The following is a 102497-nucleotide window of genomic DNA, read 5'->3' as shown; positions in this document are numbered from 1 at the left end:
CGGGCGGTCCAACTTCTGTTGGGGCATACAAAGATGGACAGCACTGTCAGATACCTCGGCGTTGAACTTGAAGATGCACTGGCTATCGCCGAAGCTATCGAAATCTAAACGACTGGGCCGTCTACACGGACGGCCCAAAGTTGCCGTCGGAATTCGTCCAGGATTCCTTAGGGTCCCCCGTAATGCCATGGATGAAGACAATGTCGAGCACCGCTGCATCCTTGTGACCGCAAACGTGTTCGAACTGAAGTCCGTCGCTCATTCCCCACCCGTGAAGCCGAACAAAAAAATCAATACAACCTTGAAGCTAAAGAAAATTGCCTGACGCATCAACCTGAGTTGACCCATCCGTAAAGAAGGCTGAGCCTGACAGCCAAATAATCACTCGCCAATGAGTGTCCGCTTCCCACCCTGTGCTCTGGTGATCTCGCTTCAGCAGCGAATGACCGGTTTCCGCCGAATCTGCGCGGCATCTGGCAGCCGGATCAAGGGTGGCTCGAGGATAAGGTGGTGCGGTTCGGCATCGAGAACCTGCTGGATGAGGCCTATGTCGGGCACCTGTCCTCGCCCACACGGCAGGCGCCGGGCCTGACGTTCAAGGTCTCGGTGACGCGGACATTCTGACAAAGCGCGAGATGGCGGGCGCCGCTTGGCTCCGGCCATCGACATCATCCGGCAAAGAAGAGAGGCGTGAGCGTTCGGTTCTCGCGAGGCGCCCAGTTTAGTTTACGGAACTGACGAATTTTCATTTCAAATGAAACTCTCGCTTCGAGCCATCGCCGTAACAAGCCCAAGTGACGAAGCGCATCGGCAGGCCGCTATCATCCCTCCGATCCCATTCGCTCTAAGGGTGATCGGTCAGGCAGGCGGCGTGATCGCTCAGCACCTCAAGGACGCGGCAATCCGCGACCGTGTCATGGCGGCATTCGCCCAGCATGCGCTTCAGTTCCATTCGCAATGCCTCGAGCCGGACGATGCGCGCTTCGACCTCCTTGAGTTGGCGATGCGCGATACGGTCGATATCTGCGCAGGACTGGTTGGGGTTGTCCGATAGATCCAGCAATTCACGGATCGCGTCGAGCGTGAAGCCTAGTTGGCGCGCGTGGCGAATGAAGGAGAGGCGGTCGAGATCGCCGTCGTCATAGCGGCGCTGACCGCCTGCCGTCCGGCCCGGTTCGGGCAAGAGGCCGATCTGCTCGTAGTATCGGATGGTCTGCACCTTGGTGCCGGTTCGCTGGGCAAGCGTGCCGATAGAAAGCATGGGAAGCCTCCTGATTGCTACAGTCGATGTAGGTTTTTGGGTGGGAGTTCACAAGAGATACATACGGCTTGGTGCGCTCGCCTAGAGAGCTTCATGCTGATTTTCTCTATTTTCAGCCGCAATCCAAGCGCCGCCGAATTCGATCCTGCGATACGGCGTGCCGTCAACAGGAAACCGGTTCGGAAAAACTTTCGAAACCCTATTGAACCTACAGCGGCTAGAGGGCGCATATGCCGAGTCGTGACTGGAGAGAACGACATGAGCGATAGCTGCGCCAAGACTGGAACACGATCCTGCGACGTGGACACGTTCGTTCTGCCGGAAAGTCCGCCGCCGCGGACCGCGTCCGCCTGTTGCGGCGGAGGTGGGCAGACGGCGGTGTCTTGCTGTGGTCCATCGTCGAGCGAGACCGCACCGCTTTGGCGGCGCTTCGACTGGATGCTCTGGGGCTCGGGCTCCATCATTCTCGTCTCTTATCTAGCGGCGTTCCTCCTGCCGCATGACGCGTCCCTCGGCCTAGGGGCTTTCACCCATGGCGTGCAGGAGATGATGAACCTGATGTGGTGGGGCATCCTTATCGGCATGCTTGCCGTCGGCCTGATCGACCGTGTGCCCCGGCAATTCGTCATCGGCATCATCGGTCGCGATCAGGGCGCGATCAGCCTCGTGCGCGCGGTGCTGGCCGGGGTGCTGCTCGATCTGTGCAATCATGGCGTGCTGATGGTCGGTGCCAAGCTTTACGAGCGCGGAGCGAGCCTCGGACAGGTCTTCGCTTTTCTCATCGCCTCGCCGTGGAATTCGCTCTCGCTGACCATCATCATCGGGGTGCTGATGGGCTGGGGATGGATGGCGGTCTTTCTTGTGGGCTCTCTGGTCGTCGCGTTCGTCACCGGCCTCGCTGTCGAAGCCTTGGAGCGCAAGGGGAAGGTGAAGCCCAATCCGAACCGCGTGGATCTGCCGGCGGATTTCCATGTCTGGCGCGAGGCGAAAGCTGGTCTGCGCGCTACCCGGTATGAATTAGATCTGCTGCGGGATATCGCGCGCCGCTCTGTCACGGCGAGCCGCATGGTCCTGCGCTGGCTCTTGTTCGGGGTGGTGCTCGCGGCGCTGATTCAGGCGACGGTGCCGACCGAGATTTTCGAGACATGGTTCGGTGCGACGCTTCTTGGTCTCTTCACCACGCTTCTTGCCGCGACGATCATCGAGGTCTGCTCGGAAGGGTCGGTGCCGATCGCCGCCGACCTGATGACGCGCGCGGCCGCGCCGGGCAATGCCTTTACCTTCCTGATGGCGGGCGTGGCGACAGACTACACCGAGATGCTGGTCCTGCGAGAAGTCACGGGACGCCTGAAGGCGGCGCTCCTCCTGCCGCTGCTGACTGTGCCTCAAGTGCTTGTGATCGGCTGGGCCTTGAACGCGGCGGGATGAGAGTGCAGACCGTTTGAAATGGAGGGACGATCATGCCGAACCTGAACCGCCGCAACCTGCTCATCGGAGCCGCGAGCTTCGCGGCTGTCGCGCCGCATGTCGGCCTTGCCGGGGCGGTGCCCAAGATCCACGTGCTCAAGGACCGCAATTGCGGCTGCTGCGGGGCGTGGGTTGAAATTCTGAGCGCCGACGGCTTCGACGTGTCGACCGAAAACAGCTTCGGCACGCTTCTGACCCGCCACAAGATCGATGCGGGCATTCCGGACGCGATGATGTCCTGCCATACCGGCGAGATCGAAGGTTATGTCATCGAAGGACATGTGCCGCCCGCAGATATACGCAGGCTCCTAGCTCAGCGGCCCGACGCGATCGGCCTTGCCGTGCCGGGAATGCCTTACGGCTCTCCCGGCATGGGGCCCGAGGACCAGCGCGAGGCTTATGACGTGTTCCTGATCCGCCGCGACGGAAGCACCGAAGTATTCTCGAGCTACCACGCCGCCTGAGCTTTTCATCTCGCTCGGTTGCGCGATGCAGGTATCGGTCCGGGTATGGGCATTCGTAATCGTGACAATGCTCGGACGATCCAGCACGGCATCGCATTCGTGGGCCGTGTTCCGGGGTGTGTTGGGCTCTGGAGTCAGAGCCATTAGATGAGGGTTGCGGCGAGTGCGATTGCTGAGAGGAAGGCCTTTGGACATCGGTCGTAGCGTGTCGGTACACGTCGCCAGTCCTGCAGTCTTCCGAACATGATCTCGATCCGGCTGCGACATTTGTATCGCCGCTTGTCGTATTTCACGGCCGCCTTGCGTTGCTTCCGGCCGGGGATGCAGGCGCGTACCCCTTTGTCTTCCAACCCTTCTCTGAACCAATCGGCGTCATAGCTGCGGTCCCCAGGCAGCCAGTCGATCCTGGGCGGGCTGCGTAGCGTGGCCCTCGCTCCGATGTGATCGCTCATCTGACCGGCGGTGATGAACAAGCTGAGAGGTCGGCCTTGGCTGACGCAGACCGCATGCAGCTTAGTGTTAATGCATCCCTGGTGCGCCCGATCAGGCGTCAGCGCCTCCCCCTTTTTCACCCCCATGCAGGTAGCGGTCCGGTGTGCCTTTAGGTAAGTCGCGCCGATCATAATCGTCTTCTTTTCGCGGTTTTCGGCAGCCAAGCCGGCCATTATCCCAGCAAAGACCCCTTATCGCTTCACCGCTTCCATCGGTTGTAGAGCGTCTTTTACGGACCGTATCCCGTAGGTGCATCGCGCCAGCGTAAGCCATTGCGATTGATAAATATGAACCCGCTTAGAACCCTCCGGTCATCAACGCGTGTCCTGCCGTGAGACTTTTGTATAGGGCTCCAGACGAATAATTTGCGCATCGCTCAACCAGAAAAGATCAGACATAAAATCGCTCGTTTCGGAGTCGTGAAGCACGCAGAGAGACTGAAATCAATGGATCCAGAGCCTAAGTCGGAGAACAAGCGAACCTCAAATTGAAAACTTTCCGGATGAACAGGTCAGTTGTCGGTAACGAGAATGCTCCACCTCCTTATAATTCATTTAGATAAACACAAAATTTTGGACAAGCTTCGGTATGATTTATGCGCATTCTCTTGAAAACCGTTCCAAAACTGACTGGGAAACCCTCGAAGCGCATTCTCTGAGGGTGGCCGAAGGCGCGCGGAGGCGAGCGGAGGTTTTCGGAGCTGGAGACATGGCTGCGATGCTTGGTCTGCTCCATGATCTGGGGAAGATAAAGCCTGGGTTCCAAAGAAAGCTGAACGGAGAGGTCAACGATGTGTCCCACTCGGGTGAGGGCGCGAAACTGCTTTGGAAGGGTCTTGGGCGGCCGCTCGCCGCGGCGATCGCAGGACATCATGGCCGGTTGCCCGATCCCGACCGGCTGCGCGCGCGGATCGAAGGGGCCGAAGCTATACCGCTGCCGGACTGGTGCCGTTTGCCCGAGTGGAACTGGCCCGCACGGATCGCGGCCGACAAGCGGCAGGCTCCTTATCGGCTGCAATTTCTGACAAGAATGCTTTACGGTGCGCTGTGCGATGCGGATGACCGCGAAACAGCGGCATTCTACGCCGGCGAGCTCGACCGCATGCCCGGAGAAATCACGCCAGCCATGCTTGCTTCTTTCGATGCGTATATGGCCGGTCTGGGTGGCACGGGGCCGGTCAACAATCTTCGACGCCGCGTGCTGGAGCATGCATGCAGCATGGGGTCCCATGCGCCCGGCCTTTTCACCCTGACCGTGCCCACTGGCGGCGGCAAGACGCTGAGCTCTATGGGGTTTGGTCTGAACCACGCGCGCGCCCATAGGATGAGGCGGCTGATTTTCGTCATCCCCTACATGTCGATCATCGAACAGACAGCGGACGTGTTCCGCGATGTGCTGGGGCCGGATGCCGTGCTGGAGCATCACTCCAACGCCGATTGGGACGGCGAGGACGAGGGCGAAGCCGAACAGCTTCGCGTCATGGGGGCGTCTTGGGATGTACCGGTCGTCGTCACCACGGCCGTGCAGTTTTTCGAGAGCTTGCACGCCGCGCGCAAGAAACGCTGCCGCAAGCTTCCCAGTCTCGCGCAGGCGGTCATCGTTCTCGACGAGGCGCAGACGATGCCGCTGGCGCTGTTACGCCCCTGTCTTGCCGCATTGCGCGAGCTGATGGAAGCCTACGGCGCCACCGTGGTGCTGTCCACGGCCACGCAGCCGGCCCTGACCCGCGCGGGAGGATTTCTCGCCGACGAGGCGCTCGAGGGCGGTCGCGAGATCGCGCCGGACCCGGCTGCGCTTTTTGACGCTCTCAAACGTGTAGAAGTGCGTGATGTGGGCGCAATGGACGATGTCGCGCTGGCGGATCGCCTGCAAGTGTCCGCTCAGGCACTATGCATCGTCGACAACCGGACGCAGGCGCGTGCGCTTTTTGATGCGATCCGCGATGCGCCGGGGGCAGCGCATCTGTCAACGTTGATGGTGCCCGCGCATCGCCGCGCAGTGCTTGCCGAGGTCCGCGAGCGGCTCAAAAACAACGGGCCGGCGCGGCTTGTTTCGACCTCGCTGATCGAGGCGGGGGTCGACGTGGATTTCCCGCTGGTGCTCAGGGCGGCGGCTGGCATCGATTCAATCGCCCAGGCGGCGGGGCGCTGTAACCGAGAAGGCAAGCTGGATCGAGGTTTGGTGGAGGTTTTTCGCTCCGAACATTCAGCGCCGCCTGCGGTCGAACAATTCGCCGCCATCGGTCGGGAGGTGCTCGCAGAGGCGCATGACGATCCAATCGGAGAGGATGCGGTCGCTTCGTATTTCAGGCGCTTGTGGGGCACTTATGGCGCGGATGCGTTGGACGCTGCGGAGGTGAACGGAACAGCGGGACTGCTGGCGGCCATCCGTGCATGTGGTGCGGATTGCCCCTACGAGCAGATCGAGGCAGCGTTTCGGATGATCTCGGAGAAACAGCGAAATGTGATCATCTGCGACGGCGCGTGGGGCGTGCCGCGCGATGCGCTGGAAGACCTGCGCTTTGGCTCGGCCGGTGCCGTTGCCAAGAGGGTACAGCACCATTCAGTCAATGTGCCGTGGGGGTTGTGGGAGACGCTTTGGGAGGAGGGCCACATCGCCTGGTGGAGCCAGGACCGTTTCGGTGAGCAATTCGCAACACTGCAAACGAGCGATCTTTATGACGCGTGCGCTGGGCTGAGCGGCCTTGGTGATCCGGGTGGCATCGCGTGAGCGCAATCGACGTTACAATCGTCAAGGTTGTTGACGGGTGTGCCTTTATCGGCAATCGTTCGGCCAAATATCCTGTTTGGAAAGTATCTCTCCATCATGGCAGCTCCCGGCATCAAACTTGTGATAAAGGGTCGCAATGCCTGCTTCACCCGGCCCGAAATGAAAGTCGAGCGGGTGTCCTACGATGTGATTACCCCCTCGGCGGCGCGCGGAATTCTTGAAGCCATTCATTGGAAACCGGCGATCCGCTGGGTCATCGACCGCATCCATGTGCTGCGACCGATCCGTTTCGAGACGATCCGGCGCAACGAAGTGGCCTCGAAAATACCGGCGGGCAAGGCGCGCTCGGCGATGAATGCGGGCGATCTGGGTGGGCTGGCGCTGGCGGTGGACGAAGACCGCCAACAGCGCGCGATGCTATGCCTCGCTGATGTGGCCTACGGGATTGAGGCCCATTTCGAAATGACACCGAAGGCGGGGCCGGGGGATAATGCCGGCAAACATGCCGATATGTTCCGCCGCCGCGCGACCAAGGGGCAGTGTTTCCACCAACCCAGTCTTGGCGTGCGCGAATTTCCGGCAGATTTCGAGCTGGTCGAGGCGTTTCCTGATGCCATAGCCGAAACCCGCGATCTGGGCTGGATGCTTCACGACATCGACTATGCCAATGACCGCGCATCGATCTTTTACCGCGCGCGAATGGAGGACGGTGTGATCGACGTCGCGCGCTGTCTGGCCGAGGGGCGCATGACGTGACGATCTTGCAGGAGCTGGCCGCGCTTTATGATGCGCGGGCTGTGGAAAAGGGCTGGCCACGGCCGGGCTTCTCAACCGAGAAGATCGGCGGCGTGGTCGTGCTGGCAGAAGATGGGGCGGTGAGGGAAATACGCTCGCTGATGACGCCGGACGCAAAGGGCAAGATGCAGGCGCGCAGCATGTCCGTGCCCGCTGCGATCAAGCGAACGGCAGGCGTGAAGCCCAACACCTTCTGGGATAAAACTGCCTATGTCCTTGGCGTTACCGAAACGCCGGAAGGGCCGGGGGAGGGCAGGCGCACCGAAGCCGAACATGAGGCATTCAAGACAGCGCATTTGAGCCTTACCGAAGGCCAGACCGAGTCAGCTTTGGTCGCGCTGAAACGCTTTTGCGAGGCGTGGACGCCGGATCGCTTTGCGGAGTTCCCCGACGCCGCCATCTTGGTCGATCAGAATATCGTCTTTCGTCTGGAAGATGGCCCGTTCCTGCACGATCTCCCGGCAGCACAAGCGTTATTGGGTCAGGCAGCTGCAGGCGGGACAATGTGCCTTGTGTCAGGGCGTGCCGGCCCGGTCGCGCGGCTGCACCCCTCGATCAAGGGCGTGATGGGCGCGCAATCGTCGGGCGCCTCGCTGGTCTCTTTCAACAACGATGCCGAGACCTCCCATGGCAAGAAGCAGGGCGACAACGCGCCGGTGTCCGAAGCGGCGGCTTTCGCCTATGGCACGGCGCTGAACGCGCTTCTTGCGAGAGGGTCAGGGAACACGCTGCGGATCGGCGGCGATACAGTGGTGTTCTGGGCCGACCAGCCCGAGGCGGAATGGACCCTTAATGCGATGATCTCGGGGACCGATGATGAAGCAGCGGAGCGCGAGTTGCGCGCCCGCGTCCAAGCGGTTGCGTCAGGCTCTGCACGGGAAGAGGAAAAGCTCGACCCCGAGGCGCGGCTGTTCATACTTGGACTCGCGCCCAATGCGGCCCGGCTGGCGGTGCGCTATTGGCATCCCGGCACGCTAGGGAATTTCGCGGTTGCGGTCACGCGTTTCTGGGAAGATATGACCATCGAACCCTCACCTTTTATCAAGGGAGGGGTGGAGTTGCCGCCCAAGCTCTGGGCTCTGCTCTATGATGTGGCGCCGCAGCACGATGCCGGCAACATTCCCGCCGGTCTCGGCGGCGATCTGATGCGCGCTGTCCTAACCGGCGGTCGCTACCCTGCAACCTGGCTTGCCGCCCTGATGCGCCGCATCCGAGTGGAGGGTGAGCCGGATCGCGCCCGACATGGCAACGTGGATGGCCGACGGGCCGCAACCATAGCCGCGATATTGCGGCGCAATCATCAACAGGAGGTGCCGATGGCGCTGGACCAAGAGGCGCAGGATGCAGCCTATCTGCTGGGGCGACTTTTCGGAGCGTATGTGTATGCCGAGAAAAGTTATCAGGAGAGGGGTGCAGGCCTGCGTCAGAAGTACATTGGCGCGGCCTCGGCCACCCCTGCACGGGTGTTCCCGGTGCTGATGCGCGGCTACGAACATAACCTTGCCTCCCTGCGCAAGGCCGGCGGCCAGAAGGCCGGCGCGGGCATCAAGGCCGATCGCGCCGTGGCCGGGATTATCGACAGGTTGAACGGAGACATGCCCGCTACTCTGCCGTTGGAGGCGCAAGGCCGGTTTTTCATCGGCTTCTACCACCAGATATCGGCCTTCTACACCAAGGCCGAGGATGCAGCCGAAGCACTTATTGATGATACCGACTCCGAAGGAGGTGCCGAATGACCGGCCTGACCAACCGCTACGATTTCGTGTTGTTCCTCGATGTAGAGAACGGCAACCCCAACGGTGATCCCGACGCGGGAAACATGCCGCGAATGGACCCCGAGACGAACCAGGGGTTGATGTCGGACGTCTCGATCAAGCGCAAGCTACGCAATTACGTTGCTGCCGTTCATGACAATGCGGCGCCGCACCGAATCTATTTCACGGAACGCGCGGTCTTGAACGAGGCGCATGACGAAGCGTGGGAGGCGGTGAAGCCCGAGCAGAACGGCAAGGACCGTTCAAAACTGCCCAAAAAGGACGAGGAGGCACACGCACTGACTGATTGGATGTGCGCGAATTTTTGGGACATCCGCACCTTTGGTGCGGTGATGTCCACTGGCGTCAACGCAGGACAGGTACGCGGGCCGGTCCAACTGACTTTCGCCCGCTCCGAAGAACCGATTATGCCGCTGGAAGTGTCGATCACCCGTTCCTCCGTCACCAATGAAAAGGACCGCGATAAGGAGCGGACGATGGGCCGCAAGGCTGTGGTGCCCTACGGGCTCTACCGTGTGCATGGCTTCGTCAACGCCAAGCTGGCGCAGCGCACCGGGTTTTCCGAGGGCGACCTAGACCTGCTCTGGACCGGGTTACGCGACATGTTGGATCTGGATCGTTCGGCCGCTCGGGGCATGATGGCCGCGCGCAAGCTGATCGTCTTTAAACATGAAAGCGACTTGGGCAACGCGCAGGCGCACCGGCTGTTTGATAGGATCACGGTGTCGCGGGTTCAGGGCGGCGACGCGCTCCCGGTGGGCGATCCGCGCTGCCACAACTGGCCACCCGCCCGTGCCTTTTCGGATTACCGGGTCGAGATTGATCAGACCGACCTTCCCGAGGGGGTAACGCTGGTTCAGCCTTGGTAGGCGACGACAGCTTACCGCTTTCGGCCCTGCAGCACTGGCTTTTCTGTCCCCGTCAATGTGCGCTCATCCATGTCGAGCGGCTGTGGGAGGAAAACCGCCTGACCGCCGAGGGCCGCGTTCTGCACGATCGCGCTGACGAGGGAATTGCTGAAAGCCGCGAAGGCATGCGCGTGCTGCGCTCGGTTCACGTGGTATCGGGCCGGCTGAGCCTGCATGGAGTGGCTGATGTAGTGGAAATGCATGGGTCTGTACCCTTTCCAGTAGAGTACAAGCGCGGCCGTCCCAAGGCGCACCGTGCCGACGAGGTGCAGCTTTGCGCACAAGCGATCTGTCTTGAGGAGATGACGGGCCAGAATGTGCCTGAGGGCGCGCTGTTCTACGGGGCGCGGCGGCGGCGGCAGGTCGTGGCTTTCGATCCTGAATTACGCATGTTGACAGAACGGGTAGCAATAGAGGCAAGCGCCGCGATGGCGGCCGGCACACTGCCCGTGCCCATTTACGATCCGGGCCGCTGCGAAAGCTGCTCGCTCTACGCGCTTTGTCGCCCGCAGGCGTCCCGCGACGCAAAGAACTGGATGGCGCGGCGGCTGGCGCGGGCGGGGGTTCCGGAATGAAACGTCTGCTCAACACGCTTTATGTCACGACCGAAGGCGCCCGACTGCGCAAAGATGGTGAGACCATCGCGGTCGAGATCGATGGCCGTGTCGTCAAGCGCAGTCCGGCGCATCTGCTCGGGCAGATCGTGCTGTTCGGGGAAACCTCGGCCTCGCCCGACGTGATGCATTTCGCGGCGGCTTCCGGCATTTCGATGGCCTGGATGGGCTATTCCGGCAAGCTGATGGCGCGGATCGAGGGTCCGCAATCTGGAAATGTCCTTTTGCGGCGTGCCCAGCATCGATGCACAACCGATCCATCGGCGGCGCTTCCCGTCGCATGCGCCATCGTGGCCGCCAAGGTCGCCAACCAGCGTGCCGTGCTGCGACGGCATCTGCGCGATTACGGTAATCAACCGGGATCGGAGGCGGTCGAGCTGGCCCAAAGACGGCTTGCGGATGCAGCCCGGCATGCGCTTGAGGCGCCGGATCTCGATGCACTGCGCGGGCACGAAGGCGAGGCGGGGCATGCCTACTGGTCGGTGTTCAATCATCTGATCCGTGTCGACGATCCACAGTTCGTTTTCGCCGGTCGCAACCGCCGCCCGCCGCTTGATGCGACGAATGCCGTCCTGTCTTTTCTCTACGCACTGCTGGCATTGGACACACGCGCGGCCTGCGAGGCGCATGGCTTGGATCCCCAAATGGGATTTTTGCACCGCGACCGGCCGGGGCGGATGTCCTTGGCGCTGGATCTGATGGAAGAGTTGCGCGCACCGCTCGCCGACCGCGTCGCGCTGTCGCTGATCAATCAGCGGCAATTGTCCCGGCGTGATTTCGACAGGCAGGAAACGGGTGCCGTCCTGCTGACTGAGGATGGCCGACGGACGGTCTTGCAGGCATATCATGACCGCAAACGCGTGGAGCTGCGCCATGCTTGGCTGGATGAACGCATGGCGCTCGGCCTGGTGCCCCAGATCCAGGCGCAATTGCTGGCACGCTATCTGCGCGATGATCTGGACGCCTATCCGGCTTGGGTTTGGTAGATGCTGGTTCTGGTCACTTACGATGTCGCGAGCGGGCCCGGCGGTGCAAAAAGGTTGCGGCGCGTGGCACGCATCTGCGAAGATCACGGACAGAGGGTTCAGTTCTCGGTTTTCGAGTGTGACGTGGATCCGGCGCTATGGACTTCAATGCGCGCGCGCCTTGTCGAGGCGATTGATATCGAGATTGATAGCCTGCGGTTCTATTTCCTAGGGCGGGAATGGCGCAGGCGTGTCGAACATATTGGCGCCAAACCTTCTGAAGATCCGGATGGCCTCTTGCTGGTGTAATGCGAACCCCAAGCGCCCGCTCTCGTCCCCAGAGGTTCGCGCCTCAACAATATTGACGCTTTGACCGCTCTCGCATCAGTTCACGCACAGTTTTCTTCACCAAGTCATCATGGTTCGCAAACGAGCCGCTTTTCTACTTTGCCTTTCAATATGCTATGCGTTGGCCGTCGCCCCCCATGCGGGGGCGTGGATCGAAACTCGTCGTTTTCGTCCTTGCCGCGAAGAACCCAAGGTCGCCCCCCATGCGGGGGCGTGGATCGAAACAGGGCGGTGCGGACCCTGTAGGGCGGCAAGGCTTCGTCGCCCCCCATGCGGGGGCGTGGATCGAAACACCGGCAAAAGCCTGAGCGACTATGACGGCCCGTGTCGCCCCCCATGCGGGGGCGTGGATCGAAACAGCGAGGCACAGGTCCTGCATGACGAGGCGCTGGTCGCCCCCCATGCGGGGGCGTGGATCGAAACTGTTGCGGCAGTATATGACGGCGGCGCAGATCCTGTCGCCCCCCATGCGGGGGCGTGGATCGAAACAATTCAACCTTACGAACGTCACGGCGCTGTTCGAGTCGCCCCCCATGCGGGGGCGTGGATCGAAACTACGTTTTGGACGAAAGCGGCCTTTTCCGTGATGTCGCCCCCCATGCGGGGGCGTGGATCGAAACACCTTGCTTGGTGAGCCGGAAGGTCGCCCGAAGGGTCGCCCCCCATGCGGGGGCGTGGATCGAAACAACACGGGCGGCATTTATCGGGCCAGACTACCAAGTCGCCCCCCATGCGGGGGCGTGGATCGAAACCGCGTCGCTCGCGCCGCGCAGGGCGGTGGTGAGGGGTCGCCCCCCATGCGGGGGCGTGGATCGAAACTTATCGGCATGACCGAGGATGAAGCCGCAAAAGCGTCGCCCCCCATGCGGGGGCGTGGATCGAAACAAGAGATTGGACGCGCACGATGCCGGTGTGCAGTTGTCGCCCCCCATGCGGGGGCGTGGATCGAAACACCAGCAAAAGCCTGAGCGACTATGACGGCCCGAGTCGCCCCCCATGCGGGGGCGTGGATCGAAACTTGGGGTTGGCGGACAGAAACGCCTTGATCCACGGTCGCCCCCCATGCGGGGGCGTGGATCGAAACGGGGATTGCGCCAGCGGACGTAACAAGGCCCTCCCGTCGCCCCCCATGCGGGGGCGTGGATCGAAACTTTAACTAAGGGAACCCATCATGGAAAAACGCAGTCGCCCCCCATGCGGGGGCGTGGATCGAAACACGCCCGCCTCCCTCCAGCCCTGTGCGGTCATGGGTCGCCCCCCATGCGGGGGCGTGGATCGAAACCACAGCGCCTTGCGCGCCTGCTTTTGCTCCGGGAAGTCGCCCCCCATGCGGGGGCGTGGATCGAAACCTGCCGCTCGTCCATCCACCACTTGAGGATGCCAGTCGCCCCCCATGCGGGGGCGTGGATCGAAACCTCGGCAGACATGCCCCGCGTGCCAGCCAGCCAATGTCGCCCCCCATGCGGGGGCGTGGATCGAAACAGCAGGTTCATCATCACTGCCACGTCAACCGCCGGTCGCCCCCCATGCGGGGGCGTGGATCGAAACACGCAGCCGCTTGTCGGCGTCGATCCGGGCCGTGAGTCGCCCCCCATGCGGGGGCGTGGATCGAAACACCTCCTCGTCAGACACCGCCGCGCGCGTCGGGCCGTCGCCCCCCATGCGGGGGCGTGGATCGAAACAGAAGCATGGCCGCATAAGGCAGACCCAGCGCCTCGTCGCCCCCCATGCGGGGGCGTGGATCGAAACTTTGGCGCGGGCGGCGGCATCAGCGCGGGCATCGTCGCCCCCCATGCGGGGGCGTGGATCGAAACGTTTTCGTGTAAACCGATATCATCGAAATGATGTTGTCGCCCCCCATGCGGGGGCGTGGATCGAAACCAGACATGGCGGGCGTCGTCGGGGAGCTCCGGGGGTCGCCCCCCATGCGGGGGCGTGGATCGAAACTCCGTCATCGCGCAGGACACGCCACGCAACGGCGCGTCGCCCCCCATGCGGGGGCGTGGATCGAAACCACACCAACTCTGGCACCATGTCGGGCAGCGCCGGTCGCCCCCCATGCGGGGGCGTGGATCGAAACCACGTCTCGCCCAACGTGCCGCGCGCGAGGTCTTGTCGCCCCCCATGCGGGGGCGTGGATCGAAACGTAGGAATCTCGAAATTAGTATTGCATGACGCGGGCGTCGCCCCCCATGCGGGGGCGTGGATCGAAACATGGATGGTCTCCGAAAGAGGAGGGGAAGCCCCCGGTCGCCCCCCATGCGGGGGCGTGGATCGAAACATGGCATCGGACCACTACCTGACGCGGGCCGCATGTCGCCCCCCATGCGGGGGCGTGGATCGAAACTACACGATGCGCGAAGTCGCCAACGCCCTGCGCGGTCGCCCCCCATGCGGGGGCGTGGATCGAAACGGGTCAGTAATGGCTCCCCGCGCTCAGCACACCGCATCGCCCCCCATGCGGGGGCGTGGATCGAAACGTGTCCAACTTGATCCTGTATGCAATTACTGACGTCGCCCCCCATGCGGGGGCGTGGATCGAAACAGGAGGCGTTCGGGCGCATTGTCGCCGTCACGCCGTCGCCCCCCATGCGGGGGCGTGGATCGAAACCGCTGTGATCCGCAGCGTCGCATTCCGGCGCAAGGTCGCCCCCCATGCGGGGGCGTGGATCGAAACCAAAGTAGAGCGCAACAATCCAAATCGCGCCATCCGTCGCCCCCCATGCGGGGGCGTGGATCGAAACATCGGCGCTTGCGATGCGCTTGCCGAATGCCAGTGTCGCCCCCCATGCGGGGGCGTGGATCGAAACATGGTCGGGTGGACGGTGCCGTGGCGATCCACCAGTCGCCCCCCATGCGGGGGCGTGGATCGAAACTTGATGGCGTCGATGGCTTGCGCCGGCACGAACAGTCGCCCCCCATGCGGGGGCGTGGATCGAAACAGCAATGTCGAAACGATTGTTCCCAGCATTTACAAGTCGCCCCCCATGCGGGGGCGTGGATCGAAACTTCCTGCTTGATTGGACGTTGGCACATTTTAGAGGTCGCCCCCCATGCGGGGGCGTGGATCGAAACAACTGTCCAATCGCCTCCTGGAAATGGGCGAGGTGTCGCCCCCCATGCGGGGGCGTGGATCGAAACACGGGCCACGACAGGCGCTCCTCGGCGGGCGTGCGTCGCCACCCATGCGGGGGCGTGGATCGAAACTCGAAGAGGTGTTTTCAGGGCGCCGGAAGGGCAAGGTCGCCCAGATGCATTGCAAGGATCGAAACGTGACAGGAGCCATTTCCATCGATTTGCCGAGGGTCGACGAAAAGAAATTCAGCACTTTGGTCTATGGACCTTTAAACGAACATTGTCCTTCACTGCGCTGGCTGGGCTTTGCGGATCTCAAAACTGAGCCGAAACCGTTTCGCCCACGTCGAGGTCGATCCGATCGAGTTCGACGAGCTGAACGATATCCTCGAGTTTCAGGTAAAAAGGTTGTTTCAAATTGAAGGTGTAGGTAAAACCTCCGGCATTTTAGGTGATAGGTCAGTTGCTGCGCACTCGAAACACCCCAATCCTTCAACGCATGATCCGGCTATTGCTTATCTCTGACCAACAATGTTTAAATCGAGCTCCCGCAACCAAATCAGCCAAAAACGCCAAGCAGACCGAAGCCGAGCACCCAATGCGTAAGCCGCGCGGCCATCGGCCAGGCATCAAACAATCACCCCCACCGCTTCGATCTCGACCAGTTGGTCCCGGCTCGTGCCCGATTGGCTGAGCGGGACGATTGTGCATGTAGGGACGAGGCGGCTTCCAAAGGCGGCGCCGACGGCGGTGATGAGTTCGGAGTGCTTCGTCTTGTCGTGATCGACGATGTAGACCGTGAGCTTCGCCACATCGAGGAGCGTGCCTCCCGCCGCGCGCATCGCGGTGTCGATGGAGCCGAGCGCGGTGCGGCATTGGTTGGCGAAATCGCCCTTGTGCGCGCCGCCCGTCTGGCCAGCGACATGGACCGTGCGCGCGCCCGCGGGGATGATCGCCATTTGCGAGAATCCCATCGGGGCCGGATCGAACATCGTGTCGGGATTGAGGATTCTGAGGCCCGAGGGCCGCATGTCCATTCTGCCTTCGGACTTGGTCATGATGTCTCCTTTCTCGCGCCGCCCCAGGTGACCAGGGCGACGCCAAGCGCGATGAGCGGTGCGGCATAGCCGAGGCCCTCGGGGGGCGCTTCGTTCAAGAGGAATATGGCGACGGGCACGGCGAAGATCGCCGCGACCGAGCCGAGCAGGCTGAGCAGCACTGGCCCGCCATGCTTCTGGAGCGCGAAGAGCAGCAGGAACTGGCCTGCGAAAAGGCCAGCCTGGAGCAGGGTCAGCGCATAGACGATCCCGCCACTCGGCAGGCCGAGTTCGAAGCCGGGCAGCGCGCCCATCGCCATGAGCATCGCCGCCGCGGCGAGGAGCATTCCGGGCGCGAGGGCTTCGGGGCTCTCCCCCGGCGGCCAGCGCAGGGTGCGGTAGAGATTGCCGATCGCGAGCAGCACCGGGCCGAGCAGGGTCAGCAGCAGCCAGAACGGGTTCGCATCGGGCAGGACCAGTTGAAAGGCCGCGAGCAGTGCGGCGCCCATGAGGGCGAAAGCCACACCCGCCGCGCGCACCCCGGCGAACCGCTCGATCTCCAAGGCGAGCGCGCCGAGATAGGTCAGCAAGGGCGGGAATGCGATGGAGAGCGCGACGAAGGACGCACCGACATGCGGCACGGCGGAGAAGAAGATGAGGTTCGATCCGGCCACGGTCACGAATGCCGCGACGACGAAATACTCGATCGTCCGGCGATTGATCGCGGGCAGTCTTCCGCGCACGGCCCCGATCACGCACAGCACCAAAGCCGCACCGGTGATGGACCAGGCGAGAAACGCCAGCGGCGCCAGCCCCATATCTCCGGCGATCTTGGCGAGATTGGTCGTCGCGCCCAGCATCGCGCCGGTGGAGGCGAGCAGAAGAACCGACAAAATGTAACTCGAGCCGTGCATGCGCGGGCCGCTCCGAAGCTGTCTGCGGAGGCACCATGCGCCCGCTGTCGCAACGAAAGATAGTGTCGCGCCGGCGGTTAGGAACCGTCATTTGCGGGACCTATCGTTTCGGTTTCGGAACGATTTGTGAGCGCATCAAGCGCCGTTGGCACGGGCCTTGGCGCAATCGGCGAGCAGGTCGATGAAGGCGCGGACAGCCGGAATGCTGGCACGGCGTGGCGGGAAGCAGGCGAAGATCTCGATCTTCGGGCCTTCGTGGTCGGGCAATGCGCGCAGAAGCTCGCCGGAGGCGACGAGCGGATCGCCGAAGAGCGAGGGCAGGAAGGCGACGCCATGCCCGGAAGCGAGAATGCCGAGCGCGACGGTCGGATCGCCGACGGTCGCCATCGGGGGCGCGGCCATGCGCACGGGTTTTCCCGCATTGTCGTGGAGTACCCAGTCGATAGGCACGCCCGGCACATCGACCGCGATGCGCCCGGCGGCCTCGACGGCTGCGGCGTCGCGCAGATCGAGGGGTGTCTCGCGGCTTGCCGAGACATATAGCCGAAGCGGCGCGGCGAGGATGCGGCGCGCGATCAGGTGCGCCTCGTCCGGGCGGCCGAGGCGGAGCACGACATCGAGATTTTCCGACAGGGGATCGGGGCCGAGGCCGGTCACCGTCACATGGGTGCGCACCGCCGGATGGCGGCGGTGCATCTCGGCCACGACCGGACCCAGCAGTTGCTGCGCCGAAAGCGCGCTGGCCGCGATGCGCAGATCGCCATGCGGCTCCCCATGCGCGGCGCGCAGGACCTCTTCGGCCTCCGCGAGCACGCGGCTGGCGGCCCCGGCGGCGTCCAGAAGGGCACCGCCCGATTGCGTGAGTTGCAGCCCGGTGCCGACGCGGTCGAAAAGCGGCGCACCCGCCACGTCCTCGAGGCGGGCGATCGCGCGGGACAATGTCGCCTTGGACATGCCGCCCCTCCGCGCGGCGCCGCTGATGCTTCCGGCCTCCTGAACAAGGTGAAAAAGATGCAGATCGTCCAGCCCCGGCTTGCCGTTCTGCGCCATGCGCGCACCCTCCCTCATTTTACGGCCTGCTGCGTTCCGCCCAAGGAACAACAGATTTCGAACTGGGGCCTTTGCGGAAGGCGTCAAGTGCTTACTGTCTCGTCTCACCCCGGCGCAGCCCTGAAGGAAACTGTATGACCAGACATTTCACGCCGTCCCCGCGACACGGCCGCGCATCGATCGTGCCGCCATTATCGGCACGCCGACTGACGCATGGCGCGGTCGATGCGATCCGGATCCTCCTCGCGGCGGTGTTCCTCTTCGCGGGGGCTGCCAAGCTCATCGGACTGCCGCTCGTGGCGGCGCCCGATCACCTGACCCCGATGAACGACTGGATCCCGCGCGCGGTCGGGGCGGCGCAGGTCGTGGGTGGATTTCTTCTCGGGGTGCCGCGTATGAGCGTCATCGGCGCAATGCTCTTGATGCTGGCGATGTCGGGCGTGGCGGCGATGCAGGCCCTGACGGGAAGCGGGACGGTTCTCCCCATCCTGGGGATGGTGTATCTCTGCGCCGTGATGATGATCGAGAGGTGACAGCATGAAGCGCCGCGGTTTCGTTTTCGGAGCGCTCGCCCTCGGAGCGTGCTCCTCCGCGCGGCCCAAACTGCGCGCCATCGAGGCCGCGTTGCTGCCGTCCTTCCGGATCGGAGCCGACGCGCCCGCCGAGGCATGGGCCGCGCATCTCGATCTCGGACGGATGCGGAGCGGGCCCAAGGTGCTGGCCCTCTCGGGCGGGGGCGAGGACGGGGCCTTCGGCGCGGGTGTGCTGACCGGCTGGTCCGAGGCGGGCGGGCGCCCGGAATTCGATGTCGTGACGGGTGTTTCGACCGGCGCGCTGATGGCGCCCTTCGCCTTTCTGGGGCCGGAGTTCGATCCCGAATTGCGGCGCATCTACACGAGCTACAACGGCGAGGATCTGCTCGAGGTGCAGGGCTTGCCGGGTATTCTCGGCGCCTCGCTCGCCTCGTCCTTCCCGATGAAGGGCCTCATCCGCAAGCATCTGCCGGATCCGGTGATCGACCGGATCGGCGCGGAATACCGCAAGGGCAGGCGGCTCTTCGTCGTCACCTCCAATCTCGATACGGGCCGCGCGGTCATCTGGGACATGGGCGCCATCGCGGATGCGGGGCGCCATGAGCTCTTTCGCGCCGTCACGCTCGCCTCGGCCTCGATCCCCGGCCTCTTTCCGCCGGTGCGCCTCGATTTCGGCGCGGGGCGCGAGGCGCATGTCGATGGCGGCGTGCACATGCCGCTTCTGGCCGTACCCGAGGCGGCCTTCTCGAACCCGTCCGGCGGCATGCGCGGGGGCGCGCTCTACATCCTCGTGAACAACACGCTGCGCCCGTCGCCCGAGCCGGTGCGCCGCCAGTCCTTCTCGATCATGCAACAGACCTTCGCGACCATGGTGCGCTCGCAGGCCGCGCAATCGGTCGGCATCGCGCGCCGCTATGCCGAGCGGACGGGCATGCGCTTTGCCGTCGCGACGATCGGCCCTGATTTCGATGTCGAATGGAACGCGACCGAGCGGTTTTCGCAAGACTACATGCAGCCGCTTTTCGAATATGGCCGTGCCCGCGTACTGGCGGGGCGTGCCTGGAAGAATGGCTGACGTTCCTTTTTCGTAACTTAGGGTTCCACTCCGGGTCGTTTTCGTATCGGCGACGGTGGTTATCTTCTTCGTCACGCCATCCGGACGAAGAGGACGCCCGACATGCTCATCGAACTCTCTCTCGCGGCCGCCGCGCTTGCGCTCCTTTGGGGCGGGGTGCGTATGCGCCTGCGGTATCGCGGGCTGGTCAGCCTCTCGCTCGGCGCGCTTCTCCTCGTCGCAGTCGGTCTTCGCGTCGCAGGCGTTCTTTCAGGCAGCGGCGGTGATGCGGCATCCGCGCCGACCGAGGCGCGAGGGCCGGTGCGCCCCATCGACTGGGCCGAGGCGGTGCCCTTCACCGACTCGCCGGTGCGCCGGCTGACCGGCACGGTGCGGGCGGCGGACCGTGCGCCGCTCGGCTTCGAGGTGGACGGGCGCGTGGCACGCGTCGCGGCGGAGATCGGCGACAGCTTCGCCAAGGGAGATGTGCTCGCCACGCTCGAAACGACGTCGCTTCAAATCGCGCTCGATCAGGCGCGCGCGGCGCTGATCGAGGCCGAGGCGATGAATGTTGAGGCCGCGCTCGAATATCGCAGGCAAAGCACGCTGTTCGAGCGCGACGTGGTCTCGGCCGCCGCGCGCGACCGTGCCCGTGCCGCCGCCGACAGCGCCAAAAGCCGTCTGGCCGTCGCCCAAGCACGGGTGGCCGATGCGCGCGAGCGGCTGGAGGATGCCGAACTGATCGCGCCCTATGATGGTCAGATCGCGGCGCGCCTCATCGAACCCGCGCAGCTTTATCGCCCCGGCGAGCCTGCCTTCGAGGTTCAGAGCAGCGCCAGCGGTTTCGAGATCGAGGTGACGGTGCCGGGGACCGTCATATCGCGCATCGCCTTGGGCACGCAGCATGAGGCGGCGCTTCTCGATGGGTCGGGCGAGATGCTCGACGCCGCATTGATCGAGATCGGCTCGCGCGCGACGCGGCGCAGCGGGTTTCCCATCGTGCTCGCCGTCAGCGATGCGCCCGCCGGTCTGCGGGCCGGGATGGCCGCCGAGGTGGCCTTGCGGCTCGATGCGGATAGCGCGCGGGCGGGACATGTGGGGGTGCCGCTCGCCTCCATCGCGGTCGAGGACGGCGCAGCGCGGGCGGTCTTCGTTTTTCAGCCCGAAGCCGGAACGCTGCGCCGACAGCCGGTCACGCTCGGCGGTGTCGAGGGCGAGATGGCCCTCATCTCCGAAGGCATCGACGCGGGCGATATCGTCGCGACGGCGGGGCTGCCGTTCCTGCGCGGCGGGATGGAGGTCACCCTGATCGGGCAGGGGGTCGCCCGCTATGACCGCTGAGTGCCCGCCATGCTGACCCGTCTCGCCTTTCGCGCACAGCGTCTCGTCTTCGCCATCGTCGCCATTCTTATGGGCTTCGGGACCTACAGCTATTTCACGCTGCCCGCCCAGGAGGACCCCGCGATCACGATCCGCGAGGCGCTCGTCAGCACGCGCTATCCGGGCCTCTCGCCCGAGCGAATGGAGGAGCTGGTGACCAAGCCGCTCGAACGCGCGATCCGCACCTTGCCGCAGGTCGAGGAAATCCGCTCGTCCTCCACCGCTGGCAATTCGATCATCCATGTCGAGGTCCATGACCGATATTTCGATCTCGACCAGATTTGGGACGATCTGCGCGCCGAGGTCGATCTGGCCGCGGCAAGCCTGCCCGAAGGCACGCAGCCCCCGGTGGTGACCGACGATTTCGGCGACGTGGCCGTGGTGACGGCGGCGCTGCGCTCGCCGGATCATTCGCTGGCCCAGCTCGGGGACATGGCAAGCCACGTGCGCGACCGGCTCTATGCGGTGCCGGGGACGAAAAGCGTGGATATCCTCGGGCGCCAGCCCGAGCGGATCTATGTCGAGACGCGCACGGCCAAGCTGGCCTCGCTCGGGATCGGGACCGAGGCCATCGCGGGCGCGCTGCGCAACCAGAACATCATCCGGCCCGGCGGCGAGATCGACCTCGGCCCGCGCAGCCTCATCATCGAGCCGACGGGCGACTATCGCGATCTGGAAGCCATCGGCGAGACGCTGATCCCGATGCAGGCGGGCGAGACGATCCCGCTGCGCGACATCGCCGAGCTGCGCCGCACGCTGGTCGATCCGCCGCCGCAGGCCGCCTATTACCAGGGCCGTCCCGCCATCATCTTCGCCATCGCGATGCAAGAGGGATCGAACGTGCTCGAGTTCGGGCCGCGCATCGCCGAGCGGCTGGACGAAATCGAGGCGGGCCTGCCGGTCGGCTACGAGATCGACACCGTCACCTTTCAGGCCGATCAGGTCGAGCGGGCGGTCTATGGCGTCACGATCAACGTGCTTCAGACGCTCGGCATCGTGCTGGCGGTGGTCGTGCTGCTGCTCGGGCTGCGCACCGGGCTGATCGTGGGGGCGATCGTGCCGATCGTGATGCTCTCGACGTTGGCGGTCATGGGGTTCCTGGGGCTGCCGCTCGAGCGGATGAGCCTCGCGACACTGGTGATCGCGCTCGGCCTTCTGGTCGATGCGGGCGTGGTCGTCGCCGAGGATTACCAGACCCGTCTCGGCGAGGGGGCAAGCCGCGACGAGGCCTTGCGCCAGACCGGCTCGGAGCTGTCGCTGCCCCTCCTCAGCTCCACCGCGACGACGGTTCTGGTCTTTTTGCCGCTCATGCTGGCCGAGCATGTGGCCGGCGAATACACCCGCTCGATCTCGGTCGTGATCGCCATCACGCTCTCGATCTCCTGGCTTCTGGCCATGACCGTCACCCCGATTCTGTCGCACCGGTTCGCCGCGCGGCCCGATCCCGAGGCGCCCCGCCCCCTGCGCGAGCGGGCATTCGATCCGCTGGGCGAAGGCTACGGGCGGCTCATCGGCTGGATGCTGCGGCGAAAGGCGCTGGTGCTGGGCGCGATGGGGCTTTGCCTCGTCGGCGGGGTTGCGGGCGTGGCCACATCGCCGCAGAGCTTCTTTCCCGGCAGCGACCGCGCGCAACTCATCGTCTATATCGATCTGCCTGCCGATGTGACGACGAACGCCACCGATGCCGCGATGCGCGAGGTGATGCCGACCCTGACCGAAGAGCGGTTCGACTGGCTCGAGGATCAGGCGACCTATGTGGGCTTCGGCGGTCCGCGCTTCGTTCTGTCGCTCACGCCGGTCGATCCCGCGCCCAGTCGCGCGGTCATGGTCGTCAATGTCGATGCGCCCGCCAATGTCGAGCGCGCCAAGCGCGAGCTGCGCGCGCATCTCGAAGGCAGGTTCAGTCAGTTCGAGGCGCGCGTCACGCCGATGTTTCTCGGGCCCTCGGACAGCTCGATCCTCGAGGTGCAGATCAAGGGGCCGGACCGCGCTTTCATCTACGACACCGCGCGCGAGATCGAGGCGATCATCGCCACGGTGCCGGGCGCGCGCGACATACGGCAGGATTGGGAGAACCGCACCGCGCGCGTGTCGGTCCGCGTCGATCAGGCGCGCGCGCGGGCGTCGGGCGTCACCTCGGCGGATGTGGCGCGCAGCATGTCGGCCTATTACTCGGGCCGGCCCGTCTCGGAATTTCGCGAGGGCGACGACGTGATCCCGATCGTCGCGCGCGGCATGGAAGGCGAGCGCGGCGATCTCGACCGGATGCGCACGCTGTCGGTCTTCAGCGCCTCCGGCGAGGCGGTGCCGCTCATGCAGGTGGCCGATATCGAGCTGGTCAACGGCTTCTCGCGGATCGAGCGCGAAAATCTGGTGCGCACCGTCACGGTACAGGGTCGGTCGAGCGAGATGGGCGCCGAGGACATGGCCCCGCTCATCGCAGATCGGCTCGATGCGCTGCGCGCCGATCTGCCGCCGGGCCACAGCATCGAATTCGACGGCATTCTCGTGCAATCGGGCGAGGGGCGCGCGGCGCTGGCGGCGAACATGCCGCTCTGCCTCGCCATCATCGTCATCCTGCTGATCGCGCAATTCAACTCGCTGCGCCGCCCTGCCGTCATCCTCGCGACCGTCCCGCTCATCGTGGTGGGCGTGGCGCTGGGGCTGCGCATCTTCTCCGCGCCGTTCGGCTTCATGCCCATCCTGGGCCTGCTGAGCCTCGCGGGGATCATCCTCAACAACGCCATCGTGCTGATCGACAGGATCGATCTGGAGCGCGCCGAGGGGCATGACGGGGATGCCGCAATCATCCGCGCGGGCGTGCGGCGCCTGCGGCCCATCGTCATGACCACGGTGACGACCGTTCTGGGCCTGCTGCCCCTCATCCTGTCGCGCGATCCGCTCTTTTACGGCATGGCCGCCGTCATGGCGACGGGCCTTCTCGTCGGCACCGTCCTGACCCTCGGCGTGGTGCCCGTGCTCTACTCGATGGTCTTCCGCACTTGCGCTGCGGCGGAGCGGGCAGGAGCCGAGGCGTGAGTGAAGCGGCCTCCATCACTCCTTGCGCGCGTATCGCGTCTCCGCCTCGTAATAGGCGTCGAAGCCCAGCCGCTGGCGCAGGTCCGCGAAATCCATGAGGCCGGGCGTGTGATCGCGCCCCTCGCGCAGCGCCTCGAGCGTCGCCACCATGCCCCGCATCGCGGCCGAGAGCGCGGCGAGCGGGTAGGCCGCGACCTTGAAGCCGAGCGCCTCGAGCCGGGCGGGGGGCAGGATGGGGGTCTGGCCGCCTTCGAGCATGTTGGCGACCTGCGCGCCCGGCACCTCGGCGCAGATGGTGCGCATCTCCTCCTCGCTCAGCGGCTCCTCGACGAAGATCATCTCGGCGCCGAGTTCGGCGAAGGTCTGCGCGCGGCGGATCGCTTCGGCAAGGCCATGGGTGCGGCGCGCGTCGGTGCGGGCCTTGATGACGATATCGGCGCGCCCGCGCGCCTCGATGGCGGCGCGGATGCGGTCATAGGCTTCCTCGCGGTCCACCACCGCCTTGCCTTGGGTGTGGCCGCAGCGCTTGGGCGCCACCTGATCCTCGATCATGACGCCAGCGCAGCCCGCGCGCGCGAAGCCCTCGACCGTGCGCATCACGTTCATCGCGTTGCCATAGCCCGTGTCGCCATCCACCATCATCGGGATCGCGATCCCCTCGAGAACGTTGCGCGCCTGATCGCGCACCTCGCCATAGCTCATCAGCCCCAGATCGGGCGCGCCGATGCGGCTCGCCGAGGCGGCGAAGCCCGACAGGAACGTCAGCTCGAATCCCGCCTGTTCGATCAGACGCGCCGAGAGCGCATCGAAGCAACAGGGCATCATCACGAGGCCGGGCCGCGCCAGAAGGGTGCGCAGCCGCGCGGCGGCGGGATTGGGATGGGGCTCAGCCATGGGGCGCCTCGTTGTAGGGTGGGCAGGTTTTCCAGCGCGGCACGTCGCGCGCCATCTTGTCCAGAAGGCGGATCAGCATCGTTCGCTCGGCAGGATCGAGGCTCGCGGTCATCGCATCCTCGGCCTGCCGGAAAAGGGCCATGCCCGCATCATGCGCCGCGCGCCCGGCATGGGTCAGGCTCAGCAGGCTGCGGCGCGCGTCTTCGGGATCGGGCCGGCGCGCAATGAGACCCTTGGCCAGAAGCGACGACACCCCCCGGCTGACCGAATTGGACGGCTGCTCGGTCACTTCGCAGATGTCGCGCGCGTTCAGCCCGCTGCGAAAGGCGAGGCAGACGAGCACCGTCCATTCGGGACGGATCAGCCCGTGATCGCGTTCGATACGGCGCAGCAGCGGCTCGCGGAAGAAGGCGGTCAGAAAGGCGATGCGATAGCCGATGGGCAGCGGCGTGCCGTCGAGAATGTCGATGAGTTTCATGGGCGCTCCGGGTCGTGACGATAATCGTTCCATATGGAGCAAGTTATTGCTAGGCTTTTCTCGCGAGCGGCCGAAAGAGCCGGCGGCACGGGAGGAGATCATGACCCAAGGGCGATACGCGCGGCTCGAGCGCGGCGTGCTGAACGGCTTTGCCGCGCTGCTCATCGTGCTGATGGGCGCGATCGCCGTGCAGGTCGTGGCGAGCCTTTTCGACATCAATCCTCTGGTCCGCTTCGAGCGCGCTCTGCCGTGGCTCGGGCAGGCGGTGACGCTCAATTCGCTGCTCGATCTGCAATGGCATCTTCTGGCTGTCATCGCGCTCTTGCCCGCCGGTATCGTGTGGCTGCGCGACGGGCATGTGCGTGTCGATTTCCTCTATGACCGTTACCCGCCCCGCGCGCGCCACGCGCTGGATCTGGGCGGGAACATCGTTTTCGCAGCGCCCTTCTTCGTGATGGCGATCCCCGGCGCCTTCGATTTCTGGCATCGTTCCTGGCGCTCGGGCGAGGGCTCGGCCAGCGGGGGGCTGAACGATCTGTGGCTCATCAAGGCGGTGCTGCCGCTCGGCCTCGGCCTCGTCGCGCTGGCGGCGCTGATCGAGAGCGTCCGCCTCATGCGCGCGCTGGTGCGCGGATGAGCGATCTGGCCCTGCCGCTCGCCATGGCCGCGCTGACGCTGGGCGGCATTCTCGCAGGCTACCGCGTGGCGTTCGTGCTGGCGGGCGCGTCGGCGCTCTTCATCCTCCTCTCGGGCCTGCCGACCGCCTTCTTCAATCTCATCGTCAGCCGCATCTACGCGAATGTGCTGACCAACTGGCTGCTGGTCGCGATCCCGATGTTCATCTTCATGGGCCTCATCCTCGAGAAATCCGGCGTGGCGGAGCGCGCGCTGAAGGGGGCGCAGCGGGCACTCGGCGGCACGGCGGCGGGCATGGGGATCGCCGTTCTGGTGATCGGCGTCCTTCTGGCCGCCTCTTCGGGCGTGGTGGGGGCGAGCGTCGTTTTGCTGGCGTTGCTGGCGCTGCCGCGCATGACCGAGGCAGGCTATGACCGGCCGACATCTGCCGGCCTCATCGCGGCAAGCGGCACGCTCGCCATCCTCATGCCGCCCTCGGTCATGCTCATCATCCTCGGCGATCAGCTCCAGACGCCGGTGCCGGACATGTTCGCGGGCGCCATCGGTCCGAGCCTCGTGCTCGTCGCACTCTATGGCGCCTACATCGTCTGGCGCGCGCGCGGATTGCCGCGCGCGCCGCGCGGCCCGGCGGCGGGCCTCCTTCTGGGGCTGGGCCGCACGCTTATCGACGTGGCGCCGCTGCTGCTGCTCGTCATCGCGGTGCTCGGCTCGATCATCGCGGGCCTCGCCACCCCGACCGAGGCGAGCGGGCTGGGCGCGCTGGGCGCGATCCTCGTCACCGTGCTCTACCGCCGCTTCGATGCGGGCGTCATCATGGACGCGGCGCGCGAGACGGTGCTGGCCACCTCGGTCGTGCTGATGGTGATCGTGGGCGCGACCTGCTTTTCGGCGGTCTTCAAGGGCGTGGGCGGCGATGCGATGATCCGCAGCGGCCTCGGCCTCTTCGGCGACAACCCGTGGACGATCCTTCTGGTCGTCATGGGTGCTATCTTCGTTCTGGGCTTCGTGCTCGACTGGCTCGAGATCACGCTGATCCTGATCCCCATCTTCGCGCCGGTCATCTCGGGGCTCGAGTTCGGCAACGGTCTCTCGGGGCAGGCGCTGCTGATCTGGTTCGGCATTCTCGTCGCGGTGAACCTGCAGACGAGCTTCCTGACGCCGCCTTTCGGCTTTGCGCTCTTCTACCTGCGCGGCGCGGCCAGGGGACAGGTTGCGACGACCGAAATCTATCGCGGTGTGATCCCGTTCATCGCGCTGCAACTCATCGCCCTGGGGCTGCTGATGGCGTTTCCATGGCTGATCACGGGCCTCGTATGAGGGGCGAATTCTGGGAGGAATGGACATGAAGACGCATATCATCGCAGCGGCGCTCGCCGCTCTCGGCGCCGCATCCGCGCAGGCCGAGGACTACAATCTGCAATCGGCTTTCGCCAAGCAATTGCCCGTGCTCGGCCCGGGCATCGACCGTTTCGCCGAGACTGTCTCGACGCTCACCAATGGCGAGGTCAACTTCATCCATCTGGGCGATGGCGAGCTCTCGCCCGCCTTCGAGATCTTCGACAATGTGGGCGCGGGCGCAATTCCGGCGGGCATGAGCTATGCGGCCTATGCCGCGGGCAAAGCGCCCGCCGCGGCGCTTTTCGGCTCGATGCCCTTCGGGCCGGACGCGATCAAATATGTCTCATGGGTCAATCACGGCGGCGGGCTCGAGCTTTGGCGCGAGATCTACGCGCCCTTCAACGTGGTGCCGATGCCCTGCGGTGTCATCATCTCGGAAGCGGGCGGCTGGTATACGCGCGAGATCGACACGGTCGAGGATCTGCAGGGCCTCAACATCCGCATCGGGGGTCTCGGCGGCGCGATCCTGTCCAAGCTGGGCGCCAACGCGATGAGCCTGCCGGCGGGCGAGATTTCGACCGCGCTGGAGACCGGGCGGCTCGACGCGACCGAGCTCAGCTTTCCGATGGTCGACCGGCTGCTGGGCTTCGACAAGGTGGCCAAGAATTACTATTTCCCCGGCTGGCATCAGCCCTCGGGCTTCATCGAGTTCTACATGAACAAGGACATGTGGGACAGCCTGCCGGATCAGCACCGCGCGGCGATCGAGACGGCCTGCATGGATTTGAACCTCTGGACCATCGGCACAGCCGTCGTGGGGCAGCAAGAATATCTCGATGCGTTCCGCAAGAATGGCGTCGAGGTGCGCCGTTTTCCGGATGAGGTGATCGAGGCGCTGCGCACCGCGACCAAGGAGGTCTATGCCGAGCAGTCCGAGGCCGATCCGATGTTCGCCCGCGTGATGGAGAGCTATCGCAGCTTCAGCGCGGCTTATGACGAGTATCAGGATTTGAACCGGCTCGATTGACGGGGCAGGGATGGCCTACAGCCTCAGCGATTTCGGCAGCTACTGGGCGGGCGGCAACGTCGCGCGGGTGCGCGAGGGCGCGCCGCGCGACATCGCCTTCACGCGCGATGCGAGCTACCGCTATGACCCGCGCGGCCATTTCGCGGTCCATGCGGCCTATGTGCAGTATTTTGTGCCGAGCGCCGCGCAGGGTTCGCCCGTGGTGCTGGTGCATGGCGGCGGCATGGCCGGAAGCTGCTGGGAGACGACGCCCGATGGCCGACCCGGCTGGCTGCACCGCCTGCTGGATGCGGGCCGCGCGGTGCATGTCGTCGATCTGCCCGAGCGGGGCCGCGCCGGCTTCGCGCCCGGTCACATGCCGAGCGCGCCGCTCTTGCGCAGCATGGAGGAGGCGTGGAGCCTCTTTCGCTTCGGCCCGCCCGAGGGGTTCGCGGCCCGCGCGGGCCATCTCGGGCAGCAGTTCCCCGTCGACGCGCTCGAGGCGTTCGCGCGGCGTTTCGTGCCGCGCTGGCTTGGCACGGCGCCGGTGCATCTCGCGGCTCTTTCGGCGGTGATGGAGCGCGTGGGCCCAGCCGTCCTGATCTGCCATTCCCAAGGCTCGGAAACCGCCTTCGACGCCGCCGCCACGCGCCCCGATCTGGTGGCGGGGCTGGTCGCGGTCGAGCCGTCGGCCTTCCCGAGCGATCCGGGCGCGCTCGCCACCTGCCCGCCGATCCTCGTGCAGGGCGATCATCTGGCTGCCTCGCCCGACTGGCAGGCCCGCGCGGCGCGGTGGGCGGCGCTGGCGGATGCGATGCCCGGCGCGTGCCTCATCGACACGGCGCGCGAGGTGGCGCCGGGCGGCTCGCACATGCTGATGATGGACCGCCATTCGGACGCGGTTCTGGAGGCGATACTGGCACGGCTGCGCGACTAGCCGTCGCTTTCGGCCTCGAGCGTCAGCGGCACGGGGCCGGTGCGCAGATCGTCGACGCGTAGCGGCTCTTCGGGCTTCGAGAGGCGATTGCGCACGACCCAGTGCAGACGCTCTTCGGCGCGGGTGATCGCCACATAGGCGAGGCGTTTCCAGAGCGGCTGGCCCGCCTCGCTGCGGCCCATGCGGGCGGCGGCGTAGAGATCGGGCGCGAAGACCTGCACGTCCTTCCACTGCGAGCCTTGCGCCTTGTGGATCGTGACCGCCGCGCCATGCAGAAAGGTCGCGCCCATATTGGCGGCGAAGGGAATGAACGGCTCTTCCTCGTCCGGCTTCTCGATCTTGACGATGCTCGCCGCGCTCAGCTGCGGGTCTTCGGCGCCCATCACATGCAGGCGCGAGAAACCGGGGCGGCGGCCCGGCCCCAGATAAATCACCTGCGCGCCCTTGATGAGGCCCCGCGCCTCCAGATCGAGCCGCTTCTTGCGATGCTTGAGCGGCAGTTCGATCCCGTCGCAAATGAGCGGCTCACCTTCGAGGAGCGCGTCGAGCGGCGCGCCGTGGACGGAGCGGAAGGCATTGATCAGCTTGATCCGCGTGACGTTCCGCCAGACCAGAACGGGGCTGCGCGCCATCAGATCGACCTCGACGCGCTGCGCCCATCTCACCCGGTCGTCGCGCTGGGCCGCCTCCTCGATCATGCGCTCGAAATGATGGAATTCCAGCGCGGGATCAGCCAGCGCGTGGGCGAGGTCCAGAATTGGATTGTCCGCGTCCTGCCGGTGAATGCGGTGCAGCTCGAGCTTCGATGTCTCGGGCAGCGCCTCGAAGACCATGCCGCCGCTGCTGTTGACGGGCGCCAGCTGTGCCGGATCGCCGAAAAGCAGGAGGGTCGGGAAAATCTCCTTGAGATCCTCCATCTGCCGCGTATCCAGCATCGACGCCTCGTCGATGAAGCCGATGTCCAGAGGCTCCTCGCGGCGCTTCCATCCGGTGATGAAATCGCTGCCCTTGAGGCCCGCGGCGGCCAGCGCGCCGGGGATCGACTTGTTCGTCTGGTAGAAGGCATGCGCGCGGTCGAGCGCGGTTTCGGGCATGTCCTCTATCTCGGGGCGCTCGCCATTGCCGGCCAGCCATTCGGCGATCTTCTCGTATTCGGGGTCATAGACGGGCGTGTAGAGGATGCGGTGGATCGTCGTGGCGGGCACGCCGCGCATCCGCAGCACGCTCGCCGCCTTATTGGTCGGCGCTAGGATGGCCAGCGTGCGGCGGTCCTTGCGTTTCTTGCCCTCGTAATCGCCCGAGACGATATCGACGCCCGCCTCCTCGAGCGCGCGGTAGAGCGCGGCCAAAAGCAGCGTCTTGCCCGATCCAGCCTTGCCGATCACGGCCATGACGCTCTCCTTGCCTTCGCGCGGGGGCGTCGTCGTGCCGTTCTCGAGATCCACACCGGCGGCGCGCAAGGCTTCGCTGATGCGGTCATGCGCCTCGGCCTGATCGGCGGAATAGGTGACGGTGGTCTGGGGCAATTCGGTCATGCGCGCGACCCTATAGCGGCGCTGCGGCGGGGGCCAGAGAAAGGGGCCGGAGAAAGGGGCGCCGAACGCGCCCCTCACCATGCGTCAGATCGTCTGGTCATACTCCCCGACCGAAGGCTCGGTGCGGATCACGGCATCGATATCGGCGAAAATCGCGCGCATTTCGGCCTCGCTTTCGCTGCTTTCGCAAACGACCACGAGGTTGGGCGTGTTGGACGAGGCGCGCACGAGGCCCCAGCTTCCATTGTCCAGAATGACGCGCGCGCCGTTCACGGTGACGACCTGCGCGATCTTGCGGCCCGCCAGCGGCATATTGGCCTCATGCTGCGCGACCAGCTTGGCCACGAGGCGCTCCAGCACCTCGTATTTCTCGAGGTCCGCGCAATAGGGCGACATGGTGGGCGTCGCCCAAGTCATCGGCAGGGCGCGGCGCAGATCGGCCATGGATTTCTCGGGGTTGCGGTCCATCAGCTTGCAGATCTCGACCGCGACGCGCAGGCCGCAATCGTAACCGCGCCCGACGGGCTCGGCGAGGAAGTAGTGGCCCGATTTCTCGAACCCCGCGAGCGCGCCGAGTTCCTTGACGCGGCGCTTCATGTGGCTGTGGCCGGTCTTCCAGTAATCGGACTTGGCGCCATGCGCCAGGAGTTCGGGGTCCGATGCGAAGAGCCCGGTGGATTTCACATCCGCGACGAAGGTGCTGCCGGGATGGAGCCGCGCGAAATCGCGGGCCATGATGACGCCCATCTTGTCGGCGAAAATCTCCTCGCCCTCGTTGTCGACAACGCCGCAGCGGTCGCCGTCCCCGTCGAAGCCGAGCGCGAAATCGGCGCCGGACGCGCGCACGGCATCGGCCATGTCGTGCAGCATCTCCATCGCCTCGGGGTTCGGATTGTAATGCGGGAAGGTGTAGTCGAGCTCGTTATGCGAGGGCACGACCTCGACGCCCATCCGCGCGAAAAGCTCGGGCGCGAAGGCCGAGGCGGTGCCGTTCCCCGTGGCGCAGACCACCTTGAGCGGGCGGCTCATGCGGAAATCGCCGACCAGATCGTCGAGATAGGCCTCGCGCACGCCGGGCGCGAATTCGTAGGCGCCGCCGGGCCGGGGCTGTCCGCGCCCTTCGAGCACGATGGATTTCAGCTCGGCCATCTCCTCCGGGCCGTGGGTCAGCGGCCGCTCGAAGCCCATTTTGACGCCGGTCCAGCCGTTCGGATTATGCGAGGCCGTGACCATGGCGACGGCGGGCGCATCCAGATGGAACTGCGCGAAATAGGCCATCGGGCTGAGCGCGGGGCCGATATCCAGAACCTTGATCCCGGCCTGCATCAGACCCAGCATCAGCGCGTTCTTGATGCTGAGCGAATAGTCGCGATAGTCGTTGCCCACCGCGATCACCGGCGCGATCCCGCGAAGATGCATCTGCGTGCCGAGCCCGAGGCCGAGCGCTGTCATGCCGGGGAGGTTGATCTCCTCGGGGTATTTCCAGCGCGCGTCGTATTCACGAAAGCCGGTCGGGGCGATCATCGCGTCGCGCAGGAATTCCCATGTGTTGGGGGTGACGGTGCTGGCTGGAATCATCGAGGCTGTGTCTTTCTGTGAAGGTCTGGCGCCGCGTCAGGACGAGACCTGCTCGCGCAGGATCGACGCGGTGAGCGAGATCATGAGGTAGATGCCCGCGAAGACGAGGAAGGCGAGGATCGTGTTCTCGAAGGCGCGCGGATAGGAGGCGTCCTGAGATGCCACCGGGCGCACGCTGACGGTGAGATAGCGCACCTGCTTGTTCGCCTCGCTCGCGCTCATCCGCTGGGCTTCGAGCGCGCCCTGAAGCACCATGTCGGCGGTCATCAGGTCGGCCTGCGCCATCTGGATATCGGCGGTCTGCGAGGCGAGCGAGGCGTTCTCCTCGGTCGCGTCGGTCAGGCGCGCGCGCTGCTTTTCCTGCTCGCGCTTCAGCACTTCGATCTCGCTGGTCAGCGCCTCGACACGGGCCTGATTGGGCCGCGCGTTGTTGAGCTGCGTGTTCAGGGCGAGCTGCTTTTCCTGCAGCTGCAATTCGACATTGCCGATAAGCTGGCGGATATTCGCGATCTCGCCCTCGGGATCGAGAACCGTGCCCTCCTGAAGCGCGACAAGCTGGCGCTGGGCCTCGCGGCGGTCCTCCTTGGCCTGCTCTAGGCTTTCGACGGACGAGGCGAGCGCATCCTCGCGCTTTCGTTTGGAGAGGTCATCGACGCGCTCCTCGGCATAGGCGATGAGCTTTTCGGAGAATTCGGCGCTGATTGCGGGATCGGCGGTCGAGACCTCCATGCGCAGAACGCCCTCGGTCGGATCATAGCCGATCTTCACGTATTTCTTGTAGAGCTTGTAGGCTTCCTCGTTGCTGGCATCGGCATCGAGGCGCTGGATCGGGTCGATCCAGGGCTGGCTGAAATGCTCGCGGAAGCCGACATCGCGGTCGAGCCGCAGCATCGCGTCCTTGGACAGAAGGTAGGATTGCGTGGCGATCGCGTCCTGTCCGGTCGCGAACTGGCTGGGCAGCTTGAACCCGCCGAGACCGCCTCCGCCCCCGCCGCCGTCATTCGACAGGATCAGGAATTCGGACTTGGTCGAATACATGGGCGTCGCGACCGCGTAATAGTAATACCCCGCGAGCAGCGTCGGCAGGAAGACGAAGGCGGCAAGCCGCGTCAGCAGCAGCAGGAGCTTGCGGCGCCGCCGTTTGCCGATGTCGCGCTGGATGCGCGTGATCTCGTCGCTGCGCCGTTCGGAAGGGCTCAGGTGGGTCGAGGGCAGGTTGGTCTGCGCGGGCATCGTCTGCGGAAGCTGCACGCGCTGGCCTTCCATCGCGGTGCCCTTGGCGGGCACCAGATCGCCGATATCGCCTTCGTTGCGGTCGTTGGCCACCAGCTCGAGAATGCTCGAGCGCTGGAACGGGTCGATCCCGCGCTCGCGCAAGAGGCGCACGGCGTCGAAATCCGATGTCGGGGCGAGGCCGTGCTTTTGCGCGACCCGGCGGGCCATGCGCAACTGGCGGCCGGTCAGGCCCTCGCGGCGGATCTCGTCGATGCTGGTGGCGCCGTCCATCTCGCGCGCGCTCGAAATCTGGCCCTCGCGCGGGGCCTCGCGGCGGGCCTCACCCTCAGGCTCGCGGGACGCGGCGGTCTCCGCCTGGCGCATGTCCTGCGGGGCGTCGCCTTCGGTGGGCGTCGTCCGGCGGATGCGGAATTTTCTAGCCTTGGGTTTCGTAGTCATAAAGCTGTTTGGCCTCTTCCAAGGTGTCGAACATGTAAAGCTGCCCGCCCATGAGAACGGCAGCGGAGGTTGCGAATTTCTCGAGCACGGCGGGCTGGTGCGAGACGATCACCACCGTGGTCGTCGCCAGCCTTTCGCGCAGGATCTCGCCCGCCTTGCGGTTGAACTCGACATCCGTGGACGAGGGCATGCCTTCGTCGATCAGGTAGATGTCGAAGTCCAGAGCCAACATGAGCGCGAAGGTGAATCGTGATTTCATGCCCGCGCTGTAGGTGCCCAGCGGCTGGTCGAAATATTCGCCGAGATTGCACATCCAGCGGCAGAACGCCTCGACGTAATCGGGATCGAGCCCGTAGAGCCGGGCGATATAGCGGCTGTTCTCCATCGCCGAGATCTTGGAGATGACCCCGCCCATGAAACCGAGCGGAAAACTGATGCGGCAGCCGCGCCGGATCTCGCCCTCGTCCGGTTTCTCGAGGCCGGCCATCATGTTGATGAGTGTCGTCTTGCCCGTGCCGTTCGGTGCCAGAACGCCCATGGACCGGCCAAGCTCCACGCGGAAGCTGACCTTTTCGAGGATCACCTTTCGCTGTGTGCCGGTCCAGAAGGACTTGCTGACATTGTCGAATTCGAGCATCCGGCGCTCCGAGAAACTGCTTGGGTCGCCCTCTTGCCGCGGGGCTTTGACTGTGGCGCATCGGCCAGCACCCGTCTGGCGGGCCGCTTCTTACCTATACAGGCATTCAAGGCAGAATTATGCCCTATCTGCAAAAATGTCGTCAGGAAAATCCATTTTTTGTTCGGTATCGGAAACAATTGCGGGGCTTTGCGGCGCCCCGTGCGGTGGAATCCGGACGCCGCGCGGCCTATCTGCGCGGACATGAGCGATGACGCCGCCCTTCTTGCCGAGCGAATTCGGGCCTGCCGGATCTGCGCGGAGCGCTTCCGCGCCACCGCGACGGGCCATGAGCCGCGCCCCGTCGCGTGGTTTCGGCCCGGCGCGCGGATCCTGATCGCCGGGCAGGCGCCCGGCGCGCGTGTTCATGCCTCGGGCGTGCCCTTCGATGACGCCTCGGGCGCGCGGCTGCGGGACTGGCTCGCGCTGGAGCGCGAGGCCTTCTACGACACGGCCCGCGTGGCGATCGTGCCCATGGCTTTCTGCTTTCCGGGCTATGACGCGCGCGGCGCCGATCTGCCGCCGCCCCCGATCTGCCGGGCGACATGGCATGACGCGGTGATGGCGGCGCTGCCGGGTATCCGGCTCAGGGTGCTGGTCGGCGCGCATGCGCAGCACTACCATCTGGGCGCGCGCGCGCCGCTCACGCAGCGCGTGGCCGAGTGGCGCAGCCATGCGCCGGAGATATTCCCGTTGCCGCATCCCTCGTGGCGCAGTACGGGATGGCTGAAGAGGAACCCGTGGTTCGAGGCCGAGGTCCTGCCCGCGCTGCGGGCCCGAGTGAAAGAGGTGCTGACCGATGACTGAGACCGCGCTCGACCGCGCCCATGCGGCGATGGAGGCCGCCGAGGACGACGGCGCGCCGCGTCTCGCCTTCTATCACTGCCTTGCCGATACGCAGCTTTTCGTGCTGCTGACGGAGGAGCCGGAGGGCGATCACGTCACGCCCCGCACCTTCGATCTGGAGGGCGTCGCTTACGCGCTCGGCTTCGACACCGAAGACCGTTTGGCGGGGTTCGCGGGTGGGGCGGCTCCCTATGCCATGCTGCCGGGCCGCACGCTCTCGGGGATGCTCGCCGAGGCGGGCGCAGGGCTCGGGCTCAATCTCGATGCGGCGCCCTCGTCGATCCTGCTGCCGCCCGAGGCGCTGGGATGGCTGGCCGAGACGCTGGGGCAGGGCGGCGGGGCCGAAGCGAACGCCCGCCCCGAAGCCGTCAGCGCCCCCGAGGGCGTGCCGCAGGCTCTGCTGAGCGCGCTCGACGCCAAGCTGGCGCGGGCCGAAGGGCTGGCAAGCCATGCCTGCCTTGCCGGAGCACGCTATGCGGGCGGCGCGAAGGGCCATGTTCTGATGTTCATCGGCACGGCGCCGGGTGCCGAAGGCGCGCTGACGCGGGCGGTGTCCGAGGCGCTGACCTTCTCGGGCATCGAAGCGGGCGCGCTCGATGTGGGCTTCGCCGAGGCCGGAGGCGCCTTGGCCCAGAGGCTCGAAAAAGTCGGGCTGCGCTTTGATCTGCCGCGTCCCTCGGCGCCCCTCGAGCGCGCGGCGCCCGGCTCGGACCCGTCGCGCCCGCCTCGGTTGAAGTGAGAACCAATTCGTCCGAATAGCGCCGAAGGCGCCGGACGAGCGCCTGCCCGTCCCGGCGGGCTGGCGCTTTGCCATCGTCGCGCAGCCGCATGAGCAGAGGATGTGTTAGGAAGAATAAAGCACACCGAATGTCCGGCGCAGCGCCATCCCACGGGCAGGCGCTCGCCCAGCTCAGCGAAGTGAAGCTATCAAGCGACACCTGGCTCAGCGCCAGCTCAATATCCCAGCTTCGGATCCACCAGATGCAGGAAAGGCTCGCCCGCTTCGCCGCGGCGGATGTTCTCGGCGATGACCTGGCTCGCGGTCTCGTCGCGTGTCTCGGAGGCGATATGGGGCGTAACGGTCACCGAAGGATGCGCCCAGTAGGGATGCCCCTGCGGCAGCGGCTCGGTGCGGAAGACGTCGAGCGTCGCATGCGCGATATGGCCCGCATCCAGCGCCGCGAGAAGCGCGTCGTCGTCGATCAGCGGCCCGCGCCCCGGATTGACGATGATTGCGCCGCGCGGCATCCGCGCGATCGCCTCGGCATCGAGAAGGTTCTCGGTGTCGGCGGTCTTCGGCAGGAGCAGGACGAGGATCTCGGCGCGCTCCAGCGCCTCTTTCAGACCGTCCTCGCCGGCGAGGCAGCGAATGCCCGGCAGGTCCTTCTGCGAGCGGCTCCAGCCCGTCACGTCGAAGCCGAGATATCGCAGCGCATCGGCGCAGGCGGCGCCCAGCTCCCCGAGGCCGAGCATCGTCACGCGCCGCTCCTCGGCGAGCGGCGGGATATGCTTGCGCCATTGCCCGTCCTGCCCGTGGATATGCGCGTCCATCCCGAGATGGTGGCGCAGCACATGGCCCGTCACCCATTCGACCATGCCGCGCGTCAGACCATGATCGACCATGCGCGCCAGCGGCATGTGCAGCGTCGGGTTGCCGATGATGTTCTCGACCCCGGCCCAGAGGTTCAGCGCGGCCTTGCAGCGCGTGTACGGCGTGAAGTCCTGCACCGGGCCGTTGGGGGCGAGCACGATGTAATCCACCTCTTCGGGTGCGATGTCGCGGGAGAGCACGTAATCCTCGATGCCCGCGCGCTCCAGCGCGCGCCGCAGGGGGCCCTCGTATTGCGGCCAGCGTTCGTCCTTGGCGGCGAACAAAATATTGACGGGCATCGGGTTACCTCGGCTTGTGGACATGCGCGCTCTGGACCATGCCGAAACCGATCATGAGGATCAACATGGCCGAGCCGCCATAGCTCACCAGCGGGAGCGGCACGCCGACAACGGGTGCAAGCCCCATGACCATCGACATGTTGACCGCGAAGAAGAGGAAGAACGTCGCCGCGACGCCAAGGGTCAGCAGGGACGAGAAGCGGTCGCGGTTCGTCATCGCCGTCACGATGCAGAAGACGATGATGAGCGCGTAGAGCCCCAGAAGCGAGATCGCCCCGATGAAGCCGAATTCCTCGGCCAGCGTGGTGAAGATGAAGTCGGTATGCTTCTCGGGCAGGAAGTTGAGCCGCGATTGTGTGCCTTGCATGAAGCCGCGCCCCGTCCAGCCGCCCGATCCCAACGCGATCTTGGACTGGGTGATGTGATAGCCCGCGCCGAGCGGGTCCTGACTGGGATCGAGAAAGGTGTCGATGCGGCGGAACTGGTAATCCGCGATGAGCTGCCAATCCGTGCCGCGGCTCTTGAAAACGGCGGTGACGAGACCGATCCCCGCCGCGAAGACGCCCGCGAAATAGGCCCAATGCACCCCGGCGAGAAACATCATTCCGCCGCCCGCCGCGATCAGCAGGATCGACGTGCCCAGATCGGGCTGCTTGAGCACGAGATAGACCGGAACGAGGATGATGGCGACGGGGATGATCACCCAGAGCGGCCGCGACGTCTTTTGCAGCGGCAGCCAGTCGTAATAGGCGGCCAGAAGCATCACGAGCGTGATCTTCATCAGCTCCGAAGGTTGCAGGCGCATGAAGCCGAGATCGATCCAGCGCTGCGCGCCCATGCCGACGGTGCCGACGAACTCGACCGCCACGAGCAGCGCCAGCGAGACCGCATAGGCGAGCGCCGAGATGTTGCGCCAGAACCAGATCGGCACCATCGCCGCGATCAGCATGGCCGCGAAACCGACGCCGAAGCGTTTCATCTGCGGGTCCATCCACGGTGTGCGCGAGCCGCCCGCCACCGAATAGAGCATGAGAAAGCCGACGCAGGCCACCGCGACGAGCAGCACCGCAAGCGGCCAGTTCACGTAGAGGATCTTGCGAAGGCCCGTGGGGACGCTCTTGACCGAATATTCGAGATAGCTCATGCGCGATCGCTCGGTTTCGGGCCGTGATGCGGGCGTGCGTCGCGCAGCCGTTTCTGCTGCGCCTCGATGCGGGCGCGGTCGGCGGCGGGATAGGCGTCGAGGGGCGGATCGCCCTGGTAGAGCGCCTGCAAGGTGATGTCGCGCGCGATGGGGGCGGCGACGGCCGAGCCGCCGCCGCCATGCTCGACAACCACGCAGACGGCGACCTTCGGGTTCTCGTAGGGCGCGTAGTTCACGAAGAGCGCGTGATCGCGGCGCTCCCACGGCAGGTCCTCGTTGCGCACGACGCCTTGCGCGCGCTCGGCGGCGGTGATGTTGCGCACCTGGCTCGTGCCGGTCTTGCCGGCCATGCGCATGGTCTCGGCGATGATGCGGCTGCGATAGGCGGTGCCGCGCTTGTTGTTCGACACATCGTACATCGCGCGGCGCACGTTGCGCAGGTTGTTCTCGTTGAGGCCGAGATCCTCGCCGTGGCCCGTGGGCGTCTCGACCCCGTCGACGGACTTGATGAGCCGCGGCGTGACCGCCCGCCCCGTGGCCAGCCGCGCGGTCATGACGGTGAGTTGCAGCGGCGAGGTGAGCACGAAGCCCTGGCCGATCGAGGCGTTGACGCTGTCGCCGATCACCCATTCGGCGCCGCGCGCGCTGCGCTTCCAGTCCTTGGTCGGGATCAGCCCCTCGGCCACGCTGGTCATCGGCAGGTCATGCGCGACCCCGAGCCCGAGCCTGTGGGACATCTCGCTGATCTTCTCGATCCCGGTGCGCAGCGCCATTTCGTAGAAATAGACGTCGCAGCTTTCGCGCAGCGCGCCGCTGAGGTCCATGTTGCCATGACCCGCGCGCTTCCAGCAGTGAAAGCGCCGCCCGCTCACCTCGAGGTGGCCGGGGCAATAGACTGTATCCTCCGCCGTGGCCTTGCCGTCTTCCAGCGCGGCGAGCGCGGTCACCATCTTGAAGGTCGAGCCGGGGGGGTAGATGCCCTGCACCGCCTTGTTCGGCAGCGGGCGATACTTGTTTTCGAGAAGCGCGTTGTAGTCGCTGACGGAAATGCCGCGCACGAAGAGGTTGCTGTCGAAGCCCGGGGTCGAGACGCTGGCGAGGATGTCGCCGCTCTCGCAATCCATCACGACGGCGGCGGCGCTTTCGCCTTCGAGCCGCGCATGGACATAGCTTTGCAGGTTGCTGTCCGTGGTGATCTGCACGTCGCGGCCCGGCTCGCCCTCGCGGCGATCGAGCTCGCGCATGACGCGGCCCGCCGCGTTCTGCTCGATCCGCTTGGTTCCGGCCTTGCCGCGCAGCAGGTCCTCCTGCATCTTTTCGAGACCGACCTTGCCGATCTGGAAGCGCGGGATGAGCAGAAGCTGATCCGGCGCCTCGATCTTCTCGAGGTCGTAATCGCTGACCGGGCCGACATAGCCCAGCACATGCGCGTATTCCTGCTCCATCGGATAGCGGCGCGACAGGCCCACTTCGGGGCGCACGCCGGGCAGGGCGGGCGCGTTGACCGCAACGCGGCTCAGCTCTTCCCAGCTGATGCGGTCGGCGATGGTCACAGGGTGCACGCGTGAGCGGCGCATCTCCTCGCGGGCGCGCTCGAGATCCTCGGGATCGAGATGGATGAGGCGGCCCAGCCGCGCGATCGTGTCCTCCACATCGCCCGCCTCCTCGCGCTCGAGGATGATGCGGTAACTCGGCACGTTCTCGGCGACCACGATGCCGTTGCGATCGAAGATCTGCCCGCGTGCGGGCGGAATGAGCCGGATCTTGATCCGGTTCTCCTCGGCCAGAAGGCGGAACTGGTCGGCCTGATCGACCTGCAAATGGCGCATGCGCCATGCCAGCAGCCCGAGAAAACCCGCCTGACCCGCGCCCAGAATCAGGCCACGGCGCGTGATGCTCCGCTGACTGATGGCCGTATCGCGCGTCTGGCGTTTCATATCCGTCCTCTTCCTTCGCTGGGCTTCGCCTTGCGTACCCCGAGGGCAAGCGATGAGACGAGCACCACCAAGGGGTAACATAGCACCGTCATCGCCATTTGCATCAGGCTGAGGCCGAGCGGCGCCTGCGGAATGAGCAGGATGGCAAGGCTCAGCCGATAGGCCAGCGTGATCGCCAGAAGCGCGACGCCCACGGTCAGCCATTCGGGGCCGAACCCCATGTCGCGCAGGCCGGGCGCGCGCGCCTTCAGCGCCTCGCAGGCGAGCACGACGAGCGCGGCCCAAAGGCCCGGGGGACGCTGGAACATCAGATCGGCCAGAAGCACGACCACCGCGACCAGCAGCGCGGGCACGAAGGAGGGGCGCCGCAGCGCCCATGCGAAGGCCAGGGCCACGATGAGATCCGGCCCCGCCCAGCCCGCCGGCAGCGTGTCGAGCGGCAGGATGCGCCAGAAGATCACGCCGAGGCAGAGCGCGGCGAAAAGGCCGCGCATGGCCCAGAGATGCGCGCGGCTCTCTTCAGTCACCCGAAGAGCTCCCGGCCGGGGGCGTCGCGGGCTCGGGCGCGAGGCGTGCGGCGGCGGGCGCCTCGGGCAGGGGGGCGGTGGGCGGCGCGTCGGGAGCGATCAGATCGCCCGTGTCGTCGATGCGCGTACCGCCATGGTTGCGCAGCACCCGCAGGAATTCGAGCCGCTCGTAATCTGCGGCGAGCCGCAGGCGCAGGCGCCCGCCCGGATCGAGCGCGACGCGCCCCACCAGAAGGCCCGCCGGAAAGACGCCGCCGTCGCCGGAGGTGATGACCCGGTCGCCCGGCCGCACGCTGCCCGCATCCTCGAGAAAGTCGATGGGCGGCGCGGCGGTATTGTCGCCGAGGATGAGCGCGCGCTGGCCCGATGGCTGGACGGTCACGGGAATGCGGCTCGATGTGTCGGTCAGGAGGATCACGCGCGAGGAATTGTCGCCCACGCCCGAGATGCGCCCGACAAGGCCCAGCCCGTCCATCGCGGCCCAGCCATCGACGATGCCGTCGCGCGCGCCCACATTCAGCAGCACGGATTGCCGGAAGGGCGAGCCGCTATCGGCGGTTACCACGCCGGTGACATAGGTGAGGCGCGGGTCGAGCCGCACGTTGTTGAGATCGAGAAGGCGGGCGTTCTCCTGCTCGAGTTGCAGCGCCGCCTCTTTCCACGCCTGCATCTGCTGCAACTCCCGGCGCAGCTCCTGATTCTGGCTGTAGATACGCTGATAGCTCTGGAAATCGCGCAAAAGATTGACGGTGCCGGTCACGGGGGCCATCGCCCAGTCGAAATTCGGCACGACGGCGTCGATCACCGCCGCGCGGAAACGCTCGACGCGCGGGCTGTCGATGCGCCAGAGCAGAAAGAGGCCCAGAAGGCACACGAGGAGCACACCCAGCATCAGCCGCTTGAGCGGGCCGGCATAGTCTTCGGACTGTTTGCGATCCTTGGCCAAACGGGGATCCCTGCGGTCTCTTGGCGCCGCGCCCCGGCAGGCGGCGGCACGGCGCGGGCGCGGTTAGCTGTCGTAATCTATCGCGTGGCGAAGCTGTTTTTCAAACTCGAGCGCTTTGCCGGTGCCGAGGGCCACGCAATTCAGGCTCTCGTCGGCGATGCTTACGGCAAGGCCGGTCTGCTCGCGCAGCGCGAGATCGAGATCGCCCAGAAGCGCGCCGCCCCCGGTGAGCATGACGCCCCGGTCCACAATATCGGCGGCGAGGTCCGGCGGCGTTGCCTCGAGCGCGGTCATCACCGCCTCGCAGATCTGCTGCACCGGCTCCGACAGGGCCTCGGCCACCTGGGCCTGGCTGATCTCGGTTTCCTTCGGCACGCCGTTCAAAAGGTCGCGTCCCCGGATCTTCATCGTCTCGCCGCGTCCGTCATCGGGCATGCGCGCGGTGCCGATCGAGGTCTTGATCCGCTCGGCGGTGGCATCGCCGATCAGGAGGTTCTGCTGGCGGCGCAGGTAGTTGATGATCGCCTCGTCCATGCGGTCGCCGCCGACGCGGACGGAGCGGGCATAGACGATGTCGCCGAGGCTGAGCACCGCGACCTCGGTCGTGCCGCCGCCGATATCGACGACCATGTTGCCGGTGGGATCGGTGATCGGCATGCCCGCGCCGATGGCCGCAGCGATGGGCTCGGCAATCAGGCCGGCGCGGCGGGCACCGGCGCTGAGCACCGACTGGCGGATCGCGCGCTTTTCAACGGGCGTCGCGCCATGCGGCACGCAGACGATGATCTTCGGCTTCGAGAAGGTCGTGCGTTTATGCACCTTGCGGATGAAATGCTTGATCATCGCCTCGGCGGTGTCGAAATCGGCGATGACGCCCTCGCGCATGGGCCGGATCGCCTCGATGCTGCCGGGCGTGCGGCCCAGCATCAGCTTGGCATCCTCGCCCACCGCCAGCACCTTCCGCACGCCGTCCTTGACGTGATAGGCGACGACCGAAGGCTCCGACAGGATGATCCCGCGCCCCTTGACATAGACCAGCGTGTTCGCCGTGCCGAGGTCAATGGCCATGTCCGAGGTGAACATCCCCGGAATTCTGCTCAAGATGGACATGAAGGGCGGTGTCCTGTTTCTGGTGTAAACACAAAAAGCGACTCTGGGTCGTTGGTATCACGTCCTTATAGAGAGGGGCAGGGCGCGGTTAAAGGCCCTGTTTCGTGGCTGTCAGCGTCAATTCGCCTGTATCCGGCGGCCCTGCCGGGCTTGAGGCCCGGGGCGCCGCGCGCTACCCCTTGGGCGAGGAAAAGCCGAGGGGTCACCGGATGATGTTTGCAGTAATCGGACTTGCGGTCGCCTTCGTCCTCATTGTCATCTTTTCCGACGCGGGCACCAAGAATTGCCGCTGGCGGGAGGATCACACGCGCGATGCCGACGGCCAGCGCTATTATCACTGCATGAATTGCGGCGCCGAGACCTGGACCGGGACGGGCAAGCCGCCCAAGATCTGCCTTGCCGCCGCGCCCGGCAAATGATGCCCGCCCCGACAGACCGCCCGAGAGGATGCTCATGACCCAGCCCCCCGACGCCGAGGCGCGCCGCGCCGTTTCGCCCGTGATCTGCTATCCCAACGAGACGCTGGCGACGCCCGATCTCGCGCTATACGCCAAGGCGCGGGCGGACGCGGTCAAGGTAGCCGAGCTGCGCGTCGCGCCGCGCGATGCGGGCTGCTTTCGGGCGCCGGCGGGGCATTTCTTTCGCATCACGTCAGTCGAGGGCCCGCAGGTGGGCGACCTCAATCTCTGGGCCGCCGAGGATCTCGACGAGCGGTTCTATTCCGGCAAGACGCGCGCGCTCCACGGCACGCACATCACGCGCGGCGAGCGCATGTGGTCGAGCTTTCCCTACCTTCGTCCCATGGCCACGGTCGTGGAGGACACGCTCGAATGGTACGGCATCGACGCTTTCGGCGGCTCGGTCCATGACGTGATCGGCACGCGCTGCGATCCCTACACGCATAATCTTCTGGCGGGCGGGCAGTATCATCATTGCTGCCATTCGAACCTGACGCGCGCCTTGGCGGACGAGACCGGCCTGCCGCTGCACGAGGCCGAGCGGCATGTGCATGACGTGCTCAACGTCTTCATGTGCACCGGCTTCACGCGCGATACGGGGCAGTATTTCATGAAGGCGAGCCCCGTGTGCCCCGGCGATTATCTCGAGTTCTTCGCCGAGATCGACCTTCTGGGCGCGCTCAGCGCCTGCCCCGGCGGCGATTGCTCGGCGCAGCATTCCTCGGACGTGGCGGTCTGCCATCCGCTCCTGGTCGAGGTCTTCGCACCCGCGCCGGGCGCTTTGGACGGCTGGTCGAGCCCGGCGCCGAATGGCTATGACCGCACGCATGGGCGCGGGCCGATCGCGGGACGCGCGGGATGATCTTCTACGCGCCGGGCGATGATGTCGGCCCGCTCGAGGAGTGGGGTCTGACCGATCCGGTCAGCGATTACGTTATCCTGCGCGGCGCGCCGCGCACCTTCGGGCGTCTCGATGCCGGCGGGCCGGGGCACGAGACCCGCTTCGGCATCTGGCGCTGCACGGCGGGTGCGTTCGAGTGCACCGAACAGGGTGACGAGCTCATGACCATCCTCGCGGGGCGCTGCCGCCTCATCGATCACGCCACGGGTGACGCGCGCGAGCTCGCGCCGGGAGACAGCCTCTTTCTGCGGGACGGCAGCCGCGTCACATGGGACATGCGCGAGGAGGTCACCAAGGTGTTCTTCGGCCGCAAGCCGGGCGGGTTTCAGGCGCTCAGCCGGCCAGTTCCGCCACGTCGAATTCGAGGCTGAGAACCGGCCCGCCCTCCGAGGCGTCGATGAAAAGCTCCGCCTCCAGCTCGGCGCAGACGACCTGCGCGATGAGCATGCCGAGGCCGCCATGGCCCGGCTCCGCGTCCTGCGGCAGGCCCACGCCGTCATCGCGGCAGGTGATGCGCACCTTGCGACCATGTTCCAGCGCGTCGAGACTCACGTCGATCCGTCCCGCGCGGCCGTCCGGAAAGCCGTGCTTGGACGCGTTCGCCACGAACTCGTTGATGAGCGTTCCCACCGCGACCGCTTGGGCGGGCAAAAGCTCCACCGGATCGGCGACGAGCTTCAGCATCACGTTTTCGGGCAGGAGCGCCGACAGGTTCGCGGCGAGCGCGCGCCCGTACTCGGCCAGATCGACGGCATGCGCGCCCGAGCCGCGATAGAGCTGCTCATGCAGGAACGCCACGGCCTCGAGCCGGGCTTTGACCTCACCGAGCGCACGTTTCGTCTCGGCCTGCTCTGCCTGACGCTGCTGGATGCTGACGAGGGCCGACAGCGATTGAAGCGAATTCTTGGTGCGGTGATCGACCTCCTGGCGCAGCAGCGTGTTCGAGCGCAGCGCCTTGCGCATGTCGAGCTGCGCCATCACCTGACGTGCCAGCACGCGCAGCGTGTCGCGCTGAAGCGGGGTCAAAACTTTTGGCGCATAATCCAGAACGCAGAGCGTGCCGAGCGGCAGGCCGTCCTCGCCGGTCAAGAGCGCGCCGGCGTAGAAGCGCAATCCCGGCTCGCCCATGCAAAGCGGGTTGTCGGACATGCGCGGGTCCTGAAGCGTATCCGCGATCTCGACGAATTCGCTTTCGAGGATGACATGCGAGCAGAGTGACGTGGCGAGGGGCGTCTCGCGCACGCCCAGCCCCGTCTCGGCCTTGAACCACTGGCGGTCCTCGTCGATGAAGTTCACGACGCTGATGCTGGTGTCGCAGATCTGCGAGGCGAGCTGCACCAGATCGTCGAAATCCTTCTCCGGGTCCGTGTCGAGGATCTCGTAACTGCGCAGCAGGACGAGGCGTTCGTCTTGTCGGGGGTGGGGCTGCGCTTTCACCAGGCACCTTTGCAGTCGGGGCGCGACGGGATGCGCGGTTGGAATTCCTGCAGGTTATGCCCGTTTTTCGTGCTGGGAAAAGAAAAAAGGCCCCGGATCGCTCCGGGGCCTTCTGTCATTCGGTCCGAGCCGCGGCTAGTGCGCGTGGCCCTTGTCCCAGTCTTCGCGCTTGGGAAGCTGCTCGAACGTGTGCTCGGGCGGCGGGCTGGGCAGGGTCCATTCCAGCGTGTCCGCATACTCGTTCCACGGGTTGTTCTCGGTCACCTTGCGGCCCTTGAAGAGCGCGTAGAGGATCACGCCGAAGAAGAACACGAAGCTCGCGAAGGAGATGAACGCGCCGATGGACGACCACCAGTTCCAGAGGGCGAATGCCTCGGGATAGTCGATGTAGCGGCGGGGCATCCCCTGACGGCCCAGGAAGTGCTGCGGGAAGAACGTCAGGTTCGCACCGATGAACATCGCCCAGAAGTGCAGCTTGCCGGCCCATTCGGGATACATGCGGCCCGTCATCTTCGGGAAGTAGAAGTAGATCCCCGCGAAGATGGCGAACACGGCACCGAGGCTCATCACGTAGTGGAAATGCGCCACGACATAATAGGTGTCGTGATAGGCGCGGTCGATGCCGGCCTGGCTGAGCACGATGCCCGTCACGCCGCCCACGGTGAAGAGGAAGAGGAAGCCGAACGCCCAGAGCATCGGCGTCTTGAACTCGATCGAGCCGCCCCACATCGTCGCGATCCAGCTGAACACCTTCACGCCCGTCGGCACCGCGATCACCATCGTGGCCAGCATGAAGTAGGACTGCTGCGTCAGCGACATGCCCACCGTGTACATGTGGTGCGCCCAGACCACGAAGCCGAGCGCGCCGATGGCGATCAGCGCCCAGACCATCGGCAGGTAGCCGAAGATGGGCTTGCGCGAGAAGGTCGCGATGACGTGGCTGATGATGCCGAAGCCGGGCAGGATGATGATGTAGACCTCGGGGTGTCCGAAGAACCACAGGATGTGCTGGTAAAGCACCGGATCGCCGCCGCCCGCCGGGTCGAAGAAGGTCGTCCCGAAGTTACGGTCGGTCAGCAACATCGTGATGGCGCCCGCCAGAACCGGCAGCGACAGCAGGATCAGCCAGCCGGTGACGAAGATCGACCATGCGAAGAGCGGCACCTTGAAGAGGGTCATGCCCGGCGCGCGCATGTTGAGGAAGGTCGTGATGATGTTGATCGCGCCGAGGATCGAGCTCGCGCCCGACACGTGGATCGCGAAGATCGCGAGGTCCATCGAGATGCCCGGCGAATTGGTCGAGAGCGGCGGGTAGAGAACCCAGCCCACGCCCGCGCCGAGCGCGCCGTTGTTGCCACCCGGCGTCAGCATCGACGCGACGCCCAGCGAGGTGCCCGCGACATAGAGCCAGTAGCTGAGGTTGTTCATCCGCGGGAACGCCATGTCCGGCGCACCGATCTGCAGCGGCATGAAGTAGTTGCCGAAACCGCCGAAGAGGGCGGGAATCACCACGAAGAACATCATCAGGACGCCGTGATAGGTGATCATCACGTTCCACAGATGCCCGTCGGGGGTGCAGGGCGCGGAGGCGTCGGCGATGAAGCGCGCGCCTTCGAGGCACATGTACTGCACGCCGGGATCCATGAGCTCGAGGCGCATGTAGATGGTGAAAAGAACCGAGAGCAGGCCGACGATCGCCGACGTGATCAGGTAGAGGATACCGATATCCTTGTGGTTCGTGGACATGAACCACCGGGTGAAGAACCCTCGTTCGTCGTGGTGGTCGTGGCCATGGATGGCTGCATCTGCCATATGTGCCTCCTGCTGGAATTGGGCCGCACGCGCAAACGATCAGCGCCGCGCGAGCGGGTATGCTGGTCGGTGTTTTAGTCTGCCGGGCCGGGCCGGGCAACGGCGTAGTGGTCTTGCGATCAAATAAAATTGTCGCACCCTTCAGGCCCCAAGCGGCCTGAATTTCACGTATTTGTCCTGCATCGCGCGCTGATCGGCGCCGCCTGCACACGCGCCTGTCACGCGAAGGTGTGGAGGACGTGCGGAACAAGGCTGCCTCGGGCGGTCTTGTCTGCCGGTGCGCGCCGCGTCTGCATGGTGCAGCCGGTGGCGGCGCAATCTGGAGGATGAATTAATGACTTTTACGATCAAGACGATGACCGCCGCCGCTGCCCTCGGCCTGATGTCGGGCGCGGCTTTCGCGGATACCGACATGACCTGCGGGGATTTCATGGCGATGGACAGCGAAGGCCAGATCGAGGCGATGGGGATGATCCAGGGCCCGGATGGAGGCCGCGATTCGGCACGCGCCGAGGCGAACGGCGCGACAGAAGCCTCGGGCGGCGAAGCCGTCAGCAGCTCGAGCGCGGATGACGAGATGAACCAGGACAGCGGCCAGGAGGGCCAGCAGGACATGGCGCGCGGCGACGATGACGAAATGATGGCGGCCGTGCTCGATCACTGCAAGGGCGGCGACGAGCTTCTGGTCAAGGATGTCGTTCCCGGCGATGGCATGGGCCAGTGACGCCCGCCGTCGCGATCGAAATGGATTGCTGATTCGGCCTGACGGGCCGAGCACCACCCTGAGCCCGCCGCGTGCATGGATGCGCGGCGGGCTTTATCTTGCGCTCTGCCCTTGGCCGTTTCGCCCCTTCCTCCGCTACCCGGAAACAGGGCGGAGAAAAAATGCGGGCCTGCCGGGAACTGATCGCGCCGGGCCGGTGTTGGGGGTCCAAGCGACGTGAAGGCTGTCGAAAGGCGCCATGACGCGTTGTCTGAGTTGAAACAAGGAGATTGAAATGACCAACTTCACCAAGCTGACCGCCGCCGCCGCCGTGACGCTGGGCACCGCCCTGTCGACCGGCGCCTACGCCGACGACCATGGCGACATGACCTGCGGCGAATACAACGCCATGAGCGCCGACGATCAGCTCTCCGCACGCGCCGAGATGGGCCGCGAAGGCCAGCGCGACGCCGGTATGGGCGAAGATGCGACCGAGGCGGAAGTCGGCACCGAGCAGGCCAATGACGACGGCACGCAGAACGACGATGCCGGCCGCGAAGGTCAGCGCGATGAGGCCATGGGCGACGACGATGCCGCCTATGCCGAAGCGATCGTCGAGCACTGCAAGGGCGGTGACGACCTGATGATCAAGGACGTCCGTCACCCGACGGCCGGCTAACGAGACAACGCTGCCCACGTCCTGCGCGCGCCCTTCCCGTCCCTTCTGAGCGCAGCGCCGCATGACGATGCGTTGAGGCCCGCAATCCGCCCCGGATTGCGGGCCATTTTCATGCGCATTCAGCGCGCTGCGTCTGAAATGTCTCCGAAAACCTTGTCAAACCGTCGCCGCAGGGCGACATCGACATCCTCCATCGTCACCGGAAGACCCAGATCGACGAGGCTGGTCACGCCATGCTCGGCGATGCCGCAGGGAACAATGCCGCTGAAATGCTCGAGATCGGGCTCCACGTTGATCGAAATGCCGTGAAAGCTGATCCATTTGCGCAGCCGCACGCCGATCGCAGCAATCTTCTCTTCGGGCGCGACGCCCGAGGCGCTCAGCGGCTTGTCGTGGCGGGTGACCCAGACGCCGACGCGGCCCTCGCGCAGCTCGCCCGTCACGTTGAATTCGTCCAGCACCGCGACCACCCAGGCCTCGAGCTTCTGCACGAAGGCCCGCACGTCCCGCCCGCGCCTGCCCACATCCAGCATGACATAGACCACGCGCTGCCCGGGGCCGTGATAGGTGTATTGCCCGCCGCGCCGCGCCTCATGGACGGGGAATCGGGCAGGATCGACCAGATCTTCGGGGCGCGAGGACGTGCCGGAGGTATAGAGTGGCGGGTGCTCCAGCAGCCAGATGAGTTCGGGCGCCGTGCCGGCCGCGATCGCGGCCACGCGCTCTTCCATGAGGGCGAGCGCCTCGTCATAGCCGGTCAGGCCGGGCGTTGTTTTCCATTCCACCATGGGGCGGTGATACACCGGCGCCCCGGAAGGGAAAAGCGCCCGAAGGCGGCTGCGGGGCGCATGCGAAAATTCCGCGGATTTCCCCCTTCACAATCCCGGCGAGAGGCGCTAAACGCCGTGGCACACCATGACAGTGCGGTCGTGGCGGAATGGTAGACGCGCAGCGTTGAGGTCGCTGTGGGGTAAAACCCGTGGAAGTTCGAGTCTTCTCGACCGCACCAATGGCGTAACGCGCCAGAACAAGTTCTCCCGAAAAAACGAACCTCTTTCGAGAGCCCGCCAAGTGCCTCGGCGCCGCCCCGGGCGCTTTTGCCCTGCCGCTTGCCCCGATCTTTGGCTAGAACCCGTGGCGAGAGCAGCTTGCGAAAGATCCGCCATGCGCATGTCCGTCATCATCTCGGCCCTCGTGGCGGTCCTCGTGGGGTTCGGCGGCTCGGTCGCGATCATCCTGTCGGCGGCGGACGCGCTGGGCGCGACGGAGGGGCAGAAGGCCACGTGGATCACGGTGCTGTGCCTGTCGATGATGGCGACCACGGCGATCCTCAGCATCCGCCACCGACTGCCCATCGTCACGGCATGGTCGACGCCCGGGGCGGCGGTGCTCGCGGCGGTCAGTGCCACGTCGATGGAGGTGGCGACGGGCGCGTTCGTCATCGCGGCGCTCATGCTGATCGCAACGGGCCTCGTGCCCGCGCTCGAAAAGGCAGTTGCGCGCATTCCGGGCGAGGTGGCCTCTGCCATGCTCGCGGGCGTTCTCTTCAGCTTCGTCGCGCAGGCGGGCCTCGTGATACCGGGCGCGGAATGGCTGGTCCTGCCTCTTCTGGCGCTCTTCTTCACCGTGCGGGCCTTCTCTCCGATCTGGGCTGTTCTGGCGGTGCTGGCGACGGGAGTGCCGCTGGCGATGGCTCTGGGACTGGCCGATCCGGTCTGGCAGGGCGGGCTGCCGCCGATGCATCTCGTCCGGCCGGAATGGGAGGCGGGCGCAATACTGGGCATCGCGGTTCCGCTCTACCTCGTCACGATGGCGTCGCAGAACCTGCCCGGCTTCGCCGTGCTGCGGGCGGCGGGCTATCAGGTGCCGGGCCGCTCGATCCTGACGGTGACCGGGCTGGCCTCGCTCGCCTCGGCGCCATTCGGCGCGCATAGCACGAACCTCGCGGCGATCACGGCATCCATCTGCACCGGCCCCGACGCGCATCCCGATCCGGGCAAGCGCTGGCTGACCGGGCCGGTCTATGCCGCCGGCTATGCCGCGATCGCGCTGGTGGCGATGCCGCTCGTCCTTCTTTTCGCGAGCTTTCCGCCCGCGCTCATCGCCGTCGTCGCAGGCGTCGCGCTTCTGGGGCCTTTCATCGGTGCGCTCGGCGGCGCGCTGGCATCGGGCGCGCATGCGGCGCCGGCGGCGGTGACCTTCGTCGTGACCGCATCGGGCCTCACGCTGCTCGGGGTGGGGGCGGCCTTCTGGGGGCTGGTCGCGGGGCTCGCGCTCGTCGGTGTCGAGACCGCGCGCGCGGCGCTTCGCCGCGGCTGACGCAATCCAAGACTCCCCTTGCGCGCGCAGCGGTGCCCCCATAGAAAGCGCATGATTTTGACCGCTGCGGACGCCTCCGCGGCCCGAATGCAATGGATAAGGACGTACAATGCAGGTCACCGAGACCCAGAACGAAGGCCTCAAGCGCGCCTATAAAATGCTCCTCACGGCTCAGGAGCTGGACGCCAAGGTCATGGAGAAGCTCAAGGAAGCCCAGCCCGAAGTCGAGATGAAGGGCTTTCGCAAGGGCAAGGTGCCGCTTGCGCTCTTGAAGAAGCAGTTCGGCCAGCGCGTGATGGGCGAGGCCATGCAAGAGGCCGTCGACGATGCCATGAAGGCGCATTTCGCCGAGAAGGGCGAGCGCCCGGCCGCCGAGCCCGCGATGAAGATGACCAACGAGGATTGGAAAGAGGGCGACGACGTCGAGGTCGAAATGTCCTACGAGGCGCTTCCCGAGGTTCCCGAGCTCGACCTGAGCAAGATCAAGCTCGAGCGTCTGAAAGTCGTGCCCGGCGACGCCGAAGTCGATGAGGCGCTCAAGAACCTCGCGTCGAACGCGCAGGATTTCGAGGACCGCAAGAAAGGCTCCAAGGCCAAGGACGGCGATCAGGTCACGATGGATTTCGTCGGCAAGGTCGATGGCGAAGCCTTCGAAGGCGGCTCGGCCGAGGATTATCCGCTGGTTTTGGGCTCGGGCAGCTTCATTCCCGGCTTCGAGGAGCAACTCGTCGGCGTGAAGGAGGGCGAGGAGAAGGACGTCACCGTCAATTTCCCCGAGGATTATCAGGCCGCGCATCTGGCGGGCAAGGAAGCCGTCTTCAGCTGCACGATCAAGGCCGTCAAGGCGCCCAAGGACGCCGAGATCAATGACGAGCTGGCCAAGAAATTCGGCTCCGAGGATCTCGAGACCCTCAAGGGCCAGGTTCGCGAGCGGCTCGAGGCCGAGTACGGCAGCGCCAGCCGCGCCATCATGAAGCGCGCGATGCTGGACGAGCTGGACAAGATGGTCAGCTTCGATCTGCCGCCCTCGATGGTCGAGCAGGAAGCCAAGCAGATCGCGCATCAGCTCTGGCACGACGAGAACCCCGAGGTGAAGGGCCACGATCACGGCGAGATCGAGACCACCGCCGAACACCAGAAGCTGGCCGAGCGCCGCGTTCGCCTGGGCCTTCTGCTGGCCGAGCTTGGCCAGCGCGCCGAGATTCAGGTGACCGATCAGGAAATGACGCAGGCCATCATGGAACAGGCCCGCCAGTATCCGGGTCAGGAGCGTCAGTTCTTCGAGTTCATCCAGCAGAACCAGCAGATGCAGCAGCAGATGCGCGCGCCGATCTTCGAGGACAAGGTCATCGACTACGTCGCCGAGCAGGCGAAGGTGACCGAGAAGGAAATCTCGAAAGCCGAGCTGGAGAAAGAGATCGAGAAGCTGGACGAGGACGCGTAAGCGACTCCAGTCTAGCGGAATTACGAAGGGCGGGCCGTTTGGCCCGCCCTTTTTGATTTTCGGACAATCCCGACCCGAATATCAGCTTCAAGCCGAGGCTTGCAGAAACTGCGCGATCCAAGACGGCGCGCTTCGGAGCGTCCGGAACCTAGGTTGCATGATCGCTGCCGCGACTTTCCAGCATACGGATAAGTCCCGGCCATTCCGTCTTTCCATTGTAGTTGTAGTGTTCGGAAGCCGCCATTTGATCCTGATATCTCGCTACTTTTTGCGGGTCGATCAGGTGCAGGTCTCTGCCCATCGCCAATGTCTTGATCTGCGTGCTGCAGGTTTGCCGCAAGAAGTAAGCGCGAAAGAAAGCAGCAGCCGCTGTCTCGCCCAGAGCATAATAGCCGTGGTTCCGGCTGATCAGTATCTGGTTGTCTCCAAGCTGCTTTACGAAATGTGCGCCGAAGGCCTCATCTTCCTCGAATTCGTATTCGATGTAGCCTGTGATATTGCCCAGATAGACCGCAGGTTGGTTGAGCGGCAACAACCCGTCCTCGATGGAGCCGACAGCCATGACCTCTTCATCATGCCCATGGACGAAGAAGCTCGCGTCCGGCCGCGAGCCCAATATCCATTGGCAAAGGTTCTGCACGCCATCATTCAACCATGGGGCGTCCGGGGCGACGGGCTGGCCGTCTGCGTTGATTTTCACCATATCCGAGGCGCGCGCTTCTTCCCAGAACATGCCGTAGGGATGCACGAGGTAATGGTCCGGCTCCTCCGGCACGCGGGCGCATACGGCACCATTCACGAGGTCAGACATACCGTAATGGGCGATGATCCGAAACAGGGCTGCGAGCTCAACCCGCGTGTTCCATTCGGCATCGGAGCAGGTATGGTGCGCATTCATCTTCGTCACGGGCATTGCATTATCCTTTCATGGAGCGTTTTCGGCGCGCAAATGACGTTCCGAAAACGCTACAGCGAAGCAGAGCGCCGGACTTGACGCCAATCAGCAAAGAAGTGACACCGTTTGACAAAGTGACGGAGAAGACATGCCACGCGTTGCAATTGTTCTGACCGACAGCTTCCCGATCCTGTCGTTGACGCTGGTGACGGAGCCCCTGCGTGTCGCCAATCGCGAGCTGGCTCAGAAATCCTGGCAGTGGCGCATCCTGTCGACGTTCGGCGGCCCTGTGCGCAGTTCCAGCGGGCTTGAGATTCAGAGCCAGCCTCTGGACGAGGCGCAAGATGACATCGTCCTGCTCATCTCCGCCTATGCGCCCGAGATTGCATTGACCAAACCCCTGCTTTCCTGGCTGCGACGCCGGGCACGCGCAGGTGCGCTGATGGGCTGTGTCGATACGGGCGCAATGATCTTTGCCGAAGCTGGTTTGCTGGCGAAGACCCCTGCCGCGGTTCATCACGAAGCTTTGCGTGGATACCGCGAAGCCTATGCCGATCAGATGTTTGTCGATCGACTGCATGACCTGTCCGGCGACCGCTGTTCCAGCGCCGGGGGCGTTGCGACGTTCGACATGACGCTTGCTTTGATCGAACGGTTCAACACGCGCGACATGTCCAGACGTGTAGCCGAAATCCTAAACTACCGCCCTTCCGGACATGTGCGCGACCAGAAAAAAATGGTGGCCGAAACATCCTTGAGCAAACTGGACCGCACGTTGGGCCGTGCTGTCGATTTGATGCTTGGAAATTTATCGGAGCCGATTGCCATATCCAAAATCGTGGAGCAGCTGGCAATTCCGCACTGGACCCTTGCCCGATTGTTCCAGCGACATCTCAACCAATCACCAGCCGCCTATTACCGTCATGTCAGATTGAGCGAAGCCAAAAACCTGCTGCTCAATTCCAGCTACCGGATCAGCGCCATTGCCGGAATGTGTGGTTTCGACAACCCCGAGAGCTTTTCGCGTGCTTACAAAAGGCGGTTCGGTGAGACCGCCTCGCAGACAAGATCATCGTTGTCCGACGGAACTCGATAGCAGACCTTTGGAACGAAGACCCAAGTCTTCGCTAAGTCCCGCAAAGCCTGCATTAGACTCCCCAGCCTGAACCGCAGCAGGCCACCGTTCCAACGGCTTTCCGATGTCCCACCCGGTCGAAGCTGGCGTAATCCTATCGCCTGCCTTCTCCGCTACTCGCGCACGCCGGAAAACCGCGCCTGCCAGCCCTCGCGCTGCTCGTCGGTGATCTTGGCGAAGGCCACATCCGGCACGGTGAAGGCATGGCCCGCCTCCAGAACGCCAAGCGCCGCGCGCACGTCGTCGGGCCAGCTGTCGTCCTCGGTCTGCATCGCCTTCAGCATGTCCGCCGCCGCATCGGGCACGAAGGGCGCGCTCAGCACGCCGTAGAGGCGCACGAGGTTCAGCGCGAGACGGATCTGCGCGGCGGCCTTGTCGGGGTCGGTCTTGAAGACGGTCCAGGGCGCGACCGATTGCAGATACTCGTTCCCGGCCACCCAGATGCCGCGCAGCTCGGCGGCTGATTTGCGCACCTCCATCGCCTCCATCGAGCGCTCATAGGCGCGCACGCGGGCGGTGATGGTCTCGATCAGCGCCTCTTCCTCGGGGCCATAGCTGCCGGCCTCCGGCACCGCCTCGCCGAATTTCGAGCGGCAGAACTTGGTCACGCGGCTGACGAAATTGCCCAGGACGTCCGCCAGATCCTTGTTCACCGAGCTTTGGAAATTCTCCCAGGTGAACTCCGAGTCGCTCGACTCGGGCGCATGGCTCAGCAGCCACCAGCGCCAGTAATCGGGCGGCAGGATGTCGAGCGCCTGGTCCATGAAGACGCCGCGCCCCTGGCTCGTGCTGAACTGTCCGCCATCGTAATTGAGATAGTTGAACGACTTGATGTAATCGACGAGTTTCCATGGCTCGCCGCTGCCCAGAATGGTGGCCGGAAAGCTGAGCGTGTGGAAGGGCACGTTGTCCTTGCCCATGAACTGCGTATAGCGCACGTCCTCCGCGCCCTTGTCCGTGCGCCACCAGCGCTCCCACGCATCATCGCCAAGGCCATGCGCCTCGGCCCATTCCCCGGCGCAGGCGATATATTCGATGGGCGCGTCGAACCAGACGTAAAAGACCTTGCCCTCCATGCCCGGCCAATCCTGATCGCCGCGCTTGACCGGGATGCCCCAATGCAGATCGCGGGTGATGCCCCGGTCCTGCAAGCCGTCGCCGTCATTGAGCCATTTGCGCGCGATGGACGTGGTGAGAATGGGCCAATCGGTTTTCTCGTCGATCCACGCGTTCAGTTGGGCGCGCATCCCGGACTGCATGAGATAGAGATGCTTGGTCTCGCGCACCTCGAGGTCGGTGGAGCCGGAAATGGCGCTGCGCGGATTGATGAGGTCGGTGGGATCGAGCTGCTTGGTGCAGTTCTCGCATTGATCGCCCCGGGCCTTGTCGTAGCCGCAATTGGGGCAGGTGCCCTCGATATAGCGGTCGGGCAGGAAGCGCGCGTCGGCGACGGAATAGACCTGCTTTTCGCTCACCTCGCGGATCAGTCCCTGATCGGCGAGACGGCCGGCGAAATGCTGGGTCAGCGCGTGGTTCTGCTTGCTCGACGAGCGTCCGAAATGATCGAAGCTGAGGCGAAAGCCCTTGGCGATCTCGGCCTGAACGCCGTGCATCTCGGCGCAATACTGATCGACGGGTTTCCCGGCCTTCTTGGCGGCCAGTTCGGCGGGCGTGCCATGCTCGTCGGTGGCGCAGAGGAAAAGCACCTCATGGCCGCGCCCGCGCAGGTAGCGTGCATAGAGGTCGGCGGGCAACTGGCTGCCCACGAGATTGCCCAGATGCTTGATCCCGTTGATATAGGGAATCGCCGATGTGATCAGATGCCGTGCCATGCCGCGCCTCGCTTGATGCCTTGGCGCGTGCTTTAGCGCAGGGGCGCCGGCTTTGCCAGAGGATCGGGCCTCACCCCTTGTCGCGGAAGCGCTGGGTGAGCCGCCCGATGATGAAGGAGGTGCGCGGGCTCCAGACGTAACGCGTGCGCGCGGCGCTCGTCGGGCGCGCCCGCATCCGCGCGATGCCGAAAACCACCAGAAGCACATGGCCCACGGCGATCATCATGAACATGGCCGAGGGGCCGTAGCCCTGGATGAGCTTCGAGGCGAGCAGCGGCGCGGCGATGGCGCCGAGCGCGTAGAAGAACATGAGCGCCGCCGACAGCTCGACCCGCTGGTCGTCACGGGCGAAGTCGTTCGCGTGGGCCGCCGAGACCGAATAGATCGGAAAGGACACCACGCCGAAGAAGAACGCCGTCAGCATCACCCCGTCCGCCGAGATCGCCCCGAGCCGCGCGGTGACGACGCAGCTTATGGTGGCGGCGATCGACAGACCTATGAGGACGTGGCGGCGGTCGAATTTGTCGGCGAGCCAGCCCACCGGGAACTGCGCCAGCGCGCCGCCCAGCACGAAGGCCGCCAGAAACCAGGCGATCTGCTCGATCGCGAGGCCGACCTGCTCGCCATAGAGCGGGCCGACCATGCGGAAGGTCGCGCTGCTGAGCGCCGCCGTCACCACCCCCGCCGCCGCGAGCGGCGAGCAGGCGATGGCCAGCATGGGGCGCAGGCGCGGCGCGCTCGGCGTCTCGGGCTGCTCGGCGCGGGTCAGCGTGATCGGCAGAAGGGCCGCGCAGCAGATCAGCGCGAGGATGTTGTAGGAGACGTAGGACGCCGGCTCGAGCACCGAAATCAGCATCTGCGCGAAGAGCGACGCGCCCGAGTCGGCGATGCGGTAGACCCCCATCGCGCGCCCGCGCGTCGCGTTTGTGACCTTGGCCTGAAGCCACGCCTCGAGCACCGTGTAGCATCCCGCGACGCACAGCCCCATCGCCACGCGCATCAGCGCCCAGGCCCAGGCATCGATCACCATCATATGCGCGATGAGCGACATCGCCCCCGTCGCGGTGAACGCGGCGAAGGCGCGGCTGTGGCCCACGCTGCCCATGAGACGCGGCGCCCACCAGCAGCCGATGAAGAAGCCGAAGAAATGCGCCGAGCCGAGAAGGCCGATCTCGGCCGTCGTGAATTCGAGCGCGAGTCCGCTCAGCGCATCGAGCGGCCCGAGCCCGCCCGAGGAAAGCTGCATGAGAATGACCGACAGGAAAAGCGCCGCGAAAGAGATCATCATGCGCATGGTGCCGTCTTTCCCGCTCTTCCGCCGCCGCGCCCGAGATTGCATGGCACGCATGGCAAAGCCAAGCCCCGCAGGCTTGCATCTTGGCTCTAATTGGTTCGCCGAAGGCGGCCCCCGGCGGGCAGGTTGCGCCTCAGCCCAGCTCGTTCAGTCGCGCCAGCGCGGCGCGCAGGGTCGCGGCTTCTTCTTCGCGGAGCGCGAGGTTTTCACGCGCTTCCTCGACCACGTCTTCGGGGGCGGAGGCGACGAAGCTCGGGTTGTTCACGCGCCCTTTCAGGCCGCCGATCTCCTTGTCGAGCTTGCCGAGCGTCTTTTCGAGACGGGTCTTCTCGGCCTCCACGTCGATGATGCCCGCGAGCGGCAGGCCGAACGTGCCACCCTCGACCGCGACGGTCGCGCAGCCCTTGGGGAAGGCATCGATATGCTCGAGGCCGGTGACGCGCGCCAGCCGCAGGATCATCGCTTCGTTGCGCTCCCATGCGGCGCGGCCCGCGTCGTCGAGCGATGTGGCCAGAAGCGGGATCTTGGCGCCCGCCGGCACATGCATCTGCGCGCGCGCGCTGCGCACCGCCTCGATGAGCGAGATCACCCAGTTCATCTCGCGGTCCGCCGCCGCATCGACGCGCTCGGTGCCGTAGTCGGGCCAATCGGCGTGGATCAGCATCTTGCCGCGCTGCCCGAGGCTGCCCCAAAGCTCTTCGGTGACGAAGGGCATGATGGGGTGCATGAGGATCAGGCACTGGTCGATCACCCAGGCCATCGTCTCCTGCGTCTCGCGTTTCACCGCGTCGGTGCCGTCCATCAGAAGCGGCTTGGAGAATTCGACATACCAGTCGCAGACCTTGCCCCAGACGAAGGCGTAGAGCGCGCTGGCGGCGTCGTTGAAGCGATAGGCCTCGAGCGCGGCATCGACCTCGGCGCGCACCTTGGCGGTCTCGCCGACGATCCACTTGTTGACGGTCTCGTTCGGGGCGGGGGGCGTGGCCGCATCATAGGCGGCCCCCAGATCGCCGGGCGTTGCGCCGTTCATCTCGGCGAAGCGGGCGGCGTTCCAAAGCTTGGTGCCGAAATTGCGGTAGCCTGCGATGCGCTGGGGGCTGAGTTTCAGATCGCGGCCCATCGCCGCCATCGCGGTCAGGGTGAAGCGCACGGCATCGGTGCCGTATTCGTCGATCAGCTCCAACGGATCGAGCACGTTGCCGAGGGATTTCGACATCTTCTTGCCCTTCTCGTCGCGGACGAGGGCGTGGACATAGACATGGCCGAAGGGCTTTTGACCCACCACGGCATATTGCATCATCATCATGCGGGCGACCCAGAAGAAGATGATGTCGAAGCCGGTGATGAGAACGCTGGTCGGGAAGTACTTCTCGAGCTCGGGCGTCTTTTCGGGCCAGCCGAGCGTGCCGATGGGCCAGAGGCCGGACGAAAACCACGTGTCGAGAACGTCCGGATCGCGCCACACGGGATAGACCAGTTTGGTCGGGTCCTGCGTCGAGACGTAGTCGGCGAGGCTCTCGGCCAGCCGGTGCATCGCGTCCTCGCGGCTCGCGACTTCGACGAGCCGCGCGTGATCGAGCGGTGTCGGCAGGCCCGCGAGCACGTCGGCGAACTTGTCGCCAAGGGCGTCGAAATCGGGTGCGGCATGGTAGCGGTCGGTGCCCGGCGGCATGGACTGATCCCAGAGGAGACGCTGCATCTCGACCAGATCGAGCGCGCCGTCGCCCTCGTCGTCGCGGAACGTCCCGCGCTCGAGATCGAGCCCGTACCAGACCGGGATCTGGTGCCCCCACCAGAGCTGGCGCGAGATGCACCAGGGCTCGATATTCTCGAGCCAGTGGAAATAGACCTTGCGGTCGCTCTCGGGCAGGATCGTGACCTCGCCCGAGCGCACGGCCTCGAGCGCGGGGCCGACGATCTGCCGGGTGTCGACGAACCATTGATCCGTCAGCATCGGCTCGATCACCACTTTCGAGCGGTCGCCGAAGGGCTGCATGATCTGCTTGGCCTCGACCAGCGGCACGAGGCTCTCCTCGCGCGCCTCGCCGCCCTCCTCGGGAGCAACGGGCTTGGTCGCCGCCTTGCCCAGGCGCGGGTCATGCGCCTGCGTTATCACCGCAAGGCCCTCGGCCGTGATCTCTTCGACCACCTTGGCGCGCGCCTCGAACCTGTCCAGCCCGCGCAGGTGATCGGGGACGAGGTTGACCGCGTCGGCCTCGGCCACGCTCAGGCTGCGCTTGCCCTCGGCCACCTCCATCGCGATGGCGGCCGCCTCGGCATAGGGCGCGCCGTCGTCGCGCATCCGTGCGCGGGTGTCCATTAGGCGGTAGCAGGGAATGCCGCCGCGCTGGGCGACGCCGTAATCGTTGAAATCATGCGCGCCGGTGATCTTGACCGCGCCCGAGCCGAAATCGGGATCGGGATACTCGTCGGTGATGATCGGGATGAGGCGGCGATGCTCTTTCGGGCCGACCGGGATTTCGCAAAGCTGGCCCACGATGGGCGCATACCGCGCGTCCGAGGGATGGACGGCCACCGCGCCGTCGCCCAGCATCGTCTCGGGGCGGGTCGTCGCGATCGAGATGTAGTCGCGCTCCTCGCGGAAGACGACGTTCCCGTCCTTGTCCTTCTCGAGATATTCATAGGTCGCGCCGTTGGCGAGCGGGTATTTGAAGTGCCACATATGGCCGGCAACATCGACATTCTCGACCTCGAGATCCGAGATCGCCGTCTCGAAATGCGGGTCCCAGTTCACCAGCCGCTTGCCGCGATAGATGAGGCCCTTGTCGTACATGTCGACGAAGACCTTGATGACGGCGTCGTGGAAATTGCCTTCCTCGCCCTCGGGCGCCGAGGGGGCGCCCGACATGGTGAAGGCCTCGCGCGACCAGTCGGCGGAGGCGCCGAGGCGCTTGAGCTGGCCGATGATCGTCCCGCGCGAGGCGATCTTCTGCTCCCAGACGCGGCGCTCGAAGGCCTCGCGGCCCATCTCGGTGCGCGTCGGCTCGCCCTTGGCGGCCATGTCGCGCTCGGTCACCATCTGTGTCGCGATGCCCGCGTGATCGGTGCCGGGCTGCCAGAGCGTGTCATGCCCGCGCATGCGGTGCCAGCGGATCAGGATATCCTGAAGCGTGTTGTTGAAGGCATGGCCCATGTGCAGGCTGCCGGTCACGTTCGGCGGCGGGATCATGATGCTGAAGGTCGGCGCACCGGGCCGCGCATTCGCGCCCGCCTCGAACGCGCCCGCGCGCTCCCATGCCTCGTAGATCCGCGCCTCGGCCGTGGCCGCATCGAATGTCTTGTCCATCGCCATGGGATCGCTCCTTCTCGCCTCGCGCGAGGCTTAGCCAATTCGGCGGTAAAGGGGAAGCCCGCGGCGTGCGGCGAGGCTGACGTGGCGCTGTGAGTATTTCTGCCAAGATGAAGCATGGGGATGCTTGAGGCCACGGGCGCGCCGCGGCATCATCAACAGATGATAGACAGGCTTCGCCGCGCTCGACAGAGGCAAGAATGATGCTGCGCAAATGGGTCAGGCGCCTCTATGAATGGGCCCTGCCGGGCGGAGAGGAGCATCTGCGGGCCGGGCGCGAGGGCGGGCATGCGCGGCGCGGCTCGGTCGCGCATGTCGTGATCCTCGACGGCACCATGTCCTCGCTCGTGCCGGGCGAGGAAAGCAATGCCGGGCGCATCTATCGCATCCTCTCGGCCGAGCGCGGCACGCATCTCAACCTTTATTACGAGGCTGGGCTGCAATGGCAGGACTGGCGCGGCACGCTCGATGTGATGATGGGGCGCGGGCTGAACCGGCAGATCCGGCGCGCCTACGGGCATCTGGCGAGCCGCTACCGGCCGGGCGACCGGATCTTTCTCATCGGCTATTCGCGGGGCGCCTATGCGGTGCGCTCGCTCGCCGGCGCGATCGAGAGGGTCGGGCTCTTGCGCGCCGAGGAGGCGACCGAGCGCAACGTGCGTCTCGCCTGGCGGCACTACCGCACCCCGCCCGGCCCCGAGGTGCTCGCCGCGCATCGCCGTGCGCGCTGCCATCCGGGCGTGCCGATCGAGATGGTCGGCGTCTTCGATACGGTCAAGGCGCTGGGCCTGCGCCTGCCGCTTCTCTGGCGTTGGGGCGCTGCGGCCTACGCGTTTCATTCGGCCGCGCTCGGCGCGTCGGTGCGGCATGGCTATCACGCGCTGGCGCTCGATGAGACGCGCGTCGCCTATCGCCCGGTGCTCTGGCGTTCCGCGCCGGATACCTGCGAGGATGTGCAGCAGATGTGGTTTCGCGGCGCGCATGGCGATGTGGGCGGCCATCTTCAAGGGTTCGAGGCGGCGCGCCCGCTCGCCAATATCCCGCTTGTCTGGATGCTGGAGCGCGGCGCGGCGGCGGGCCTGCCCCTGCCCGAGGGCTGGCGCGGCGTAATGGACTGCGACCCCGAGGCGCCTTCCGTCGGCACATGGCGCGGCTGGGGCTGGCTCTTTCTCCTGCGCGCGCGGCGCGAGGTGGGGCGCGATCCGTCCGAAGCGGTGCACGAGACCGCGCGGCACGCGAAAACGCCGCCCGGCTGACCGGGCGGCGCTTCGTTTCGAACAGCGTCCGCCTCAGGCGACGTCGCGCAGCTCGACCTTCGGGGTCACGCCGAGCGCATGGCAGATGTCGCGCGTCAATTCGGGCTTGTTGAGCGTGTAGAAATGCAGATCCTCGACCCCGTGCTCCATCAGCTTCGAGCACATTTCGGTCGCCTGAGCGATGGCGAGCAATTCGCTGCGCCCGTCGCGCTCGGCCGTGGTGAACGCATTGTCGAGCCACTCGGGCACCGACGTGCCGCAGGAGAGCGCGAAGCGGCGCGCGCCTTGCCAATTCTCGATCGGAAAGATGCCCGGAATGATCGGCTTGTCGATGCCCGCCGCCGCGCAGCGATCGCGAAAGCGCAGGAAGGTGTCGGCATCGAAGAAGAATTGCGTGATCGCCTCATCCGCACCCGCATCGAATTTGCGCTTGAGATATGCGACATCGGCGGCCTCGTCGGCGGCTTCGGGATGCACCTCGGGATAGGCGCCGACGCGGATGGTGAACTGATCGCGCTCCTTCAGCGCCGCGATGAGCTCGCAACTGTCGCGGAAGCCCTCGGGATGCGGCGCGAACCCGCCCGAGCCCTTGGGCGCGTCGCCGCGCAGCGCCACGATCTCGCGCACCCCCGCCGCGTGAAACTCGTCAGCGATGCCCAACGTCTCCGCCTTCGACGCGTTCACGCAAGTCAGATGCGCCGCCACGTTGAGCCCGGTCGCGCCGTGGAGCGTGCCGACCGCCTCGCGCGTCAGCGTGCGCGTGGTGCCGCCCGCGCCGTAAGTGACCGAGATGAAGCGCGGCTGAAGCGGGGCCAGCGTGTGGACGGTATCCCAAAGGCGAAACGACGCCTCGAGCGATTTCGGCGGGAAGAATTCGAAAGAGACATTCGGCGCGGTCATGATGCTTTTCCTGTTCAAGGTGTTGAGCCTTTGTCGCTCTTGCGCTTAAATTACGCAAATTCATAATATTCACGTTCAACATGAGGCCAACTAATAGATGCATATCGAGTTCCGCCATCTGCGCACGATCCGCGCCATTCATGCCTGTGGCGGTCTGGCCAAGGCGGCCGATCAGCTCAACATCACGCAAAGCGCGCTCAGCCATCAGATCAAGGGGCTGGAGGATCAGGCGGGGGTCGAGCTTTTCGTGCGCCGCTCGAAGCCGATGACGCTCTCGGCGGCGGGGATACGCCTTCTGCGTGTGGCCGAAAAAGTTTTGCCCGAGATCGAGGCGCTCGAAGCCGAATTCTCCGGCGTGCGCGACGGCAGCTCGGGGCGGCTTCACATCGCGATCGAGTGTCACGCCTGTTTCGAGTGGCTCTTTCCCGTGCTCGAGGCGTTTCGCAAGAACTGGCCCGATGTCGATGTGGATATACGCCCCGGCCTTGCCTTCGACGCGCTTCCCGCGCTCCAGAAAGAGGAGGTGGACCTCGTGGTCAGCTCCGATCCCGAGGCGCTGCGCGGCATCGGGTTCAAGCCGCTTTTCGATTACGAGCCGGTTTTCCTTGCCTCTGCGCTGCACCCGCTCGCGCAGAAGGATTTCGTCGAGGCCGCGGATTTCCGGGGCCAGACGCTCATCACCTATCCGGTCGACCGCTCGCGGCTCGATGTCTTCACTGAGCTTCTGACGCCCGCCAAGGTCGAGCCGGCGTCGATCCGGCAGGTCGAACTGACGGCGGTGATCCTTCTCCTCGTGGCCAGCAACCGCGGCGTCGCCGTGCTTCCGGACTGGGTGGTGCGCGAATTGCGCACCAGTACGGATTACGTGGTGCGCCCGATCACCGAGTCCGGCCTCACCAAGCGGCTCTACGCCGCGATTCGCGACGACGACGCGTCCAAGCCTTTCATGGCGCATCTGCTGAAACTGGCGCGTGAGATTCCGGTGCGGCTCCAGCGGCGCGAAGCGGTGTCCAAAGGCCCGCCCGCCGCGCCCTGAAGGGCGATCCCATCTGATCTGCATCAAAGCCTGCGCGGCGCGACCGGCCTAGCATGACGGCATGAATCGGAGGGAAAGCCATGTACAAGACCATCCTCGTGCCCGTCGTTTTCGATGAGGACAAAGACCATGCCAAGGTGCTCAAGCTGGCCACGAGCCTCGGTGCGAGCGACGCGAAGATCACGCTTTTGCACGTGATGGAGCAGCTTCCGGCCTATGCCACCTCTTATGTGCCCGAGCAGGCTTCGGCCAATCTGCGGGTCGAACTGCAAAAGGAGATGGACAAGCTGACGCGCGATCTTCCGGGTGTGGACGGCAAGATCGTGGACGGCCATTCGGGGCGCACCATCGTCAACCATGCCAAGAAGAACGACGTCGATCTCATCATCGTCAATTCGCATCAGCCGGGCTTCGGCGATTTCATCCTCGGCAGCACCGCGGCCTATGTGGTGCGGCACGCGACCTGCGCGGTTCACGTCGTCAAGTGACGGCGCGGCGCGCGCGGCCATCAAAAGGAGGGAAGGCATGGAAGATCTGGTGAAACTGGGGCGGGAGTTCGTCGCGGCGATGCGCGAGCAACGCGGGATCGCGCATGTGGATGCGCTTTATGCCGAGCACGCGGAATCGGTCGAGGCGGTCAATCCGCCGGGGCGCGACGTGCGGATCGCCAAGGGCAGCGGCGCGATCAAGGCCAAGCGCGAAAGCTGGGCGGCAGGTCACGAGATCCACAGGCTCGACGCGGATGGGCCTTACGTGCATCCGCCCAACCGCTTCGGCGTGCGTTTCGAGGTCGAGGTCACGCAGAAGGAAACGGGCCGCAAGATGACGCTGAGCGAGATCGCCATCTACACGGTCGAGGGCAGCAAGATCGTCCGCGAGGAGTTCTTCATGGCGCCGAAATGAGCGCGCCGGGGTGCGCGGTGCAGGGGCCGCCGCTTGCGGCCCGGTCGCGCCCCGCCCCCTTGCGGCCTTCGTCCTCCCGGCCTATACGCGCGACTTGACCCCGAGGATAGGACGACCCATGGCACTCAGCGCGAACATGAACGTGATGATGAAGGCGGCCCGCAAGGCGGGGCGTGCGCTGGCCAAGGATTTTCGGGAGGTCGAGAACCTTCAGGTCTCGATGAAGGGCGCCGGCGATTTCGTCAGCCGCGCCGATATCGCCGCCGAGCAGATCATCAAGTCCGAGCTGATGAACGCGCGTCCGACCTATGGCTGGCTGGCCGAGGAGGGTGGCGAGGAGCCGGGCACCGATCCGACCCGCCGCTGGATCGTCGATCCGCTCGACGGGACCACCAACTATCTGCACGGCCTCGCGCATTGGGCCGTCTCGATCGCGCTCGAGCACAAGGGGCAGATCGTGGCGGGCGTCGTCTACGACGCCTCCAAGGACGAGCTTTTCTTCGCCGAGAAGGGCGAGGGCGCGTGGATGAACGAATCGCGCCTGCGCGTGTCGGGCCGCGACAAGCTGATCGAGAGCATCTTCGCGACCGGCCTGCCCTTCGGCGGGCGCAGCGATCTGCCGCATACGCTTCAGGATCTGGCGCGGCTTTTGCCCGCGACGGCGGGCGTGCGCCGTTTCGGCTCGGCGGCGCTCGATCTCGCCTATGTCGCGGCGGGCCGCTATGACGGTTTCTGGGAGCGGCGGCTGAAGCCTTGGGACATGGCCGCGGGCCTTCTGATCGCCAAGGAGGCAGGCGCGCTGGTCGAGCCGATGACCGAAGGGCGCGAGATTCTCGACGAAGGCGCGGTGATCTGCGCCAACAACGCGATTTTCGCCAAGTTCGCCAAGATCATCCGCAATCAATAGGCTCAGCGGTCGGAGGGGTGATTGATCCCGTCGACCCAGCCGATATCGCCCAGATCGCGCGGATGCGCGCCGTCGAGGATGCCGAGGTTCACCCCGTATTCATTGGGGTTCGAGCGGCGCCGATGATGCGTGTAGATCCCGCAGACCGAGCAGAAGTAATGCTGCGCCGTATGCGTGCCGAAGGTGTAGAGCGTCAGCTTGTCCGCGCCGCGCACCACCTCCACCCCGCCGAGGGGCGCCGTCACGGCTGCCGCACCGCGCCGCGCGCAAAAGCTGCAATCGCAGCGGCGGGCGGTGCTGAGGCCGTCCGACAGGGTCACGCGGAGTTCGACCGCGCCGCAATGGCAGGTGCCGTTCATTTGCGTCTCACTTTCGGGATGGGCGAGCGTCTGAACGCATAGCGCGCCTCGGGATGGGGCGGATGCCCGTGGGTGCGCTCCCAGAAGCGCGTGCCGCCGAGCCGCCTCAGCAGCGGCAGCGTCAGCGCCGCGCCGATGATGAACCCGCCCGCATGCGCCCAATAGGCGACACCGCCCCCGCCGGTGGGTGTCGAGAGCCCGCCGAAAAGCTGGAGCGCGAACCAGAGGCCGAGCATGATCCAGGCGGGCAGGGGCAGGATGCGGAAGATTACGACGAGAATGATGAGGATATCGACCTTCGCCTTCGGGAAAAGCAGCAGGTAGCCGCCCATCACCCCCGCGATGGCCCCCGACGCGCCCACCATCGGCACGGGCGAGAAGGGCTCGAAGACAAGCTGCGCCAGCCCCGCGCCGATCCCGCAGGCGAGGTAGAAGCCGAGATAGCGCAGATGCCCCATCTCATCCTCGAGGTTGTCGCCGAAGATCCACAGGAAAAGCATGTTGCCCGCAAGGTGCATCAGCCCGCCATGCAGGAACATGGAGGTCACCAGCGTCTCGACGCTGCCTTGCTGCATCAGCTTGGCCGGGATCAACGCCCATTGGAAATAGAAGGCGTTGAGCGCGTAGGGATCGGTGAATAGCGGCCAGTAGCTGAGGAATATGCCGATATTGGCCGCCATCAGCGCATAGGTCACATAGGGCGTGCGCCCCGAGGGGTTATGGTCGCGGATGGGAAACATGGGGCCACGTTGGCCCCATGCCGTGATGCGGTCAAGTCAGCTTGTGCCGCCCAGAAGCGCGGCATTACCGCCCGCCGCCGTGGTGTCGACGCAGACGTGACGCTCGTTCAGAACGTGGCCCGCATCGGGCAGCCCGGTGATGAGCGGCAGAATCGGGCCGGTGCGCTCGCTGAGGGCCTTGGCATAGGGGCGCGCCATCTCGGCATCGCCCCAGTAGAGCGCGCCCGAAAGGCCGGTGAGCGAGCTCAGCGCCTCGGGCGGAACGGTGCCCGTCGCCTCGACGGCGAGGCCGCCGAGCCCCACGACCGCGCGCGCCTGCGCCTTGGCGGCTTCGGGACCGGGGCCCATGCACAGAAGCGGGTGGCGCGCGTGGCTCGTCAGGCGGTTCGACTCGCCCGTCGGCCCCGGCATGAGCTGGTCCTCGCGCGGCAGCATGTCGAGCCGCTTGCCCTTGTCGAGCGCGGCCTGGATGTCCTTGGGCTTCATCACGCCTTCCCAATCCTCGCCCGCCTCGGGCGCGGGATGGGCGCAGAACCGCGCGAGATAGTGCGGCCCGCCCGCCTTGGGTCCGGTGCCCGAAAGGCCCTCGCCGCCGAAGGGCTGGCTGCCGACGATCGCGCCGATCTGGTTGCGGTTGACGTAGATGTTGCCGACCATCACCCGCTCGGTCACGTATTGCACGCGGTCGTCGATGCGCGTCATCAGCCCGAAGGTGAGGCCGTAGCCGGTGCTGTTGATTTCCTCGATGACGGTGTCGAGTTCGGTCGCGCCGAAGGTCGCCATATGCAGCACCGGGCCGAAGATTTCGCGCTCGAGCTCGCCCACGCTGTTCACCTTGATGAGGGTCGGCGCCACATACGTGCCGGAATTCGGCGTCTTCAGCTCGTGGATCAGCCGGCCCTCGGCGCGCGCCTTCTGGATATGCTCGGCGATGCCGGCGCGGGCGGTCTCGTCGATGACCGGGCCGCAATCCGTGCTCAGATCCCAAGGCTTGCCGATCACCAGCGCCTCCATCGCGCCGGTCAGCATGCGGGTGAATTCCTCGGCGATGTCTTCCTGCACATAGAGGCAGCGCAGGGCCGAGCAGCGCTGGCCCGCCGACTGGAAGGCCGATTCGATGATCGCCTGAACGGCCTGTTCGGGCAGCGCGGTGCTGTCCACGATCATGCAGTTCATGCCGCCCGTTTCGGCGATGAGGGGCGCGCCGGGCGCCAGATGTTTGGCCATGGCCGAGCGGATCTTCATCGCCGTCGCGGTCGAGCCGGTGAAGGCCACGCCGCCGACGCGCGCATCCGAGGTCAGCGCCGCGCCAACCTCGCCGCCGCCGGGCAAGAGTTGCAACGCCGATTTCGGCACACCCGCCTTGTGCATGAGGCCCACGGCGAAATGCGCGATGATCGGCGTCTGCTCGGCAGGCTTCGAGAGCACCGCGTTGCCCGCTGCAAGCGCCGCTGCGATCTGGCCGGTGAAGATGGCCAGCGGGAAGTTCCACGGGCTGATGCAGGTGAAGGTGCCCACGGCCTCGCCCTCGGGCGCGTTGGCGCCGTAATAGCGCAGGAAATCCACCGCCTCGCGCAGCTCGGCCACGGCGTCGGGCTGCGACTTGCCGGCCTCGCGGTGCAGGATGGCGAAGATCTCGCCGTAATTCTCCTCATAGAGGTCGGCGATCTTGCCCAGCACCTCGGCGCGCTCGGCGACGGGGGCGTCCCATTTTTCGGCCTTGCTCAGCGCGGTTTCGATATCCTTGGCGCTCGCATGGGCGACGGTGCCGGGCGTGTCCGCGGGATCGGCGGGGTTGTCGACGCGGCGCGCCTCCTCGGGCTCGGCCTTGGCGGCCAGAACGGGCGCGGCGCTCCATCGATGCGTGGCGAAGGGCGCGCGCGCGGCCTCGATCGCATCGAGCGTCGGCTGGTGCTTTAGATCGAAGCCCTTGGAGTTGACGCGCTCGGGCAGGAAGAGCTCGGGGCCCTTCGGGAGCGGCACGCGCTCTTGCTCGACCATCAGGAAGGGATCTGCGGCGACGATCTCGGGCGCGACCTCCTCGTCCACGATCTGGTTGACGAAGCTCGAATTCGCGCCGTTCTCGAGAAGGCGGCGCACGAGATAGGCCAGAAGATCGCGATGCGCGCCGACCGGGGCATAGATGCGGCAGCGCGTGCCGTGCTTTTCCATGACGATCTTGTGCAGCGCCTCGCCCATGCCGTGCAGGCGCTGGAACTCGAACGATTCGGTGTCCTGGGCCATGTCGAGCACGGCGGCGACGGTATGCGCGTTATGCGTAGCGAACTGCGGATAGATGCGGTCCGTCATCGACAGAAGCTTGCGCGCATTGGCGATGTAGCTGACATCGGTCGCGGCCTTGGAGGTGAAGACCGGAAAGCCGTCCACGCCCTCGACCTGAGATTGCTTGATCTCGGTGTCCCAATAAGCGCCCTTGACGAGGCGCACCATGATCCGCCGGTCGAGCCGCTGGGCCAGCTCATAGAGGAAATCGAGCACATAGCCGGCGCGCTGGCCGTAGGCCTGCACGACGACGCCGAAGCCGTCCCAGCCATGCAGGGCGGGCTCGCTCATCACCGTCTCGATCACGTCGAGTGAGATGGCGAGGCGGTCGGCCTCCTCTGCGTCGATGTTGAGGCCCATGCCCGCCGATTTCGCCAGCAAGGCAAGCGAGCGCAGGCGCGGCACGAGAATGTCCATGACCTGCTCGCGCTGGGCCACCTCGTAGCGCGGGTGCAGTGCCGAAAGCTTGACCGAAATGCCTGGGTTCTTGCGGATGTCGTCATGCACGCAAGCCTGCGCGATGGCGCTGATCGCGCGCGAATAGCTCAGGTGATAGCGCGTCGCGTCGCGGTCGGTGCGCGCGGCCTCGCCCAGCATGTCGTAGGAGTAGGTGAACCCCTTCTTCTCCATCTTGGCGGCGCGGTCCATCGCGCTCTGGATGTTCTCGCCCAGCACGAAATTGCGGCCCATCTCGCGCATCGCGCGGCCCACGGCGGTGCGGATCACCGGCTCGCCCATCCGCTTGATCGCGCTGCGCAGATGGCCCACGGGCCCCTTCTTGTCTTCCTGAAGCACCTTGCCGGTCAGCATCAGCGCCCATGTCGAGGCATTGACGAGCGGCGACGTGGACTGGCCCATATGCTTGCCCCAGTCCGAGGGCGCGATCTTGTCTTCGATGAGCGCATCGATCGTCTCGGCATCGGGCACGCGCAAGAGCGCCTCGGCCAGGCACATCAGCGCGATGCCTTCGTCGGTCGAAAGGCCGTATTCGGCGAGGAAAACCTCCATCAGGCCCGGATCGGACTGCGCGCGGATCTCGCGCACCAGATCGGCGCCGCGGGCACAGATGCGGGCGCGGTCTTCGGGGCTGAGGCCCGCCTCGGCCTTGAGACGGTCGATCGTGGCCGGGGCGTCCGCATAGGTTTGCAGGTCGATCGCGCGGCGCGCTTCGGTATCATATGGCATGGGCTGCATCCTTGTTGGCTCGGGCCGAAGGGCGGTGTCTGATTGATCCAGCCTATCACGAGAGGCTAAGGTGTTTTTCCTGTTGAATTGAAATCCACGGGACGATTGAACATTATTTAGGGCGGATGCGATGCAAAGCGAATTGGACAAGTTCGACAAGGCGATCCTGCGGGTCCTGGCGACGGACGGGCGGATCAGCATCACCGATCTGGCGCAGCGAATCGGTCTTTCCAAGTCGCCGACGCAAGCCCGGCTGCGCAGGCTCGAGACGGCGGGTGTGATCTCGGGCTATCGCGCGATGATCGATCCGATCCGCCTCGGGCTGGATCATGTCAGTTTCGTCGAGGTCCGGCTGACCGACACGCGCGAGGCGGCCCTTGCGGCCTTCAACGAGGCGGTGCGCAAGATTCCCGAGATCGAGCAGGTTCACTTGATCGCCGGAAATTTCGACTACCTTATGAAGGTGCGTACGCGCAGCATGAACGACTATCGCCAGATGCTGGCCGATCGCATTTCCACGCTGCCGCATGTCGCGGGCACCAGCACCTATGTCGCCATGCAGGCGGTCAAGGAAAACGCACCGGAGGATGTCCTGTGAAACATCTCGCATTCGCGCTCGCGCTTGCCGCGCCCGCCGCCGCCAGCGCCGATTGCCCGGCCCCGCCCGATCATTCGGACGCGCTCGCCGCGCTCATCGAGGAGGCGCAGGCCGCGCCCGGACGGGCCGAGGGCATGGCGGTCTCGGACAAGATGTGGGCGCTCTGGGCGGAGGCACCGGACACGCGCGCGCAGGAGCTTCTGGACGAGGGGATGGAGCGGCGGCAGTCCTTCGACTACGACGGCGCGCTGACGGCGTTCGAGGCCTTGGTGGACTACTGCCCCGACTATGCCGAAGGCTACAACCAGCGCGCTTTCATTCGCTATCTGCGCGAGGATTACGAGGCTGCGCTCCCCGATCTCGACGCCGCGCTCGAGCGCACGCCGCGCCATGTGGCCGCCCTCACGGGCAAGGCGCTGACGCTGGTGGCGCTCGGCCGCAAGGGCGAGGCCGCCCTCGCGCTCCGCGCGGCACTCGAGATGAACCCGTGGCTGTCCGAGCGCGCGCTTCTGCCCGTGCTCGAGCAGACCGAGGACGCGCTCTAGCTTTACACCGCCCGCGATGCGTCTATGGTCCGGCGCGATGCGGGCGTGATGGAATGGTAGACATACCAGACTTAAAATCTGTTGGGCCTTGTGCCCGTGCGGGTTCGAGTCCCGCCGCCCGTACCATTTCGATCCGCGCCTTACATCCTGGCATCCCGCCCCCGCAGCGCGGCCCACATTCCTGAAAGTCGCGCGCCGTATTTGCGCCGCCGCGCACCGGAAAGCAGCGTCGCGGGCGAGGCCGCGCGCAGGAGTGTCTTGGCGAAGGACAGGGCGCAGGCGGTCCCGCCGCGATGCTTGCGCACCGCGTAGATCTGCGACCAGCCCCAATGCCAATTCTTGATCCGCTCGCCCGTGCGGCTGGGCGCGGAGGACTCGCCGCCAAAATGCCGCACGATGGCGCCCTGAGCCAGCATGAGCGGGCCATGCTCGGCCAGCCGAACGCTCAGATCGTCATCCTCGAAGAAGAGGAAAATCTTCGGATCGAAGCCGCCGATACGCTCGAAGATGTCGCGGCGCACCATCAATGCCGCGCCCGACAGCACCGGCAGCGCGACATCGCCGCCGGGATCGCCCTTGGCCAGCTTGCCCGCGCGCGGATCGAGATCGCTGCGCCGTTTCAGGTGCGGGCGCCACGCGTCGTCCACAATGAGCGGGTTGAAGGCGCCCGCGCGCGGATGCGCATCCGCCGCCGTCGTCAACGCGTCTAGAGTATCGGGAAGGCAGGTCGTGTCGGGGTTGAGGAACATCACGAATTCGGTCGTCGTCGCCGCCGCGCCGATGTTGCAGGCGCGCCCGAACCCTTCGTTCTCCGCGTTCTCGATCAGTGTCACATTCGGATGCAGCGCCGCCAAGGCGCGTAGCGCCGTACGGTCGCGCGAGGCGTTGTCGACGACGATCACCGGCGCGCCGCCCGGCACCGATTCCAGCATCGGTGGCAGCGCAGTCGCGCTGTTATAGGCCACGGTGACGATGGTGATGCGCGGCTCAGACATTGGGATGCTTTCGCGCCAGCGCCGCGATGCGGCGCCGATAGATCGGGCGCAGCACCTCGCGGCGCAGCTTGGGCCACAGCCCCTCCTTGCGCTGGATGAGGCTGCCGCCGAGGCGCGCCGAGACTTCCTCGATCCCCGTCGGCCAGGCGGTGAGGATGCGCACGCGGTGCACCCACGTCATCTGAAGGAAGGTATCGACGGGGCGGTCGAAGCGCTCGGTCGCGTCCAGCAGCTTGCGCGCGGCGCCTTGCGTCACGAGTTGCGCGACCATCCCGAGCGCCACCGCGTCATGCCGCCCGAGCCGCGCCGTGCCGTTCTTTGCGATCACCTCGCCCGCCTCCTCGCGCGGCTTGATCGGGAAGCGCACGAAATCGCCATCCCGCACGGCCCCGCATGCCAGTTCGAGCGCGGGCAGGAAACGCTGGGTGTCGATCTCGAGATCGTCCTCGAGAATGAGCGCGGCGGGCAGCCCCTCATCGACGATCCGGCGCCAGCAGGCGCGGTGGCTGTGAAAGGTCGCCACCTCCGAAGGGCGCAGCGCGAAGGGATAGCGTGGGGGCAGGAGGCCGGGCACATGAGCGCGCGCTTCCGCCTCGGTCATGGCCTGGCCGTCCACCGCCGGCATGACGCGGCAGCGCAGTGGCAGGGCGTCTTGCGTGGCCGCCACCTGCGCCGCGCGTTCGTGCGCGCGTTCGAGATGGATGATGAAGCAATCGAGATCCAAGGCGGGCCCTGTCTTTGCCGGGTCTGGTCTGTCTCGTGCCAGAACGGGCCCGCCGAATCCAGCACCAATCGGGGCCGCCCGCCCCGCGCGCCCATGCCTAGGGCCGGCCCAGACCCAGCGACAGCGCGTCCCGCTCGACCATCTGCAGGATCACGATATTGGGCGCGATCCGCGCCAGATGCCGCTCGAGCGCCGCGTCGTCGATGAATTTCCAGTGCACGCGATAGACCTCTTCGAAGCTCGCGTTGAAGAGCGGCGACGAGACCGAGCAGAAACTGTCGCAGAGCATCAGGACCGTCTGCGGGTTGGGGGCCTGCGGCGTGCGCGCCGCGCGCATGACCTTCTCCATCACCGATTGCTCGGGGTAGGGCGCGGGCAGGCAGGCGCTCTCCTTGCCGGAGACGAGGCCGATGTCGACCGTGCATGTTCCGGGAGGCTCGGCGAAGTCGATCAGGTAGTCGGTCTCGGCATCCTCGGGATAGAATCCACCCATCTTGAGGAGCCGCGCAAGATCGCCCGCGGGGGCGGGAACGGGGGTGAGATCATAGGCGACGGCGCGCGCCCCGAGCCGGTCCATGACCGCCTCATAGCTCGCAGCGGCGCCCGCGCGCGTCCAATGCGTGTCGGTCTTGAGATAGGCCTGCGTCTCGGTCTTGGCCGCACGCAGAACCGGGCGCAGATCGAGGAGCGGCACGTCGCCTGCCGCCTCGAGAAGATCGTCGGTGACGGTGCGCGCGGCAGGGGCAACGTCCTCGGGCAGCATTTCGGGATAGACCGAATGCTTGTTGGGCGCGATCACGGCGAGAAAGCGCGCGCCGCGCGCCTCCATGCGCTCGGCCAGCCTGCCGAGCGCGGCCGCCTGCGCCGCGATCAGACCCTCGGGGACAGGCCATGCGCCGCGCGTCTTGGCCATCGCCGCGCCGTCGTCGTCGCCGAAAAAGAGATACCCCTCCCGCCCGATCTGAACCCGCTCGGGGAAAAGCGAGCGCCCGAGCTGCGTCATGGCAAGATAGGCGAGATTTCCCTCGATCCGGTCGAGCGACAATAGATCGCGCGGCTCGGCGGGCAGGAGCGCCCCGCCGAGATAGGCGCGCGTGGCGATATTGGCGGCGGGAAGCGCAAGAAGGATGATCCCGGCGATACCGGCGAAGAGGGTCAGGCGGGCGCTGTACATCGGGCTGATCTCCTCTCAGAAGTTGAAATACAGGAAGACGTCGCTGCGCGATACCAGCATCAGGATCGCGCCCGCCCCGAAGGCGGCGGCGCCGACCAGCGTCTTGTAGAGCGGGCGGATGTCGCGGGTGAACTGATAGGTGTTCGGCAGCACGAGAACGCCGACGAGCGCGAGTGCGAGGTATCGCCCCGCCTTGCTGGCCTCCGAGATCACGACATGGCGCGGGCCGCTCATCGCGGCGGGATCGAGGCCGAACATGATCGCGAGGATATCGAGCGCCTGCCCCAGATCCTCCGCGCGGAAGAACACCCATGACAGATGCACCACCGCGAAGGTCAGCGCCCAGCCCGCCACGCGCGGCAGGCGCAGCCCCGCCAGCGACCAGAGCCGCCCGATCACCAGCGCCGCGCCGTGGATGCCGCCCCAGATGATGAAGGTCCAGCCCGCACCGTGCCACAGCCCGCCCAGAAGGAAAGTCACCATCAGGTTCGCCGCGACGCGCCCCTCGCGCCTGCGGCTGCCGCCGAGTGGGATGTAGAGGTAATCGCGCAGAAAGCGCGAGAGCGTGATGTGCCAGCGGCGCCAGAAATCCTGAATGGAGGTCGCCTTGTAGGGCGACAGGAAGTTGAGCGGCAGGCGGATGCCGAACATGCGCGCCGCGCCGATCGCCATGTCGGTATAGCCCGAAAAATCGAAATAGAGCTGGAACGTGTAGGAGAACGTCGTGATCCACGCATCGAGGATGGTCAATTGCGTGTGGTCGGCATAGCCCGCATCGGCCCAGACGGCGAAACTGTCCGCGATCCCGATCTTCTTGAAAAGGCCGAGCCCGAAGATGACGAGCCCAGCCAGCAGGTTCTTCGACCGCAGGCGCAGCATCGCGCTGCGCGCGAATTGGGGCATCATCTCCTTGTGATGCACGATCGGCCCGGCGATGAGCTGCGGAAAGAAGGTGACGAAGACGGCATAGGTCAAAAGGCTCCCGCGCGCCGCCTGTCCGCGATAGCTGTCCACCAGATAGGTGATCTGCTGGAAGGTGAAGAACGAGATGGCGAGCGGCAGAAGGATGCGCGGCACCTCCATGCCCGTGCCTGCGACCGTGTTCAGGGTTTCGACGAAAAAACCGAAATACTTGAAATAGCCCAGAAGCCCCAGATTGGCTGCGATGCCGAAGATCAGGAGGCCGAAAGGCGCGCGCCGTGCCTGAATGCCGCTCGCCACGGCGTAGTTCACGAGGATCGAGCCGATCAGCAGCGGCAGGTAGTCGAGCCGCCAATAGCCGTAGAAGAAAAACGAGCAGAGCACGAGCCAGCCGAGCGCCGCGCGCGCGCCCGCGAGGCGCGCGAGGGCGAAATACCCCAGAAGGCTGCCGGGCAGGAACGCGAAGACGAATTGGGCCGAACTGAAAAGCACGCGGAGAGCCACCTGGCAGGGGATTTCGCGCGTGCATATCGCGCGGCGGCGCTCAATACCAGATCGCGGCTCAGAGCGGGGGGCGCACCTGCCAGTTCACCCGGTCCGCGCCGATCATCCGGGCGAGGCGATCGAGCTCGGCCTCGAAGCGCCGCTGGCGGCCCGCGGCCCAGCGCGTGCCGGGTTCGGGCCAGAGGCCGGTGACGCTCAGCCGGCCCTTCGTTCGGTCCGCCTTCAGCTCGGTGCGCCCGACGAAGCGGTCGCCCTCGAGGAGCGGATAGACGTAGTAGCCCCAGCGCCGCTTGGCGGCGGGCACGAACATCTCGTTGACGTATTCGAAACCGAAGAGGCGGGCGAGCCGCGCGCGGTCACGCACCGCAGGATCGAAGGGGTTGAGGATGCGCAGCCGCCCGCTCGGCGGCGACAGCCGCGCGAGGCGTTCGTCGAGATCGGGCGCGGCGAAGGCGGCGCGGCGCTGGCCGTCCGCGCCGGTCACCTCTATCTGCGCGGGCCGGCGCCGCTGCGCCCAGCCACGCGCCTCCTCGGCGCTCATCGCGGCCCAGAAGCGCTGCACCTCGCCGCAGGTGGCGATGCCCAGCCGCTCGAGCGCCAGATCGCACAGTGCGTCGATCGCCTCCTGATCGGGCGGGCCCTGCAAAAGCTGCGAAGGAAAGACGCGCGCGCCCAGATCGTAGAACTTCACGAAATTCTCGCGCTTCGCGGTGGCCAGCGTGCCCGCATACCACATCTGATCAAGCGCTTTCTTGTGCGGCGGGCGCGCCCACATTTCGCGGCTCGTCGCCTTGGTGTCGAACGCATGGGTCGACAGCGGCCCCTCGGCCTCGATGCGGTCCCGGATGCTCTCGATCTCGGCCCGGCCGAGGCCCGACTGGAACCACTCGCCCTCGGCGGCCTTGGCCCCCAGCCGCGCGAACTGGCGCTGCCAGAGCGGCAGAACCTCCATCGGGATCAACGAAGCGTCATGGGTGAAATGCTCGAAAAGCTCGCGGCCGAGAAGCGGCCAGAGCATCCCCTCGCGGTAGTTGGGATTGCGCGACCAGAGGATGTGGTTATGCGCACGCGTCACGTTGCGGATCGTGTCGATCTGCAGGAAACCGATCTGCCGGATGAGGGCCATGACATCGGGCGCGCCGGTGCCGATCCCGCTCAGCCCGTGCGCGCCGAGCCACAGATGCCGCGCCGTCCGGTTGTCGAGACTCCGCGCCGCGCGCATCGCTCAGGGCGTGCTCAACTGGATCAGCGCGTCGTTGAGCTCCTGCCCCTCGAGCGTCAGAACCGCCTCGATGAAGACCTGCCCGGCACGGCAGGCGTCGCGGGCGCTGGCCCGGTCGAGATTCGCGAAACTGCCCATCATCCGCGCCGCGTCCTCGCGCGCGGCGATGGTGCGGGTGACGACGCCGAAAATCGCCGCCTCGGCCCGTGCCGCGCGTTCGGGCGGCAGCACCCTCGGCCCGCGCTGCGCGCCGAGCTGCGCCGCGCGAAGCTGGATGCGGTAGTAGTTGCGCAGCCCCTCGGTATTGAGGCGCGCGGCGGCGCGGGCGGTGGCCTCGGCCATCTGGTCGGGGGTCAGATCGCCGCGCACGGCGCGCCCGCAGGTCTGCTCGGGCATGCCGCCCAGCACCGCCTGCTCGACGAGGTAGTAATAGCGCAGATCGCGCAAGGGCAGATGGCCGAGGCCCCGGTCGATCACGCCCCAAAGAAGGCCCTGCGCGCGCCCGACCGGCACGGCGGTGCCATCGCGCACGGCCAGCACGCGGTCGGCGACATAGCCTGCGATGATCGGATCCCGCAGCATGTCGGCGGCATGGCGCGTGGCCAGTTCGAGCTTCTCGCCTGCGAAGCCGAGGCGCGTCAGATCGGCGCGCACCGCGCCGTCCTCGTGCAGGCGTCCCAGCAGGCGGATGATATCGGCGCGGCTGACCGTCTGCGCCGCCTGCGCATCATTGGGCGTCTCCTGCGCTTCGAGCGCGAGGGGCGCAGCGGCAGAGACTGCCAGCGCCGCGCCGAGCATCAACGCGCGCAGGGTGCCGGTGAAAGATCTGCCTGTCATCCGCATGCCCTCTTGAAATCCGCCGCGGCCCGTGCCGGCGCGCTTATCTGCAATATAGGCACGATGGCCCCGCCCACCACCTCTAGCGGCTTGGCGCCCGGGTGCAACCGGGCAGGCGGATCGCCGCCGCCGCGCGGGCCGCGCGCGCCGCGCATAAGAGCGGTGGAATTTCCCCGGCATCCTTGCTAGGCATTGCCGCGATGCAGCAACACCGAGGCATGCCATGAGCGCCACCGCCCGCAAGACCGCCCCGCTTCCCTCGGACATTCGCGCCATGAAGGGGCAAACGCCCATCGTCAGCCTCACGGCCTATACGACGCCCATGGCGCGGATGGTGGACGCGCATTGCGATTTCGCGCTGGTCGGCGACAGCGTCGGCATGGTGCTGCACGGCCTGACCTCGACCACGGGCGTGACGATGGAGATGATGATCCTGCATGGCCAGGCCGTCGCGCGCGGGCTGAGCAAGGCGATGATGGTCATCGACATGCCCTTCGGCACCTACGAGGAAAGCCCCGCGCAGGCGATGCGCAATGCCGTGCGCCTCATGCGCGAGACGGGCGCGGCGGCGGTCAAGCTCGAGGGCGGCGCGCATATGGCCGAGACGATCGCCTTTCTGACCGCGCGCGGCGTGCCTGTGATGGCGCATATCGGCCTCACGCCTCAATCGGTCGGCACTCTGGGCGGCTACAAGGTGCAGGGACGCGGCCACGGCGCGCGCCTGCTCAGCGAGGACGCGCGCGCCATCGCGGAGGCGGGCGCCTTCGCCGTGGTGATCGAGAAGGTGCCGGCGGGCCTCGCCGACCGGATCACCGCCGATATCGCGATACCCACCATCGGCATCGGCGCGTCTGCGGGCTGCGACGGCCAGGTGTTGGTCGTCGACGACATGCTTGGGCTCTTCACCGCCTTCAAGCCGAAATTCGTCAAGCGATACGCCACGCTCGGCGAGGATGGCGAGGCCGCCATCGCCGCCTATGCCGCCGAGGTGCGCGCGCGCAAGTTTCCCGCGCCCGAGCATACCTTCGCCGAGGAGGCCCCCGGGGCATGACGGCGCCGATCCTGCGGAGCCTTGCCGAGCTGCGCGCGGCCACGCGCCCGTGGATCCGCACGGGCGAGAGCATCGGCGTCGTGCCGACGATGGGCGCGCTTCACGACGGACACCTGTCGCTCGTGGCCGCTGCCAAGGCCGCCTGCACGCGCGTCGTCGTCACGATCTTCGTCAACCCGCGCCAGTTCAGCTCGCCCGAGGATCTGGCGAATTACCCGCGCACCGAGGAGGCGGATGCGAAAAAGCTCGCCCGCTTCGGCGTCGATGCGCTCTATGTGCCGGACGGCGATCAGATGTATCCCGAGGGTTTCGCCACCACCGTCAGCGTCGCGGGCCTCACCGATGTGATGGACGGCATTCACCGCCCGGGCCATTTCGAAGGCGTCGCCACCGTCGTGGCCAAGCTCTTTGCGCAAAGCTCGGCCACCGACGCTTTTTTCGGCGAGAAGGATTTCCAGCAGCTTCAGGTGGTGCGCCGCATGGCGCGCGATCTCGATCTCGGGGTTACCGTCCATGGCTGCCCGACCATCCGCGAGATGGACGGACTCGCCATGTCCTCGCGCAACCTGCTCCTGTCGGACCGCGCGCGCACCGTCGCGCCCGCGCTGCCCGAGCAGATGCAGACCCTCGCCCGGACATTGCGGGAGGGCGGCGATTTCGGCGCGGCGCGCCTCGATGCCGTCGCCGCGCTCGAGCGGGCGGGCTTCACCTCGGTCGATTATCTCGAGTTGCGGGCCAATGACGATCTCGCATTGCTCGAGGCGCCCACCCGCCCCGCGCGTCTTTTCGGGGCCGCATGGCTCGCCGGTGTGCGGCTGATCGACAATATCGCCGTCGATCCCTGACGCGCCTCTCTTCCGCCTGCTTCTAAACCGCGCGCGCCGGAGTTGTTTGGACTCATGGGGCGCCCGCGGTCCCTAGCCCAAGGCGCTGGCCGTCATCCGCAAACCTTCGGGCGTGCCCGAGACATGCCATGTCGCGGGCGGCGCGGTGCGGGCGCGGGCACGGGTCAGGGTCCAGCCGGGGGCGCCGGGGCGATGCGCGGGGGCCATGTGCCAGCGCGTCTCGATCCCGGGTGCGCCGCCCGCGCCCGGCGTCAGGATCAGGCCCAGCGGCGGCTCGAGCCCCATCGCCTTGCCCGCGCCCGCGCCCGTCTCGGCGGCGAGGTGCAGCCGGCGCACCGGCGTGAGGCCCGGGGGGCCGGGCAGATCGGCCACGACGAAGGGCGCCGCGCCGCTGCGGAGGGCCTCCTCCAGCGTCCAGAGGATATCGACTTCCCGCTCGGGCGTGATCCAGATGAAACGCTCGGGGCCGGTGAAGGCCTCGATGCCGTCGGGGTTGAGCGCACCGGCCTGCCAGGGCGGCGCGATCCAGAGGACAGGCCCCCGCGTCGCCGCCGCGATCAGCATGGCCAGCATGTGCCGCGCGGGCCCGCACGCCTCGTGAAGCCGCGCCAGCGGGAGGGCGACATCGCCCAGAACGGGCAGCGACGGGCGGAGCGGCCCGCGATCGAGATTCGGCAGGATCGACATGCGGCGAGTGTAGTTTGTTCGACTTATGTTCTCAATCCGCATTTTGCGCGTGACGCCGCGCGACAAGGCGTTACCTTGCACCGCGAAGAAAAGGGGACAGCGTGACATGAAGATGAATCCGCTCGGCCGCACCGGCCTGAAGGTGAGTGAGCTTTGCCTTGGCACGATGACATGGGGCAGCCAGAACACCGAGGCCGAGGGCCACGCCCAGATCGACCGGGCGCTCGATCGCGGGATCAACTTCCTCGACACCGCCGAGATGTACCCGACCCAGCCCAAGATCGCCGAGACGCAGGGACGCACCGAGGAGATCATCGGCACGTGGCTCGAGAAGACCGGCCGGCGCGGCGACATGATCCTTGCCACCAAGGTCTCGGGCGCGGGTCTCATGCATGTGCGGGGCGGCGCACCGATCACGGCGGCGAGCATCCGAGAGGCGGTCGAAGGCTCGCTCAAGCGGCTGAGGACCGATCATATCGACCTCTACCAGTTTCACTGGCCCAATCGCGGCAGCTACATGTTCCGCCAGAATTGGAGCTACGATCCCTCGCGCCAGAACACCGCCGAAGTGCTGGACAACATGTCCGAGACGCTCGAGGCGATCCATGCCGAAGTGCAGCGCGGCACGATCGGCCATTTTGGCCTCTCGAACGAGAGCGTCTGGGGTACGATGCAGTTCCTGCGCCTCTCGGAGGCGAACGGCTGGCCGCGCGTGGCGAGCGTGCAGAACGAATATTCGCTCCTCTGCCGGCTCTACGACACTGACATGGCCGAAATGACCGCGCATGAGGATGTGGGCCTTCTGGCCTTCACGCCGCTCGCCGCCGGCCTTCTGAGCGGCAAGTACCAAAGCGGTGCGGCGGTGCCCGAAGGCTCGCGCAAGTCCATCACGGCCGATCTGGGCGGGCGCGTCACGCCGCGCGTCTGGGAGGCGACCCAAGCCTATCTCGATATCGCGCGGCGTCACGGGCTCGATCCGTCGGCGATGGCGCTGGCCTGGACGCTGACGCGGCCCTTCACGACGTCCTGCATCATCGGCGCCACGGATCTGGGTCAGCTCGACATCGCGCTCGGCGCCGCCGATCTGACGCTCGGCGACGAGGTTCTGGCCGAGATCGACGCGGCGCACCGCGCCCATCCGATGCCGTTCTAGGGGCGCGTCAGCCGCGCATGTCGGCGGCGAGGCCGCGCAGATACTCGGGCATCTCGCGGTCGGCCACGGCGGCCTCGCGCAAGAGATGGTCGAAATGCCCGGTCAGGGCCTGAACGCGCTCGGTATCGCGAAAGGCCATGTAGTTGCGGCCGATATAGACCACGGCGAGCAGCGGGCCGAAGATCGTCACCGGCGCCGAATAGACGCGGCGAGCATCGAAGAGCGAGAGGCGCAGGCGCGGATAGAGCGCCTCCGTCACCTCGATCAGCCGCTCCATCTGCGCGCGCCGCACATCCACCGGCAGCCCCCGGTAATAGCCTTCGCCGCGGGCGAAGCTGTGCATCTCGAAGAGGGGCAGGGCGATCTCGTAATCCGATTGCGCGCCGCGCATCCAGTTCAGGCGGTCCTCCGATGCGCCGATAACCTGATCGGTGCTGCGCCCCAGATGCGGCTCGTATTCCCATTCGAGCATCGCGCGCGTCTTGAGCATGTCGGGCAGCGCGGCCGGAACGTGCCGGATCTTGTAGCCCGCCGCCTCCTTGTGCCACTCGAAGATCTGCGCATCGACCAGCGCGCGGGGCGCCTCGGTCAGCGAAAGCGAGTTGGCGAGGATGTCCGCCGCGGTCTCGGGCCGGTCGGTGAGACCGAGGAGCCAATCGGCCGAAATGCCCAGCGCCCGCGCGCATTCCCCGACGACCTGCGCATTCGGAAGCCGCGCGCCGCTCCCGGCAAGAAGCTGCGAGACGGTCGAGCGGTCGACGCCGATGGCGCGCGCCAGGGCGCTCTGGCTGAGGCCGCGCATGCGCAGCGCCTCGGTGAGGCGGGAGCGGAAGAGCGTGGCGCGGGCGCGCTTGTCGGTTTTGAGCATCATAGGTGATAATTATCACCAACCGGGCGAAATGTTAACTGCAAACAGAATGGGAAGACGCGCCGCGCCGGGATAGCCATTCCTCAGCCACCACCTGAAATCATACGGAGAATACATGGAACGGCCCCGCCGCACCTTGGTCAAGGCGATCATCTGGAACATCAACGGGCTTCTGGTCATGAGCCTCGTCGGATACATCATGACGGGCTCGGCGGGCGCGGGCGGCGCGATGGCGGTCATCAACACGGCGATCGGCCTCAGCCTCTATGTCCTCTACGAGCGCATCTGGTCGCGCATTTCATGGGGGCGCGTCGATGCGCTCGCCTGAATGGCCGACGCTGGCCCTCTTGCTGGCCACCTACGCGCTCTGGGCGTTGGCCACAACCTGGGCCGCCGCGCTCTGGCTGCCCCTCGGCATCCTGCTCGCGGCCCTCGCGATCGCGCAGCATTCCTCGCTCAGCCACGAGGCGCTGCATGGCCATCCCTTCGAGAACCCGCGCGCCAATGCGGCTGCGGTCTGGCCGGCGCTCGGGCTGATCGTCCCCTATCAGCGCTTCAGGGACACGCATCTCGCCCATCACCGCGACGCGCTCCTGACCGATCCCTATGACGACCCCGAGAGCAATTATCTCGACCCGGTGGTCTGGGAGCGGCTATCGCGCCCCGTACAGGCGGTGCTGCGCTTCAACAACACGCTTCTGGGGCGTGTCACCATCGGGCCGATCGTCGGAATGACCGTCTTCCTGCGCGCCGATTGGCGGGCGATCCGGGCGGGCGATGCGGGCGTGCGGCGCGCGTGGCTCTGGCATGTCGCGGCGACGGTGCCGGTGCTGGCCTGGGTCTCGGTCGCGCCGATGCCCCTCTGGGCCTATCTGGTGTCGGCCTATGGCGCCATGTCGCTGCTCAAGATCCGCACCTTTCTCGAGCACCGCGCGCATGAGCGGGCGAGCGGGCGCACGGTGGTGGTCGAGGATCGCGGGCCGCTCGCGCTCCTTTTTCTCAACAACAACTACCATGTCGTGCATCACATGCACCCGAAGGCGCCCTGGTATCTGCTGCCGCAGATCTACCGTCGCAACCGCGCGCATTACCTCAAGCGCAATGACGGGTATGTCTATCGCAGCTATGCGCAGGTCTTCCGCGAGTATTTTCTGCGCGCCAAGGACAGCGTGGCGCATCCGCTCTGGCCGCGCCCCTGAAATAGCGGCATGAGGAGGCATGCAAGCCTGGGTCCTCCTCTCCATCGCCGCCGCCGCGTTCCAGACGCTGCGCTTCGTGCTGCAAAAGCATCTGAGCATGGGCACGCTCTCGGTGGGCGGCGCGACCTTCGCGCGCTTCGCCTATTCGATGCCCTTCGTGCTGGTGCTGGCGACGCTCTATCTTTGGCACAGGGGCGGCGGCATGCCCGCGCTCGGTCCGATGTTCTGGCCCTATGCGCTGGCGGGCGGGCTGGCGCAGATCCTCGCCACCTGGTGCATGGTCGCGCTGTTCGCCGCGCGCCATTTCGCCGTCGGCATCACGTTCAAGAAGACCGAGACGGTGCAGACCGCGCTGATCGGCCTTCTGGTGCTGGGCGACCGTGTCAGCGCGGCGGGCATGGCGGCCATCGTCACCGGCCTTGTCGGCGTCGTGATCCTTTCGGGCGGGGCGGGCGCGGATCGTTGGCGCATCTTCAACCGTGCGGCGGCGCTGGGCCTCATCGCGGGCGCGCTCTTCGCGGTCTCGGCGGTGGGCTATCGCGGCGCGACGCTCGAGGTCGGCTCGGATGATGCGCTGATGCGCGCGCTCGTCACCCTTGCCGCCGTCACGACGTCGCAGGCGCTCGCCATGGCTGCGTGGCTCGCCTGGCGCGAGGCGGGCGAGATCGGGCGGGTGATCGCCGCGCGCCGCACCGCCGTCTGGATGGGGCTGACCGGCCTCGGCGGGAGCCTTTGCTGGTTCACCGCCTTCACGCTTCAGAACGCGGCCTATGTCTTCGCGGTGGGGCAGGTCGAGGTGATCTTCTCGCTCATCGCCGCGCGCGTGTTCTTCGGCGAGCGCATCACGCGGCGCGAAGGGCTGGGCGTCGCGCTCGTCACGGCGTCGGTGATTGTAGTGGGCTTTGCCCGCTGAGACGCAGGAAAAGGCTTTCCTCGTCGTCATTGCGGAAGAAGGGCACCGATGCGGGCGGCGCCGGATCATGCGCGCGGGCCGCGACCTCGGCCAGAACCACCTCTGTGATGAAGGGCAGATCGAAGCGCCGCGCCTCGGGCAGGGGCACCCATTGCAAATGGCTCAGCTCGTCCGTGGCGGCGCTGAAATCGTCGGGATCACCCGCGACATGCGCGGCATCGACCAGAAAGAACCGCGCATCGAAGCGGCGCGGGCGGCCCGGCGGTGTGATGGCGCGAAAGACGAATTGCAGCGCGCGCGCATCCGGCACATAGCCGCGCGCCGCGAAGCCCGACCAATCGGGCGGAACGTCGCCGTGCCACGCCCCGCGCCGCCCGACGATCAGGCCCGCTTCTTCCCAGAGCTCGCGGATGGCGGCGGCGGCGAGCGCGGGGGCGAGGCCCGGCGGGCTCGCTTCGGCGAGGCGCTCGGCGCAGAGATCGGGCAGGGGCGCGGCGAGCGGAATCGCCGCATCTCCGGGATCGACCGCGCCGCCGGGAAAGACGAATTTCGAGGGCATGAAGGCTGCCGCCGCGCCGCGCTGGCCCATCAGAACACTGGGCGCAGGCCCGTCGCGCCGCAGCAGGATCACGGTCGCCGCATCGCGGATCGGGGCGCCGGCCGGGGTCATGGCGCTCAGGCCTCGCGTCCGAAGCCGTGCATCTGCCGCGCCCATTGGAAGGCGACCACCGCGCCTTTGAGCCGGGGCAGAAGATAGAGCGACATCGCGACCGCCAGCACCGCGAAGACGGTGAAGAGCAGCATCGGATCGGGGCGGAACTGCACGAAGCCGATATGGAGCGCCGGAGCGAGCACATGGCCGACGATCAGGATGGTGAGATAGGCCGGGCCGTCATCGGCGCGGTGATGCGAAAGCTCCTGTCGGCAGACCGGGCAGGTGTCGCGCACCTTGAGATAGCTCTTCATCATCGGCCCGGAGCCGCAATTGGGGCACTTGCGCCCGAACCCCTTGCGCAGGGCGGGCCAGAGGGGCCGCTCGTCCGCGCCGCATGCCGCCGGGTCCGGTGTCGCCGGAGCCGTTTCGCGCTGCGCCAAATCCATATCGCTCGTGTCCTTCGCCATGATCCGTCCTTGCCGCTGCATGGCCGCAATCTGGAGCAGGCGCGGGCGAATTGAAAGACCCGAGGCAGGAGGCTGGTCAGTTCGCGCGCATTTGCCGCGCTGCGCGCCGCCCGCCGCCGGTCAGGCCGCGGGGCGCGCGCCGATGGTCACGGTGTTGCGCCCGCGCGCCTTGGCCCGGTAGAGCGCGCGGTCCGCCTCCTCGAGAATGGCCTCGACGTGACGCTCCGCGCGCGCCTCGCCGAGTTGCGCCTCGCCCAGGGCGACGCCGATGCTGACCGTGACATGCGCAGGCTCGGTCTGTCCCCGCAGCGCGATATCCGCCTCGCCGATGCGCCGGCAGAGGCGATCGGCGGCGCGGCGCGCCTCGCTCCCGTCGGCGCCGGGCATCACGATCAGGAATTCCTCGCCGCCGATACGCGCCACGAGATCGACCTCGCGCACGCTGCTTCCCAGAAGATCGGCGACATGACACAGCACCCTGTCGCCCGCCGCGTGCCCCATCCGGTCGTTGATGCGCTTGAAATGATCGAGATCGGCCAGCATCACCGCAAAGCCCGAGGCCCCGCCGTTCTGCCGCGAGGCGAGCCCCTTGAGGAACGGCATGGCGAAGCGGCGATTGTAAAGCCCCGTCAGCGGGTCGATCATCGCCGCGCGCAGCCCGTCATGGAGCCGCGCGCGAAGCTGATCGACCGCCTGCTTGCGCTCGATCTGCCGTGTGAGGCGCAAGGCCAGCTCGCTCATGTCGGCGGGACCGGCGATCACGTCGCTCGCCCCCATGTCGAGCAGGCTGGCGGCGAGCGCGCGCGCCTCGTTCGGCAAAAGGCAGACGATGCGCCCATGCCGCGCTTCGGGCGCAGCGCGCAGCTCGGCCATCAGCTCGAGCGCCGTGTCCTCGGCTATGGCGGGGATCGTCAGCACGAAGACATCCGCCGCCGGGGCTCCCTGCGCGCCGGCGATGGGCGCCCCGGTCTGGACCGCGCTCACATGATGCTTGCAGGCGCCGCGCAGACGCGTGCGCAGCGCCATCGCCTCGGCCATGGACGGCCCCAGAATGGTGATGCGCCCAGGCCGAAGCAGGACGCCCGGCGCCTCGCCGAAGCCGGCGGCGCGGTCGGGTCCGGCATTGAGCCGCATGTCCTGAAGCGCGAGATGCTGGCGCAGAAGCGCGCGCAGCCGAGCCAGCATCACACGTTCGTCCACGGGCTGCGCGATCACGTCGTCTGCGCCCGCCTTCAGCGCCGCGACGCGCGCGGCGGCGGTGTTTTCGGACAAAAGCACGACGACCGGCACCGACGCGAGATCGGGGCAGGCGCGGAGCGCGGCGATCAGGGCCTCGCCGCTCATGTCGCGGGGCGCGGCGCCGAGGATCACGAGATCCGGCACGAGATCGCGCGCCGAGGCCAGCGCCGCCGCACCGCCTGAGGCCTGATGCACGTCGAAATGCGCCGCCGCGAGCTTGACCTTCAGCACGATCCGGTTGGTCGCCACGGCGTCCACGATCAAAATTATCCCCGACATGGGCGGCCGCCTTTCTGACTTGCCCTATTCTCAGTGCTGACTATCCGTGCCAGAAGTTAAGAAAACCTTTCCGGGATTTTCATCATTATGCCTGACACGCGGGAATTCGCCGATACGGTCGCGCTCAAATGCCTCGCATGGCTGATCGCGAATGACGATCTGAGACCTGTTTTCATGGGCGCGACGGGCGCGGGCGAGGATGATCTGCGCCGCGGCGCCTCCGACCCCGATTTTCTCGCGGCTGTCCTCGATTTCTTAACCATGAACGATGAATGGGTGATCGACTTCTGCCGCGACGCCGGTCTTGCGAACGACGCGCCGATGCGCGCGCGGGCGGATCTTCCGGGCGGGCGCGTGGAGCATTGGACGTGAGCGGCGCGCCCATCGCCGGCATCGTCTTCGATAAGGACGGAACGCTCTTCGACTTTCATACGACATGGGCCGTCTGGACGCGCGATCTGCTCACCCAACTGGCCGAGGCGCATGGCGGCGACGCGGCGCGTCTCGCGCGGGCGATCGGCTTCGATCTCGAGACCTGCGCATTTCGCCCCGACAGCCCGGTGATCGCCTCGACCAACCGCGAGGGGGCCGAGATCCTCGCCGCGCATCTGCCCGGCGCCACTGCGGACGGCATCGAGGAGCATATGCGCCTCGGCGCGGCGGATGCACCGCTCCAGCCCGCCGTGCCGCTCGCGCCCTTTCTGGGCGGTCTGGCGGAGCGCGGGCTCAAGCTCGGGCTCGTCACCAACGATACCGAATACGGTGCGCGCTCGCACCTCAAGGGCGCGGGCGTGCTGGGCCAGTTCGATTTCATCGCGGGCTACGATTCGGGCCACGGCGCCAAGCCTGCGCCCGGCCCCTTGCTGGCCTTCGCGCGCCAGCACGCCCTCGATCCCGCGCGCTGCGTGATGGTAGGCGATAGCACGCATGATCTGCGCGCCGGGCGGGCGGCGGGCATGTGGTGCCTCGGCGTTCTCACCGGCATCGCCGAGCGGGACGAGCTTGCGCCGCTCTCGGATGCGGTTCTGCCCGATATCGGCCATATCCCGGCCTGGCTCGACCGGTGACGCGTCATCCGCTGTTCGGGCTGGCCCTCGCGGCCTTCGGAGCCTTGGTGCTGACGCCCGATGCGATGTTCCTGCGCCTGTCGGAGATGTCGGGGCCGCAGATGATGGGCTGGCGCGGCATCTTCATGGGAAGCTCGCTCACCCTCCTGTGGCTGCTGACCAGCCGGACGCGGGGCGCGGATCTCGCGCTTCTCGCCAGCGGGGCGGGGATCGCCATTGTCGGCTGCCAGTTCGTCAATTCGGCCCTTTTCGCCCTCGGGATCGGCGCGGCGCCCGTGGCGATCGTCCTTTTCGGTGTTGCGACGACCCCGATCTGGGCCGCGCTTCTGGCCTGGGCCTTCCTGGGCGAGCGCACGCCTCTCGCCACATGGATTACCATCGCCGCCGTCTCGATCGGGATCGGCATCGCCGTGCTGGGCGGCGAGGAGATGGAGGGCACGCCCGGCGCGGTGCTTTTTGGCGCGGTGGCAGGGCTGGGCGTCGCCATGATGCTGGCCGCGAATTTCGTCGTGCTGCGCGCGCGCCCCGCGCTGCCCATCCCGCTTCTCATCGGGCTCGGCGCGCTCTGCGCCGGCGCGGCGGGCGTCACGGCGACGGGTCCCGCGCAGATGACGGACGGCAATGTCTGGGCCATCGCCATCACCGGCTGCATCATCCTGCCGGTCTCCTTCCTGTCGCTCTCCATCGCCTCGCGCCATACGGCCGCGGCGAATGTCAGCCTGCTTCTGCTGCTTGAGACGGTGCTCGGCCCCGCCTGGGTCTGGCTGGTGCTGGGCGAGACGCTGACGCCCCGGATGCTGGTGGGCGGCGCGGTCGTCGTGGTGGCGATCGCCCTCTATCTGCTGCATGCGCGGCGACGGGCGCGGCGCGGTCCGGCAAAAGCGACACAGCTTGCCGCAAAGTGAATATCTCCGAAACGCGCGCCGTGCTTCGATGGACGTGAACCGCGCGGGAGGGGTGACCCATGGCCGAGGATTTGAAACGCAGACAGCGCAGCGGCGGGCGCGCCGGGAATACGGGCCGCCGCGGCACCGCGGTGATCGAACAGATGCCCTGGGCGCCGCCCATCAACATCGACCGCCCGGTCGAGCCGCTGGACGAGGCGGGCGTCGCCGCCATCCATGACGGCGCGATGCGCATCCTCGAGGAGATCGGCATCGAGATCCTGAACGCCGAGGCGCTTGAGGTCTTCCGCGCCTCGACGGGCTGCACCATCTCGGGCACGAACCTGCGCATGGGCCGCGATTTCGTGATGGAGGAGATCGCGAAGGCACCCGAGACCTGGACGATCACGCCGCGCAACCCGGCGCGGCGGATCACCATCGGCGGGCGGCATCTCAATTTCGGCAACGTCTCCTCGCCGCCCAGCTATTGGGACATGAAGCTCGGGCGCAAGGTGACCGGCACGCGCGAGATGTGCGCGAATCTCCTGAAGCTCAGCCAGTATTTCAACTGCATTCACTTCGTCGGCGGCTACCCGGTCGAGCCGCAGGACATCCATCCTTCGGTGCGCCATCTCGACGTGCTCTACGACAAGCTGACGCTGTCGGACAAGGTCGCGCATGCCTATTCGCTGGGGCGCGAGCGCGTCGAGGACGTGATGGAGATGGTGCGCATCGCGGGCGGGCTCAGCCATGCCGAGTTCGACGCGGCGCCGCGCATGTACACCAACATCAACTCCACTTCCCCGCTCAAGCATGACGAGCCGATGCTCGACGGCTGGATGCGTCTCGCGCGGCGCGGGCAGGGCCTCGTGGTGACGCCCTTCACGCTGGCGGGCGCGATGGCGCCGGTGACGATGGCGGGCGCGGTGGCGCAATCGCTGGCGGAGGCGCTGGTCGCGGTCGTCCTCGCGCAGCTCGTGCGCCCCGGCGCGCCCTGCGCCATCGGTACCTTCACCTCGAATGTGGACATGAAATCCGGCGCCCCCGCCTTCGGCACGCCCGAATACATGCGCGCGACGCAGATGACCGGCCAGCTTTGCCGCTTCTACAAGCTGCCCATGCGCGCGAGCGGTGTCTGCGCGGCCAACGTGCCGGACGCGCAGGCGACATGGGAGACGTCCAACAGCCTCTGGTCGGCGGTGCAGGCGGGCGCGCATATGGTCTATCACGCGGCGGGCTGGCTCGAGGGCGGGCTGATCGCGAGCCCCGAGAAATTCGTGATGGATTGCGAGATCCTCCAGCATATCCAGCGTTACATGGACCCGAGCCTCACCGCCACCGGCCCGGACGAGATCGCCGTCGAGGCTATCGCGGAGGTCGGCGATCAGGGCCATTTCTTCGGCATCCAGCACACCCAGGACCGCTACAGCACGGCCTTCTACCAGCCCTTCCTGAGCGATTGGCGCAATTTCGAGGCCTGGGAAGCCGCGGGCGGTGTCTGGACCCCGCAGCGCGCGCATCAGATCGTGCAGGACATCCTGGCGAGTTTCGAGGCGCCGCCGATGGACGCGGCCATCCGCGAAGAGCTCGCCGATTTCGTCGCGCGGCGCAAATCGGAGGGCGGCGCGCCGACGGATTTCTAGCGCGGCACCGGGCGGCAGTCCGGGCTTGAGTATTTATCCCAAGATGAAGCAGGGGGCCGCGCCTTGGCTTCATCTTGGTGGAAATACTCACTCGCCGTTTTCACCCGGGCGCGCGCTCAGCCGGTCTTGTCGAGCGTCGCGCGGCAGGCGCGGTCCACGGCGGCATGGAGCAGGACCGCGAAGAGCGCCAGCACGATGAGCGCGGCGAACATGAGGTCCGTCTTGGCCCGGCCGTTCGCCAGCAGCATGAGGTATCCCAGCCCCTTCGACGCGCCCACCCATTCGCCGATGATCGCGCCGATGGGTGCATAGACGGCGGCTAGGCGCAGCCCCGAGGCGAAGCCGGGCAGGGCGGCGGGAATGCGGATATGGCGCATGATCCGCGCCGGGCTGGCGCCCATGAGCCGCGCCATGTCGAGCCAGGCCTGCGGCGTGCGCATCAGCGCGTCGAAGAAGGCCGATGTGACCGGGAAATAGATCACCAGAAGCGTCATCACCACCTTGGAGCCGATGCCGAAGCCGAACCAGAGCGTGAGGATGGGCGCGAGGGCGAAGACCGGCACGGCCTGGCTGAAGATCAGCATGGGCCGCACGAGGCTCCGCGCGATGGGCGATGCGGCGAGGCCGATGGCCGTCAGCCCGCCGAGCAGGGCGCCGAGCGCGAGGCCCGCCAGCACTTCGATGGCCGTGATGCCCGTGTGATAGGCGATGAGCGCGCGGCTCTCCCACAGGGTTTCCGCAACGCGCAGGGGACCGGGCAGGATGAACCGCGGCACGCCCGTGAGGATGACGAGCGCCTGCCACGCGGCGAGCGCGACGAGGGCCGAGGCGAGGATGCTGGCGGCGCGGCTCATGACGCGCCCTCTGCGGCGCCGCGCAGGCTGGCCAGAAGCGCACCTTGCGTCTCGAGCGTCGCCGCGTCGGTCACGGCGCGCGGCGGCGCGCCGGGCGGCGCGGGCCAGAAGCGCAGGCCACCCTCTTCCAGAAGCGCGATCGCCGTGCCGAGCCGCGCCGCCTCCGAGGGATCATGCGTGACCATCAGCACCGTATGCGGCGCAAGTAGGCGCGCGGTCAGATCCTGCATCTGCGCGCGGGTGCGCGCATCGAGCGCCGAGAAGGGCTCGTCGAGCAGGATGACCGGGCGGTCCTCCATGAGCGTGCGGGCGAGCGCGGCGCGCTGGCGCTGGCCGCCCGAAAGCTGGTCCGGCTTCTTGGCGGCATGGCTTGCAAGGCCGACCTCGTCGATGAGCGCGGCGGCGCGCGCGGGTTCGGGCGCCTCCCCGCGCAGCCGCGCGCCCAGCATCACGTTCTCGGTCACGCTGAGCCAGGGAAGCAGCAGATCGCTCTGGGACATGAGCGCGACGCGCCCGCCGAGCGACGCGCCGTCGCTCGCCTCGATCCGCCCCGAGAACTCCGCCTCGTCCGCGATCCCGGCGATGAGGCGCAGGAGCGTGGACTTGCCGATGCCCGACGGCCCGAGAAGGCAGGTCCAGCCGCCCGCCGCCACATCGAGTGCGATGCGCGGCAGAACGGAGGCACCGGCGATTGTGGCGCTGCCCTCGAAGGTGATGCCGGGCGAATTCATTGCGGCAGGGCCATGCCCCAGAAGTCGATCTCGAGCCGCGTCGCCGTCTCGAACCTGTGCTGGAGCGCCTGCCAGCGCGGCGCGGTCTGGGGCGACGCGCCGAGCCGCCGGTCGATCGCCCCGTCGAGGAGCCTGCCCGTCTCATGGCACATCTGCTGATACCCCTCGCCGGCATAGGTCTCGATCCAGCCGGCATAGGGCGTCCCGGTCTTGGCGCCGGCAAGCCGCAAGCCGATCTCGCCATAGCCGAGCACGCAGGGCGCGAGGGCGGCCAGAAGATCGAGGAAATCCCCCGAATGGCCCGCATCGAGCACGTAGCGCGTATAGGCGATGTTCTGCGGCAATTCCTCGGCGGCGAAAAGCGTCTCCTCGTCCAGACCCTCGGCGGCGCAGGTGGCGATATGGAGCGCGATCTCCTCGTTCAGCAGCGCGTGAAGCGTGCGCGCGGCGAAGCGCATCTCCTCGACCGTCTCGGCCTTCGTCACCGCGAGCGCCCAGGCGCGGGAGAAATGGATGAGGAAGACGTAATCCTGAACCATGTAACGCAGGTAGGCCTCGCGCGGCAGGCTGCCATCGCCAAGCCCCTGCACGAAGGGATGATGCGTGTAGCCGTGCCATGGCCCGGCGGCACCCGCGCGCCAGGCGGTGAAGGTCTCGCCATACATCAGCGCGCGCCCGGATCGACGGCCAGCTCGGAGACGGGCCGGATGCCTTCGATGAGGCCCGCGCCTTCCATGAAGGCCTCGAACTCGGCATAGCGCGCGGTATCGACGGCGGCGGGGCGCAGCGCGAAGCGCGGCAGGGTGTCGGTCCAGGCCTTGGCGTTCAGCTCGTCGTCCAGCTCGGCGCCGGTCTTCTTGAAGATGTCCCAGCTTTCCTCGGGGTGGTTGACGATATATTGCGTCGCAAGCTGGGTCGCGCGCAGGAAACGCGAGATCACCTCGAGATCCATGGTTTCGGGGTTGGCGACGTAGATCAGCTCGTCATAGGTCGGAACGCCCTCTTCCTCGATGAAGAAGCATCTGCCGGGCGTGCCTTCGATCTCCATCTGGTTCAGCTCGAAATTGCGGTAGGCGCCGATCACCGCATCGACCTGTCCCGACATGACCGAGGGGCCGAGCGACCAGTTGACGTTGACCATCTCCACATCCTCCGCCGAGACGTCGTTCGCCGCGAGAATCGCCGTCATCAGCGCCTCCTCGACGCCCGCCACCGAATAGCCGACCTTGCCGCCGGCGAGGTCCGAAACCTGCTGGATGGGGCCGTCCGCGCGCACCAGAAGACAGTTGAGCGGGCTGGCGATCAGCGTGCCGACGCGGATGAGCGGCAGACCCTCGGCCACCTGCATGTGAAGCTGCGGCTGATAGGAAATGCCCAGATCGGCCTGGCCCGCCGCCACCATCTTGGGCGGGGAGGAGGCATCGGCGGGGGCGACGATCTCGACGCTCAGGCCCGCATCCGCGAAATAGCCGCGCTCCTCCGCGACGATGATCGGGCCGTGGTTCGGGTTGGTAAACCAGTCGAGCACGAGGGACAGCTTGTCCTCGGCGGCGGCGGGAGCGGCGGCGAGGAGGGCGGCGGCGAGGGCGAGGCGTTTCATGGTGGTCCCGTTCGGTCAAGGGCCGGTCGCGGGCGGGGCGCTGCCCCGATCTGCCCGCATGGCCGCGGTGAAGTCTTGGCCAGCAGGGCGGGGAGGGGCGGAAATGCGCGTGGGCCTGCACTCTTGGGGTGCATTGCGGTCTCCGTTCCCTCCGCCGGTACTGACCGGATCAGGTTCGATGGGTCGGCGCGATGCCTCTCAGCCCCGGCAATGCGGAGCACCCCAACGGATAGATGTGATGTTAGACTTGGCCGCGCGCGGGTGCAAGGCGGCATCCTCCAAGGGGTTCGCTGCGCCAGAAATGTTTGCCTGAGACCGCCCGCGCGAAATCGCCCGTTCAGGTCGCAGGCCAAAGCCGCTATCCTCGCCCCGGCAGGACAAAGAAGGGCCGGAACATGAGCGCCACCTCCGAGACCGCAGTCGCGCGGATGACCTATACGCTGGTGGGGGCCGTCATCGGCCTTTGCGCCTATCTGCTGATCGAGATCGTGCCGGACGCGCTCGGCGCCGGGCGCCTGTCCTTCTGGATCGTCTCGCTCGGCCTCGGGTTTTTCGCCGTGCTGCTGGGGCTGATGGGGCCGGTGCGCCTGCCTGCGGCGGCGGGTGCCGCGCTGGCCCTCGCGTTGCCGGCCTCGCTCCTGTTCTTATGGGCGAGCTTTCGCGCCGAGACGCCCGGCGATGTCGTGGAAGGCGGCTATGCGCTGCTCGCCTATTGCTACCTTCTGTCGATCCCGGTGCCCTTCATCGTCGCGCGGCTTCAGCATCACGGCGGCTGGCGGCATTATGGCCTTCTCTTCGACGCCGCGTGGGAGCTTGTCGTGCGCATCGCTTCGGCGGTGCTCTTCGCGCTGGTGGTCTGGGCGGTTCTGCTCCTCTCGGACCAGCTTCTGCAACTCGTCGGGCTCGGTGTGATCGGCGATCTCATCGCGCTCGAGCCCGCGCCCTTCGTCATCACCGGCGCGGCGCTGGGCCTCAGCCTCGCCATCGTGTTCGAGCTGCGGGACTATGTCTCGCCCTTCCTCGTCATCCAGCTTCTGCGTGTCTTCCTGCCGCCGCTCCTGCTGGTCGTCGCGATCTTCATCGCGGCGCTGCCGCTGCGCGGGCTGGGGAGCCTCTTCGGGCAGCTTTCGGCGGCGGCGATCCTGATGGGCGTGACGCTGGCCGGGGTGACGCTCATCACCACGGCGGTGCATCGGGACGATCCGCAATCGGTGCACGGCCCGCTCATGACGGGTGCGGCGCGGATGCTGGGCCTTTTGCTGGTCGTGCCGGCGCTCCTCGCGCTCTGGGCGGTGTGGCTGCGGGTCGATCAATACGGGCTGACGCCGCACCGTGTGGCGGCGCTCGTCGCGGCGGGTATCCTGTCGATCTATGCGATCGGCTATGCGGGGGCGGTGCTGAGGCAGGATGCGTGGCGCGCGGCGCTGCGCCGGATCAACCGGCTGATGGCGCTTGTCACGATCGGTGTCGCCGCCGCCTGGCTGACCCCGCTTCTGAATGCCGAGAGGCTCGCCACCGCGAGCCAGCTCGCCCGCGCCGAGGCGGGCGCCGCGCCCGAGGACCTGCCGCTTTGGGAGCTGGCGCACGAGTGGGGCCGCGCCGGGGCCGAGGGCCTCGCCGCGCTCGAAGAGACGACCGAGCCGGGCTCGCCCCTCGCCGAGCGGATCGCGGCGGCGCGCACGAGCGAAAGCGACTGGGACTACCGCCGGCCCGCGCGCAGCGACGAGAGCATCGCGGGCCTCGTGCCGCTTCGGCCCGCAGGGGCCGAGTTGCCCGATGGTGCGCTAGACGGCCTGCCGGATTATGAGCGCGATTTCATCCGCCGTGCCTGCGCGCAGCGTCTGGCGGGTGGCAATCCGGGCTGCGTCATGGTCGTCGGGGCGTTCGAGCAGGAGGCCGCGGAGGCGCAGGTGATCGGCTTTTTCATGGTCTCGCCCGCGCAGGCGGTGATCCAGTCCTACGCGCTTGTGGACGGTGCGCTCGAGAGCCGGTCCGGCCTGCGCGATCTGTCGCGCCGCAGCGCCGCCACCGCACGGGCGCAGACCCTCACCGACATCTTCGAGGGCCGGTTCGAGATCGCGCCCGCCCGCCGGCAGGTGCTCGAGGTGGATGACATGCGGCTGATGCCGTAGCCCTGCGAATCTTCGTGAATTCTTAACATCCTTGCGCCATCCATGATGCGGCAGATGTTTTGGAGGCCGTGATGCACGGGCTGGTCAATCGGGCGATCGAGCGATTCGTGCGCGACACCTACGGGCGCGAGGTCTGGGGCGTGGTCGTGGCCAATGCGGGTCTGGAAATCACCGAATTCGAGCCGTTGCTGGGCTACGACGAAGCGATCACGCATCGCCTGCTCGATGCGCTGGCCCTGCGGCTGGGGCGTCCGTCCGCCGATATTCTCGAGGATCTGGGCACCTATCTCGTCTCGCACCCCAAGCTCGAGGCGCTGCGCCGCCTTCTGCGCTTCGGCGGCCCGACCTTTCCCGAATTCCTGAACTCGCTCGACGATCTGCCCGCGCGGGCGCGCCTCGCGGTGTCCGACCTCGTGCTGCCCGATCTGGAGGTTTTCGAGAGGGGCGGCGATGTCTTCACCATCGAATGCCATAGCGGCGCGCCCGGCTTCGGTCATGTGATCGTCGGCCTCCTGCGGGCGCTAGCCGACGATTACGGCGCGCTCGCCCTGCTCGAGCACAAGGGCATGGAGCGCGGGCGCGAGATCGTCGAGGTGCGGCTCCTGTCGGCCCGCCATGCCAGCGGGCGGCAGTTCGATCTGGGAGCGAGACCGCAATGACCGAACCGAGGACGCAAAGCCCGGGAACACCCCTGCCGGACCCTGCCGGGCCCATCCCATGCGCCGCGATGATGGATGCGCTTTGCCCGATGCATGTGGTGCTCGATGCGGCGGGACGCGTCGTTCATTCCGGCCCGACGCTGCGCAAGGTTCTCGCCGGCGCGCCTCTTGTGGGCGTCCGCTTCGCCGAGCTTTTCGAGATCAAGCGCCCGCGCGGCGACGGCTCGATGCGCGCGCTCATGGAGGCGGCGGGCGACAAAATGCATCTGCGCCTGCGCCACGGGCCGCGCACCGATCTGAAGGGCGTGCTGGTGCCGCTGCCGCCCGGCATGGGGCCGAAGGACGGCGCGCTGGTCGATCTGTCCTTCGGGATATCGGTGGTCGGAGCGGTGCGGGATTTCGGCCTCACCGGGAGCGACTTCTCCCCCACCGATCTCGCGGTCGAGATGCTCTATCTCGTCGAGGCCAAGAACGCCGCGATGGAGGCGTCGCGCACGCTCAATCTGCGGCTCCAGGGGGCGATGATCGCCGCCGAGGAGAAGGCCTATACCGACACGCTGACGGGGCTGCGCAATCGCCGCGCGCTCGACTATGTGCTGCGCCGCCTGACCGAGCTCGAGGAGGATTTCGCGCTCATTCATATCGACCTCGATTTCTTCAAGGCGGTGAACGATGGCGGCGGGCATTCGGCGGGCGATCACGTCCTTTGCGAGGTGGCGCGCGTCATGGCCGAGGAGACCCGCAGCGACGACACCGTGGCGCGCATCGGCGGCGACGAATTCGTGCTGGCGCTCAAGCGGCTGACCGATCCCGGCAAGGTGCATGACATCGCCGCGCGGGTGATCGCGCGGCTCGAGCGGCCCATCTCCTTCGGCGGGCAGGAGTTCCGCATCTCGGCCAGCGCGGGCTCGGTCCTGTCGTGCCATTACGACCGGCCGGATATCGCGTTGATGATGGAGCAGGCGGATGCGGCGCTCTACGAGGCCAAGCACCGCGGCAGGGGCCGGCACGTCGCCTTCGCGAGCGACATGCCGGACATGTGAACGCGCCCGAAGCGCGGCTCAGCCCTTGTTCGAGGAGGCGCCCGGCGCCGCGTCGTCGGGCGCGTTCAGCGTCGCCCAGGTGCGGTCCTTTGCGGGCGGCGGCGGCGTGTCGCATTCGCGACGATGCAGGTTCACCTTCGCCATGAAATTGGCCGAGATCGGCGCCGTCACGAAGAGAAACGCCATGATGAGGATCTCGTGCACGACGCCTTCGCCGAGCGTATAGGAATGGATCATGGCCGCCAGAAGAAGCGCGCCGATCCCGACCGTGCCCACCTTGGTGGGGGCGTGCAGGCGCGTCATCGGATCGTTGAACTTCAAAAGGCCGATGGAGCCGACGAGCGAGAAGATGGCGCCGACGATCAGGCAGACCGCCACGGCATAGGTTGCGACGATGTCCCAGCTCATTCGATGATATCCCCCCGAAGCACGAAGCGCGCATAGGCCACGGTGCTGACGAATCCCAGCATCGCGATGATGAGCGTCACCTCGAAATAGATGGTGGTGCCTTGCGCGATCCCCAGCAGCACAACGAGGCCGATGGCGTTCACCACCATCGTGTCGAGCGCGAGGATACGGTCCCCGGTGCCCGGGCCGGTCACCAGCCGGATCATGGCCATGATCTGCGCGGCGGCGACCGCCCCGAAGGCGATCCAGAGCGCGAGGTTCATGAACTCGGTCGCCTCGGTCATGTGAAAATCTCCTTCAGGCGGCGTTCGTAGCGGTGCTTGATCTCGTCGCGCACAGCATCCGGGTCGTCGGTATGGAGCGCGTGCACCAGCAGGCTGTGCCCCTCGTCCGACAGATCCGCCGATACGGTGCCGGGCGTCAGCGTCACCGTCCCGGCGAGGATCGTGATCGCCTCGGGCTGGCGCAGATCCAGCGGCACAACGATCCAGGCGGGGCGGAGCTTGGAATTGGGCTTGGTCAGGACGATCCAGGCGACTTCGATATTCGCCACCATGATGTCCCAGAGAACGATCAGGATATAGACGCCCATGCGCCCGGGGCGGAATCCGCGCGGCGTGCCGGGCCACCAGGCCGAGGTGATCCACGGGATCAAGATGCCGAGGATCAGCCCGAAGACGGCCATGCCGGGCGAGGTGGTCTTTTGCAGCAAAAGCCAGACCACCGTGAGCAGCAAGGTCAGAAGCGGGTGGGGCAGGAGCCAGTAGAATGCGCGTTTCATGTCAATACTCCTTGGCCCCCTCGCTCAGCTTGCCGGGGGTCTCCATGACCTCGGCGCGATAGGCGCTGCCGTCGAAGAGCTGTGCGGCGATGGCGCGCGTGTAGTCATGCGCGGGCCCCGCGAAGGCGGTGAGCGCGATCAGGAGCGCTATGAGGCCGCCGACGGCGGTGAAGGCGAGCGCACCCGGTGCCTCGTCCGGGGAGGCTGTGGGTTCGGCGGGTTCGGCCTCCTCGGGCTGCGAGGCGGCGGTCGCCTTCCAGAAGACGATGCTGCCCGCCCGCGCGAAGCCCACCAGCCCGATGAGGCTCGTGCCGAGCACGACCGACCAGATCCAGACCATATGCGGCGAGGCGGCCGCCGCGTTCAGCACCATCAGCTTGCCGATGAAGCCCGACAGGGGCGGCAGGCCCACCATCGCGATGGCCGCGACGAAGAACATGCCCGCGAATAGCGGCGCGCCCGGAACGGGCGGCGCCATTTTCAGCGCGAGATCCGCGCGTCCCGCGCGCACCATGTCGGCGATGAGAAAGAGCGCCGCCGCCGCCAGTGTGGAATGCACGATGTAGAAAAGCGCCGCCGCGATGCCCGCGGGCGTGAACAGCGCGATCGAGACCATTACCATGCCCATCGAGCCGATCACCGCATAGGCCACCAGCCTGTCGAGATGGCGCGCGGCGAGAATGCCGAGCATCCCGATCGCGACCGAGACCATGGCCGCGGGCAGCAACCAGACGCCCTGGAGCCCCGCCGTCAGCTCGAGCTCGGGCGGGAAGACGAGCGTGTAGACGCGGATGATCGCATAGGCGCCGACCTTGGTCATGATCGCGAAGAGCGCGGCCACCGGCCCCGGCGCTTCGGCATAGCTCGACGGCAGCCAGAAATGGAGCGGCACCACCGCCGCCTTGACCGCGAAGACGAGGATCAGGAGCACCGCCGCGACACGGATGCCGACGCTGTTGCCCGCATCGATCAGTTCCACCCGCTGCGCGAGATCGGCCATGTTGAGCGTGCCCGTCTCGGCGTAGATCGCGCCGAGCGCGAAGAGAAAGAGCGTCGAGCCGAGAAGGTTGAAGAGCACGTATTGCACGCCCGCCCGCAGCCGCACCGCGCCGCCCGAGTGGATCATCATGCCGTAGGACGCGATCAGCAGCACTTCGAAGAAGACGAAGAGGTTGAAGAGGTCGCCGGTCAGGAAGGCGCCCAGAATGCCCATGAGCTGGAACTGGAAGAGCGCGTGGAAATGCCGCCCGCGCTCGTCCCATTTCGAGCCGATGGCGTAAAGGAGCACGAATAGGCCGAGCACCGAGGTCAGGAGCACCATCAGCGTCGAGAGGCGGTCCGCCACCAGCACGATGCCGAATGGCGCGGCCCAGTCGCCGAGCTGGTAGATCGTGACCGTGCCGTCGGAGACGGTCCAGGCCTGTCCCGCCGCGATGGCGATGAGCGCGGCGGTGCCGGCGACCGACAGGACGCGCTGGATCGTGATGTGGTAGCGCGCGGCCAGCACGATGAAGGGCGCCAGGAGCGCCGGCAGAATGACCGGAAGAACGATCCAATGTGTCATGCCCGGCCCTCCTCATCGCTGGGAAGATCCTCGGGATCGTTGATGTGGTCGTCATCCGAGCCGAGGAACGAGCCGAGCGCCATGACCACGACGACGGCCGTCATCCCGAAGGAGATCACGATGGCCGTCAGCACGAGCGCCTGCGGCAGCGGATCGGCATAGCGCTCGGCATCCGTCAGGATCGGCGGCGCGCCGATGGTGAGGCGCCCCGAGGCGAAGAGAAAGACGTTCACCGCGTAGGTCAGCAGCGAGATTCCGATGATGACCGGGAAGGTGCGCAGGCGCAGCACCAGATAGATCCCGGCGGCGGTCAGAACGCCGATGGCGGAGGCGACGAGAAACTCCATGTCCTACACCTCCTTCGCGGTTGCGCCCTCGGGGGCGTCGTCTCGGGACGGATCGATGTCCATTGCGTGTTCGTTATCCTCGGTATGGGCCCGGCGCGCGAGGCGCGAGAAGCTTTCGAGCGAGAGCATCACCGCGCCGACCACGGAGAGGAACACGCCCAGATCGAAAAGCGCGGCGGTGGCCAACTCGAATTTCTCGAAGGGCGGAATGCGCACATAGGTGAAATCGGATGTCAGGAACGGCTTGCCGAAGAACCAGCTTCCGATGCCGGTGAGGCCCGCGATCAGAACGCCCGCGCCGATCACCCCGTGATAGGGATAGCGCAGCCGCGCCGAGGCCCAGCCGAAGCCGCTTGCCATGTACTGGATGACGACGGCGATCGACACGATGAGGCCCGCGATGAAGCCGCCGCCCGGCTCGTTATGGCCGCGCAGGAAGATGTAGAAGCCGACCATCAGCACGACGGGCATCGTCACGCGCGTGAGAACGACCATCATCAGCGGGTGGATGTCGCCCGCGCGCGGCTGGTCCGGCTTGCGGTTCAGGAGCTTGGCGCGGGTCGGCCCGGAGAGGAGCGTTTCGGTCAGCGCGTAGATCAGCAGCGCCGCGATGCCCAGCACGATGATTTCGCCGAACGTGTCGAAGCCCCGGAAATCGACGAGAATCACGTTCACGACGTTGGTGCCGCCGCCGCCCTTGTAGGAGTTGGCGAGGTGGAATTGCGAAATGCTCTCGGCCACCGGATCGCGCAGCAGGTAGTGCCACGAGATCGCCAGCGCCCCGAGACCGCCCGCGATGGCGATCACCCCGTCGCGGGTGCGGCGCAGCAGGCCCGATTCGTTCGGGGTGCGGTTGGGCAGGAAGTTGAGCGCGAGCAGCAGCAGGATGATCGTCACCACCTCGACGGTGAACTGGGTCAGCGCGAGGTCGGGGGCGCTGAAATGCACGAAGGCGATCGAGACCATCAACCCGACGATTCCGATCAGGATCAGCGACAGGAGGCGGTTGCGGTGGAAGAAGACGAGCGCGGTCGTGGCCGCGACCAGCATGAGCCAGCCGGCGACCG

General features: G+C 66.4%; 95 protein-coding genes, 2 tRNA genes, 2 pseudogenes, 1 CRISPR repeat array and 1 riboswitch (1 of these 101 cut by a window edge). Of the genes and pseudogenes, 50 read left to right on the top strand and 49 right to left on the bottom strand.

Annotation, left to right across the window (positions count from 1 at the left end; genetic code table 11):
* A pseudogene (locus ACGRVM_RS10585) lies at positions 1-108 on the top strand (integrase); the annotation flags it as partial.
* Positions 109-844: 736 nt separating this feature from the next.
* On the opposite strand, the gene ACGRVM_RS10580 reads toward ACGRVM_RS10585, so the two are convergent.
* Positions 845-1261, bottom strand: a complete 417-nt coding sequence (locus ACGRVM_RS10580) for a MerR family transcriptional regulator (RefSeq protein ID WP_377173348.1) — start codon at positions 1259-1261, stop codon at positions 845-847.
* A gap of 438 nt (positions 1262-1699) precedes the next feature.
* On the opposite strand from ACGRVM_RS10580, the gene ACGRVM_RS10575 reads away from it, so the two are divergent.
* Positions 1700-2689, top strand: a complete 990-nt coding sequence (locus tag ACGRVM_RS10575; RefSeq protein WP_394624052.1) for a permease — start codon at positions 1700-1702, stop codon at positions 2687-2689.
* A 32-nt stretch (positions 2690-2721) separates the two neighbouring features.
* Positions 2722-3192 carry a DUF411 domain-containing protein gene (locus ACGRVM_RS10570; RefSeq protein ID WP_394624051.1) on the top strand — a complete coding sequence of 157 codons (471 nt, stop codon included), beginning with the start codon at positions 2722-2724 and terminating at the stop codon, positions 3190-3192.
* A gap of 143 nt (positions 3193-3335) precedes the next feature.
* Here ACGRVM_RS10570 and ACGRVM_RS10565 read toward each other — a convergent pair.
* Positions 3336-4082, bottom strand: a pseudogene (locus tag ACGRVM_RS10565) (IS5 family transposase).
* 190 nt (positions 4083-4272) lie between these two features.
* On the opposite strand from ACGRVM_RS10565, the gene ACGRVM_RS10560 reads away from it, so the two are divergent.
* The 7 genes from ACGRVM_RS10560 to cas2 all read left to right on the top strand — a co-directional run bounded on the left by ACGRVM_RS10560 (position 4273) and on the right by cas2 (position 11780).
* Complete coding sequence (locus ACGRVM_RS10560; RefSeq protein WP_377170089.1) at positions 4273-6414, top strand: CRISPR-associated endonuclease Cas3''; 2142 nt, start codon at positions 4273-4275, stop codon at positions 6412-6414.
* A gap of 96 nt (positions 6415-6510) precedes the next feature.
* A complete protein-coding gene (gene cas5c, locus ACGRVM_RS10555; protein WP_377170091.1) occupies positions 6511-7170 on the top strand; it encodes a type I-C CRISPR-associated protein Cas5c in 660 nt (219 codons plus the stop codon).
* Positions 7167-8945 carry a type I-C CRISPR-associated protein Cas8c/Csd1 gene (cas8c, locus tag ACGRVM_RS10550; protein ID WP_394624050.1) on the top strand — a complete coding sequence of 593 codons (1779 nt, stop codon included), beginning with the start codon at positions 7167-7169 and terminating at the stop codon, positions 8943-8945. Before cas5c ends, cas8c begins: the two co-directional genes overlap by 4 nt.
* Positions 8942-9853, top strand: a complete 912-nt coding sequence (cas7c, locus tag ACGRVM_RS10545) for a type I-C CRISPR-associated protein Cas7/Csd2 (protein WP_377170095.1) — start codon at positions 8942-8944, stop codon at positions 9851-9853. The genes cas8c and cas7c overlap by 4 nt, the downstream gene beginning before the upstream one ends.
* The gene (gene cas4, locus ACGRVM_RS10540; RefSeq protein ID WP_377170097.1) at positions 9847-10467 is read left to right on the top strand and encodes a CRISPR-associated protein Cas4; all 621 of its coding nucleotides are present in this window, start codon (positions 9847-9849) and stop codon (positions 10465-10467) included. Before cas7c ends, cas4 begins: the two co-directional genes overlap by 7 nt.
* Positions 10464-11492 (top strand): type I-C CRISPR-associated endonuclease Cas1c, encoded by a 1029-nt coding sequence (gene cas1c, locus ACGRVM_RS10535; RefSeq protein WP_377170099.1) that lies wholly within the window; start codon positions 10464-10466, stop codon positions 11490-11492. The genes cas4 and cas1c overlap by 4 nt, the downstream gene beginning before the upstream one ends.
* Complete coding sequence (cas2, locus tag ACGRVM_RS10530) at positions 11493-11780, top strand: CRISPR-associated endonuclease Cas2 (protein ID WP_377170101.1); 288 nt, start codon at positions 11493-11495, stop codon at positions 11778-11780.
* A 166-nt stretch (positions 11781-11946) separates the two neighbouring features.
* A CRISPR array of direct repeats spans positions 11947-15026; the repeat unit is 32 nt; unit sequence GTCGCCCCCCATGCGGGGGCGTGGATCGAAAC.
* A gap of 497 nt (positions 15027-15523) precedes the next feature.
* Here cas2 and ACGRVM_RS10525 read toward each other — a convergent pair.
* The 3 genes from ACGRVM_RS10525 to ACGRVM_RS10515 form a co-directional block, all read right to left on the bottom strand.
* On the bottom strand, positions 15524-15952 hold the full coding sequence (locus ACGRVM_RS10525; protein WP_377170103.1) for a RidA family protein: 429 nt from the start codon (positions 15950-15952) through the stop codon (positions 15524-15526).
* Entirely contained in the window at positions 15949-16845 is an 897-nt protein-coding gene (locus ACGRVM_RS10520; RefSeq protein ID WP_377170105.1) for an EamA family transporter, read from the bottom strand. The genes ACGRVM_RS10525 and ACGRVM_RS10520 overlap by 4 nt, the downstream gene beginning before the upstream one ends.
* Positions 16846-16980: 135 nt before the next feature.
* Positions 16981-17913, bottom strand: a complete 933-nt coding sequence (locus ACGRVM_RS10515) for a LysR family transcriptional regulator (protein WP_377170107.1) — start codon at positions 17911-17913, stop codon at positions 16981-16983.
* Between the two features lie 116 nt (positions 17914-18029).
* Here ACGRVM_RS10515 and ACGRVM_RS10510 point away from each other — a divergent pair, with 116 nt between their 5' ends.
* The 4 genes from ACGRVM_RS10510 (at position 18030) to ACGRVM_RS10495 (ending at position 23901) form a co-directional block, all read left to right on the top strand.
* Positions 18030-18428: a DoxX family protein gene (locus ACGRVM_RS10510; protein ID WP_377170109.1), complete on the top strand. Its 399-nt coding sequence runs from the start codon at positions 18030-18032 to the stop codon at positions 18426-18428.
* 4 nt (positions 18429-18432) lie between these two features.
* Positions 18433-19503: a patatin-like phospholipase family protein gene (locus tag ACGRVM_RS10505; protein WP_377170111.1), complete on the top strand. Its 1071-nt coding sequence runs from the start codon at positions 18433-18435 to the stop codon at positions 19501-19503.
* Positions 19504-19605: 102 nt separating this feature from the next.
* Positions 19606-20823 (top strand): efflux RND transporter periplasmic adaptor subunit, encoded by a 1218-nt coding sequence (locus ACGRVM_RS10500; protein WP_377170113.1) that lies wholly within the window; start codon positions 19606-19608, stop codon positions 20821-20823.
* A gap of 9 nt (positions 20824-20832) precedes the next feature.
* Positions 20833-23901 (top strand): efflux RND transporter permease subunit, encoded by a 3069-nt coding sequence (locus ACGRVM_RS10495; RefSeq protein ID WP_377170115.1) that lies wholly within the window; start codon positions 20833-20835, stop codon positions 23899-23901.
* A gap of 15 nt (positions 23902-23916) precedes the next feature.
* On the opposite strand, the gene ACGRVM_RS10490 is transcribed toward ACGRVM_RS10495, so the two are convergent.
* Together ACGRVM_RS10490 and ACGRVM_RS10485 are read right to left on the bottom strand one after the other, a co-directional pair.
* Positions 23917-24795, bottom strand: a complete 879-nt coding sequence (locus ACGRVM_RS10490) for an isocitrate lyase/PEP mutase family protein (RefSeq protein ID WP_377170117.1) — start codon at positions 24793-24795, stop codon at positions 23917-23919.
* Positions 24788-25273 (bottom strand): MarR family winged helix-turn-helix transcriptional regulator, encoded by a 486-nt coding sequence (locus tag ACGRVM_RS10485; protein ID WP_377170119.1) that lies wholly within the window; start codon positions 25271-25273, stop codon positions 24788-24790. Before ACGRVM_RS10485 ends, ACGRVM_RS10490 begins: the two co-directional genes overlap by 8 nt.
* 100 nt (positions 25274-25373) lie before the next feature.
* Here ACGRVM_RS10485 and ACGRVM_RS10480 point away from each other — a divergent pair, with 100 nt between their 5' ends.
* From ACGRVM_RS10480 to ACGRVM_RS10465, 4 genes are read left to right on the top strand one after another with little or no spacing between them, the layout of a single operon-like run.
* Positions 25374-25910: a TRAP transporter small permease subunit gene (locus ACGRVM_RS10480; RefSeq protein WP_377170121.1), complete on the top strand. Its 537-nt coding sequence runs from the start codon at positions 25374-25376 to the stop codon at positions 25908-25910.
* On the top strand, positions 25907-27226 hold the full coding sequence (locus tag ACGRVM_RS10475; protein WP_377170123.1) for a TRAP transporter large permease: 1320 nt from the start codon (positions 25907-25909) through the stop codon (positions 27224-27226). The genes ACGRVM_RS10480 and ACGRVM_RS10475 overlap by 4 nt, the downstream gene beginning before the upstream one ends.
* Positions 27227-27251: 25 nt before the next feature.
* Entirely contained in the window at positions 27252-28274 is a 1023-nt protein-coding gene (locus ACGRVM_RS10470) for a TRAP transporter substrate-binding protein (RefSeq protein ID WP_377170125.1), read from the top strand.
* A gap of 10 nt (positions 28275-28284) precedes the next feature.
* Positions 28285-29190 (top strand): alpha/beta fold hydrolase, encoded by a 906-nt coding sequence (locus ACGRVM_RS10465; protein ID WP_377170127.1) that lies wholly within the window; start codon positions 28285-28287, stop codon positions 29188-29190.
* On the opposite strand, the gene ACGRVM_RS10460 is transcribed toward ACGRVM_RS10465, so the two are convergent.
* From ACGRVM_RS10460 to ACGRVM_RS10445, 4 genes are all read right to left on the bottom strand, one after another.
* Positions 29187-30725: an AAA family ATPase gene (locus ACGRVM_RS10460; RefSeq protein ID WP_377170129.1), complete on the bottom strand. Its 1539-nt coding sequence runs from the start codon at positions 30723-30725 to the stop codon at positions 29187-29189. The two genes, ACGRVM_RS10465 and ACGRVM_RS10460, sit on opposite strands and share 4 nt — an antisense overlap.
* 84 nt (positions 30726-30809) lie before the next feature.
* Positions 30810-32303 carry a phosphomannomutase/phosphoglucomutase gene (locus tag ACGRVM_RS10455; RefSeq protein WP_377170131.1) on the bottom strand — a complete coding sequence of 498 codons (1494 nt, stop codon included), beginning with the start codon at positions 32301-32303 and terminating at the stop codon, positions 30810-30812.
* A gap of 36 nt (positions 32304-32339) precedes the next feature.
* Complete coding sequence (locus ACGRVM_RS10450) at positions 32340-33977, bottom strand: capsule biosynthesis protein (protein WP_377170133.1); 1638 nt, start codon at positions 33975-33977, stop codon at positions 32340-32342.
* Positions 33955-34614, bottom strand: a complete 660-nt coding sequence (locus ACGRVM_RS10445; protein WP_377170135.1) for an ABC transporter ATP-binding protein — start codon at positions 34612-34614, stop codon at positions 33955-33957. Before ACGRVM_RS10445 ends, ACGRVM_RS10450 begins: the two co-directional genes overlap by 23 nt.
* A 243-nt stretch (positions 34615-34857) precedes the next feature.
* Between ACGRVM_RS10445 and ACGRVM_RS10440 the strand changes: the two genes are divergently transcribed.
* Both ACGRVM_RS10440 and ACGRVM_RS10435 read left to right on the top strand, forming a co-directional pair.
* A complete protein-coding gene (locus ACGRVM_RS10440; protein ID WP_377170137.1) occupies positions 34858-35460 on the top strand; it encodes a uracil-DNA glycosylase family protein in 603 nt (200 codons plus the stop codon).
* Positions 35453-36238: an SseB family protein gene (locus tag ACGRVM_RS10435; protein WP_377170139.1), complete on the top strand. Its 786-nt coding sequence runs from the start codon at positions 35453-35455 to the stop codon at positions 36236-36238. Before ACGRVM_RS10440 ends, ACGRVM_RS10435 begins: the two co-directional genes overlap by 8 nt.
* 215 nt (positions 36239-36453) lie before the next feature.
* Here ACGRVM_RS10435 and ACGRVM_RS10430 read toward each other — a convergent pair whose 3' ends face one another.
* The 6 genes from ACGRVM_RS10430 to ACGRVM_RS10405 form a co-directional block, all read right to left on the bottom strand.
* On the bottom strand, positions 36454-37389 hold the full coding sequence (locus ACGRVM_RS10430) for a 2-hydroxyacid dehydrogenase (protein ID WP_377170141.1): 936 nt from the start codon (positions 37387-37389) through the stop codon (positions 36454-36456).
* Between the two features lie 4 nt (positions 37390-37393).
* On the bottom strand, positions 37394-38533 hold the full coding sequence (gene rodA / locus ACGRVM_RS10425) for a rod shape-determining protein RodA (protein WP_377170143.1): 1140 nt from the start codon (positions 38531-38533) through the stop codon (positions 37394-37396).
* Positions 38530-40470: a penicillin-binding protein 2 gene (gene mrdA / locus ACGRVM_RS10420; RefSeq protein ID WP_377170145.1), complete on the bottom strand. Its 1941-nt coding sequence runs from the start codon at positions 40468-40470 to the stop codon at positions 38530-38532. The genes rodA and mrdA overlap by 4 nt, the downstream gene beginning before the upstream one ends.
* The gene (locus tag ACGRVM_RS10415) at positions 40467-40997 is read right to left on the bottom strand and encodes a rod shape-determining protein MreD (RefSeq protein WP_377170148.1); all 531 of its coding nucleotides are present in this window, start codon (positions 40995-40997) and stop codon (positions 40467-40469) included. The genes mrdA and ACGRVM_RS10415 overlap by 4 nt, the downstream gene beginning before the upstream one ends.
* Entirely contained in the window at positions 40990-41943 is a 954-nt protein-coding gene (gene mreC, locus ACGRVM_RS10410) for a rod shape-determining protein MreC (RefSeq protein ID WP_377170150.1), read from the bottom strand. The genes ACGRVM_RS10415 and mreC overlap by 8 nt, the downstream gene beginning before the upstream one ends.
* 63 nt (positions 41944-42006) lie before the next feature.
* Positions 42007-43053: a rod shape-determining protein gene (locus tag ACGRVM_RS10405; protein WP_076531468.1), complete on the bottom strand. Its 1047-nt coding sequence runs from the start codon at positions 43051-43053 to the stop codon at positions 42007-42009.
* Positions 43054-43262: 209 nt separating this feature from the next.
* Here ACGRVM_RS10405 and ACGRVM_RS10400 point away from each other — a divergent pair, with 209 nt between their 5' ends.
* From ACGRVM_RS10400 to ACGRVM_RS10390, 3 genes are read left to right on the top strand one after another with little or no spacing between them, the layout of a single operon-like run.
* Positions 43263-43472: a hypothetical protein gene (locus ACGRVM_RS10400; RefSeq protein WP_377170152.1), complete on the top strand. Its 210-nt coding sequence runs from the start codon at positions 43263-43265 to the stop codon at positions 43470-43472.
* A gap of 34 nt (positions 43473-43506) precedes the next feature.
* Positions 43507-44373 carry an urea carboxylase-associated family protein gene (locus ACGRVM_RS10395; RefSeq protein WP_377170154.1) on the top strand — a complete coding sequence of 289 codons (867 nt, stop codon included), beginning with the start codon at positions 43507-43509 and terminating at the stop codon, positions 44371-44373.
* Positions 44370-44783, top strand: coding sequence for a cupin domain-containing protein (locus ACGRVM_RS10390; protein WP_377170156.1), 414 nt, complete (start codon positions 44370-44372; stop codon positions 44781-44783). The genes ACGRVM_RS10395 and ACGRVM_RS10390 overlap by 4 nt, the downstream gene beginning before the upstream one ends.
* On the opposite strand, the gene ACGRVM_RS10385 is transcribed toward ACGRVM_RS10390, so the two are convergent.
* Positions 44746-45849, bottom strand: a complete 1104-nt coding sequence (locus ACGRVM_RS10385; protein ID WP_377170158.1) for a histidine kinase dimerization/phosphoacceptor domain -containing protein — start codon at positions 45847-45849, stop codon at positions 44746-44748. The genes ACGRVM_RS10390 and ACGRVM_RS10385 overlap by 38 nt on opposite strands.
* A gap of 135 nt (positions 45850-45984) precedes the next feature.
* A complete protein-coding gene (ctaD, locus tag ACGRVM_RS10380) occupies positions 45985-47661 on the bottom strand; it encodes a cytochrome c oxidase subunit I (protein WP_377170160.1) in 1677 nt (558 codons plus the stop codon).
* A gap of 334 nt (positions 47662-47995) precedes the next feature.
* On the opposite strand from ctaD, the gene ACGRVM_RS10375 reads away from it, so the two are divergent.
* Entirely contained in the window at positions 47996-48385 is a 390-nt protein-coding gene (locus ACGRVM_RS10375; RefSeq protein WP_377170162.1) for a hypothetical protein, read from the top strand.
* A 274-nt stretch (positions 48386-48659) separates the two neighbouring features.
* Positions 48660-49043: a hypothetical protein gene (locus tag ACGRVM_RS10370; protein WP_377170164.1), complete on the top strand. Its 384-nt coding sequence runs from the start codon at positions 48660-48662 to the stop codon at positions 49041-49043.
* A 119-nt stretch (positions 49044-49162) separates the two neighbouring features.
* On the opposite strand, the gene lipB is transcribed toward ACGRVM_RS10370, so the two are convergent.
* A complete protein-coding gene (lipB, locus tag ACGRVM_RS10365) occupies positions 49163-49831 on the bottom strand; it encodes a lipoyl(octanoyl) transferase LipB (RefSeq protein WP_377170166.1) in 669 nt (222 codons plus the stop codon).
* Between the two features lie 135 nt (positions 49832-49966).
* On the opposite strand from lipB, the gene ACGRVM_RS10360 reads away from it, so the two are divergent.
* The 3 genes from ACGRVM_RS10360 to tig all read left to right on the top strand — a co-directional run bounded on the left by ACGRVM_RS10360 (position 49967) and on the right by tig (position 52806).
* Positions 49967-50052 (top strand) — tRNA-Leu (locus ACGRVM_RS10360).
* Between the two features lie 161 nt (positions 50053-50213).
* Positions 50214-51362 (top strand): benzoate/H(+) symporter BenE family transporter, encoded by a 1149-nt coding sequence (locus tag ACGRVM_RS10355; protein WP_394624049.1) that lies wholly within the window; start codon positions 50214-50216, stop codon positions 51360-51362.
* A 109-nt stretch (positions 51363-51471) separates the two neighbouring features.
* On the top strand, positions 51472-52806 hold the full coding sequence (gene tig / locus ACGRVM_RS10350; protein ID WP_377170170.1) for a trigger factor: 1335 nt from the start codon (positions 51472-51474) through the stop codon (positions 52804-52806).
* A gap of 148 nt (positions 52807-52954) precedes the next feature.
* Here tig and ACGRVM_RS10345 read toward each other — a convergent pair whose 3' ends face one another.
* Positions 52955-53719: a class II aldolase/adducin family protein gene (locus tag ACGRVM_RS10345; RefSeq protein WP_377170172.1), complete on the bottom strand. Its 765-nt coding sequence runs from the start codon at positions 53717-53719 to the stop codon at positions 52955-52957.
* Positions 53720-53849: 130 nt separating this feature from the next.
* Between ACGRVM_RS10345 and ACGRVM_RS10340 the strand changes: the two genes are divergently transcribed.
* Positions 53850-54797: a GlxA family transcriptional regulator gene (locus ACGRVM_RS10340; protein WP_377170174.1), complete on the top strand. Its 948-nt coding sequence runs from the start codon at positions 53850-53852 to the stop codon at positions 54795-54797.
* A gap of 152 nt (positions 54798-54949) precedes the next feature.
* Here ACGRVM_RS10340 and metG read toward each other — a convergent pair whose 3' ends face one another.
* From metG to ACGRVM_RS10325, 3 genes are all read right to left on the bottom strand, one after another.
* Complete coding sequence (gene metG, locus ACGRVM_RS10335; RefSeq protein ID WP_377170176.1) at positions 54950-56668, bottom strand: methionine--tRNA ligase; 1719 nt, start codon at positions 56666-56668, stop codon at positions 54950-54952.
* 70 nt (positions 56669-56738) lie between these two features.
* The gene (locus ACGRVM_RS10330) at positions 56739-57962 is read right to left on the bottom strand and encodes an MFS transporter (RefSeq protein ID WP_377170178.1); all 1224 of its coding nucleotides are present in this window, start codon (positions 57960-57962) and stop codon (positions 56739-56741) included.
* 133 nt (positions 57963-58095) lie between these two features.
* Complete coding sequence (locus ACGRVM_RS10325) at positions 58096-61275, bottom strand: valine--tRNA ligase (protein WP_377170180.1); 3180 nt, start codon at positions 61273-61275, stop codon at positions 58096-58098.
* Between the two features lie 197 nt (positions 61276-61472).
* Here ACGRVM_RS10325 and ACGRVM_RS10320 point away from each other — a divergent pair, with 197 nt between their 5' ends.
* Positions 61473-62528, top strand: coding sequence for a DUF2235 domain-containing protein (locus ACGRVM_RS10320; protein WP_377170183.1), 1056 nt, complete (start codon positions 61473-61475; stop codon positions 62526-62528).
* Between the two features lie 33 nt (positions 62529-62561).
* On the opposite strand, the gene metF is transcribed toward ACGRVM_RS10320, so the two are convergent.
* Positions 62562-63428: a methylenetetrahydrofolate reductase [NAD(P)H] gene (gene metF, locus ACGRVM_RS10315; RefSeq protein WP_377170186.1), complete on the bottom strand. Its 867-nt coding sequence runs from the start codon at positions 63426-63428 to the stop codon at positions 62562-62564.
* Between the two features lie 97 nt (positions 63429-63525).
* Between metF and ACGRVM_RS10310 the strand changes: the two genes are divergently transcribed.
* The 4 genes from ACGRVM_RS10310 (at position 63526) to ACGRVM_RS10295 (ending at position 66274) form a co-directional block, all read left to right on the top strand.
* Positions 63526-64464: a LysR family transcriptional regulator gene (locus ACGRVM_RS10310; protein WP_377170188.1), complete on the top strand. Its 939-nt coding sequence runs from the start codon at positions 63526-63528 to the stop codon at positions 64462-64464.
* Positions 64465-64544: 80 nt separating this feature from the next.
* Complete coding sequence (locus ACGRVM_RS10305; RefSeq protein WP_377170190.1) at positions 64545-64952, top strand: universal stress protein; 408 nt, start codon at positions 64545-64547, stop codon at positions 64950-64952.
* Between the two features lie 37 nt (positions 64953-64989).
* Positions 64990-65367, top strand: a complete 378-nt coding sequence (locus ACGRVM_RS10300; RefSeq protein ID WP_377170192.1) for a SnoaL-like domain-containing protein — start codon at positions 64990-64992, stop codon at positions 65365-65367.
* A gap of 118 nt (positions 65368-65485) precedes the next feature.
* Entirely contained in the window at positions 65486-66274 is a 789-nt protein-coding gene (locus tag ACGRVM_RS10295; protein ID WP_377170194.1) for an inositol monophosphatase family protein, read from the top strand.
* Positions 66275-66276: 2 nt separating this feature from the next.
* Here the strand turns inward: ACGRVM_RS10295 and ACGRVM_RS10290 are convergent, their stop codons facing one another.
* From ACGRVM_RS10290 to putA, 3 genes are read right to left on the bottom strand one after another with little or no spacing between them, the layout of a single operon-like run.
* On the bottom strand, positions 66277-66633 hold the full coding sequence (locus ACGRVM_RS10290) for a GFA family protein (protein ID WP_377170196.1): 357 nt from the start codon (positions 66631-66633) through the stop codon (positions 66277-66279).
* Positions 66630-67373: a rhomboid family intramembrane serine protease gene (locus ACGRVM_RS10285; RefSeq protein ID WP_377170198.1), complete on the bottom strand. Its 744-nt coding sequence runs from the start codon at positions 67371-67373 to the stop codon at positions 66630-66632. The genes ACGRVM_RS10290 and ACGRVM_RS10285 overlap by 4 nt, the downstream gene beginning before the upstream one ends.
* Before the next feature lie 36 nt (positions 67374-67409).
* Positions 67410-70841, bottom strand: coding sequence for a bifunctional proline dehydrogenase/L-glutamate gamma-semialdehyde dehydrogenase PutA (gene putA, locus ACGRVM_RS10280; RefSeq protein ID WP_377170200.1), 3432 nt, complete (start codon positions 70839-70841; stop codon positions 67410-67412).
* A 130-nt stretch (positions 70842-70971) separates the two neighbouring features.
* On the opposite strand from putA, the gene ACGRVM_RS10275 reads away from it, so the two are divergent.
* The 3 genes from ACGRVM_RS10275 to ACGRVM_RS10265 all read left to right on the top strand — a co-directional run bounded on the left by ACGRVM_RS10275 (position 70972) and on the right by ACGRVM_RS10265 (position 72110).
* Entirely contained in the window at positions 70972-71439 is a 468-nt protein-coding gene (locus tag ACGRVM_RS10275; protein ID WP_377170202.1) for an Lrp/AsnC family transcriptional regulator, read from the top strand.
* Positions 71436-71984 carry a tetratricopeptide repeat protein gene (locus ACGRVM_RS10270; protein WP_377170204.1) on the top strand — a complete coding sequence of 183 codons (549 nt, stop codon included), beginning with the start codon at positions 71436-71438 and terminating at the stop codon, positions 71982-71984. The genes ACGRVM_RS10275 and ACGRVM_RS10270 overlap by 4 nt, the downstream gene beginning before the upstream one ends.
* A 39-nt stretch (positions 71985-72023) precedes the next feature.
* Positions 72024-72110, top strand: a tRNA-Leu gene (locus ACGRVM_RS10265).
* Positions 72111-72124: 14 nt separating this feature from the next.
* Here the strand turns inward: ACGRVM_RS10265 and ACGRVM_RS10260 are convergent.
* From ACGRVM_RS10260 to ACGRVM_RS10235, 6 genes are all read right to left on the bottom strand, one after another.
* On the bottom strand, positions 72125-72979 hold the full coding sequence (locus ACGRVM_RS10260) for a glycosyltransferase family 2 protein (protein ID WP_377170206.1): 855 nt from the start codon (positions 72977-72979) through the stop codon (positions 72125-72127).
* Complete coding sequence (locus ACGRVM_RS10255) at positions 72972-73703, bottom strand: glycosyltransferase family 25 protein (RefSeq protein WP_377170207.1); 732 nt, start codon at positions 73701-73703, stop codon at positions 72972-72974. The genes ACGRVM_RS10260 and ACGRVM_RS10255 overlap by 8 nt, the downstream gene beginning before the upstream one ends.
* A gap of 97 nt (positions 73704-73800) precedes the next feature.
* Complete coding sequence (locus tag ACGRVM_RS10250; protein ID WP_377170209.1) at positions 73801-74877, bottom strand: alginate O-acetyltransferase AlgX-related protein; 1077 nt, start codon at positions 74875-74877, stop codon at positions 73801-73803.
* Positions 74878-74892: 15 nt separating this feature from the next.
* The gene (locus ACGRVM_RS10245; protein WP_377170211.1) at positions 74893-76290 is read right to left on the bottom strand and encodes an MBOAT family O-acyltransferase; all 1398 of its coding nucleotides are present in this window, start codon (positions 76288-76290) and stop codon (positions 74893-74895) included.
* 70 nt (positions 76291-76360) lie between these two features.
* A complete protein-coding gene (locus ACGRVM_RS10240; protein ID WP_377170213.1) occupies positions 76361-77524 on the bottom strand; it encodes a winged helix-turn-helix domain-containing protein in 1164 nt (387 codons plus the stop codon).
* 3 nt (positions 77525-77527) lie between these two features.
* Positions 77528-78361 carry a hypothetical protein gene (locus tag ACGRVM_RS10235; protein WP_377170215.1) on the bottom strand — a complete coding sequence of 278 codons (834 nt, stop codon included), beginning with the start codon at positions 78359-78361 and terminating at the stop codon, positions 77528-77530.
* 223 nt (positions 78362-78584) lie between these two features.
* Between ACGRVM_RS10235 and panB the strand changes: the two genes are divergently transcribed.
* Positions 78585-79412: a 3-methyl-2-oxobutanoate hydroxymethyltransferase gene (gene panB, locus ACGRVM_RS10230; protein ID WP_377170217.1), complete on the top strand. Its 828-nt coding sequence runs from the start codon at positions 78585-78587 to the stop codon at positions 79410-79412.
* Entirely contained in the window at positions 79409-80257 is an 849-nt protein-coding gene (panC, locus tag ACGRVM_RS10225) for a pantoate--beta-alanine ligase (protein WP_377170219.1), read from the top strand. Before panB ends, panC begins: the two co-directional genes overlap by 4 nt.
* Before the next feature lie 72 nt (positions 80258-80329).
* Here the strand turns inward: panC and ACGRVM_RS10220 are convergent, their stop codons facing one another.
* Positions 80330-80944, bottom strand: a complete 615-nt coding sequence (locus ACGRVM_RS10220; protein WP_377170221.1) for an ImuA family protein — start codon at positions 80942-80944, stop codon at positions 80330-80332.
* Between the two features lie 106 nt (positions 80945-81050).
* Between ACGRVM_RS10220 and ACGRVM_RS10215 the strand changes: the two genes are divergently transcribed.
* On the top strand, positions 81051-82097 hold the full coding sequence (locus ACGRVM_RS10215; RefSeq protein WP_377170223.1) for an aldo/keto reductase: 1047 nt from the start codon (positions 81051-81053) through the stop codon (positions 82095-82097).
* A gap of 7 nt (positions 82098-82104) precedes the next feature.
* Here the strand turns inward: ACGRVM_RS10215 and ACGRVM_RS10210 are convergent, their stop codons facing one another.
* Positions 82105-82968 (bottom strand): helix-turn-helix domain-containing protein, encoded by an 864-nt coding sequence (locus tag ACGRVM_RS10210; protein WP_377170225.1) that lies wholly within the window; start codon positions 82966-82968, stop codon positions 82105-82107.
* A gap of 112 nt (positions 82969-83080) precedes the next feature.
* Between ACGRVM_RS10210 and ACGRVM_RS10205 the strand changes: the two genes are divergently transcribed.
* Genes ACGRVM_RS10205 through ACGRVM_RS10195 form a run of 3 tightly spaced genes read left to right on the top strand, consistent with a single transcriptional unit; the run spans position 83081 to position 85077 of the window.
* The gene (locus ACGRVM_RS10205; protein WP_377170227.1) at positions 83081-83293 is read left to right on the top strand and encodes a DUF2061 domain-containing protein; all 213 of its coding nucleotides are present in this window, start codon (positions 83081-83083) and stop codon (positions 83291-83293) included.
* Complete coding sequence (locus ACGRVM_RS10200; RefSeq protein WP_377170230.1) at positions 83280-84164, top strand: fatty acid desaturase; 885 nt, start codon at positions 83280-83282, stop codon at positions 84162-84164. The genes ACGRVM_RS10205 and ACGRVM_RS10200 overlap by 14 nt, the downstream gene beginning before the upstream one ends.
* A gap of 19 nt (positions 84165-84183) precedes the next feature.
* A complete protein-coding gene (locus tag ACGRVM_RS10195) occupies positions 84184-85077 on the top strand; it encodes an EamA family transporter (protein WP_377170232.1) in 894 nt (297 codons plus the stop codon).
* On the opposite strand, the gene ACGRVM_RS10190 is transcribed toward ACGRVM_RS10195, so the two are convergent.
* From ACGRVM_RS10190 to ACGRVM_RS10180, 3 genes are all read right to left on the bottom strand, one after another.
* Positions 85040-85747: an NUDIX hydrolase gene (locus ACGRVM_RS10190; RefSeq protein WP_377170234.1), complete on the bottom strand. Its 708-nt coding sequence runs from the start codon at positions 85745-85747 to the stop codon at positions 85040-85042. The genes ACGRVM_RS10195 and ACGRVM_RS10190 overlap by 38 nt on opposite strands.
* Before the next feature lie 5 nt (positions 85748-85752).
* Positions 85753-86199 (bottom strand): DUF983 domain-containing protein, encoded by a 447-nt coding sequence (locus ACGRVM_RS10185; RefSeq protein ID WP_377170236.1) that lies wholly within the window; start codon positions 86197-86199, stop codon positions 85753-85755.
* A 120-nt stretch (positions 86200-86319) separates the two neighbouring features.
* Entirely contained in the window at positions 86320-87717 is a 1398-nt protein-coding gene (locus tag ACGRVM_RS10180) for a diguanylate cyclase (protein ID WP_377170238.1), read from the bottom strand.
* Positions 87718-87804: 87 nt separating this feature from the next.
* On the opposite strand from ACGRVM_RS10180, the gene ACGRVM_RS10175 reads away from it, so the two are divergent.
* Genes ACGRVM_RS10175 through ACGRVM_RS10160 form a run of 4 tightly spaced genes read left to right on the top strand, consistent with a single transcriptional unit; the run spans position 87805 to position 91311 of the window.
* Positions 87805-88089 carry a DUF3572 domain-containing protein gene (locus tag ACGRVM_RS10175; RefSeq protein WP_377170240.1) on the top strand — a complete coding sequence of 95 codons (285 nt, stop codon included), beginning with the start codon at positions 87805-87807 and terminating at the stop codon, positions 88087-88089.
* A complete protein-coding gene (locus ACGRVM_RS10170) occupies positions 88086-88784 on the top strand; it encodes an HAD family hydrolase (protein WP_377170242.1) in 699 nt (232 codons plus the stop codon). Before ACGRVM_RS10175 ends, ACGRVM_RS10170 begins: the two co-directional genes overlap by 4 nt.
* Positions 88781-89689 (top strand): DMT family transporter, encoded by a 909-nt coding sequence (locus ACGRVM_RS10165; protein WP_377170244.1) that lies wholly within the window; start codon positions 88781-88783, stop codon positions 89687-89689. The genes ACGRVM_RS10170 and ACGRVM_RS10165 overlap by 4 nt, the downstream gene beginning before the upstream one ends.
* A gap of 59 nt (positions 89690-89748) precedes the next feature.
* A complete protein-coding gene (locus ACGRVM_RS10160) occupies positions 89749-91311 on the top strand; it encodes a trimethylamine methyltransferase family protein (protein ID WP_377170246.1) in 1563 nt (520 codons plus the stop codon).
* A gap of 116 nt (positions 91312-91427) precedes the next feature.
* Here ACGRVM_RS10160 and ACGRVM_RS10155 read toward each other — a convergent pair whose 3' ends face one another.
* From ACGRVM_RS10155 to ACGRVM_RS10140, 4 genes are read right to left on the bottom strand one after another with little or no spacing between them, the layout of a single operon-like run.
* Positions 91428-92165, bottom strand: a complete 738-nt coding sequence (locus ACGRVM_RS10155; protein WP_377170248.1) for an ABC transporter permease — start codon at positions 92163-92165, stop codon at positions 91428-91430.
* Positions 92162-92896: an ABC transporter ATP-binding protein gene (locus tag ACGRVM_RS10150; RefSeq protein WP_377170250.1), complete on the bottom strand. Its 735-nt coding sequence runs from the start codon at positions 92894-92896 to the stop codon at positions 92162-92164. The genes ACGRVM_RS10155 and ACGRVM_RS10150 overlap by 4 nt, the downstream gene beginning before the upstream one ends.
* Positions 92893-93564, bottom strand: a complete 672-nt coding sequence (gene tenA, locus ACGRVM_RS10145) for a thiaminase II (protein ID WP_377171365.1) — start codon at positions 93562-93564, stop codon at positions 92893-92895. The genes ACGRVM_RS10150 and tenA overlap by 4 nt, the downstream gene beginning before the upstream one ends.
* Positions 93561-94496 (bottom strand): ABC transporter substrate-binding protein, encoded by a 936-nt coding sequence (locus ACGRVM_RS10140; RefSeq protein ID WP_377170252.1) that lies wholly within the window; start codon positions 94494-94496, stop codon positions 93561-93563. The genes tenA and ACGRVM_RS10140 overlap by 4 nt, the downstream gene beginning before the upstream one ends.
* Positions 94497-94625: 129 nt before the next feature.
* A riboswitch (TPP riboswitch) is annotated at positions 94626-94731 on the bottom strand.
* A gap of 160 nt (positions 94732-94891) precedes the next feature.
* On the opposite strand from ACGRVM_RS10140, the gene ACGRVM_RS10135 reads away from it, so the two are divergent.
* From ACGRVM_RS10135 to ACGRVM_RS10125, 3 genes are all read left to right on the top strand, one after another.
* The gene (locus ACGRVM_RS10135) at positions 94892-96628 is read left to right on the top strand and encodes a hypothetical protein (protein WP_377170254.1); all 1737 of its coding nucleotides are present in this window, start codon (positions 94892-94894) and stop codon (positions 96626-96628) included.
* A 71-nt stretch (positions 96629-96699) separates the two neighbouring features.
* Positions 96700-97287: a heme NO-binding domain-containing protein gene (locus ACGRVM_RS10130; protein ID WP_377170256.1), complete on the top strand. Its 588-nt coding sequence runs from the start codon at positions 96700-96702 to the stop codon at positions 97285-97287.
* 68 nt (positions 97288-97355) lie between these two features.
* Positions 97356-98330: a diguanylate cyclase domain-containing protein gene (locus ACGRVM_RS10125; protein ID WP_377170258.1), complete on the top strand. Its 975-nt coding sequence runs from the start codon at positions 97356-97358 to the stop codon at positions 98328-98330.
* Between the two features lie 18 nt (positions 98331-98348).
* Here the strand turns inward: ACGRVM_RS10125 and ACGRVM_RS10120 are convergent, their stop codons facing one another.
* The 6 genes in view from ACGRVM_RS10120 to ACGRVM_RS10095 are tightly spaced (at most 3 nt apart) and all read right to left on the bottom strand, a layout consistent with a single transcriptional unit that may run on beyond the window.
* The gene (locus ACGRVM_RS10120; RefSeq protein WP_377170260.1) at positions 98349-98738 is read right to left on the bottom strand and encodes a Na+/H+ antiporter subunit G; all 390 of its coding nucleotides are present in this window, start codon (positions 98736-98738) and stop codon (positions 98349-98351) included.
* Complete coding sequence (locus ACGRVM_RS10115; protein WP_377170262.1) at positions 98735-99022, bottom strand: K+/H+ antiporter subunit F; 288 nt, start codon at positions 99020-99022, stop codon at positions 98735-98737. Before ACGRVM_RS10115 ends, ACGRVM_RS10120 begins: the two co-directional genes overlap by 4 nt.
* A complete protein-coding gene (locus ACGRVM_RS10110; RefSeq protein ID WP_377170264.1) occupies positions 99019-99519 on the bottom strand; it encodes a Na+/H+ antiporter subunit E in 501 nt (166 codons plus the stop codon). Before ACGRVM_RS10110 ends, ACGRVM_RS10115 begins: the two co-directional genes overlap by 4 nt.
* Before the next feature lies 1 nt (position 99520).
* Positions 99521-101083: a monovalent cation/H+ antiporter subunit D gene (locus ACGRVM_RS10105; RefSeq protein WP_377170266.1), complete on the bottom strand. Its 1563-nt coding sequence runs from the start codon at positions 101081-101083 to the stop codon at positions 99521-99523.
* Complete coding sequence (locus ACGRVM_RS10100; protein ID WP_377170268.1) at positions 101080-101430, bottom strand: Na+/H+ antiporter subunit C; 351 nt, start codon at positions 101428-101430, stop codon at positions 101080-101082. The genes ACGRVM_RS10105 and ACGRVM_RS10100 overlap by 4 nt, the downstream gene beginning before the upstream one ends.
* Before the next feature lie 3 nt (positions 101431-101433).
* A protein-coding gene (locus tag ACGRVM_RS10095; protein WP_377170270.1) for a monovalent cation/H+ antiporter subunit A crosses the window boundary here: on the bottom strand, positions 101434-102497 show its final stretch. 1807 nt of this gene lie beyond the right edge of the window; only the last 1064 of its 2871 coding nucleotides appear in the window; the start codon falls outside the window, past its right edge; the stop codon is at positions 101434-101436.

Origin of the sequence: Roseovarius aquimarinus (assembly GCF_043661195.1) — a bacterium.
Lineage (GTDB): Bacteria > Pseudomonadota > Alphaproteobacteria > Rhodobacterales > Rhodobacteraceae > Roseovarius > Roseovarius aquimarinus.
Note: the sequence above shows the minus strand (reverse complement) of the source record. Positions and strands in the feature narration are given on the sequence as shown.

What these genes read in the sequence shown, in the direction of transcription:
- ACGRVM_RS10580 (WP_377173348.1), bottom strand. Translation starts at nt 1,261, where the DNA reads ATGCTTTCTATCGGCACGCTTGCCCAGCGAACCGGCACCAAGGTGCAG.
- ACGRVM_RS10575 (WP_394624052.1), top strand. Translation starts at nt 1,700, where the DNA reads ATGCTCTGGGGCTCGGGCTCCATCATTCTCGTCTCTTATCTAGCGGCG.
- ACGRVM_RS10570 (WP_394624051.1), top strand. Translation starts at nt 2,722, where the DNA reads ATGCCGAACCTGAACCGCCGCAACCTGCTCATCGGAGCCGCGAGCTTC.
- ACGRVM_RS10560 (WP_377170089.1), top strand. Translation starts at nt 4,273, where the DNA reads ATGATTTATGCGCATTCTCTTGAAAACCGTTCCAAAACTGACTGGGAA.
- cas5c (WP_377170091.1), top strand. Translation starts at nt 6,511, where the DNA reads ATGGCAGCTCCCGGCATCAAACTTGTGATAAAGGGTCGCAATGCCTGC.
- cas7c (WP_377170095.1), top strand. Translation starts at nt 8,942, where the DNA reads ATGACCGGCCTGACCAACCGCTACGATTTCGTGTTGTTCCTCGATGTA.
- cas1c (WP_377170099.1), top strand. Translation starts at nt 10,464, where the DNA reads ATGAAACGTCTGCTCAACACGCTTTATGTCACGACCGAAGGCGCCCGA.
- cas2 (WP_377170101.1), top strand. Translation starts at nt 11,493, where the DNA reads ATGCTGGTTCTGGTCACTTACGATGTCGCGAGCGGGCCCGGCGGTGCA.
- ACGRVM_RS10525 (WP_377170103.1), bottom strand. Translation starts at nt 15,952, where the DNA reads ATGACCAAGTCCGAAGGCAGAATGGACATGCGGCCCTCGGGCCTCAGA.
- ACGRVM_RS10520 (WP_377170105.1), bottom strand. Translation starts at nt 16,845, where the DNA reads ATGCACGGCTCGAGTTACATTTTGTCGGTTCTTCTGCTCGCCTCCACC.
- ACGRVM_RS10515 (WP_377170107.1), bottom strand. Translation starts at nt 17,913, where the DNA reads ATGAGGGAGGGTGCGCGCATGGCGCAGAACGGCAAGCCGGGGCTGGAC.
- ACGRVM_RS10510 (WP_377170109.1), top strand. Translation starts at nt 18,030, where the DNA reads ATGACCAGACATTTCACGCCGTCCCCGCGACACGGCCGCGCATCGATC.
- ACGRVM_RS10505 (WP_377170111.1), top strand. Translation starts at nt 18,433, where the DNA reads ATGAAGCGCCGCGGTTTCGTTTTCGGAGCGCTCGCCCTCGGAGCGTGC.
- ACGRVM_RS10500 (WP_377170113.1), top strand. Translation starts at nt 19,606, where the DNA reads ATGCTCATCGAACTCTCTCTCGCGGCCGCCGCGCTTGCGCTCCTTTGG.
- ACGRVM_RS10495 (WP_377170115.1), top strand. Translation starts at nt 20,833, where the DNA reads ATGCTGACCCGTCTCGCCTTTCGCGCACAGCGTCTCGTCTTCGCCATC.
- ACGRVM_RS10490 (WP_377170117.1), bottom strand. Translation starts at nt 24,795, where the DNA reads ATGGCTGAGCCCCATCCCAATCCCGCCGCCGCGCGGCTGCGCACCCTT.
- ACGRVM_RS10485 (WP_377170119.1), bottom strand. Translation starts at nt 25,273, where the DNA reads ATGAAACTCATCGACATTCTCGACGGCACGCCGCTGCCCATCGGCTAT.
- ACGRVM_RS10480 (WP_377170121.1), top strand. Translation starts at nt 25,374, where the DNA reads ATGACCCAAGGGCGATACGCGCGGCTCGAGCGCGGCGTGCTGAACGGC.
- ACGRVM_RS10475 (WP_377170123.1), top strand. Translation starts at nt 25,907, where the DNA reads ATGAGCGATCTGGCCCTGCCGCTCGCCATGGCCGCGCTGACGCTGGGC.
- ACGRVM_RS10470 (WP_377170125.1), top strand. Translation starts at nt 27,252, where the DNA reads ATGAAGACGCATATCATCGCAGCGGCGCTCGCCGCTCTCGGCGCCGCA.
- ACGRVM_RS10465 (WP_377170127.1), top strand. Translation starts at nt 28,285, where the DNA reads ATGGCCTACAGCCTCAGCGATTTCGGCAGCTACTGGGCGGGCGGCAAC.
- ACGRVM_RS10460 (WP_377170129.1), bottom strand. Translation starts at nt 30,725, where the DNA reads ATGACCGAATTGCCCCAGACCACCGTCACCTATTCCGCCGATCAGGCC.
- ACGRVM_RS10455 (WP_377170131.1), bottom strand. Translation starts at nt 32,303, where the DNA reads ATGATTCCAGCCAGCACCGTCACCCCCAACACATGGGAATTCCTGCGC.
- ACGRVM_RS10450 (WP_377170133.1), bottom strand. Translation starts at nt 33,977, where the DNA reads ATGACTACGAAACCCAAGGCTAGAAAATTCCGCATCCGCCGGACGACG.
- ACGRVM_RS10445 (WP_377170135.1), bottom strand. Translation starts at nt 34,614, where the DNA reads ATGCTCGAATTCGACAATGTCAGCAAGTCCTTCTGGACCGGCACACAG.
- ACGRVM_RS10440 (WP_377170137.1), top strand. Translation starts at nt 34,858, where the DNA reads ATGAGCGATGACGCCGCCCTTCTTGCCGAGCGAATTCGGGCCTGCCGG.
- ACGRVM_RS10435 (WP_377170139.1), top strand. Translation starts at nt 35,453, where the DNA reads ATGACTGAGACCGCGCTCGACCGCGCCCATGCGGCGATGGAGGCCGCC.
- ACGRVM_RS10430 (WP_377170141.1), bottom strand. Translation starts at nt 37,389, where the DNA reads ATGCCCGTCAATATTTTGTTCGCCGCCAAGGACGAACGCTGGCCGCAA.
- rodA (WP_377170143.1), bottom strand. Translation starts at nt 38,533, where the DNA reads ATGAGCTATCTCGAATATTCGGTCAAGAGCGTCCCCACGGGCCTTCGC.
- mrdA (WP_377170145.1), bottom strand. Translation starts at nt 40,470, where the DNA reads ATGAAACGCCAGACGCGCGATACGGCCATCAGTCAGCGGAGCATCACG.
- ACGRVM_RS10405 (WP_076531468.1), bottom strand. Translation starts at nt 43,053, where the DNA reads ATGTCCATCTTGAGCAGAATTCCGGGGATGTTCACCTCGGACATGGCC.
- ACGRVM_RS10400 (WP_377170152.1), top strand. Translation starts at nt 43,263, where the DNA reads ATGATGTTTGCAGTAATCGGACTTGCGGTCGCCTTCGTCCTCATTGTC.
- ACGRVM_RS10395 (WP_377170154.1), top strand. Translation starts at nt 43,507, where the DNA reads ATGACCCAGCCCCCCGACGCCGAGGCGCGCCGCGCCGTTTCGCCCGTG.
- ACGRVM_RS10390 (WP_377170156.1), top strand. Translation starts at nt 44,370, where the DNA reads ATGATCTTCTACGCGCCGGGCGATGATGTCGGCCCGCTCGAGGAGTGG.
- ctaD (WP_377170160.1), bottom strand. Translation starts at nt 47,661, where the DNA reads ATGGCAGATGCAGCCATCCATGGCCACGACCACCACGACGAACGAGGG.
- ACGRVM_RS10375 (WP_377170162.1), top strand. Translation starts at nt 47,996, where the DNA reads ATGACTTTTACGATCAAGACGATGACCGCCGCCGCTGCCCTCGGCCTG.
- ACGRVM_RS10370 (WP_377170164.1), top strand. Translation starts at nt 48,660, where the DNA reads ATGACCAACTTCACCAAGCTGACCGCCGCCGCCGCCGTGACGCTGGGC.
- lipB (WP_377170166.1), bottom strand. Translation starts at nt 49,831, where the DNA reads ATGGTGGAATGGAAAACAACGCCCGGCCTGACCGGCTATGACGAGGCG.
- ACGRVM_RS10355 (WP_394624049.1), top strand. Translation starts at nt 50,214, where the DNA reads ATGTCCGTCATCATCTCGGCCCTCGTGGCGGTCCTCGTGGGGTTCGGC.
- tig (WP_377170170.1), top strand. Translation starts at nt 51,472, where the DNA reads ATGCAGGTCACCGAGACCCAGAACGAAGGCCTCAAGCGCGCCTATAAA.
- ACGRVM_RS10345 (WP_377170172.1), bottom strand. Translation starts at nt 53,719, where the DNA reads ATGCCCGTGACGAAGATGAATGCGCACCATACCTGCTCCGATGCCGAA.
- ACGRVM_RS10340 (WP_377170174.1), top strand. Translation starts at nt 53,850, where the DNA reads ATGCCACGCGTTGCAATTGTTCTGACCGACAGCTTCCCGATCCTGTCG.
- metG (WP_377170176.1), bottom strand. Translation starts at nt 56,668, where the DNA reads ATGGCACGGCATCTGATCACATCGGCGATTCCCTATATCAACGGGATC.
- ACGRVM_RS10330 (WP_377170178.1), bottom strand. Translation starts at nt 57,962, where the DNA reads ATGCGCATGATGATCTCTTTCGCGGCGCTTTTCCTGTCGGTCATTCTC.
- ACGRVM_RS10325 (WP_377170180.1), bottom strand. Translation starts at nt 61,275, where the DNA reads ATGGCGATGGACAAGACATTCGATGCGGCCACGGCCGAGGCGCGGATC.
- ACGRVM_RS10320 (WP_377170183.1), top strand. Translation starts at nt 61,473, where the DNA reads ATGATGCTGCGCAAATGGGTCAGGCGCCTCTATGAATGGGCCCTGCCG.
- metF (WP_377170186.1), bottom strand. Translation starts at nt 63,428, where the DNA reads ATGACCGCGCCGAATGTCTCTTTCGAATTCTTCCCGCCGAAATCGCTC.
- ACGRVM_RS10310 (WP_377170188.1), top strand. Translation starts at nt 63,526, where the DNA reads ATGCATATCGAGTTCCGCCATCTGCGCACGATCCGCGCCATTCATGCC.
- ACGRVM_RS10305 (WP_377170190.1), top strand. Translation starts at nt 64,545, where the DNA reads ATGTACAAGACCATCCTCGTGCCCGTCGTTTTCGATGAGGACAAAGAC.
- ACGRVM_RS10300 (WP_377170192.1), top strand. Translation starts at nt 64,990, where the DNA reads ATGGAAGATCTGGTGAAACTGGGGCGGGAGTTCGTCGCGGCGATGCGC.
- ACGRVM_RS10295 (WP_377170194.1), top strand. Translation starts at nt 65,486, where the DNA reads ATGGCACTCAGCGCGAACATGAACGTGATGATGAAGGCGGCCCGCAAG.
- ACGRVM_RS10290 (WP_377170196.1), bottom strand. Translation starts at nt 66,633, where the DNA reads ATGAACGGCACCTGCCATTGCGGCGCGGTCGAACTCCGCGTGACCCTG.
- ACGRVM_RS10285 (WP_377170198.1), bottom strand. Translation starts at nt 67,373, where the DNA reads ATGTTTCCCATCCGCGACCATAACCCCTCGGGGCGCACGCCCTATGTG.
- putA (WP_377170200.1), bottom strand. Translation starts at nt 70,841, where the DNA reads ATGCCATATGATACCGAAGCGCGCCGCGCGATCGACCTGCAAACCTAT.
- ACGRVM_RS10275 (WP_377170202.1), top strand. Translation starts at nt 70,972, where the DNA reads ATGCAAAGCGAATTGGACAAGTTCGACAAGGCGATCCTGCGGGTCCTG.
- ACGRVM_RS10260 (WP_377170206.1), bottom strand. Translation starts at nt 72,979, where the DNA reads ATGTCTGAGCCGCGCATCACCATCGTCACCGTGGCCTATAACAGCGCG.
- ACGRVM_RS10250 (WP_377170209.1), bottom strand. Translation starts at nt 74,877, where the DNA reads ATGTACAGCGCCCGCCTGACCCTCTTCGCCGGTATCGCCGGGATCATC.
- ACGRVM_RS10240 (WP_377170213.1), bottom strand. Translation starts at nt 77,524, where the DNA reads ATGCGCGCGGCGCGGAGTCTCGACAACCGGACGGCGCGGCATCTGTGG.
- ACGRVM_RS10235 (WP_377170215.1), bottom strand. Translation starts at nt 78,361, where the DNA reads ATGACAGGCAGATCTTTCACCGGCACCCTGCGCGCGTTGATGCTCGGC.
- panB (WP_377170217.1), top strand. Translation starts at nt 78,585, where the DNA reads ATGAGCGCCACCGCCCGCAAGACCGCCCCGCTTCCCTCGGACATTCGC.
- panC (WP_377170219.1), top strand. Translation starts at nt 79,409, where the DNA reads ATGACGGCGCCGATCCTGCGGAGCCTTGCCGAGCTGCGCGCGGCCACG.
- ACGRVM_RS10220 (WP_377170221.1), bottom strand. Translation starts at nt 80,944, where the DNA reads ATGTCGATCCTGCCGAATCTCGATCGCGGGCCGCTCCGCCCGTCGCTG.
- ACGRVM_RS10215 (WP_377170223.1), top strand. Translation starts at nt 81,051, where the DNA reads ATGAAGATGAATCCGCTCGGCCGCACCGGCCTGAAGGTGAGTGAGCTT.
- ACGRVM_RS10210 (WP_377170225.1), bottom strand. Translation starts at nt 82,968, where the DNA reads ATGATGCTCAAAACCGACAAGCGCGCCCGCGCCACGCTCTTCCGCTCC.
- ACGRVM_RS10205 (WP_377170227.1), top strand. Translation starts at nt 83,081, where the DNA reads ATGGAACGGCCCCGCCGCACCTTGGTCAAGGCGATCATCTGGAACATC.
- ACGRVM_RS10200 (WP_377170230.1), top strand. Translation starts at nt 83,280, where the DNA reads ATGCGCTCGCCTGAATGGCCGACGCTGGCCCTCTTGCTGGCCACCTAC.
- ACGRVM_RS10195 (WP_377170232.1), top strand. Translation starts at nt 84,184, where the DNA reads ATGCAAGCCTGGGTCCTCCTCTCCATCGCCGCCGCCGCGTTCCAGACG.
- ACGRVM_RS10190 (WP_377170234.1), bottom strand. Translation starts at nt 85,747, where the DNA reads ATGACCCCGGCCGGCGCCCCGATCCGCGATGCGGCGACCGTGATCCTG.
- ACGRVM_RS10185 (WP_377170236.1), bottom strand. Translation starts at nt 86,199, where the DNA reads ATGGCGAAGGACACGAGCGATATGGATTTGGCGCAGCGCGAAACGGCT.
- ACGRVM_RS10180 (WP_377170238.1), bottom strand. Translation starts at nt 87,717, where the DNA reads ATGTCGGGGATAATTTTGATCGTGGACGCCGTGGCGACCAACCGGATC.
- ACGRVM_RS10175 (WP_377170240.1), top strand. Translation starts at nt 87,805, where the DNA reads ATGCCTGACACGCGGGAATTCGCCGATACGGTCGCGCTCAAATGCCTC.
- ACGRVM_RS10160 (WP_377170246.1), top strand. Translation starts at nt 89,749, where the DNA reads ATGGCCGAGGATTTGAAACGCAGACAGCGCAGCGGCGGGCGCGCCGGG.
- ACGRVM_RS10155 (WP_377170248.1), bottom strand. Translation starts at nt 92,165, where the DNA reads ATGAGCCGCGCCGCCAGCATCCTCGCCTCGGCCCTCGTCGCGCTCGCC.
- ACGRVM_RS10150 (WP_377170250.1), bottom strand. Translation starts at nt 92,896, where the DNA reads ATGAATTCGCCCGGCATCACCTTCGAGGGCAGCGCCACAATCGCCGGT.
- ACGRVM_RS10140 (WP_377170252.1), bottom strand. Translation starts at nt 94,496, where the DNA reads ATGAAACGCCTCGCCCTCGCCGCCGCCCTCCTCGCCGCCGCTCCCGCC.
- ACGRVM_RS10135 (WP_377170254.1), top strand. Translation starts at nt 94,892, where the DNA reads ATGAGCGCCACCTCCGAGACCGCAGTCGCGCGGATGACCTATACGCTG.
- ACGRVM_RS10130 (WP_377170256.1), top strand. Translation starts at nt 96,700, where the DNA reads ATGCACGGGCTGGTCAATCGGGCGATCGAGCGATTCGTGCGCGACACC.
- ACGRVM_RS10125 (WP_377170258.1), top strand. Translation starts at nt 97,356, where the DNA reads ATGATGGATGCGCTTTGCCCGATGCATGTGGTGCTCGATGCGGCGGGA.
- ACGRVM_RS10120 (WP_377170260.1), bottom strand. Translation starts at nt 98,738, where the DNA reads ATGAGCTGGGACATCGTCGCAACCTATGCCGTGGCGGTCTGCCTGATC.
- ACGRVM_RS10115 (WP_377170262.1), bottom strand. Translation starts at nt 99,022, where the DNA reads ATGACCGAGGCGACCGAGTTCATGAACCTCGCGCTCTGGATCGCCTTC.
- ACGRVM_RS10110 (WP_377170264.1), bottom strand. Translation starts at nt 99,519, where the DNA reads ATGAAACGCGCATTCTACTGGCTCCTGCCCCACCCGCTTCTGACCTTG.
- ACGRVM_RS10105 (WP_377170266.1), bottom strand. Translation starts at nt 101,083, where the DNA reads ATGACACATTGGATCGTTCTTCCGGTCATTCTGCCGGCGCTCCTGGCG.
- ACGRVM_RS10100 (WP_377170268.1), bottom strand. Translation starts at nt 101,430, where the DNA reads ATGGAGTTTCTCGTCGCCTCCGCCATCGGCGTTCTGACCGCCGCCGGG.